A 115,343-nucleotide genomic window follows, 5' to 3' on the forward strand; every position below is an offset into this window, starting at 1 on the left:
CTGGCAGGGACGCCCGACCACGCGGCAACCGTTGACCGTCGAGGAACTGCGCCGGTTCCGCTTCTCCCGGCTAGGACCGGTCGGCGCGCCGACCGACGAGCCGACCAGGGCGGCGTTGGCCGCCGCGATCACCGCCCGAGTGCCGCAACCGGATTCGGCCGAGCCGCCGATCCCGGCCGGGTTCACCTATCTCGGCCAGTTCGTCGACCACGATCTCACCATGGACCGGACCTCGGCCCAGCTCGGCGAGGACGTCACCGTCGACGAGTTGATGCAAGGGCGTTCTCCCGCACTGGATTTGGACTCCGTGTACGGCAGGGGACCGGCGGACCCGAACGATCGCGTCTGTTACACCGAGGACGGCGTAACACTGAAGGTCGGCACGACCTCCCCGGCGGACTTTCCCGACGACCGGGTGAAAGTCGAGCTGACGGGCTTCGACCTGCCGCGGTTCGGCGGCGCGGGCGGGACGGGCGCGGACCGGCGGCGCCCACTGATTCCGGACAACCGCAACGACGAGAACCTCGCGGTCGCGCAGACGCACCTGGCGTTCATCCGTTTTCACAACCGAGTGGTCGAGGAACTGGCGCTCAAGGGCCTGGCCAGGCGACGGTTGTTCAGCGCGGCCCGTGAGCTGGTCGTCCGGCACTACCAGTGGATGCTGGTGCACGATTTCCTGCCGCGCATCGTGGACCCGGCGATCGTCGCCGACGTGTTCCGGCAGGGCAGGCGGTTCTTCGAGGCGCCGGGCGACGGGTACGCGGGCCGCGGCCTGCGCCCGACCATGCCGATCGAGTTCTCCGTCGCGGCATACCGCATCGGCCACAGCATGATTCGCGACACCTACCAGTGGAATCGGGTATTCAACAGCACCGGTCCCGGCGAGATCGCCACCCTGTTGCAGTTGTTCACCTTCAGCGGCACCAGCGGTAATTTCCAGGCCGGTTCGCAGATTCCCGACCTCGACAATCCCAATTCGGGCACCGTCGATACCTTGCCGACCAACTGGATCGCGGATTTCCGCAGGCTTTTCGACTTCACCGAGGCGAACCGCCCCGATCTCGCGGCGCCCGCCGAGAGCGGCGGCGGCAACGTGACGAAGCGGGTCGATACCCTGCTGGTGGACCCGCTGGTCAACCTGCCTGCGGGCACCTTCGGTGGCCGCGGCAGCACGGTCCCGAATATCCACCGCAACTTGGCATTTCGCAATCTCACCCGCGCGCACATGGTCCGCCTCGCCAGCGGGCAGCAGATGGCCGAGTTCATCGGCGTCGAACCGCTCAGCGCCGAGCAGATCCTGCACGGCAACCAGGGCGCCACACTCGACGCGCTCACCGACGAGCAGCGCGCCACTGTCCTCGCCGCCACGCCGCTGTGGTTCTACCTGTTGCGCGAGGCGGAGTTCGGCAACGGCCTGCTCGGGCCGGTCGGTGGCCGGATCGTGGCGGAGGTGTTCCACCGGGCCATCGAGGGCAGCCGCACCTCGATCGTGCGCGATCCGGCCTGGCGCCCCAAGTACGGGCCGGACGCGAATACCTTCCGGATGACCGACCTGCTGCTGTTCGCCTTCGAGGGAAAGGCCGACCTGCTCAACCCACTTGGCGACTAGCGGCGTCGGTGGGGTGATACGAGCGCGCGATCAGCGCCGAGCGCAGATACCACAGGCCGGAGGGCTGCGACGGATCGAAGCCGGTGAGCTGACCGATGCGCTTGAGCCGGTAGTCGACGGTGTTGGTGTGCACGTGCAAGGCGCGGGCGGTGCGCTGGCGATTGAGGTTGTTGGCGATGTGCAGCTGCAGCGTCTCCAGCAACTCCGTGTGCTCGTCCAAGGGGGTGAGCACCGCGCCGAGGTATTCGCGGCCGGGACCCGGTCGGGTGAGCTGGTATTCGAGCGCGAGCTCGTCGAATCGGTACAGCCCGGTGACGCAGTGCAGGCGATGCACCATGTCGAGCAGTTCGTGGGCTTGATCGACGGCGCCGGGAATCTGCTCCGGCACCGACTCGACCAGGGCGGCGGTGATGCCGACCTGCGCGGCCCTGGACAGGCCCGCGACGAGCTCGTCGAGTTCCTCGTCGCTGTGCTGGCCGGCGGGCAGCAGGATGGTGCCGCCATCGATGCTGAGCAGTGACAGCGCACTGCCGCCGCAGCGGGCGGCCAGCTCGGCCTGGGTGCGGCGCAGCTTGCGGCGGGCGACGACCTGGGTGTCCAGGGCCGGGTTGTGCTCGTCGCGGTGGCGTGGAATCGACACCGCCAGCACCACATAGGACTCGGCGATGGCGACGCCGCACTCGCGCGCCATGGTCGACGTCGGCCGCCCGCCGAGCAGTGCGGAGGTCAGCGTGTGCACCGCCGTGTGGTGCTCGCTGACGACGGCGCGCAGTTCCCGGAAGTAGGCGCGGGAGATGGCCGAGGTGAGCGTGTGCAGGATCTCGATGTTCGTTTTGGAGCTGTCGACGAAGGTGTCGAAGTCCTTGGCCGTCAGCTTCGAGACGACCAGGTCGACGCCCATCTTGAAGCCCGCGTGAATGGCGTCGTGGATCGCGTCGATCGGGACACCCTCGCGGGCCCAACCGGCGGCGGCCTCCTCGAGCTTCTCCACCTTTTCCGGGATGTTCTGCCCGTCCAGCATGCTGGCGGCCAGTTCCAGGCACACCCGGGTGATGGTGGTGATGTCGCCGTAGATCGCCTCGCCGGGCAGCGTCCCGCAGGGCACGACGTTCTCGACGAAGTGGCCGACCATCTGCCGGGACAGGGCTCTGACGTCGCGTAAGGGGGTGGACATGGGTTGCCCGGAGATCGTCAGATTCGGCCGTAGCGGACTGTCGATAGCCATGACAACTCCTTTGTCAGCAATAGCTATGTAGCTGGTTCACATTAACTACGCGCTGGTGGTCGGAGAAGGTTACCGGCGAACTTGTGAGAACACGCGGGCCCGGCGTCGCGGTAGCTGTGATCGGTCACAGCAAGGGCGGGGTGGCGGGAGCTCGGCAGTGTCGCTAGTATAAGTGGAAACTTATAAAAGGAGGATGCTATGCCCCTGCTCACCGATCCCGCCGGCATCGCCGGGCTGATGGTTCGCGAGGTCCGCAATGGATCCCGGGACGGCGCGCCGACCAAGATCGCCGTCGCGCGCCGCACCTACGCCACCGATCAGAACGATCTGTGGGACGCGCTGACCAACGCCGAACGGCTGCCGCGCTGGTTCCTGCCGATCAGTGGTGACCTGAAAGTCGGTGGCAAATACCAGCTGGAGGGCAATGCGGGGGGCGTGGTCGAGGAGTGCGAGGCGCCGCGACGGCTCGCCCTGACCTGGGAGATGGGCCCGCAGGTGTCGTGGGTGACGGTCGACCTCGCGCCCGGCGACGAGGGCACCGTGCTGGAACTGGCGCACGAGGCGCCGGTCGATCCCGAGTTCTGGGGCCAGTACGGTCCGGGTGCGGTCGGCGTCGGCTGGGATCTGGCGTTGATGGCGCTGGGTCTGCATCTGTCCAGCGGGGCGGCGGTGGACCCGGCCGAGGGGCTGGCCTTTCCGACGACCCCCGAGGGGATCACGTTCGTGCGGGCGGCAGGCTCCGACTGGGCGAACGCGGCCATCGAGGCAGGCGACGACCCGGCCGCCGCGCGCGAAGCCGCCGAGCGGACGATCACCTTCTACACCGTCGAGCCCGAGGACAGCGCGCAGTCCTGATGACCTCTGCTCCGGAAAAGATCTTCGAGGCGCTCGGTGACCCCGTGCGCCGCTACATCCTCGAGCTCGTAGCCGCCGGCGAACAGCCGGCGGGCACGGTTGTCGCTGCCGTGCAAGGGTTTACCCGGATCTCGCAGCCCGGCGTCTCGCAGCATCTCAAGGTGCTGCGCGATGCCGGGCTGGTGCGCGTGCGCGCGGAAGGCACGCGCCGGGTCTATGCCCTGGACGCCGCCGGTGTCGAGGTGGCCCAGTTGTGGCTGTCGGCGCTGACGGATCAGCTGGCACAGTTCGCCCAGCCGCTCGACGCCCTCGCCACCGAGGTCGCCCGCGGTCGGCGTGCTCGGCGGGCGGCCGAACCCGGCCGGGACGTCACCGAGCGGGACGCTCGCCAGGCCTGATCAGCTGCTCGATTCGAGCTGGTAGGCGGCGGCTTGCAGGCCGAACAACTGAGCGTAGGTCCCGTCCTTCGCCATGAGTTCGGTGTGCGTGCCTTCCTCCACGATCCGGCCGTGGTCCAACACGATGATGCGGTCGGCATGCCGAATGTTGGCCAGCCGGTGGGTGATCAGGATGGTGGTGCGGTTGGCCGCGCTGCGGCCGTTGCCGCGGCTGAGGTGTTGCAGGGACTGGAAGACCGCGTGTTCGGCGCGGGCGTCCATGGCGGCGGTCGGTTCGTCGGCCACCAGGATGGGTGCGTCCCGGTAGAGCCCGCGGGCCACGCTGATCCGCTGCCACTGGCCGCCGGAGAGGTCGCGGCCCTTGCTGAATTGCCGGGACAGCACCGTGTGCTCGCCGTAGGGCAGCTCGTCGATGACGACGTCCGCACCGGATTCCCTTGCCGCCGAGGCGAGTACGAGGCCGTCCGGGTCGGCGCGTTCGATCCGGCCGATGCGGATGTTGTCCCGCGCCGTCATCGGCCAGCGGGCCGGATCCTGCATGACCATCGCGACCTGCCGGTAGATCGACTGCTCATCGACGGTGGCCAGATCGATGCCGTCCCAGCAGATCTGACCTTGCGTCGGCAGGTAGAGGCCGGTGATCAGCTTGGCCATGGTGCTCTTGCCGGAGCCGTTCTCGCCGACCAATGCGATGATCTGACCGCGGCGGATGGTCAGGTCGACCTCGTGCAGCGCGGGCTCCTTCTGGCCGGGATAAGTGAAAGACGCCGAGCGCAAACTGATCTCGTGTGGGTCGGCAGGGGCGTGGAGCTCTGCTGGTGGGCGGGTGCGTCGCTCGGTCTGGTCGAGCAGGTTGCCGTAGAACTCGAGGTAGAGGGTGTTCTCGTAGAGGCTGTTGACCCCGATCATGGTCTGCGACAACGCGGCCGACGCCATCCGCATCGCCACCACCGCAGTGCCCGCCATGGCCAGGGGTAGCTCGCCGAGGTAGAGCAGCAGGCCGAGCGTGCCGAAGGCGATGCCGGTGCCGATCCCGGCGATCGTGCGCCCCACCAGACGCACGCGCGCCCTGGCCAACTCGACCCGGCTCGTCTCGTCGGTGATCTGCTGGCTGATCCGCCGGTACTCGGTGAGCAGGGCCGGGCCCGCGGTGCACGCGCGCAGCTCGGCCGCGGTGTCCCGGTCGGACAACAGGTCGCTGGCGATGGACGTCCGCAGATGGCTGGTCATGATGCGGATATAGGACTGGTAGGACAGCTTCGCGGCGCGGGCCGACGCCCACATGTCCGGGGCGACAGCCAACAGCACCAGCGGCGCGAGCAACGGATGCAGCACCGCCGCCGTGGCCACCGCGGCACAGACGTGGATGAGCGAACCGGCCACGCCGGTGATCGCGTCGACGCAGTGGGCGATGCTGCCCATGCCGCGTTGCAAGCCCTGGCGGATCAGGTCGGCGTACTCGCTGTCCTCGAAGGCGATCAGTTCTACCCGGGCGATCGCGGTGTGCGCCTTGTCCCGCGCTTGCTGCTCGACCCGGGGTTTCAACAGCGCTTCCGCTGTGGCGGAGCCGCTTTCGAGCAGGGCGCGTGCCGCGAGGGCGGCCACCACCGAGCCGACCGCGGGCAATGCCGCCACCACGCGCTGCGCGGTCGGTCCCTGGGCGAGCAGCGTGGTCAGCACGTCGGCGGTGGCCAGCAAGCCGACCGCGGTCGCGAATCCGCCGGCTATGGACAGGAGTGCGGTGAGCAAGGTCAGGCGGCGGGAGGCCTGCCAGGCCAGGCCGGTCACCACTCGTGCGCCTGCTGGTAGCGCCCGTAAGGTCCGCCAGATTCCGGCCTCGGCGACCTGCTTGTCCACCGTCATCCAGGTCGGTGTGGTCATCTCGTCGATGCCGACGAGGGGTGGTGCGGTGGTTGCTGCGGCCATCGGGTCCCCTCCTGTGCCTGCTGGCGTACGCCCTACAGACTCGCGCCGGCGTCGCGGAAATGCACGGGATTATTTGCGGTGGAACGCGGTTCGGGTCGGGCCACCGCTCGAGGCTGGTAGTGCGGCATGCCCGGCCGACAGAGACCGCGAGCCCGGGCAGCATGGCCTCGGGCTCCTATGGCGAACCGGTGAGCCTGCGCCGCGTATCGCTGTACGAGAACGCAGGTCAGCGTAGTACCACCGAATAATGTTGCGGCTCTGCGACTTACGGGGGTGCTCGCCGCCGATCCGAGGTAGCGTGATGACAGTCACAACTGCATAACAGAATCGGACACTGCTATGAACAAGTTGCTGTCGTGGCCCGCAATGCTCTGCTGGCTGACCGTGCTGCTGGAGGGATATGACCTCGTCGTACTCGGGGCCGTCATTCCCACCCTCATCGATCAGCATCACCTCGGATTCACCGCTGCCAGTGCGACTTTCGCCGCGACCATGTCGCTGGTGGGCGTCGCCATCGGGGCCACCGGGTCGGGGCCGGTGACCGATCGCTACGGGCGCCGATGGATGCTGCTCGGCTCGATCGCGTTGTTCTCGCTGTTCACCGCGGTGATACCGCTGGCCGGATCGGTCGGCGTGTTCGCGACGTTCCGGCTGATCGCCGGAATCGGGCTCGGCGCGTGTATGCCGACCGCGCTGACCTTGATGGCCGAGCATATGCCCGCGTCCCGCCGGGCCTTCGCGAGCACGATCACCATGACCGGCTACCACGTCGGAGCGGTGATCGCCGCGCTGCTCGCGCTCCAGCTCGTTCCGCGCTGGGAGCCGCTGTTCTATCTGGGCGGCGTGGCGGGGTTCGTGCTGGTGCCGGTGGTCTGGATCAAGCTGCCGGAGTCGGCGGCGTTCCTCGCGGCCAAGGACGCGCCCACCCGCGTGCGGCCCGCGGTGTTGCTGAAGCCGTTGTATCTGCGTGCGACGCTGGGTGTTTGGGTCGGATCATTCATGGGGCTGCTGCTTGTCTACGGGTTGAACACCTGGCTGCCGAAGCTGATGCGTGATGCCGGGTACAACATGTCGACCTCGCTGACGATGTTGTTGATGTTGAACATCGGCGCGGTGATCGGCCTGCTGACGGCAGGGACGCTCGCTGACCGGCGGGGCATCAAACCGACGGTGCTGGTGTGGTTCGGTGCGGCGGCGGTGTTCCTGGCGCTGCTCAGTATCAAGATTGCGAGCACGGTGCTGCTCAACGGATTGGTGCTGGTCACCGGCATCTTCGTCTTCTCCGCGCAGGTGCTCATCTACGCCTACGTGACGCAGGCCTATCCGGCCGAAATTCGGGCCACCGCGCTGGGACTCGCCTCGGGTGTCGGCCGTCTCGGCGCGATCTTCGGGCCGACGATCACCGGCTGGCTGATCGTCGTCGGTTCCGCAAACCCTTGGGGCTTCTACCTTTTCGCTGCGGTCGCCGCGATCGGTCTGCTGGCCATGGCCGCGGTCCCACGTACCTCCATCGATGGCCTGGGCCCCATCGAACCCGTCGAGCAGGCTCGCTTGGGCGAACGCACGGTGTGACAGCGACCCGAGTCCAGCGGCATCGGCTATTGGCCAGCGGCTATGAGCTCGTGTTTGGTTGTCGGGTGTGAAGTCGAAAAGGATTCGGGTCGGTGTGCACCTGCTCGCCTGGAGTGCCACGCTGGCCGGGGTCGCCGGGATCGGCTTGCACTTCAGCCGGTCGGGGTTCGAGTTGCTGGTCTTGGCGGCTTCGGGTGCGCCCTACCTGATGGCGTGTGCGTTGCTCGGTGCGGTGGCGTTCGCCGCCACGCGGTATTGGATCGGTGCGGCAGTCGCGGTCGTGGTGCTGGCCGGCGCGCTGTGGACGCAGGCTCCGCTCTATGTCGGTGGCTCGGGCGAGGCCGGCGAGCACAGTGTGTCGGCGATGCAGGCGAATCTGCTGTTCGACGGCGCAGATCCGCGGGCACTGGTCGATGAGGTACGGGCCCGCAACATCGCGGTGCTCACCGTCAACGAGCTCACACCGTCGGCGGTCGAGGATCTCGGCCGGGCCGGACTGGATCAGCTGCTGCCGCACTGGTACCTGTCGCCGGGACGGACCGCGACCGGGACCGGAATATGGAGCAGCTACCCGCTGACGGACACCGTCGAGTACGACGGATTCGTGCTGAACCAGATCTCGGCCACGGCAACCATTCCGGACGTCGGCCCGGTGTCGGTGTTCGCCTTCCATCCGGTACCACCCGTGTACGGCACGCAGGTGTGGGCCGATGAGCTGTCCCGGCTGCACGAGATTCTCGAGCGAACACCGGCGAACCGGCCGGCCATCGTCGGCGGGGACTTCAACGCGACCTTCGACCACGCGCAGTACCGCACGATGTTGTCCGGACGGTTCGGCGACGCCGCGGAGCAGGCGGGTGCCGGCCACTTGGTCACCTACCCGACCGACAAGCGTTTCCCGCCGCTGGTCGGCATCGACCACATCCTGATCGCCGGCGGTCGCGCGGTCGCGGTGCAGACCGTGGGGCTGCCCGGTGCCGACCATCGCGCCCTGGTCGCGCGGCTTCAACTGCGCGGAGCGTCGTCGAGCACCTGACCCTCGGGACTGAATTCGCCTACGGGTTCGGCATTCAGCTCACCACGCCGGACCACCACCACGCCGAACAGAATCAGTGCGCCGCCGAGCAATTGGATGAGCCGCGGCGCCTCGCCGAGCAACGCCCAGGCGAAGATCAGTGCGGCGAGTACCTCGAAGAGGGCAACGAACGAGGCTAGACGGGAGCCGAGCAGGCGGGTCGCGGCGATGCCGGAGACGTAGGCGAGCGCCGCGGTCACCGTGCCGAGTGCGAGCACCGGCGGCCACCAGGCGACGGTGAAGCTTTGGAAGACAACAGGATTCGTGGTCGCGTGCAGCGGGACGATGCCGACCGCGCCCGCGGCCAGCAGGCCGAGTCCACCGATGAGGAGTCCGCCGGCGGCGAGCACGGTGCCCGGTAGCGTGCCGTCGCCCTGTGCGGAGAGCACGAAGTAGCCCGCCGCGCCGACCATGGCGGCCAGCGCCCACGCGAGGCCGACCCAGCTGGTGGTCATGCCGGAACGCAGGTCGATGACCAGGAACAAGCCGGTGATCCCGAGCGCGGCACCGGCGACCGTCGCGGCACCCGGGCGTTGGCGGTGCCGCAGCCACAACCAGCCGACCACGGCGATCGGGGCGGTGTATTCGATGAGAAGCGCCACCCCGACTTCCATGTGCGCGACGGCGTTGAAGTACGCGAGCTGGGTACCGGCGACGGCCATCAAGCCGTACGCGGTGATCAGGAAGGCGTTGCGGCGCAACAGCTGCCATTCGCCGTGCAACTGCGCCACCGCGATCGGCAAGAGGACTGCGGCGGCCAGCAGCACTCGGATCGCCACCACGGAGGCGGCGCTCCAGCCCGCGTTCATCAAGCCGCGGGCCAGCGGGCCGGAGAGTCCGAACGACGAGGCGGACAGCACCGCGAGGATCAGTCCGGATTTCAGCCGCTGAGCGGCCGTGTCATGAGTCATCGTAGCCATGGGTAATGACGGTATGGGGGTGCATGTAATATGTCAACATGACTTTTGCTCATGACACCGAGGCGGCGCTGATGGCCGCGGTGGAGCTGGTGAACTCGGCGGAGGAGCCGGACACGCTGACCGAAATCGACCAGCTCGCAGAGTTTTTCGTCAAGCACATCTACACCGGCGTGCACGCCGGCGACGCGGCGGAGCTCGCGCAGGTGCGGGCACTGCGGGCGCCGCTGCGCCGGATGCTCACCAGCGACCGCGATACCGCGACCCGGCTGGTGAACGAAACGCTGGCGGAGCATCGGGCGGTGCCGCAGCTCGTCCGGCACGGCGATGTCGATTACCACATTCACGCGGTGCCCTCGGCGGCGCCGCTGCCGGTCCGGATCGCCGTCGAGACCGCGATGGCGATGATCGATCTGATCCGCTCGGACGAGCTCAGCCGGCTGTCGGTCTGTGCGGACAGTACGTGCGAGGGTCTCGTGCTGGACCTGTCGCGCAACCGCTCACGGCGTTATTGCAGCACCACCTGCGGAAACCGCAATGCCGTCGCGGCCTACCGCGCGCGGAAGAAATGATCGCGACCCGCGAAAACGGCTGTCAGGATAGGCCGGTCGTATCGAAATCGGTAGTGTGCCGATCTCACATTGCACGATTTGCTGGACCGTCTTAATGTCGATTAGCACGCCAAGCTGGATGACCAGGGGGATCCCGGGCTGACGCTCGGGTCCGTAGTCGACCAAGGGCGGTATTCATTGACCGGCGATCGATCGATGTTTCGAACATGGTGGCGGGACCCGGTCGATTACCGTGCCCTGGTCGAGACCTTCGAATCGCACGGTGCGCTCGGTCGATTCAAGTTCATGCTCGGTGCGGGTGGGCTGGTCATGCTGTTGATCGCGGTGCTCGCGTCGGTGGCGCAGGGTGACGTCGCCGGGTGGGTCGGGCAGGTGCAAGGCGGCGTCGAGGCGACCGTCGCGGGGGCATGGACTTTGCGGTGGTGGTTTCTGCCGTGGCCACGCGAGCGCGAATCGCTCGCCTGGATTGTGCTTTTCGATATCGACACCACCGCCAATGATTTGCTGGTGCACGACCGTGTCATCGGAGTTTTGGGTGTGGTGCTGCTGACGGCGATGGGTGCGTATGTGACCGTATTCCATGGCCCGCGAATTCTGGCTCTGCACATCGGTTGGACGTTGTTGACGAGCATCGTGCTGGCGGCACTGATGGTGAACGGGACATTGGCAGCCGCCGGGCATCCGGATGGGGACCATCGGAAAGAGGATCTCGCCCTCGGCCTCGCGGTCATCCTGGTCATGCTCGTCGTGGTCGGCGTGATGCTGCCCTTCGTGCAGTTCTGCCACTGGCTGCTGCGGGCCGACGCGTTGTCGGACCCGCTCACCGCGCTGCTGAACCGGCGCGGGCTCGACGCCCACCTCTCGGCGCACCTCGTGCACTGCCGCGGCGGGTCGGCCTACGTCGCGACGCTGGACATGGACCGGTTCAAAGCCGTCAACGACACCTTCGGCCATCCGTTCGGCGACGAGGTGCTGACGCGGACCGCGCAACGGTTACGCGAAGTGGTCGATGCCGATGCCTTGCTCGCGCGCACCGGTGGCGAGGAGTTCGTGGTCGTCGGGTGCTTGCGCGAGGACGCGGCCGCGCTCGGCGAGCGGCTGCGCCGGGCGATCGAGACCATGCCCGATCTGCCGGTGCGGATCACCGCGAGCGTCGGCGTCGCGGTCCTCGACGGTGATCCGTACACCGCGAGTACCTTCCGTCGGCTGCTGCGGAGTTCGGATTCGGCGATGTATCGGGCGAAGCGACGGGGTGGCAACGCGGTGGCGGTCGCCGGCAAGGACGAGTCGCTGAGCAGGCCGCGGCGCAAGGTCGCCGGGGTGCCGGAAATCCTGCCGACAATGATCTGCGATGACGTCGGCGAGTCCACTGAGTCGATGAGACCGCCTGTCTAGGAAGGTATTTCGGTCATTCGACGAGTGTCAGTAGTGCGATGAGGGACTCGTTCACGTAGTCGCGGTCGACCCCGGCGGGCTCAACGATCGCGTGTTGCGCGAACCCGCTCATCAGCGCATGCACCGCGGGCGCCAGTCGGGCCACCTGCGCGGCGGTCGTCCTCGGTCCGTCGGCCTGATCGATCGGGTGGTCGGTGAGCAGTTCCTTCAGCAGGTCGAGATTGCTGGGGACCTGCTCGTCCACGTCCGACCGCAGCTGTGGGTCGCGGAGGGTGGCGGCCATGGCTTCCAGTTCGAACGCGAAATACTCGCGGGCCCGGTTCTCCGCCGCGGCGTCGAGGACTGCGGCCGCGTAGCCGCGCAGCACCTCGTTGAGGGGCAGGTCGGGGTCGGTCAGTGGACGGAAGGTGTCGTGATGTTCCGCGACGATCCGGTGGATCGCGGCGAAGAGCAGCGCTTGTTTGCTGCCGAAGATCGAGTAGATCGCACCCGTGGTCAAGCCCGCGCGGTCGGCGATATCGCCGAGGCGGGCGGACTGGTAGCCGTGGGCGGCGATCTCGGTGATAGCCGCCGTGATCAGGGCTGCCCGGTTGTGCTCCCGGATCTCTGCACGTCGCATGAGCTGATGATAATCTCATTATTGAAATAATCAGATTATCGAAAGAGGCATGATGGTTGAACTCGAGCGGCGCGGACTGTTCGCCCTGGTGGCGGGGCTGGGCGCGGCGGTGACGGCAGGTTGTGGGCGTGGCGCGGTGCAGGTTGTGGACGAGGTGGCGAGGATCGTCGGGCCGGTCGACCGGATCGACGCGTTTCCGACGGTGGACGAGCTCAACAGGTTCGTAGACGAGTTGGTCGTCGCGCACCCCGCCATGGTCGCCGTCGAGGAGATCGGGCGGTCGCGCGGCGGGGATCCGATCCGCGAGGTTCGGGTGGGGTCGGGGGAGCGGCACCTGGTGGTGTTCGGCAACCCGCATCCGAACGAGCCGATCGGCATGGCGACGATCCGGCATCTGCTCGGCCGGTTGGCTCGTGGCGAAGCGGACACCCTCGGTGCCACTTGGCATTTCGTGCCATGCGTGGACCCGGATGGGACGCGGCTCAACGAGAAGTGGTTCGCCGGACCGCGCACCCGGACCGCTGTGGCGCGCGAGTTCTACCGTCCGGCCGGGCCCGAGCAGCCGGAGTGGTGTTTCCCCATCACCTGGCGGGACCGGGAAGTCGGGGTGCCGATGCCGGAGACGCGGGCGCTGATGACGCTGATCGATCGCACCCGGCCCGCGCTGATCGCGTCGCTGCACAATGGCGACTTCGGTGGTGGCTTCTTCTATTGCTCCGGCGGGGACGCCGACTACTGGTCGGCGCTGGTCCAGTTGCTGGACGACGCGGACGTGCCGCGGCATCAGGGGGAGCCGGATGCGCCCGGCGGAGCCCGTTGGGCGGAAGGGGTTTTCGAGCTGCCGACGTTCGCGAAGATGGCCGACGCCTGGCTCGCGGTCGGGGTGGATCCGGTGGCGGGGATCGGCGGCGGGGGCAGCCTGGATTATGCGGCGCCCTACGGGACGGCGGTGCTGGTGAGCGAGTTGCCGCTCTGGACAGATCCGCGGATCGACGACCAGACGCCGAGCGAACGGGCATGGAACGACGTAATGCGTTCCACCGCAACGGCTTACCGTGAGATCGCCGCGCTGGTGACCGGGGTGCTCGATGGGTTGGGGGACCGGTTGACCGGCCGTAGTCCGTTCGAACGGGCGTTGCGGAGTATGGCCTCGGGACTAGGCGAGCTGGCCGCGGAGCGGGACGGGGCCGCGGATCAGGACCGCCGCGCAACGCTGGGCGAGATCTTCATCGAGGAGTACATCTGGGTCGCGGCGCAGCGCTTGCGCGCCGGGGGGATGCTGCTGCGGTTGCTCTACGAGGAGGTGCAGCGCGACCCGTCGCTGGCGGTCGAAAGGGCCCGGGTCGGTGCGATATTCGACGGTTGGAGTGCCGATGTCGAGCGCAATGCTCCGGGTGAGGCGGTGCCGCTGGAACGGTTGGTGGCGATTCAGGCGGGTGCCATCGTCACTGCGGCGACCAGGTTGCGCGACGGACGTCCGGTCTGATGCCCGAGGTAGGTCCGGTTGGTGCGTGAGCAGCGTCCTGGTGCCGGGTGAGCCGGTGCCGCTGGAATGGTTGGTGGCGGTTCAGGCGGGCGCGATCGTCACTGCGGCGACCAGGTTGCGCGACGGACGTTCGGTCTGATGCCCGAGGTAGGTCCGGTTGGTGCGTGAGCAGCGTCTTGGTGCCGGGTGAGCCGGTGCCGTTCCAACGGTTGGTAGCGGTTCGGGCGGGTGCGATCGTCACGGCGGCGACCAGGTTGCGCGACGGACGTTCGGTGTAGCGCAGGGAGTGGGGCAAGGAGCGGGGTGTTGCGCTCGGGTGGGCGACAGCGCGGCGGAGGTAGGGCAGTGTGTCGGCTGTGGCGAGTGAGCAGCGTCATGGTGCCGGGCGCGGGGATGCGGCGTAAGTTCGTTAATTAGCGAAATGCCGAAGGGTGGTGAGTGTGCTCGACGAGTGCAAGGCGCTGGCGAACGAGACGCGGTTGCGCGTGCTGGAGTGGCTCAAGGAGCCGGACGTGCATTTCCCGGAACGCGCAGACGAGACGGCTGAGCTGGGCGTGTGCGTCGGCCTCATCCAGCAGAAGGCCGGGACGTCGGCCTCGACCATGTCGGCGCATCTGGCGATCCTGCAGCGCGCCGGGTTTCTCAGCGCGACCCGGCGCGGGCAGTGGATCTACTACCGCCGCGACGACGCCCGCATCCGCGCCTTCACCGAACAACTGCACCGCGTTCTCTGACCTACGAAAGGCAACCTCCTATGTCGACTGCTCTGTCCATCCTCGACCTGGCGTCGATCGCGCCCGGCCAGTCCGCGCGCGACAGTTTCGGCAACAGCGTCGCCTTGGCGCAGGCTGCCGAACGGAGTGGCTATCGACGTGTCTGGTACGCCGAACACCACAACATGGGCTCGATCGCCTCCAGCGCCACGAGCGTGCTGATCGGATACGTCGCGGCGCACACCGACACCATCCGGCTCGGCTCCGGCGGCATCATGCTGCCCAACCACTCGCCGCTGGTGATCGCGGAACAGTTCGGCACGCTGGAGACGCTGTTTCCCGGGCGCATCGACCTCGGGCTCGGCCGCGCGCCGGGCAGTGATCAGAAGACCATGCTCGCGCTGCGCCGCAACCCGTCGTCGGCGGACTCGTTTCCGCAGGATGTGCTCGAACTTCAGGGTTACCTGACGGGGCGGTCGCGGGTGCCCGGCGTGCAGGCGGTGCCGCGCGCGGAAGGGGTTGTGCCGCTGTACATCCTGGGTTCGTCGCTGTTCGGTGCGCAGCTCGCCGCGCAGCTGGGCCTGCCGTACGCCTTCGCGTCACACTTCGCGCCGGACGCGTTGCATCAGGCGGTCGCCGTCTACCGCGACAGCTTCCGGCCGTCCGAGCAGCTGGCCGAGCCGTACGTGATGGCCGGCGTCAATGTGTTCGCCGCGGACGACACCGACGACGCGGTGGCGCAGAAGACAATTGCCTACCGCGCGCGGGCGCGCATGATGATCAAGCGAGGTGCCGCGGATGTCCGCTACACCGACGAGGAGATCGACGCGTTCCTCGCCTCGCCGAACGGTCGCCAGCTCGCCTCGATGACCCAGTACACCGCCGTCGGCACACCCGACGAAGTCCGCTCGTACCTCGACGATTTCGCCGCCTCGATCCAGGCCGACGAGCTGATCCTGACCCACCAGGCCACGCAGATCGAGGACCGGCTGCGCTCGGTCGAGCTGACCGGCGCCGCGATGGCCGCGGCTGCACCCGAGCGGGTTATCGGCTGATTCTGCGCGTTCCACCGTTACCGTGCGTTGGAACACCCTGTCCACCAAAGGATATGGTCGAGCGATGCGGACGGCGGAGGCCTCTGCCTATGGTGCTGGTGTATCCGGGCGCGGCAAGGAGAGGGCGCGATGACTACACACGCAGGTTTCGCCGGACGGACATATGTGGTCACCGGCTCGGCTTCGGGTATCGGCGCCGCGACTGCCGCGCTGCTTCGAGAGCGCGACGCGAAGGTCATCGGGTGTGATCTCAACGATGCAGAGATTCAGGCCGACCTGTCCTCTCCTGCCGGTCGGCGGGCATTGGTCGACCAAGTGAAAGAGCACGGTCGGATCGATGCGGTCCTGGCTATCGCCGGAGGCGGCAAAACCGGTCTGCTGGAGACGAATTACTTCGGTGCGGTCGCGACACTGGAGGGACTTCGGCCGCTGCTGGCGCAGAGCCCCGCACCCCGCGCGGTAGCCGTCTCCTCGACGGCATCGCTGGCGCCGGCCGATGATCGCATTGTCCAGGCGTGTCTCGACGGCGACGAGTCCGCCGCTGTCGGCTATCTCGCCGCCGATCCCTCGGCCGGTGGTGCAACCGGCGGCTACGGGATCGCCAAACGCGCATTGAATCGATGGGTCCGCAGGGTCGCCCCGACCGCGGAGTGGGCGGGTTCGGGCATCGCCCTCAACGTCGTTGCCCCGGGCGTGGTGGACACGCCCGCTGCCGCCTACATCCTCACCGACGAAAACGTCCGCAAAGCTGTGGAAACCGCTGCGCCGCAACCGTTCGGCGGGTTCCCTGGCCGGCCCGAATGGGTCGCCGAGCTCATCTGCTGGCTGACGAGCGCGGACAATCGCTTCGTGACCGGTCAGATCATCTTCGCCGACGGAGGATCGGAAGCGGTGGCGCTCGGCGACCGTCATTGGCGGTGAGGTGACAGCCCGGCGCCAGTCCGGACCGGCGGACAGGCGACGTCAAGCAGGGGCGCCGAGCGGGGGGTGCTCGAGGACGCGGGGCTTGTACTCGACCAGCTGGATGCGGCCGTCGAAGGTGCGGTGCTCGGTCATCTCGAGGGCAACGTCCGGGTAGCCGTCGTAGATGCGTTCCGCGCCTGTGGCACCGGTGATGACCGGAAACATGACAACCCGGAAGCGGTCGACGAGTCCGGCACGTAGCAGGGAGCGGCACAGGCTCAGGCTGCCGATCGTACTGAGGAGCCCAGACCCACTGGACTTCATGGCGCGGACGGCGTCGATGGCGTCGTCGCGGACGAGTGTGGAGTTGGCCCACGTCAGTGGCTCCTCGAGTGCGGAGGAGAACACGAACTTGGACGCTTGCGTGAGCTCGTCGACGGACGCCTCTTCTTCTGGCCTGAACTCGTCTTGGCCATCCGGGACCTCGCCGGCGGCGAAGCCCGACATCAGGCGGTAGGTGTTCGCTCCCATCAGGTAAGTGGCCTCGGGCTGCTCGCCGAGCCAGGCGAGGTACTCCGGGCCCTCGAGGCCCCAGAATCCGGGCCATCCCTCTCCTGAGGCGTAGCCGTCGAGGGACGTGATGAAGTCGACGAGAAGCTCTGACATGGCGGTGTCCTTTCGTAGGGTGTCATGAGTATCGACCGGCCGGGAGCCACAAACTCATCGGTCGAGCTGACCGTACTGCCCGAGTAGGCCGCCGATCGTTGATCGGAGGCCTTCGTTCGATATGGCAGGCGGCGGACCTGAAGCCCGATGAAGCTTTATCAGTCGGAAAAGGTATTGGGGCGCAACATAATCAAGAACTGAACTAAATTATCGAGGGCGCATGACGCGTAAATGGTTGTGCCGCAGGGATATAGCTCACATAGACATTACTGATCACCGGACTGATTGATTACTCCGAAAGTGGATTGATCAGGCAGTTTGCGCGAAACTCACTGCTGTTCAATTGAATTCATCCGACAATTTTTCGGTTTTCGATCATGGTGATGATCTTCGAACATAGGATCTTCCCACCAGTGCGGGTAGGCCGACATCAGCAGTCGCTGACCGATCGGTATCTGGGGTTCGAACTACCCTTCAGAGATAGGATGAGAAATGCGCATACGTGCAGCAGTCATGGCCGTCGGGATCGCGTTCCTGGGGCTCACCGGAATGTCCGCTCCGGCTAACGCGGTCGCCTCGCCCAGCTATACCAAGCTCGCGCCGGAGTCGGAACTGGCCGGGTGGCGGCACCTCGGCTGGTACCGGACCCACGGGCAATGCGTCGACGCCGGCCAGCAGTTCCAGCGTGAACACGCCATCAGAGAATGGCGGTGCGGGTACGACGCCGGGCACTCCCCGTCGTACGCGCTCTCCGGCAGGTAGCACCGAGTAGCTGACCGAATTGGTTGGGTCCTGTTGTGGCCCAACCAATTCGACGTCACTGGCGCTGTCGCTTGCGGGCGGCTTCGGCGGAGCCCTGGATGGCGACGAGCACGAGCACGACGATGAACACCACGATCTCGAGAGTGTTCCAGCCGAAGAGGTCCGACGTCGGTGCAGCCTCCGCCGACACGGCAGGTGGTGTTGCCGCCGCGACGGGCAATCGTTGTGCTGCGGTTGCGGATTCGGGGGTCGCGACGGGTGCGGAGACGGGCAGCACGAAGGGGGGATTCGGGATCGGGATCGGGGACGGGATGAGTAGCGGCACCGAAGGTGTCGGTGGCGGCGTGACGGTGGACAGCGTGAGGAGGCAGGTCACCACCGCACTGCCTGCCATCGCACTGCCGACGACCCCACTGCCGAGTGCGGATCCGCTCGAGCCGGAGGCGGGCGGGAGCAGTGCGGACCCGGCCGAACCGACCGCCCACCAGGGTGGGGCCAGGATTCCCGGCCCGATCAGGCCGGAGCCTGCGGCGGATCCGAGGAACAACAATGCGGCGCCCGCCGCGCTACCGACACACGCGGTGAGCATGCTGCCGGTATCGACGCCGAGGGCGGCGTTTCCGGTTGCCGCGGGTGTCGTCGCGTCCGCGTCGTCCGCGGTGTCGGCACCGCTGATTCGAAGTGCTCCGGCTGCGGCAGGTGCCGGTGGAGGTTCGAGTGCGAGTGGGCCCCCATCTGCGGCGGTTCCGATCGAGACACCTTGCAGAACAGTGCTTCCGGTCGAGGAATCTGCCGGAGCTGAGCTTCCGGTGGAAGCATCTGCCGGGACTGAGTTTCCGGTCGGGATGTCTGGCTGGGCTGTGCCGCCCGCCGGGGCGTCTGCCGGTGGCGTGCTTGCGTTCGGGGCATCTGCTGGTGCGGGACCGTCGACGGGGACGCCGGGCTGAGCGGCTCCGCCACTGCCGAAGCGTTGCTGTGCTACGTCACCGACGGGGACGCCCGGTTGGGCTACGCCACCGGTCGAGAAGTCTGGTTGAGCTGCGGCCCCCGGGGCGCCTACTGGTGGCGCGCCACCGGGTGAGACGTCCGGCTCGGCTGCACCGCCGGTCGAGAAGTCTGGTTGGGCCGCAGCCCCTGGGGAGCCTGCTAGTTGCGCGCCACCCGCTGGTGCGTTCGTCTGTGCCATACCGCCGGTCGAGAAATTCGGTTGAGCTGCGGATCCTGCGGTGCCTGCTGGTTGCGCGCCACCCGCTGGTGCGTTCGTCTGCGCCGTACCGCCGGTCGAGAAGTCTGGCTGAGCTGCGGCCCCCCGGACGCCTACCGATGGTGCGCCACCAGCAGATGTGTCCGGCTGCGCTGCACCACCGGCCGAGAAGCCTTGCTGCGCTAGCCATCCTGCGGCCACGTCGGCTACGGGCGGCGGGTCGGGGGTGTCGTCGGCGGCGGATTGGCCGCAGAACAGCAGTGCTGCGGGTACGAACGTGCTGACGACGACGAAACCTCTTGCGCCTCTGGTTATCCGCGGCGCGATGCCCTCCGGCCTCGACTGTGGACGGCTCATTCGGCGGTGGTGATCGGGCTGTCGCTGCTGGGCTCGTACTGCGACTGGGCGTAGCGGAAGGCGTCCGTCGGGACGCCGAGCACGCCGGAGAACGGTCGCTCGAGGTCGTGGATGGCCAGCAGTGCGGAGCCGATGATGACGCCGAGCAGCGCGGTCATCGCCACGCTGCGCCGGGTGACCAGCATGCCGGTCAGCACCGGGTTCAGCAGCACCAGTACCGCGCCGAAACACAGTGCGATGTAGAGGAATTGGGGGAGGTTTCGGACCACGTCGATGGCGCGATCGTGACGGGCTTGGGTCACGCGGTCGATGCCGGTCAGTGCCCGGGTGCGTGCCTCGACGACGGTCGGATCCTCCGACTGGACCGCGATGACGGCGGCGCGCAGCGAGTTGAGCGTCTTCTCGGTGTTGGGGCTGAGCCGTCGCTCGCGCTCCATGAGCGGCCATTCCTCGGTGAGGACCTGATCGGTGTAAGCGATGACCTTGTCGTGGATCCGGTCCCGGTCCGGGGCGGGCAGCGCGTGGATGGCCAGGTGGGTATCGACGAGGCCCTTCGACTCGGTGATCGTGTGGTTGTACGCATTCTGGTTCTGGTTCCAGCAGGCCACGAAGACGAAGGCGAGCACCGCGGTGAAGATGGTCTTGGCCAGATCGAGCGCGAGGTGACTGGACGACTCGTCACTGTTTTGTCGCCATGATTTCGGACGTATCCGATCCCCGACAACCAATACCGCCACCGCGATCATCGCGGCACAGATCGCGACGAGCAATTCCTGAGCCATCCCACTCCACTTTCCCGGGCAAAGTTCGGTACAACAGATTTCCGAGTGCATGGTTGAGCGGCCGAGGCAACCCCGGCATGGGCTAAGTAGAACAGCAACCGTCGAAGATTAGCCCTGGTAGACCGCCACGAGTTGGCGAAGTTACCGAAGTGTGATCATCGAACTAATAGATGAGCGAATTAACAGCAAATGCATGTTCGGCGGCGCGACATTTCGAGGAGTCGCCCGTTTTCGAGGCGATCCATAGGCGGCGCAGATCCGAACCCCGACGCAGCCGCTGCCCTCATTGGTTCCGTTCATGATCGACAGGACATGAGGGCGCCCACCAACCCTTCTCCGCCGCCGTGTCCCGTTCGCGGCCCGGCTCGGCGTCGGGTGGGACATGGTGGCGCTCCGACTCGTACGTCTCCGCCGCCGTGTCCCGTTCGCCGCTCGGCTCGGCGTCGGGTGGGACATGAGTGCGCTCCCGCTCGTACTTCTCCGCCACCATGTGCCGCTCTCTGGTCGTCTCCTCGCCAGGTGGGACGTGGTGGCGCTATTCGTACGTCTCCGCCGCCGTGTCCCGCTCGTCGCCTGACTGCGCGCCGGGCGGGACATGGGGGCGAAGTTACTCGGGCGGTGCTGCGACCCCTGTCTCGTTGATCCCGAAACGCGCAGCCACTGCGTTACTTGTGCCAGTTGGCCACAGCGGCAGGCCTTCTCGACGGGACATGGTGGTGACACGCCACTTGCACGGTCCGCCATCGCGTCCCGTTCGCCGCCGGACTCCGCGCCGAGGAAGACGTGGTGGCGCCTCCACTCGCACGTCTTCGCCGTCGTGTCCCGCGCGCTGCCCGAGTCCGCGCTGAGCGGGACATGACGGCGCTCCCGCCCGCACTTCTCCGCCACTGTGTCCCTCCCGCCGCCCGACCCTGCGCCGGGCGGGACGCGGTGGCACCCACTTGCACGGTCCGCCACCGTGTTCCGCCCGCCGCCCGCCGCCCGCCGCCCGCCGCCCGCCGCCCGCCGCCCGCCGCCCGCCGCCCGCCGCCCGCCGCCCGCCGCCCGCCGCCCGCCGCCCGCCGCTCGCCTCCCTCGCCGAGCGGGAGATGGTGGCGCTACTGCTCGTACTTCTCCGCCGCCGTGTCCCGATCGCGGCCCGGCTCGGCGTCAGGTGGGACATGGTGGCGCTCTCACTCGTACGCCTCCGCCGCTGCGTCCTGCTGGCCGCTCGGCTCCGTGCCGGGTGGGACATTGGCGGCGCTCCGACTCGTACGTTTCCACCACCGTGTCCCGCTCGCGGCCCGGCTCGGCGTTGGGTGGGACTTGGTGGCGCTCTCACTCGTATGTCTCCGCCGCTGTGTCCCGCTGGCCGCTCGCCTCCTCGCCGGGTGGGACGTGACGTGCTCCCTCTCGTACGTTTCCGTCACCGTGTCCCGCTGGCCGCTCGGCTCCGTGCCGGGTGGGACTTGGGGCGCTCCGACTCGTACTTCGCCACCACTGCGTCCCGCCCGCCGCCCGGCTCCGTGCCGAGTGGGACGTGGTGCAGAGCTACTCGGGCGATGCCGGCGACCCCGTCGCGTTGATCCTGCAACGTGTAGCGACCTGCACCCCTGTGTCATTGGGCCGCACTGGCAGGGCTTCTCGACCTTGCCGCCGGTCTAGTCGATCATGAAACCCCGCCGGCCACGCACCGCTACGCCGGCCACGCATCGGAACCACAGCCGGCCGCCGCTTACTCGGCGTCGCCGATGGTTCGTTCGAGGAAAGGTCCGCAATCGGCGACCAGGGCAGTCGTATTGTCGGTGCCACCGCTGCGAAGGGCGCTGTCCACCAAGGTTTCCGCGACGTGGGCAGCCGATTCCCCGTCGGCGAGCATCGTTTTGATCACGGCCATGTCGAGGCGCTTGTGTACACCGTCGGTGCTCAGCAGCAGCCTGCCGGTACTGGAGCCGGTGCCCGCGTGACCGATGTCGGCGGGCCGGACGGTGCGGACCGAGGTGAGGACCACGTGATCCAGTCGAGGTGCCGGACCGTAACCGCGGGTGCGCCAGAATTCGCCGACGGTGTGATCGGTGGTGATCTGGTGCAGCACCCGTCCGTTCCAGCGATAGGCGCGGCAGTCACCGACCCAGGCGACTTCGCACGGCCCGTCCGGTTGTCCCGCGGACGGCAGCACGGCGATGACGAGCACGCTGTCGGCCTCGGATTGCGGGAACTGGCGCAGCAATTCGCGTTGGGCCGCAAGGATTCCGGCGAACGCGCCGCTGCGTGCGCCGACGTGCGCGGCGACCTCCGCCGCGGTGCGCGCCGCCCGAGCGGCGGGCAAATGATCACCGACACCGTCGGCGACGACGAACGCCGTCTTCCCGGTGACCGGATCGATCACGGCGGCCGCGGCGTCGGCGTTGAGGGTGCGGGAACCGCGCCTGCTCAACGACTCCCATGTGGTACCGCTGAGTCGCACGTCGTCGGGATCGGGGCCGTCCGTGACAGGTGCCGAGCACATGTCTGACCTCCTCGGACTGCACCCTTGCCGCGTGCCGCTCGGCACTCTTCCAGTAAAGCGCGCTAACCCGTGCAGTCGGCAACAGTTTGCCGTGCAGTTCCTGTGAAGCCCATTACAGTTTGGTCTCTGGGCGCGACGCCGACAACGGCACGGCGAGTTGGGCTTTGACCCTTTCGTAGGTCGGCAGCGTCTCGTAGCGGTGCACGGACTTGTCCCTGACGAACAGCTCATTCGAGATCCGGCGGTAGTCGGCGAGGTCCTCAGTGATCATGACCACGACGTAATCCCACTGGCCCACAACGGAATAGCACTGCTGCACGGCCGGTTCGGCGAGCATGCGCTCGCAGAACGCGAGGTAGTGGTCGGCGTCGTCTTCGGCCAGTTCGACGAGCACGACGGTGGTCAAACCCATGCCCACCGTGCGCGGATCGATCACGGCGACCTGCGCGGTGATCACCCCACCGGTGCGCAGCCGGGTGAGCCTGCGCTGGACGGCGCTGGGGGAGAGGCCGACTCGTTCACCGAGTTCGTGCAGCGGTCGCGTCGCGTCGACCTGCACCAGCTCGAGCAGTCGGTGATCGATATCGTCCAACGGCAGCACACTCACGCAATAAATTTGCGTGCGAGCGGGAAAATTGTCAATCGCGTCCGGCGGTCTTCCTTCTAGGGTTCAGCTCATGGAAGATCTGGTCGATATCGACGTGCTGCGGCAGCGGGCAGGCATCAAATGGGCGCGCGCCGGAGCGGATGTGCTGCCCGCGTGGATCGCGGACATGGACTTCGCGGTGCCAGATCCGGTGCGCGCGGCACTGCGGCAGGCGGTGGACGGCGACCTCGGCTACCCCGCGTGGGATGAGCGTCCCGATCGAAATCCGTTGCAGGAAGCCTTCGCCGATCGCATGCGCGAGTTGTACGACTTCGGGATCGACCCGGACGACGTGTACGTCTTCACCGAGCTCATCCAGGTGCTGCAGATCGTGCTGCAACTCATGACCCGGCCGGGCGACGCGATCGCCGTGCACACCCCCGCGTACCCTCCGTTCCTGCAAACCATCGAGCTCATGGGGAGACGCCTGGTGCCGATCCCGATGGTCGAGCAGGCCGACGGCTGCACCTTCGATGTCGACCGGATGGCCGAGGATATTCGTAGCAACAACTGCCGCGCTTTGATTCTGGTGAACCCGAACAACCCGACGGGCCACGTGTTCGATCGCGAGGAACTCACGGCCATCGCCGAGATCGCGGCCCGCAACGATCTTTTGGTGATCGCCGACGAAATCCACTCCGAGCTCGTGCACGAGCGGCACCAGCACACCCCGTTCGCCTCGCTCGGACCGGAAACCGCCGCGCGCACAGTCACTCTCAACTCCGCGAGCAAAGCCTTCAATCTGGCCGGACTGCGGTGCTGCGTCGCCCACGTCGGCGACAGCCGGGTCCGCGCCGCCTTGGATGCGCAACCACCGCAGCTGTATGGACAGGTGAGCGCGCTCAGCGTGCTGGCGACCTGCACCGCGTGGCGCGACGGTGCCGCATGGCTGGCCGCGACGCGAGAGCTGCTGACCGCCAACCGCGACCTCGTCGCCGAGACGCTGCGACCGGAGATCCGGTTCCACCGCCCCGACGCGGGCTACCTGGCCTGGCTCGACTGCCGCGCACTAGAACTCGATCGAGACCCCGCGGACTTCTTCCTCGAGCAGGCGAAGGTCAAACTGCTGTCCGGCCCGGACTTCGGTCCCGGCGGTGCGGGTTTCGCGCGCCTGAACTTCGCGACCTACCGCCCGGTCCTCGCGGATATGCTCGGCCGCATGAACGACGCGGTGCACAAGCACCTCAATCGCTGACGGAAGCCGAACGGGCACAAAGTAATCGGGCGAATCAACGGATAGGTTGGATCAGTGAGCGTCTGGACCGCACTGGTGTCGTTCGCCGTCGTCGCGGGGTTCCTCACCCTGGTTCCCGGCCTGGACACCGCCCTCGTCCTGCGCTCCGCGATTGTCCGCGGCACGCGCACCGCGTTCACGACCGCGCTGGGGGTGGGCAGCGGACTGCTGGTGTGGGGCATCGCGACGACGTGCGGGCTGTCGGTGTTGCTGACCACCTCGCAATGGGCGTACACGGTGCTGCGCATCGCCGGTGCGATCTATCTGATCTGGCTCGGCCTCACCAGCTTGGTCGCTTTGCTGCGCTCCGGCGACCTCGGTGCCGGGCAGTTCGACGACCGCGCCGTCGCGAACGGCAGTCTGCTGCGGGCCTGGGCGCGCGGTGCGACGTCGAACCTGCTCAACCCCAAAGTAGGCGTGTTCTACATCGCGATGCTGCCGCAGTTCATCCCGCCGCACGCGCCGCACCTGCTGATGGGCACGGCACTCACCCTGATCCACTTCGTCGAGGGAGTGCTGTGGTCCACGGTGCTGATCTGCGGCGTCCGGTTCACCAAGTCGTGGCTCGATCGGCCCTCGGTCAAGCGCTGGATGGAAGCCCTCACCGGCTCGGTGCTGGTCGCCCTCGGATTGAAGCTGGCGCTCGATAGCCCCTGATCCGTTACCCCGGTGCGACTTACGGCGTTGCGATCACCGTGATGCTGACCCCTGCGGCCGGGCCGATTGGCACCGTACGCTGTGTCGCCCGGCCCCGCACGGGTACGCCCCGGTGGGAGGGATGGGAAACGGGAGTCTGGACAGGTGGTAGGAAAGGGTACGTGTCCACAACTGTCGAAGGATCGGTCCCCAACAGCAGCTCGCGTGCGGTCGACGAGGTGGTAGACCTGGTCAGCGCGCTGATCCGGTTCGATACCTCGAACACCGGCGACCTGGCCACCACCAAGGGCGAGCGCGAATGCGCGGAATGGGTGGCCGAACAACTGCACCAGGCCGGGTATACGACCGAGTATGTGGAGTCGGGCGCGCCGGGGCGCGGGAATGTGTTCGCACGGCTGCCCGGCGCGGACTCCAGCCGCGGTGCGCTGATGATGCACGGCCACCTGGACGTGGTGCCCGCCGAGGCGGCCGACTGGAGCGTGCACCCGTTCTCCGGTGCGGTGCGCGACGGCTACGTGTGGGGCCGCGGCGCCATCGACATGAAGGACATGGTCGGGATGATGCTGGCGATCGCTCGCCAGTTCAAGCTCGAGGGCACGGTGCCGCCCCGCGACATCGTGTTCGCCTTCCTGGCCGACGAGGAGAACGGCGGCAAGTGGGGCTCGCAGTGGCTGGTGGACAACCGGCCCGACCTGTTCGAGGGGATCACCGAAGCCGTCGGGGAGGTCGGCGGGTTCTCGCTGACGGTGCCGCGCCCGGACGGCACCGAACGCAGGCTGTATCTGGTGGAGACCGCCGAGAAGGGTCTCGGCTGGATGCGGTTGCGCGCCAAGGCCCGTGCGGGACACGGCTCGTTCCTGCACGAGGACAACGCGGTCACCATTCTGGCCGCCGCGGTCGCGCGGTTGGGCAAACACACGTTCCCCGTGGTGATGTCGGATTCGGTGAGCGAGTTCCTGGCCGCCGTCGCCGAGGAGACCGGCCTGCAGTTCGATCCGGACAGCCCCGACATCGAGGGCCAGCTGGCGAAGCTGGGCACCATCTCCCGCATTATCGGTGCGACGCTGCGTGATACGGCGAATCCGACCATGTTGCAGGCCGGGTACAAGGCCAACGTGATCCCGCAGACCGCGGAGGCCGTCGTCGACTGCCGGGTGGTGCCCGGCCGGCAGGCGGCGTTCGAGCGGGAGGTGGACGAGTTGATCGGCCCGGACGTCGAGCGGGAGTGGATCACCAAACTCGACTCCTACGAAACAACTTTCGACGGTCACCTGGTGGACGCGATGAACGACGCGATCCTCGCCCACGACCCGCAGGGCCGTACCGTGCCCTACATGCTCTCGGGCGGCACCGACGCGAAGGCGTTCGCCCGCTTGGGCATTCGCTGCTTCGGCTTCGCGCCGCTGCAGCTGCCGCCGGAACTGGACTTCACCGCGCTGTTCCACGGCGTCGACGAACGAGTTCCGGTGGAGGCGCTCGAATTCGGCACCCGGGTGCTGGAACACTTTTTGCTGAACAGCTGACGAAAGGACAACCCGTGCCCGATTATTCCTACAATCCCTACGACGCGCTGCCGCAGCTGCCGTCGTTCACGCTGACCTCCGACGACGTCACCGACGGTCAGCCACTAGGCAACGATCAGGTCAGCGGCATCTTCGGCGCGGGCGGCAAGGACATCTCGCCGCAGCTGTCCTGGTCCGGATTCCCCGAGGAGACAAAGAGTTTCGCGGTCACCGTGTACGATCCGGACGCACCGACCGCGGCGGGCTTCTGGCACTGGGCGGTGGCCGACATCCCGGTCGGCGCGACCTCGCTGCCGACCGGCGCGGGCAGCGGTGAGGAGGGCGGCGCGCTGCCTACCGGGGCGATCACGCTGCGCAACGACGGCGGGTTCGCCGGATTCGTCGGCGCGGGACCGCCGCCCGGACACGGCTACCACCGCTACTTCATCGTGGTGCACGCGGTGGACGTGGAGAGCCTCGGCATCGACGAGTCCGCGACGCCCGCGTACCTCGGTTTCAACCTCTTCTCGCACGCTATCGCACGCGCCACGATCGTGGGCACCTACGAGCAAAAGTAACGCCGAACAACTGTGGCCCTGAGCGAAATGCTCAGGGCCACAGTCGTTATCAGATACCGGCGAGTTACTTGACGTTGACGACCTTGTCCGAGAGCTCCTTCGCGTAGAGCGCCTCGATCTCGGCCGCGTACTTGTTAGCGATCGGGGAGCGCTTGAGTGACATCTTCGGGGTCAGCTCGTCGCCGCCCGGCTCCCAGACCGCGCCGATAATGGTGAACCGCTTGATCTGCTCCACCCGGGAGAGCTTCACGTTGCCCGCCTGCACCGCGGCCAGCACCTCGTCGAGGATCTCCTTGCGGGTCGCCAGCGTCGCCACATCGGCGTCGGTGGCGTCGAATTCCTTGGCGCGCAAGGCCGCAACGTCCGGGTCGAGCACGATCAGCGCCGCGATGTACGGCTTGGCGTCACCGACTGCGACGACCTGGCCGACCAGCGAGGACACCGCCTTCACCGCGTTCTCGACATTGCTCGGCGCGATGTTCTTGCCCGCCTCGTTGATGATCAGTTCTTTCTTGCGATCCACGATGCGCAGGTAGCCGTCGGGGTCGAGGGTGCCGACGTCGCCGGTGTGCAGCCAGCCGTCGTCGTCGATCGCCTCCGCCGTCTGCTCCGGCATGTTGCGGTAGCCGCGGGTCACGATCGGCCCGCGCACCAAGACCTCACCGTCGGTGTCCAGTCGCAGCTCCAGGCCGTCGACCGGGCGGCCGACCGAGCCGGGGCGCGGCTTGTCCTTCTCGGTGAAGGTGCCGACGCCGGTGGTCTCCGACATGCCCCACACCTCGCTCATCGGGAAGCCGAGGCCGATGAAGTATTCGAGCGTCTCCGGGGGGATCGGCGCGGCGCCGGAGGCGGGCACGTTCAGCGCGTCCAAGCCCATGGCGTGCCGCAGCTTCGACAGCACCAGCGCCTCGGCCACTTTGTGCTGCACGGCCAGGGCGGGGCCGCGGCTGCGACCCGCGAGATCCGCACGGGCCGCGGCCTTTCCGGTCTCGATGGCCCAGTTGGCGAGCGCCTTCTTCACCCCGCTCGGCTCGGCGGCGAGCTTGCCCTCGATACCGACCTTGATCTTCTGCCACACCCGCGGCACCCCGAAGAAGGTGGTCGGGCGGGCGTCGGGCAGGGCCGCGGCGACCTCGCGCGGGTCCGGCACGGTGGTCACCTGGACGCCGGTGATCAGGTTGATGGCGTGGCAGGAGATGCGGTCGGCGACGTGCGCGGCGGGCAGATACGACACCGAACGGTCGTCCAGGCCGACCGGCAGCGGGCCGTTGACCAGGGCGATGATCTGCGCGATCACGTTGCGGTGCGAGACCTCGACGCCCTTGGACGGGCCGGTGGTGCCCGAGGTGTAGATCAGGGTGGCCAGGTCATCCGGCTTCACTGCCCGCCAGGCCGCGTCGAAATCGAAGTCGGCGGCGGGGTTCGCCTCGACCTCGGCGAGGGTGATCGTGCCGGCCGCCGGGCCGTCGACCAGGATGATGTGCGCGAGTTCGACGCCCGCACCGGTCACCTTGTCCAGGAAAACCTGTTCCGTCACGACCACTTTGTTCGCCGCATTGGTGAACAAATGGGTGATCTGCTCGGACGAGCTGGTGTTGTAGATCGAGAACGGGGTAGCGCCCAGGTGCAGCGCCGCGGTGTCGACCAAGTTGAATTCCGGCCGGTTGGTCAGCATGATCCCGACGGTGTCGCCAGGCCCGACACCCAGCCCGGCCAGGCCTGCCGCGATGGACTGCACCCGTTCGCCGTACTCGCGCCAGGTGATCTGCTGTGTTCCGCCGACCGTCCGCAACGCCACCTGCTCGGGTCGCAACGTCCGGGTCTCCTGGAACGCCTCCGGAACCGTGTAGACCGTTTTGCCCGATTTGTGCGCATAGCCGATGTCTGTCTTCATATCCCTGTTCCCGATATTCATGCCATGAATCGCGCCTCGCGGCGTCCACACGCGGGCGATTCGAGACCCGATCCTGACACAATGAAATGACGCCTCAGTCAGTTTCTCACGGGCCGGCGCACCAGGAGTGGCGCGGCTCACTTATCGTAGCCAGATCGCAGGCGTAGTGACGGTGCTTACGTGCGAAGTAGTCGTCGCAGATGAAACCACTCGAGGCGGCGGCGCGGGCTTTACGACCCGCACGATCCCGCGTACGGCAACCATTCTGGAATGCAGTGGAGGCATCTTCGAGACCCACTCTCCATAGCCTTGAAGCCGGTCGTCATCCCCTGCCGTTCGCGATAGGAGGGTTTAGGGAGGCGCCGGAGCGTCAACTATCGATGGACATTGGCAATTGACCATTGAGAACGGCAAGTGCCACACTGAAATTGGCGATTCGATCGCCCCGCCAGGTACGCGGGAGGGCCTGGTGACGAGCGTGATTCTTCGAACACAGCACCTTCGGCCGAGATTCGACGCACCCCGAAAGCGGGCGTTACGTCCCGGCGCGGTCTCCTCCACCTCCAGGAGCGAGGCCGTTCGGCACCACGCGGACTGTCGCGCGCCGACCAACGGGGGACCACCGTGCAGCACCCCAGTCTCCGACTGCACACCGGATGCACGACAGGAGGACGTCGTGACCATTGACGTGATGGCCTGGTCGATGACCAGTGACAGGACACCCGAATCCGCCCATCGGGCAGCGGATTCCAGCATGGAGGTGTGGCGGCTCAGCTGGCTGCCGGACCGCCAATTGAGCCGTGACCAGGCCCGAGCGGGCATGGAACTCGACGAACTGCTCGGCGACCCGAAGGCGGTGGACGATCCGGCGGCGATGGTCCGGATGACCAACTACGCCAGCGCACTGGGCGTCACGCTGATCGAGGCGGTGGTGCTGCTGGCGCAGCGGATGGCGGCGCGGTTGTCGCCACCGGCGGAAGCGGCACCGGGCGAGCGGTCCGTGCGACCGCATCAGCACGGGCATGCCATCGATCCGCCGTTCGTGCGCGGCTAGCAGGCACCGAGCTCAGGCGTTGGCGGCGTACTCCGCGCCGATCGCGTCGGCGATGTTCTGATACCCGTTGTCGCGCAAGCGTTGTGCGAGCCCGCGGTGAATTTTGCGCGTCCAGAACGGGCCACCGTAGATGAATCCGGTGTAGCCCTGCAGGAGCGTGGCGCCCGCGCGGATGCGTTCCCACGCCTGGTCGGCGGTTTCGATCCCGCCGACGGAGATCAGCACGAGCCGGTCGCCGACGCGGCGGTAGAGGCGGCGCAGCACGTCGAGCGAGCGGTCGGCGACCGGGGCGCCGGAGAGTCCGCCCGCGCCCATGGCGGCGACCTCGTCGGCGGGCGTGCGCAGGCCGTCGCGGCGGATGGTGGTGTTGGTGGCGACGATGCCGGCCAGGCCGAGTTCCACGGCCAGGTCGGCGACGGCGTCGATGTCCTCGTCGGACAGGTCGGGGGCGATCTTCACCAGGACCGGCACCTGGACGCTGTCGAGCACGGCCTGCAGCAGCGGGCGCAGCGACTCCACTGCTTGCAGGTCGCGCAGTCCAGGAGTGTTGGGGGAGCTGACATTGACGACGACGAAGTCGGCGAGCGGGCCGAGCAGCGCCGCGCTGATCGCGTAATCGTCTGCGGCATCGGCGGGTTCGACGATTTTGGTCTTGCCGATGTTCGCGCCGATGGGCACGTCACCGCGGCGGCGGCGCAGGTGCTCGGCGGCGGCCGCGGCACCGAAGTTGTTGAAGCCCATACGGTTGATCAGCGCGCGGTCGGCGGGCAGCCGGAACAACCGAGGCGCGGGATTGCCGGGCTGGGCCTGCGCGGTGACGGTGCCGATCTCGGCGAAGCCGAAACCCAGTGGCGCCCAAGCGTCTACCCCGTCGGCGTTCTTGTCGAAGCCGGCGGCCAGGCCGACCGGCGCCGGGAAGTCGATGCCGAAGGCGGTGTTGCGCAGGATCGGATCGTCGCCGGCGAAGACGGTGGTCATCAGCCAGCGCGTGGGCGCGAAGCGCGCGGCCAGGCGCATGACGCCGAAGACCAAGTGGTGGATGCGTTCCGGCGGAACCAGGAACATCAGGCGTAATAACAGGGCGTACATCAGCTCACATTCCCGGTTCCGGCTGGGGTAGTGCGGTTTTTCGGCGGCGCAGCAGCACCCGGCGGCTACCGTCGGTATAGGCCCGCACGCGGGACAGTTCCCAGCCGCCGAACTCGGCCTGGATGGCCAGCCGCATGGACGCGGTCACCCTGGTCACCTCGGGTGGCAGCCGCAGCGGCACGTATTCGTAGTCGTCGCTGGTGGTTTCCCAGCCTGCGGGCAGTGCGCTGCGCCGCGCTCGCTGCTCGCGTGGTGAAGCTGGTTCGTCGTCTGCGCGCGTTGCCCGAGTCATCATTGGCCTTTCTTCCGATCGTCCGCGCGGATCCGCTGCAGACCGCCGTCGGCCGCGGACCCTACGAACATGTCACCGGTGCGCTGATCGATGGTCACCGAGTTCGGTTGCCGCACCGTGGGGTAACGGCCGACCTCTGTCGGAATACCTGTCGACAGATCGAATCCGACGACTTCGTTGCTCTGCGTGCACGTCACCCACACGGTGTCGGACCGCTGATCGTAGGCAAGCGCGTAAGGCGAAGAGTTTACCGGGAACCGCTGGCGCAGGAGGAGAGGTCCGGCGCTGAAGACCAATAGTTCGCCGCCGTCGGTGTCGGTGACGATGATCCGGCCGAACCGGTCGGCGATCATGTTGGTGGCGCCGTCGCCCGCGCGCAGAGCCAAGCCGAGGTTCTTCTTGCCCAGGTCGATCTCGGTGACCGAGGTTTGGCGGCGGTCCAGCACCGCCACGTGGTCCTCGGTGACGGCGAGCGCGTCGGCGGAGGCCAGGCCGTCGACGGTCCGGACGAGCTTGCCTTCGGGGTCGAGGGTGCGGACCTTGCCGTCCGCGGTGCCGACGAGCAGGGTGCCGTCGTCGCGGCGCTGCACCGATCTGGCGTCGCCGTCCACCGGGAGCTCGGTGAGGGTGGCGGTGGCGATGTCGACGCGGATGATCCGGTCGGGCGTGGGGATCAGCAGTTCGCCTGGTTTGCCCTGGGCGAGGCTTGCGCCGGGCGCGGGCAGTGACACCGTGCGCGGCGTGCCGTTTGGGGTGAGCGTCGCGGGGTCGAACAGGGCGAGGGTGCTGCCGGACTCCAGCGCGGCGATCTGTCCGGTGCTGGCCTCGACGAGCAACGCACCGACGGGGTTGGCGAGCCCGACGATGTCCCCTGCGGGAAGCGTTGTCCCGGCGGGCGAGACTGCGGCAACCGCCGGATCCCGGGTGGGAAGGTTGTCACTGTTCGAGCCGGAGGAACAGCCGGCCAGCAGGGCGAGTGTCGTCACGCCGACGAGCGCGGTGGTGACGCGAGAGATTCCCGGGCGTGTCGCCGATCGAACGCCGCGGTTACGGTCGCCGCGGTTCCGATCGTGGAGCGCAATCACAGAGGTGTCCGCGAACGCCGCCAATCCAACCCAGCCGCGAGGGCGCATCCACCGAACTCCTTCTACCGACGATTCATCGCAACTCCACCATCTGACCATGATGGCGCACCATCGCGGCGTACCGGGGTGGCGGCTGGGGGAGAATGTCGGTGATGCGGGTTACGGTTGAGCTGAAACAGTGTCCAAATCAGGGAGATCCGGTTGATAGCCGACCATACGTCTGGATTTGCCATCGATGACGTAACCGTTGGTCCGTTCGCACACGGGTTCGGGACCACCGGCGACGGCAGGCCGTACGCGTTTCGCACGGTCCGGTCCACGTTGACGCTGGAGATCTACCGGGCCGACGTCGTCAGCGCGGTGCCCGGCCCGGAGGACGTGGTCGCGGTCGCCGAGGCCCGGGTCACCGACATCGACCTCGACGACGAACGCAGTGTCGTCGCGCTGGTCCGCGACATGATCCCCGACGCGGTGCCCGTGGACGCGGTCCCGGACCGCGAAGTGACCACCGTGCGCGCGTTGCTGGGACGCATCAGTTCCGTAATTGATGGTATGTAGATGGTGATGCCATACACATATCTCGCCCGCACCGCGCTGACCGCGACCGGCCTCCTCCTGGTGGCCGCCGCCGCGGCATGCAGCACCGGACCGGACGAGGCGGCCGTCGACGCGGCGCGTTCGTCGGCCAACGCGTCGCTGTCCGCGTCCATCACCACCTCCTCCATCGCCGCGCACCCGCCGCTGCCGACGGCCACTCAGCTGGACGCGCAGATCAAACGCGCGCTGGATCCGGGGCTGCCGGACAGCGAACGCACCGACCTCATCGAGGACGGTGACGCGTTCAAGACGGCGATCCCCGATATGTACAAGGCGCTGCAGGACAACCCGCGGGCCGTCTACGGCGTCACCGATCCGGTGTTCGACAACCACGACGGCACGCTCACCGCGACGATGCGCCTGGACAAGGACGGCAGCGGGACCGCGGTGCGCACCACCGTCGTGCATTTCGTGCTGCTCGACGGCAAGTGGAAGATCTCGCGGACCGACCTGTGCGGGATTCTGCGTTCCGCGGACTACCGCACGCCGGCCTGCGGCTGACTGTGTCGGATTTGCGGACTCCGCGTACTCGCGGCTCGCAGGACGATTCGATGCTGCACTCCGGGCTGCTGGGCTGGGGTCGGTTCGTTTATCGCCACCGGTTTCTCGTGCTCGGCGTGTTCGCGCTGGCGGTGCTGGCGTCCGGCTGGTTCGGTCGCGATCTCACGGACCGGTTGACGCAGGAGGGCTGGTTCGACGAGTCGAGCGAGTCGGTGGCGGCCTCCAAGATCGCCGACGCGACGTTCGGGCGCGACACCGACAGTGATCTCATCCTGCTGTACACCGCGCCGGCCGGGACCACCGTCGACGATCCGGCTGTGCGGTCCGCGGTGACCGGTGCGCTGAGCGGCTTGCTGACGCGGTTTCCCGACAACATCCTGAAGATCGACAGCTATTGGGACAGCCCGTTCGCCGCCAACGCCACCGATGCCACGCGCACGCACGCGTTCGCGAGCGTCGGGCTGCGGGGTGAGGGCACGGCCACCGTCGAGAACTACACCGCGATCAAGGACCACCTGGGTGCGGGGGAGGAAGGCGGCGGTCCCGGCGGCACCACCGTGCAGCTGGCCGGTTTGCAGCCGGTGCTGGCGGGCCTGAACACCGGTATGCAGAACGACATTCACCGGGCGGAGATCATTGCGCTGCCGTTGGTGGCGATTCTGCTGTACTTCGTGTTCGGCGGGGTGATCGGCGCGTTGCTGCCGGTGTTGATCGGCGGCATGACGATCATGGGCACGGCGGGCATCATGCGGACGCTCACCGGGGTCATCGATGTGAACGTATTCGCCAGCACCGTCATGACTTTGGTGAGTCTCGGGTTGGCGATCGATTACGGGTTGTTCACCGTCACGCGGTTCCGCGAGGAACTTGCCGCCGGACGCAGCGTGGAAGACGCCACCGCGCGCACCGTCGCGACGGCGGGGCGCACCGTGTTGTTCTCGGCGGCGATCATCGCGGTGAGTCTCGGTGCGCTGTTCATCTTTCCGAACGGCGTGCTGCGTTCGGTGCCCTACGGCGGTATCAGCTCGGTGCTGCTGGCCGCGCTGCTCTCGGTGACCGCGCTGCCCGCGGCGCTGAGCATCGCGGGTCAGCGGATCGATCTGCTCGGCTGGAAACGGTTCTCCCGCAGCAAGACCGAGGCGCAGATCGACGCGGGATTCTTCTCGCGGCTCGCGCAGTGGGCGATGCGGCGGCCGTGGGCGGTGGCGGTGCCGATCGTGCTCGCGCTGCTTGCGCTGAGTATTCCGTTCCGCAACATCGAGTTCGGTGGGATCAGTGAGAAATATCTCGGGGCGGATAATCCGGCCAGGGTGGCGCAGGAGCGGTTCGATGAGCTGTTCCCGAGTTTTCGTACTGAACCGCTGAAACTCGTTGTGCTGGGGGCTGATTCGCAGCAGCTGAGCGATATTCGGTTCGAGGCGAGTCGGATCCCCGGGCTCACCGGGCGGTTCGAGCCGTCGGTGGCCACCAAAGACGGCATCAATGTGCTGCAGGCCGGGTTGGCGGACAAGCAGGATTCCGATCGGGTGATCTCGGCGTTGCGGGCGATTCCGGAACCGCCCGGCGTGGACGTCATGGTGGCGGGGGTGCCCGCGTTGGAACGCGACAGTATCAACGGGCTGTTGGAGGGCTTGCCGCTGCTGGTGGCGATTCTGGCGGTGGCGGCGCTGACACTGATGTATGTGGCGTTTCGGTCGATTGTGTTGGCGGTCAAGGCCGTTGCGATGAGTGCGCTGAGTCTCGTGTCGACGTTGGGGGTGCTCACCTGGGTGTTCGTCGAGGGGCACGGGGCGGAGTTCTTCCACTTCACGCCGGGGCCGTTGATGTTCGCGGTGCTCGCGTTGATCGTGACCGTGGTGTTCGGGTTGTCCACCGACTACGAGGTTTTCCTGCTGTCCCGGGTGGCGGAGGCAAGAGCCGGTGGTGCCGAACCGGCCGAGGCGATTCGCTATGGCATTGCCCACACCGGCGGGGTGATCACCTCCGCCGCAGCCATTCTCATCGTCGTCACCGGTGCGTTCGGGTTCTCCGATCTGGTGCTGATGAAGTACATCGCCTACGGGATGATCGCCGCCCTGATCTTGGACGCCACGGTCATCCGGATGTTGCTGACTCCCGCGGTGTTGAAGCTGATTTGGCGCTGAGGATTATGTCCAGGCTCAAGGGTGCCAATCTGGTCGCGATGTTCCTGCTGGAGCTGGGAGTTGTTGCCGCAGCGGCAGTGTGGGGCTTCACCATGCCTGGCAGCGTGCTGGTTCGCGTAGTGACCGGACTCATGGCCCCCACCCTGTTCATCCTCATGTGGGCGCTGTTCGGCGCAGGTGCGAACCCCTGCTTCCCGCTCACCGGCCGGTGGCGCCTTGCCCTCGAACTGATCTGGTTCGGGGGTGGTGCGCTGGCCTGGGCGAGCGCGACAGCCCCGCTGGTCGGGGTGATCTTCTTCGCGCTCTGGGCAATCAACGCTGGGTTGCGAGTTCGCTTGCAGGGCAGCCTGATACCCGGCGGCTGAGGTATTCCTGACTGCCCAGCCCGGTGCCCGACCCAGCAACGAACCTGAGCGTCGAGTGGCACATGGGGGCGGATGCCGAGTAGACCTGTCACCATGTCCCGCTCGATGCTTGGGCTTGTTGCGTGTGGGGCATGGGGACGGTGAAAGTCGAGTAGGCCCGGCACGATGTCCCGCTCGACGTTCGGGGTGGGTCGTGTGGGACTTGGGGGCGGCAACGCCGAGTAGACCGGCTGGCCATGTCCCGCACGACGCTGGGGTGGGGTGCGTGTGGGATTTGGGGGTGGCGAACGTCGAGTGGGTCGGCCACTACGTCCCGCTCGACGCTCGGCTTGGGCCCGAGTGGGACATGGGGCCGACGAACGTCGAGTGGGCCCGCCGCTATGTCCCGTTCGGCGCTCGGGTCGAGTGCGTGTGGGACTTGGGGGCGGCGAATGTCGCGTGGGTCGGTCATGATGTCCCGCTCGACGTCGGCATTGGGTGGGAGTGGGACAGGGTGGTGAACGTCGAATAGGCCCGCCCTATGTCCCGCTCAGCGCTCGGGTTGGGGACGAGCGGGACATGGGGGCGGCGAACGTCGAGTGGGCCCGCCGTGGTGTTCCGTTCGACGCTCGGGTCGGTTTCGAGTGGGACATGGTTGAGGCGTTTCGTGCCGCGTGTGGGGACCGTGCGCTGGTGCATCTGCCGGAAGACCGGCAGGTAAATCGCTGCGACTGATCGCAGTTCGATCCGCTACCCTCCCGCCATGCAGAGTGGGGGACGCGTCAGGCCGAGCCTGCGGACATCGAGCCGATCGCGGAGTTGCGTGCCGTGGCCTACGGCCGGATCTCGAGCGCCTCGGCCGCTACGACGATCACCGGGTGCGGCAGCGGCTGCGCGACGGGTTCGCCCCGGAGCACACTCTGGTGGCGAATATCGGAGTGGACCCCGCCACCGTGCGCCACTCGACGTGGAGATGGTTTGTGATCAGCAGGCCCGCGGCGCCGGGCGTGCGACGGCCGGCTTGGGACGGCTGGGCGGTAACGGCTGCTTCGGCGCGGCCGGGCTGGCGTGGCTGGGCTGGGCGGGTGAGGCTGGCGTGGCCGACGGGTGAGTGGTCGACCGTACGGGTGGCGCAGAGGAGTCAGCGGCGGACAGGGAGGACCAGTTGGGCGCCGGTGACGGGGTGGTTGAGGACCTCGACGGGGTGTTGGTAGACGCGGGTCAATAGGTCGGTGGTGAGGACCTTGCGGGGTGGGCCGTCGGCGGCGATGCGGCCGGACTCGAGGACTGCGACGCGGTCGGCGTAGGCGGCGGCGATGCCGAGGTCGTGCAGGACGACTACGACGGCGGTGCCGGTTTGGGCGCGGCTGGTGGCCAGGTGGAGGACGGCTTCCTGGTGGCCGAGGTCGAGGGCGGCGGTGGGTTCGTCGAGGAGCAGGGTGCCGGTGTCCTGGGCGAGGACGCGGGCCAGGGCGACGCGGGCGCGTTCACCGCCGGAGAGGGTCGGAAAGGACCGGGCGGCAAGGTGTTCCACGTCGGCGGCGGCCATGGCGGCGGAGATGCGCTCGTCGTCGAGTTCGCGTCGTTCGGTGCGCAGCCACGGTGCGCGGCCCATCGCGACGACCTCCCGCGCGGTGAACGGGAAACCGACGGTATGGGTTTGGGGGAGTACCGCCCGCCGACGCGCCATGTCCAACGGTGACCAGTGCGTCAGCGCGTGCCCCTCGAGCTCGACCGTCCCCTCGCTCGGCGTCAACTCTCCGGCCAGCACGGCAAGCAGCGTCGACTTGCCCGCCCCGTTGGGCCCCACCAGCGCGACCACCTCACCCGCGACAACATCGAAGTCCACCGCTTCGAGCACCCGCCGCTGCGCACTCTTGTCCCCCCGCCGATCAACACTCACCCCCCGCGCCCGCAATGTCACCGCCCCCTGCTCCGGCACAGCAGGCAACTCATGCGTCCGCGCGAACACTTGCCGAACCCCACTCACGCGCCACCTCCAAACCGCCGGGACGCCACACTCATTCGTATCGAGGCGCACCGCGCGACCATCGCGCACACGACCACGCGCATCATGCCCACCCACCGGCGCGAGCCCGCGTGCGACGCAACAACCAGAAGAAGAACGGCCCACCGATGAGCGAGGTGAGCATCCCGAGCGGGAGGTCGGCGTTGCGGACCAGAGACCTGGCGGCAACGTCGGCGGCGAGTAGGACGACGGCTCCGAGAATGGCGCTCAACGGGATCAGCACGCGGTGGGCGGGGCCGACGAGCATGCGGACCAGGTGCGGGACGATGAGGCCGACGAACAGCACGATGCCGGTGAACGCCACGCCCGCGGTGGCGAGGATGGCGACGACCAGAATGACGTTGCGGCGCAAGCGTTCCACGTCGACGCCGAGGTGGCGGGCGGCGGGTTCGCCGAGCGCGAGCAGGTCCAGCCGTGGCGCGATGAGAACGGCGGCGGTGACGCCGACGGCGGTGAGGATCGAGACGACGGTGACCGAATCCCAGGTTGCCCCGTTGAGAGATCCCAACTGCCAGAACACGATCTGGTCGCGCGCGGCGGGCGTGGCGACGAACAGCAAGAACGCGATCAACCCACCCGCGAAGGCGTTGATCGCGACACCGGTGAGCACCAGGGTGACCACCTCGGTGCGCCCGTTGGACCGTGCGAGCAGATACACCAGCAGCGTGGTGGCCAGCCCCGCGACGAACGCGGCCGCGGCCACCGACCACGCCGCGACGAACGCGCCCCCGACCACGATCATGGTGCCCGCGCCGACCGCAGCACCGGCCGACACCCCGATAACACCGGGCTCGGCAAGCGGATTGGCGAACACACCCTGCAACAACCCGCCCGCGGTGGCCAGCGCCGCACCGACCAGCATGGCCATCAGCACCCGGGGGAACCGCACCTCCCACAGCGTCACCTCACCGGCAGGATGCGCGGGCATCGGCCCCCAGTCCAACCCGATCCGGTGAAACACGCTGCCCGCAACCTCGGCGGGCGTGGTCGGAACCTGCCCGATCGCGGCCGAAGCCAGCGCGAGCACGATCAGTCCGACGATCGCGACGGCGAATACCAACGTCGTACGCGAACGTCCGCGCGACTTCGGTGCAGAGGGTGTCACCTGCGGTTCGGTCTCGGTGGTGGCCGTTCCGGTCATGCCGGCCGAGCGCCGTAAACGGCCTCGCTGAGGGCGGCGATCACCCGGCCGGTGTTGGGGCCGAAGCTCAGCACGACCGAGTCGGACATGTCCACGACGCGCTTGTTGCGCCCGGCGGGGGTTTGCGCGATGCCGGGCACCTTCTGCAAACCATCAACGCCGCCAACGGATTTCAACCCGTCCGACATCACCAGCAGCAGGTCGGGCGCCGCGGCGATCATCGCCTCGCTGGTGATCGTGACGAACGGTTCGGCCAGTGCGCCGCCCGCATCCTTGGCACCGAGCGCGGCGATGAGCGAGTCCGCTCCGGAACCGGGCCCGGCGAGCATGGTGATGGCGGTGCTGCGCAGGTAGAGGAACGCGATGGACAGTGGCGGATCCTGCTTGGGCACCGCGGCGGTGGCGGCGGCGATCTCGTCGCGGGTGCGCTGGCCGAGCGCCTTGCCGCGGTCGGGCACGCCGAGCGCGGCGGCGACGGCATCGATCTGCGGGACCACACCGTCCATGGTGCGCTCGGGATCGAAGAATACGACGGTGACGCCAGCCGCACGCAACTGCTCGCGCAGCGGCGGCGTGACCGAGACGGTGTCGGTCAGGAAGATCGAAGGACGTTGCGCCAGTAGACCTTCCATGTTGAGCGAGCCGTTGCCGCCCGCCACGTTGGGTACGTCGTGGATGGCGGGGAAGGCGACGGTGCTGCGCCCGATCAGCTTGGATCCCATGCCGAGCGCGTAGACGATCTGCGAGAGAGTGCCGTAGCGATCGACGGCCACGATGCGACTGCTGTCGGTGACGGTGACATCGGCGCCGTCGAACGAGCGCACGGTGACCGGCAGCGTCGGCGTCGGTTCCGGCCCGATCGGGACCGGGTCGAGGCTGCTCAGCGTCGCGGTGGCCGGACCGCGCTGTCCGGTGCTCGTCGCGGCGCTGTCGTTGCCACACGCGGCCGAGGCCGCGATCAGGGTCAGCGCGAGCACGGCGAGCACGCAGCGCGACCAGCCGGTTCGGACACCGGCGGTCCACTGCGTTCGGACGGACGGATTTCCGGACGTCACACTCATGAAGGTAAGCCTAAGACGTGCCGCGCGGCGGTACGCATCGGGTCGGCGCCGATCACCCGCGGGATCAGCGCGATATCTGCAATGCAGGTGCCGAGTCCCTCACTCCGTGCGCGCACTGACATCGTCCAGTGCGGCCGCGATGGCCCGCGGCAGTTCGAGGGTCTCGGCGGCGAGCACACCGGTGAGCTGCCCGATATCGCGGGCACCGACGATCATGCTCGCGACGCCGGGCCGGTCCCGGATCCAGGCCAGCGCGGCGGCCAACGGTGAAGTACCTAAACCATCCGCGGCGGTGACCAAGGCATCGACCACCCGGGTCGCCCGCTCGTCCAGACTGCTGCGGATATCGGCCGCGGTCGCCTCGTCCGCGCCGCGCGAATCCGCCGGAACCCCGTCGCGATACTTGCCGGTGAGAATGCCACCGGCGAGCGGCGCCGAGGCCACCAGGCCGACTCCGTGGTGCAGTGCGGCGGGCACGAAATCGGGTTCCGCCTCGCGGGCCAGCAGCGAGTACGGGGTCTGCGCGACGCTGATCGGGGCGATGGCGGCCAAACTCGCGAGCTGCCAGGCATTGAACCCGCGCACGCCTGCATAGCGGACCTTGCCGGTCCGCACCGCCTGGTCGAGGGTGGCCGCGACCTCGTCCAGCGGGGTCCGTGGATCCCACACCGCCACGTTCCAGATATCGAGATGGTCGGTGCCGAATTCGAGCAGCGTCCGGTCGAGCTGGCGCAGCAGCGCGCGACGGGAGGTATCGATGGTGGTCCGGGTGGTCGCGTCCGGCACGGCCGGTCCCGCGGGGGCGGGCGTGACGCGCGGTGCGATACCCGCGCAGCCGCTGAGCACGAGATCGTCGCGAGAGACGAGATCGCCGAGCAACTCGGCCAGGATCCGTTGCGCGCCGCCACCGGCGTACGCGGGGGAGGTGTCGACCAGCGTGCCGCCCGCTTCGACAAATGCCACCAACTGCACCGATGCCTCGTCGGCATCCGTATGCGAACCCCAGGTATGGGTCGCAAGCCCTATCCGGGACACCCGTAGGCCGCTGCGGCCGACCGTCCGCTGTTCCATCACCGTGTCCGCGCAATCGTCACGGCGCCAAGCCTAGAGCGTGCGTGCGCGTCCGGGCGCCTACCCGCACAGTGGCTCGCGCGTCGCGGGACCGGCGAACCAGCCACCGCGGGGCAGGCGAACCAGCCACCGCGCGCCGGCGAACCACCCTGCGGGAACGCCGGATACCGACCTGGCTGCCGAATTCGTTTCCGGCCGGCAGCGTCGAGGTTGGCCGGCGAGCAGTGTCGACGATGGCTGGGTGGCAGGTCAGAGATGCCTGTGAACCCGCTGCGCGAGGGCGGTGCGGGCATGCCGCCGCGTCCGCGACACTGTACTGTCGCTGCGGGATTGCGCCGGTGCTCACTCGCGTGCGACCCATCTGATGACCAATTGCCCAGGCGGAACAGTTCTTTCGGGCAAGAACACATGGAGGCGGCATGAGACACCAGGAGAGTGTGTGACGGGCGAATCGATGACCTGGGTGCAGGCGCTCGTGCTCGGCCTGGTGCAGGGATTGACGGAGTTCTTGCCGATCTCGTCGTCGGCGCATCTGCGGATCGTGTCCGGGGTGTTCTTCGGCGACGACGCGGGCGCCTCGTTCACCGCTGTCACCCAGCTCGGCACCGAAGCCGCCGTGCTGGTGTATTTCGCCAAGGACATCTGGCGGATCCTGCAGGCGTGGTTCAGCACGGTGCTGCGCAAGCTCACGGTGCGGGAAACGGTGCCGATCACCGACCAGGTGACGACCCGACTTCCGGTCGTGACGGCGGGGCAGGCCGACCGCTACTTCGATGACGAGCGGCAGCGCGAGCTGGACTACCGGATCGGCTGGTATGTGATCATCGCCACCATCCCGATCGGTGTGCTCGGCTTCCTGTTCAAGGACGTGATCCGTACCGCGGCGCGCAACCTGTGGCTGATCTCGTTCATGCTCATCGCGTTCGCGCTGGTGATCGCGGCGGCCGAGTATTACGGGCGCAAGGCGCGTCCGCTGGAGAAGCTCACCACTCGCGACGGGCTGGTGATGGGTTTCGCGCAGTGCCTCGCGTTGATTCCCGGTGTGTCGCGGTCGGGTGCCACGTCGTCGGCCGGTCTGTTCCTCGGGCTGACTCGTGAAGCGTCCGTGCGGTTTTCGTTCCTTTTGGCGATTCCCGCGGTCACTGCCTCGGGGCTGTTCAGCATTCCGGATGCGTTCAAACCCGCTGGTGAGGGGCTCAATGCGAGTGGAGCGCAGCTGATCGTGGCGACGTTGCTCGCGTTCGTGGTCGGGTATGCGTCGGTGGCCTGGTTGCTGAAGTTCGTCGCCAAGCATTCGCTGGACTGGTTCGTGGGCTATCGAATCGTGCTGGGTCTGACCGTCATGGGTCTGCTGGCCACAGGTGTCGTGTCGGCCACGTGATCACCTCTGGTGGAGTCGGCGACACGGCTCGGTTGACCCCTATGGGACTGACGGCACCCGGTGGCTCGTCGGCGACATGACTAGGCTGACCGTATGACGGTGATTCTGCTCCGCCACGGAGTCTCCACGTCGAACACCGCCCGCACGCTGGCCGGTCGCAGCACCGGTGTCGAGCTCACCGAGCACGGCGAGGAGCAAGCCAGGGCCGTCGCCGACCGGCTCGCCGGGCTGCCGATCGAACGCATTGTGCACTCTCCGCTGTTGCGCTGTCAGCGAACGGTGGCGCCGCTCGCGGAGAAATTCGGGCTGGAACCGGTGTTCGACGATCGGCTGATCGAGGTCGATTACGGCGAATGGACCGGGCGTCCGATCGCCGAACTGCTCGCCGAACCGCTGTGGAAAGTGGTGCAGCGGCACGCGTCCGGGGCGGTGTTTCCGGGTGGTGAGGGACTGGCGCAGGTGCAGAGCCGCGCGGTCGCCGCGCTGCGCGAGCACGATCGGGCGCTGGCCGAGCAGCACGGGCAGGACACGCTCTGGGTGGCCTGCACCCACGGTGACGTCATCAAATCGGTACTTGCCGACGCATTGGGTATTCACTTGGACGGGTTCCAGCGCATCGTGGTGGAACCCGCGTCGATCAGTGTTGTCCGCTATACCGCCACCGCGCCCTACGTGTGGCGGCTCAACGACACCGGTACCGATTTGTCCGCGCTGTCGAATCAGCAACGCCCCGTTCCGGATTCCCGTTCCGACAAGCCCGACGCCGAGGTCGATACCTCCGGTCCCGTTCCCGGCGGCGAGCTAGGCGGTACCGGGAGTGCGGATAATGGGAATGCGGAGCGCTGAGATTCCTTGTACACGGATAGTTGGCGTTGTATCCCAGCGCCGTGGGTAGTCGATCAGGGTCACGTATCAGGAGGTGCATGTGTCACGCGCAATCCATGTATTTCGCACCCCCGATCGTTTCGTCGCCGGGACCGTCGGTGAGCCGGGCGATCGCGCGTTCTATCTGCAGGCCGTTCAGGAACCGCGGGTCGTCAGCGTGCTGCTGGAGAAGCAGCAGGTAAAGGTGCTCGCCGACCGAATGGGTCTGCTGTTGGACGAGGTGGCCCGTCGCTTCGGCGCCGAGGTGCCGCCGCAGGCCGAGGACATCGGCGATACCGCGCCGCTGGTGACGCCGGTGGACGCGGAGTTCCGGGTCGGCACCATGGGGCTCGGCTGGGATGCCGACGCGAACGCGGTGGTGGTGGAGTTGCTGGCGATCACCGAGACCGAGGTCGACGAGTCGGTGGTGCTCGACGACACCGAGGAGGGGCCGGACGCGGTGCGCGTGTTCCTCACTCCCATTCAGGCGCGGGAGTTCGCGCTGCGGTCCACCAGAGTGATCGCGGCGGGCCGCCCGCCGTGCCCGCTGTGCGGGGAGCCGCTGTCGTCGCGTGGGCACATGTGCGTGCGCACCAACGGGTACAAGCGTGGCGACATCTTCGGCGCCGCCGAGCTAGAGGAGTGATCGGTGACGCGGGCCGGGGATCGGTTCCACAGCGGCGAGCTGACGGTGATCGGGCGGATCAGCACCGCCAGTAACGTGACCGTGGTCTGCGACATCCTCGATGACGGTGAACCGCCGATTCGGGTGGTCTACAAGCCGGTGCGTGGTGAGCGACCGCTGTGGGACTTTCCCGACGGCACCCTCGCGGGCCGGGAGGTGGCGTCGTATCGGATCTCCGCCGCGCTCGGCTGGGGTGTGATTCCGGAGACGATTCTGCGCGACGGACCGTACGGGATCGGCATGGTGCAGCGGTGGGTCGACGGGGTGGACAACCACACCGAGCAGGGTGACCGGCTCGACCTGGTCGACCTGTGCTCGCCCGGTGCGGTGCCCGAAGGCTTTCGGGAGGTTTTGCGCGCGCAGGACCCCGCAGGCAACGAGGTGTCGCTGATCCACGCCGATGATCCGCGGTTGCAGCGGATGGCGGTGCTGGATGTGCTGCTGAACAACGCGGACCGCAAAGGTGGGCACGCGTTGGAGGGGATGGACGGGCAGGTGTACGGGGTCGACCACGGCATCTGCTTGCACAGTGAGCACAAACTGCGCACGGTGCTGTGGGGGTGGGCCGGACAACCGCTCAGTGACGCGCTCGTCGAGGACATCACCGCGTTCGCCAAGGAGCTGCCCGGTGCGGTCGCCGACGAGCTCGCCGGGCATATCACCGATGCGGAGATCGAGGCGCTGATCGATCGCACTCAGGAGCTCGTCGATGATCCGGTGATGCCGACACCCCGGACGTCACGGCCGATTCCGTGGCCGGCGTTCTGAAACTGGTTGGGGCCGAGTCGGTTCGGGAATGGCGGTGAGTGCGAAGGTGCACTGCGTGCTGAACGGGGTGAGTTTCGTCCCGAATCGGCGGGGATTGTCCTTGGGGTAAACGTGAATCGGTCGCGTGCTGGTGTCCCGCCGGAGTCCGAACCGGGCATCGCTCACCGGCCAGGAACCCGTAAGCCACTCGCGGTCAGCGGTCGGTCTCGAAGGCCGTTGGGGCACTGGCACATTTGATGCCGCATCGAGTGCGGACCTGCGCAGTACGCTGATCCGTTCGGGGACTCCGTGCGCCACAGTGGTCGGTAACGTGTTGCTGCCGAGCTGGATCGAGGTCGACGGGCACAAGGGGCAGTCGACGGCGGCGACGCGTCGGCCGCTCGATGGTGCACCGTGCCGAGGGCAGTCGATTCGGCACTGCGGGCAGGACTGCACGAAGTGCCGAACGGGGGCGGATCGGCGTGGAGTTCCTCGTTGCTCTCCGACAGCCGGGACGATATTGTCGGCGGTCGACTCGGTGGCGCTCGGTGCCTTATCGAGGCCGGGAGTGGATCTGCCCACAGCATCGCGAGCAGCCCGACCGACAGCAGATTCTGCGAGAGCGAAACTCTTGACATCCCATGATTTGCTGGAAAACGCAGGTCGGGAGCGGCTGGTCAGCGGCTTGCCAGGGCCGCTCGACCGGGGCGGGGAGCGATGCTCTCGACCACACCTTTACCCTCGAATCATGCAGTCCTGGTCCGATACAGCCCTACCCACCATCCCCGGAGCAGGGCCACCGTTGCGGTTGTACGACACCGCCGACCGTCAGGTGCGGCCGGTGACACCCGGTGCCACCGCCACCATGTACGTCTGCGGGATCACCCCTTATGACGCCACCCATCTCGGTCACGCCGCCACCTATCTGACCTTCGATCTGGTCAACCGGCTCTGGCGGGACGCGGGCCACGAGGTGCACTACGTGCAGAACGTGACCGACGTCGATGATCCGCTGTTCGAACGGGCCGAGCGCGACGGCATCGACTGGCGCGATCTGGGCACCCGCGAGATCGAACTGTTCCGCGAGGACATGTCGGCACTGCGCATCGTGCCGCCGCGCGAGTACGTCGGCGCCATCGAATCCGTCGACGAGGTCGTCGAATTCGTGCAGAAGCTGCTGGCCTCCGGAGCCGCCTACACCGTCGACGACGCCGAGTTCCCCGACATCTACTTCCGCGCCGACGCCACCGAGCAGTTCGGCTACGAATCCGGCTACGACCGCGCCACCATGGAGCGCCTGTTCGCCGAACGCGGTGGCGACCCGGACCGTCCCGGCAAGCGCGACACCATCGACGCGCTGCTCTGGCGCGCCGAGCGTCCCGGCGAGCCGTCCTGGCCCGCACCGTTCGGCGCGGGGCGCCCCGGCTGGCACATCGAGTGTTCGGCGATCGCGCTCAACCGGATCGGCGCCGAGTTCGATATCCAGGGTGGTGGCAGCGACCTCATCTACCCGCACCACGAATACTCCGCCGCGCACGCCGAGTCGCTCATCGCGGGCCGCCGCTTCGCCCGCCACTACGTGCACGCCGGTCTGATCGGACTGGACGGCGAGAAGATGTCGAAGTCCAAGGGCAACCTTGTGCTGGTCTCCACGCTGCGCCGCAGCGGGGTCGACCCGGCCGCGATCCGCCTCGGACTGCTGGCAGGGCACTACCGGCAGGATCGGATGTGGACCGACGCGGTGCTCGAGCAGGCCAAGACTCGTCTGGACCAGTGGCGTCGCGCGACCGCCCTCGCCTCGGGGCCCGCGGCTGATGACACCATCGCTCGTGTCCGTCAGCATCTGGCCGATGATCTGGATACGCCGAAAGCGCTGGACGCGCTGGACAATTGGGCTCGTCAAGCGCTGGATTACGGTGGGGCGGATGTCGATGCTCCGGCGTCGGTCAAAGCGGCTGTCGACGCGCTGCTCGGTATCAGCCTGTAGTTTTTTCGGATCAGTCACCTCGCGCATTTCCCCATAGAGTGCGGCGAGATGCGAGGTGGTCGGCGAAGTGCGGAATGGCAGTCAATTCCCCGACATGATGGCCATTCGCGGTGCCAACGTCGTGCGCCATCGGTCGTCAGCTTGGCGGCAGTGGGGTGTCGGGCGTCCAGCCGTCGGCCTCCGCCGCCACTCGCCGCGAGCTGACAGCCGGTGACAGTGTTGTCATGAAGACCGCCGCGAAGCCTGGAGTGTCGGGCTCGTCACTGATCGGGACTCGGTGGGCTTCCTGCGAGTTACGCTGATCGGCAATGAGTTTCGTGGTGCAGGCGGCTGTCGCCCTGGGCCCGGCAGTCCGCGCAGACGCTGTTGGCGTGGTCGAAGTTCTGCCACGCGGCGGATTCGGTCGAGGCCGCGCGGCTGGTCGGCGGCGTGTGCCACCAGATCGTCTTGTTCTGGTGTCAGCTCTACGGATCGGTGTGGCCGAGCTTGGTCTACGGCAGTAGCTAGTGACGCCATGTGAATCGGACTCGGCATAGGGGGCGGCAGGATGGGCAATCCGTTCGACAGTGCGGCGATCGCTGAGCGTTATGTGCGCGGGCGGCTTTACTACCATCCGCAGGCGTTGCGGATTGCCCTGCGGCAGTTGGCGATCGATCGCGTAGGTGTCGCGGTGGATGTCGCCTGCGGCACGGGGCTGTCGACCCGCGCTGTGCTCGACGCGGCGACACGGGTCGTCGCCTGCGATGCGTCGGCAGCGATGGTGCGCACCGCTGAACGGCACCCGCGGGCGCAATTCGTCACGGCGACAGCCGAACAGCTTCCGCTGAAAGACGGCGTCGCCGAGTTGGCTACTGTCGCAGCGGCATTCCACTGGTTCGACCCGCCGCAGGTGCTCGCCGAGCTGGCCCGCGTGCTGCGCCGCGGCGGTGGGCTCGCCGTCTACAGCGACTACTTCCACGGTCGCCTGGTGGATCGACCGGCGTTCGCGGAGTGGATGCGGGACGAGTACATGTCCCGGTATCCATCGGTACGCCGGCGGCCGCACTTCGATCCTGACGCCGCCACCGCCGCAGGTTTCGGCCCCACTGTCAGCTCCGACCAGGAATGGCGGGTTCCGATGACCTGCGAGGCGGCAGCGGCTTATCTCGTGAGCCAAAGCAATACGGCCGCTGCGACCAGCGAGGCGAACCTCCCCGAGCTACAGCACGCGCTCACCGAAGAGCTTCGGCCGTTCTTTCCTGAGCACGGTCCTGCCGAAGCCGTGTTCACTCTCCGGGTCTGCACCACGACGTTGCAGCGCTGAGTGCAGCTTGCGGGAGTTCGGCGCATGAGTCATGGTGCTGCCGCGGCTGAATCGTTGGGGCGGAGAGGTGATTCTGGCCACCTGAAGGCGCGGGCAAGCAAGTCGGCGGCGGTACGCCTTCTCGCTGGTGGCGAGCCACTGCTGCTGGCGAGCTACTGCTGCTGGCGAGCTGCCGCCGCTGGCGAGCCGCTGCTGCCGTCGGCGCTGGCGAGCCGCTGCTGCCGCTGCTGCCGCTGGCGAGCTGCCGCTGCTGCCGCTGGCGAGCTGCCGCTGCTGCCGCTGGCGAGCTGCCGCTGCTGCCGCTGGCGAGCTGCCGCTGCCGCTGCCGAAGAGCGTCCTGGACGTGGCTGCCGAAGAGTGCCCCGGACGCGGCTGCCGAAGAGTGCCCGGGCGCGGCTGCCGAAGAGTGCCCGGGCGCGGCTGCCGGAAATCGCCCCGGCTTCCGGTAGTGGCCGCGACTACCTGCAACGTCCGGTCACCATAGAATTCGATTCTCGGACACGGAGCTACTGCAATGAGGCATGGTGCGTCGGCGACCGGTTCGCTCGAAATGGTTGCCGGGGGAGGCGTTCCGTGATGTGGTACTGCGGTGTGCAACATTCCTGGACCGGGCTTGATCGGTCGGCGAACGATGCTGGGTGGGGTGCTCGGAGCGGGGGTTCTGCTGGCGGCAGGACGGTTGACCGCGGCTGCTGAACCTGCGGCGCCGCAGACCGTGGCCGCCAGGCAGCGGTTCTTCGGAACCGACACCGTCGACGCGGCAACCGGCGCGGTGCGCGCCGATCGGGTGGTGCTGGCGTGGGTGGGGTGCACGACGTATGCGATGGCGATCGGCGGGTCGGTCTTCCTGCTGGATGCGTGGGTTCCGAGGCTCACCAGCACCGGATACGTGCCCGCCACCCCGCAGGATTTGGCGGATCTCGCACCCGAGGCGATCTTCATCGGGCACGGGCATTTTGATCACGCCGGTGATGCGGGACGGATCGCGCAGGCGTCCGGCGCGGTCGTCTACGGAACCGCCGACCACGGGGTGAGTATCCGTGCGCAAGTGAGCGAGCCGGCGTTCCGGACCGTCGCACTCGGCGACGCGAATTCGGCACCGGGGGAGCGGCACGACTTCACTGTCGGCGCCGTCGAGGTGACCGCCATCCGGCACGTGCATTCCGCGCCCACGGCACCGGAACGACCCGGCGGCTCGTCCCCCTTCTTCCCGATGCCGGATCTCTGTGCCCTCGTGCAACATCCACCGACCCTGGGCGGGGTCTTGCAGAACGTGCCCCGGCTGAACGACCCGGAAGGCGGATCCCTCCTCTACCAATTCCGCGTCCCCGGTTTCTCGCTGGTCTGGCACGACTCCACCGGCCCACTCACCGAGAAAGCACCGAACGTCTTCGACGTCTTCGCCGCCCTACCCCCGACCGACGTCCAAATCGGCTCAGTCCAAGGCTTCAACCAGCTCACCAACGGCCTACGCGACCCCCGCCGCTACATCGAAGCGATCGCCCCCACCCTCTTCGTCCCCAGCCACCACGACAACTGGCTCCCCGGCATCACCGCAGGCGCCGCCACCTACGACCCACCCCTGCGCGACGAACTCACCCGAATCCCCACCCCCGACCGCCCCGAACTCCGCTCCCTCTACGACCCGACCGACTACATCCGCCCAGAACGTCTGACTTTCCCGCTATGACATAGCCTCCAACACCTCCGCTGGGCGCGTCTGCCTCCCTCACCCCGTCGGTTGACGGTGAGTGGCACACGGTGGCGGCGAAGTGCGAGTAGCCCCTCCGTCATGTCCCACTCGACAACCCGCGTGCGCCCAGTCGGACTTGGTGGTGCCAATACGCGGGTCGGGCCGCCGTGTCGTCCCGTTCGACAACCGCGTGTGCGCTGGGTGGGACGTGGTGGTGCCGACGTGCGGGTGGGGCCGCCGTGACGTCCCGTTCGGCGACTGTTTGTCCGCCGGGTGGGACGTGGTGGCGTGAGAACCGGGTGCGGCCGCCGTGGTGTCCCGCTCGACAGCCCGGCATGCGCCGAGCGGGACGTGGTGGTGCCGAACGAAACCCGCATGCGTCGAATCGGACATGGTGGCGCCGATACGCGGGTGGGGCGGCCGTGGTGTCCCGTTCGACAACCGCGTGTGCGCTGGGTGGGACGTGGTGGTGCCGATGTGCGGGTGGGGCCGCTGTGACGTCCCGTTCGGCGAATGCTCGTCTGCCGGGAGGGACGTGGTGGCGTGAACGTGCGAGTGGTTTCGCCACGACGTCCCGTTCGGCGACTGCCCTCGCGTGTCCCTGCTTGGGAAGTGGTCGGCTAGGTGGTGGATTCGGCTGGGGCGGTGGGTTCGTGGACTCCGGGGAGCAGGTCGGGGGTGTACAGGCGGTCGATGTCGGGGGCGTATTTGGCGGCGATCGGTTTGCGGCGGAGCTTCATCGTGAGGGTGATTTCGTCGCCGCCGGGTTCCCAGAAGGTGGGGAGGACGGTGAAGCGTTTGATCTGTTCCACCCGAGACAGTTTGGTGTTGCCTGCTGCGACACCGCGGGCGATCTCAGCGATGACTCTCGGGTCGGCGGCTAGTGCGCCGGCGGACGCGTCGGGTAAATCATGTTGAACCGCATAAGGTTCGGCGGTTTCGGCGTCGATGACGATGAGCGCGGTGTTGTACGGACGCTGGTCGCCGACGGTGGCGATGGAACCGATGAGTGGGGTCGCCGCTTTGATGGCATTCTCGATGTTGGCCGGAGACATGTTCTTTCCGGCGGAGTTGATGATGAGTTCCTTCTTGCGGTCGACGACGCGGAGGTAGCCGTCGGGGTCCTGGGTGAGGATATCGCCGGTGTGCAGCCAGCCGTCGGCGTCGAGGGCTTCGGCGGTTTTGACCGGTTCTTCGCGGTAGGCGCGCATGATCGACGGGCCACGGACCAGGAATTCGCCGTCCTCGGCGATAGTGGCCTCGAGGCCGGGTAGCAACTTGCCGACCGTGCCGAGCCGGGCTTCGTCGGGCGGGCTGACGCTGCCGATACAGGTCACCTCGGACATGCCCCACACTTCGGAGATGGGGATGCCGAGTCCGTAGAAGAAGCCCAACGTCTCCGGTGGGATTGGGGCGGCACCCGACATCGCCCACTTCACCTGGTCGAGACCGAGTTTCGCGCGCAGCTTGGACAGGACGGCGGCATCGGCCTTCGCCCACTCGGCGGCCAGCGCGTCGTCGATCGGTTCGCCGGAGAGTCCAGCGTGCGCCTTGCGTGCGGCGACGCCGAGCGCCCACTGCAGACCCGCTCGGGTTGTGTCGTCGGGTTCATTGGCGACCGCGAATTCCAGTGCGGCCTTGAACTTTTCCCACACACGGGGGACAGCGCCCCAGATTGTCGGCCTGGCATCGAGGAGTGCGGCGAGTAGTTGGGTGCGGTCGGGCACGACGGTGATCTGGATGCCGAACACCTCCTGCAAGTACAGCGCGGTGAAGCGGTCGGCCATGTGTGCGGTTGGGAGATAAGAGGTTTGGCGGTCGCCGAACTCGACGGGCAGGACCGAGGCGAAGGCGTGTGCGTCGAAAATCAGGTTGGCGTGGGTGAGTTCGACGCCCTTCGGATTGCCGGTGGTCCCGGAGGTGTAGCAGAGGGTCACGATGTCGTCCGGTTGGACCGCGCGCCAGCTGGCTTCGAAGTCGAAGTCGCTGCGCCCCAACGACTTCAGTTCGTCGACACTGATGGTTCCGGGCGGTGTGCCGTCCAGGCAGACGATGGTCTCGATCGGCACCCCGCACGCCCGGATCCGGTCCACGTACTGTGCCTCGCAGATCACCACTCGATTGCCCGCGTTGCCGAACACATAATTCAGCTGCTCGGGGACCAGTGTGTTGTACACGGAAAACGAGGTCGCTCCGGCATGCTGCGCGCCCACCTCCAGCGGATAGAACTCGACCCGATTGGCCATCATCAGGGCGACCGTGTCACCACGGCCGATCCCGAGCGCACTCAATCCCGCCGCGACTTCCCGCACCTGCGCGGCATAGTCCCGCCAGGTCAAACTCTGCGCACCGCCGATCGACCGGACCGCGACCGAGTCGGGATCGATGGCCGCGACCCGCTGAAAAGCGGCACAGGACGTGTTCGGTTCGGTCATGGTGCAACCCCGTTCGATCCAGCTGTCTATCTCTCTGAGACGGTAAATGGCGAGAACTGGCACGGGGACGTTTCGAGGGATTTCCGTGCCGGCGGATGAATGCGGCGAGTGGTGCTGCCGCTGAGATGCACGCCACGAGCGAGCTCGGCTGAAGTCGCCGCGACTTGATTGAAGCCGCGGAGACGGCGATTCACGTTAGACACCTACCCCGTAGGGGTATATGGTCGGATGGGTCAACCGCACGCCTCGGCTTGACCCCTCGAGCCGAGCTCTGCGAACGAGGAGTGAGCTACGTGAACCACGACACGCACCGCCGCACCGCAGTTCTCGACGTGCGCGGCGTCCGCTGGGCCAGTCAGGCCAACGTCGTCACCGCCGTTCTCCGCCGCAGACCAGGCGTGCTCGACGTCGCCGCCAACCCCACCGCCCAAACCGCCACCATCTCCTACGACCCCACCCGCACCTCGGTCGCCGAACTCGCCGGCTGGATCCGCGACTGCGGCTACCACTGCGCCGGCCGCTCGGTCCCCACCCACATCTGCGACCCGATGATCGAACCGGACGCGCGCGGCGACGTGGGCGGTTCCGGCACGGCTACGCCTCGCGACGCCGCGCAGGCGGGCGATGGACACGGCGACCGCGGCGGGCGCACTCGACATGTGGAACGGGATGGGAGCGTTGACCGCGCCGACCTCGGCGGGCAAGCGTGGGATGCCGATCGCCGACACGGCGAGCGCGGTGACATTGCCGGCGACGGCGATCGCGTTGGGCAAGCCGGTGTCGACAACGGCGATCACGGCGGACATGCGGGCCATGCCGGAATGTCCATGGCGGAGATGGCCGCCGATATGCGGAACCGGTTCGTTGTCGCGGCCGTGTTCTCCGTACTGGTGATGCTGTGGTCACCGATGGCTACCGACATGTTCGGGTTGCATCTGCCGGTGCCGTTCGGGGTGCGGCAGGATATTTGGGCGCTGGTGTTGAGTTTGCCGGTGATCTTCTATTCGTCGGCGATTTTCTTCACCGGCGCGGTGGCGGCGTTGCGTGCGCGCACGTTGGACATGATGGTGTTGGTCGCGGTGGGGATCGGGGCGGGCTGGCTGTATTCGCTGGCGATCACGCTGACCGGCGGCGGTGAGGTGTTCTATGAGGCCTCGACGATGCTGGCAACCTTTGTGCTGCTCGGTCATTGGTTCGAGATGCGGGCGCGCGGCGGGGCCAACGACGCCATCCGCGCACTGCTGGATCTCGCGCCACCCATGGCGGAGGTGATCCGCGACGGCGTGCCGGTCGAGGTACCTACCGCCGAGGTGGTGGTCGGTGACCTGCTGCTGGTGCGGCCCGGCGCGAAGATCGCCGTCGACGGTGTGGTCGAGGAGGGTGACAGCGAGGTCGACGAGTCGATGGTGACCGGCGAAAGTATGCCCGTCCACAAGGAATCGGGTTCGACCGTGATCGGTGCGTCGTTGAACACCAACGGCACGTTGCGAGTTCGCGCGACCAAGGTCGGAGCGGACACCGCGCTGGCGCAGATCGTGGAACTGGTTCAGCAGGCACAGAATTCGAAGGCGCCCGGACAGAAGCTCGCCGACCGCGCGGCGTTCTGGTTGGTGCTGGTCGCCTTGTTCGGCGGCGCATTGACGTTCGCGGTGTGGCTGCTCGTCGGTGCCTCCTTCGCGAAGGCGATGCTGTTCGCGATCACTGTCGTGGTGATCACCTGCCCCGACGCACTGGGCCTCGCGACACCCACCGCGATCATGGTCGGCACCGGCCTCGGCGCGAAACGTGGTGTGCTGTTCAAGAACGCGTTGGCGCTGGAGTCCGCGGCTCGCATCCAAACGGTGGTGATGGACAAGACCGGCACCCTGACCAAGGGCGAGCCCGAAGTCACCGATGTAGTTACCGCCGAAGGATATTCAGCCGAGCAGGTGCTGCGCTTGGTCGCCGCCGTCGAGCGTGAATCCGAACATCCACTCGCCGCAGCGATCGTCCGGCACGCCGAAAACCAGAGCGTCGCAACGGAGAACGCGAGCAAGTTCGAGAACGTTCCGGGTCACGGCGCTGTCGCCGAGGTAGACGGACATCGGGTAGTGGTCGGAAACCGCCGACTGTTCGACCGCGAAGGTATCGACATCGGATCGCTCGCCCCGCAACGTGATCGGCTGACGGACTCGGGACATACCGCGGTCCTCGCCGCGATCGACGGCACAGCGAGTGCTGTCATCGCCCTTGCCGACGCACCCCGCGACACCTCCGCGGCCGCAATCGCCGAGCTGCACGACCTGGGCGTCGAGGTGGTGATGCTGACCGGCGACAATCGCGCCACGGCCGAACGCATCGCCGCCGACCTCGGCATCGACACCGTTATCGCGGAGGTCCTGCCGAAGGACAAGGCCGCGAAAATCACTGAGCTGCAACGGGATGGACGCAAAGTTGCGATGGTTGGGGACGGAGTCAACGATGCTCCCGCGTTGGCGGGTGCCGATCTCGGTATCGCTATCGGTGCCGGAACCGATGTCGCCATCGAAACCGCCGACCTGGTCCTGATGCGCTCCGACCCGCTCGACGTACCGACCGCCCTGCGGATCGGTCGGGGCACGCTGCGCAAGATGCACCAAAACCTGGCCTGGGCAGTCGGTTACAACACCATCGCCCTGCCGATCGCCGCGGGCGTATTCGTTCCCGCGTTCGGCTTCACGCTGCGACCCGAGATCGCCGCCATGTCGATGTCGGGTTCCAGCATCATCGTCGCCCTGAATGCGGTGTCGCTCAAACGTCTTCGACTGCCGGGGCAAACATCGAGTGAGTCCGTAGGCGAGACGACCGAGCTGCACCCCGCGCACCGCTGACGACCGGTATTCGATCGCGGCACCGGGGCAGGCTGACCGGCCGCGCCGGAGCACCGTGGTCGCGGGCGATCGGTCCCATCCCTGCGCACTCGATAGGCTGGCCGCGTGAGTGGCTGGCCGCGTGAGTGGCTGGCCGCGTGAGTGGCTGTGTACGGCCATGGCCGGCGCTCGCGATCGCCCCACGCCGTCGCGTCTGTGCAGCCCGCCCTGTACATGTCTGAGACACTGACCTACATTCGATGGCCATGGACACGATTGAGCTCACCGCACCCGATGGACGGCTCGAGGCAATCCTGGCGCGACCGTCCGGAGAGGGGCCGTGGCCTGGGGTTGTGGTGATCCACGACGGGGTCGGCTTCGGTCCGGATCTGCGGCGGACCGTGTGCATGCTGGCCGACTACGGATATCTGGTCATCGCGCCCAACTTGTTCTCCCGCGGCCGGGTGCGCTGCATCCGGACGATCTATCGGGCCTTGGTGTTCGGCGGAAGCGGCCCGCCGGTGCGTGATGTCGTGGCCGCGCGCGACCGGTTGGTCGCCGAACCCGACTGCACCGGCCGCACCGCCGTAGTCGGATTCTGCATGGGTGGTGGTTTCGCATTGCTGGTCGCGCCGAAGGGTTTCGACGCCGCCGCGCCGTTCTACCCGAGCCTCTACGGCGACTACCGCGCCATGCTCGAGGGCTCGTGCCCGGTGGTCGCCAGCTACGCGCAGCGCGACCCGATCCTGATCGGCGCGCCACGCAAACTGGACGAAGCACTGACCGAGCTCGGCGTGGAGCACGACATCAAGGTCTATCCGAAGGTCACCCACGCCTTCGCCAACCTCACCCCCGCCGACCCGATCCTGCGCGTCACCGGCCTCGGCTACAACGAGGATGCGACGCGCGATGCGTGGCAGCGCATCTTCAGCTTTTTCGACACTCACCTCAATGGGGCGGAGAAGGCCTGACACCCGGTGATCTGTTGATCGCGCTGCGGGTAAGCCTCGCCGGTCGTCGCGTCGTGCTCGGGGGTGTCGGTCGCGAGCCGGGGGCGCTTACTCGCCGCGCCACTGTGGGGCGCGCTTCTCGGCGAATGCGCGGGGACCTTCGAGGGCATCCTTGCTGACGAACACCGGCCCGGCTTCCGCCATACTCATCTCCCAGATCGGCGCGTCCCAGTCGGAGCCGAACTCGTTGACGCGGTGCATGATCCGCTTGGAGGCGCGCACCGACAGCGGTGCGTTCGCAGCGATGGTCTCGGCGAGCCGCAGCGCGGTGGGCAGCACCTGATCGGCGGGCACCACGCGGTTGACCACCCCCCAGTGCGCCGCACTCGCGGCATCGATCGACGTGCCCGTCAACGCCATCTCCAGCGCGATCTTCGGCGGCACCGCCCGCGGCAGCCGCAGCAATCCGCCTGCGGCAGCGACCAATCCACGCGTCACCTCCGGCAGTCCGAGCGAGGCGTCCTCACTCATCACCGCGAGATCGCTGGCCAGCACGATCTCGGTGCCACCACCGAGCGCGAACCCGTTGACCGCCGCGATCAGCGGTTTGTCCACGAAATGCTGTACCAGCCCGGCGAATCCGTACTCCGGATGCTCCGGATCGTGAATCCCGTTGCCACGCGCCAACTCTTTGAGGTCGGCTCCGGCACAGAAAGCCCGCCCGGCCCCGGTGATCACGCCGACGCGCAGCTCCGGGTCGGCGGCGAGCTCGGCCAGCGCGGCACCCACCGCACTCGACAACGCGGCGTTCACCGCGTTCATCGCCTCGGGGCGATTAAGGGTGATCACGGCGATGTGCCCGTGGCGTTCCAGCGTGGCTGCGGCGGTCAAAGTGCCCTCCTTCAGAAGATCACTCGAACCTACCGGGACAGTGCTGCGGTGCGCGTCGAGATCTCAGTCAGCGGACGGCCGGTGGGACGCGCCAGGCTCAGCTCCGGCCGATCGAGGTGGTGCCCTCGCGACCCCAGCGTGCTCTGGACCACCGCGGCGCGCGGTACGTAATGATCTGCTCGCGCCGCACCCTCGTGCAAGACTTGGCCCCGTGAGTGGGCCGAGCGAAGACATTCAGCACAAGACCAGCAAGGGTCGCGACCAGACCGACAAGACCAGCGGTAGCCACGCGGTACCGGATCGCGGCGACGTGATCGGGTCCGGCATCATGTGGCTCGCGAAATGGGCGTTGTGCATTGTCGCGATCGCCGCGGGCGCGTGGGTACTGATGTACGTCTTCGCGAAACTGTGGGTGGTCCTGCTGCCGGTGGCGCTCGCGATCGTCGTCGCGACCGTGCTGTGGCCGCCCACCCGATGGCTCACGCGAAAAGGTTTGCGGCCGGCCTTGGCGGCGACCATCACGATGGTCGCGTTCGTCGGCGTGCTGGCCGGCGTAATCGCGTTGATCGTGCCGTCGGTGGTGGACCAGGCCCCGGACCTTGCGGACAAGTCCACCGAGGGCGTGAATACGGTGCGCGATTGGATGCAGGGTCCGCCGCTGCGGATTCGCGATGAGCAACTCGATTCAGCGGCCGACGCGATCGTGTCCCGGTTGCAGTCCAGTGCCGCGCAGATCGCGGGCGGTGTGTTCAGCGGGGTGTCCACTGCGACGTCGGCGATTGTCACCCTGTTCCTCGTGCTCGTGCTGAGCTTCTTCTTCGTCAAGGACGGGCCGCGGTTGCTGCCCTGGCTGCATGCCGTGCTCGGCAGCCGTAGCGGCCGTCACGTCGAAGAGGTGCTGAATCGGGCATGGGGCACGCTCGGCGGTTTCATCCGCACCCAGGCGCTGGTCAGTTTGATCGATGCGGTGTTCATCGGTGCGGGGCTGGTGATCCTGGGGGTGCCGCTGGCGCTGGTGCTCGCGGTGCTCACCTTTATCGGTGGTTTCGTCCCGATCGTGGGTGCGTTCGTGGCCGGTGCGCTCGCGGTGCTCGTCGCGCTGGTCGGCAATGGTTTCACGACCGCGTTGATCGTGCTGGGCATCATCATCGCGGTGCAACAGCTGGAAGGCAATGTGCTGCAACCGGTCTTGCAGAGCCGGAGCATGCAGTTGCACGCGGTGGTGGTGCTGCTCGCGGTCACCGCAGGTGGGTCGATCTACGGCATCGTCGGCGCGTTCCTCGCCGTCCCGGTGGTGGCGGTGATCGCGGTGGTGGTCCGCTACATCGGCGAGCAGATCGATGTGGTCACCGCCGCGCCACCGGAGTCCGACGACGAGGTTCAGCCGGCGAAGGAATAGTTCACTCGGACTGGCGGGCAGCCAGCAGCGCGGTGACCGCGCCGGCGAACATGGTGTTCTTGATGGCGCCGAGGGTGCCGGGATCCTTGCCGCCGAGCGGGGCGAGCAACGCCAGCGCGGTGTCGGTGATCGCGCCCTCGGGGGCGGTGGCGTCGACGATATCGACTGCGAGAGCGTCGGTTCCGCCGAAGCGGCGGCCCGTCGTCATCGAGGCGACAGCGGTCTTCGGGGTGAGCTTGGCTTGGATGAGCGCCGCCATGCCCTCGGTGAACGGGATGCGGATGTCGACCTCGGGGAAGCAGAAGTAACCGCGGTCGGCGCGCATCACACGGTAGTCGTGGGCGATGGCCAGCATGGAGCCCGCGCCGAAGGCATGGCCGGGGAGTGCTGCGACGGTGGGCACGGGCATGGTGAGCACGCGCGCGAAGAGTGCTTGGACTTCGCCGACGTACCACTGGGTGCGGTCGCCATTGGCGCCGAGCCAGTCCAGGTCGAGGCCGTTGGAGTAGAACTTTCCGCTGGCGGTGGTGATCAGGCCCTGTGCGCCGTCGGCGAGGACGGTGTCGAGTTGGGCGTTGACCGCATCGAGAAATGTAGGCGAGAAACGGTTTTCGTCGTCACCGAGGTCGAGGACGGCGATCTTGTCGTGGTAGCTGAGCGTCGGCATGGGTTTCCTTGTGTCGTGCGGTTCGGGATTCAGTGGGAGTGCTTTGTGGTCACGGTGGTGGGCCTACTTCCAAGACCGCACGCACCGCCGCGCGAAGTTGCTTGCGGGCCAGGGGATTGGCGATTCTGTTGCGGCGCAGCAGAATCGCGGTGGGTAGGTCGACCATGCACACGGTGAGTACATCGACCGCGCGGCCGTCGCCGCGACCCCACAGATGCCGGGACAGTCGAATCAGTAACTCCACCAACACTTTGTCGGTGTCCGCGAGTTCGGTGGCGATAGCGTCGGGGACGTCACCGAGCAGTTCGTCGCGCTCGACGGTGAGCAGGAGCCGCGACGAGGTCGGGAACTTTTCGGCGAACACCACGGGCGCTTCGGCGGCGGCGATCACCGCATCGATGCCGTCCTGCCGATCCGGTCCGTCCAGCGCGGCGTCGACCAGTTCGGACTGCAAGGCCAGGAAGCGGTGTGCGGCCCGTAACCAGGTGCGGCCGAGCAGCTCCGCGCGCGAACCGAAGGTGTGGTAAATCGCGCCGTTGGATACGCCGGTCGCCGCCGCGACCGCGCGAGTGGTGACCGCGGCCGGGCCTGATCGCACGGCCAGTGACTCCGCGGCATCGAGCACGATGTCGGGGTCGTGGGTGCGGGGGCGAGGCATGCCGATCACTATAACAGAGCAGTTGCTCTGCTATTCGGAGTGGCCGGATGAAGGTGCGGTTGGTTGGCTGGGCTCAGCCACGGAATGCTTGTGTCACAAGCGTCCTTCCCATTGTTCGCTCCTGATGTCAGAGCGTGGCGTGGCGCGGTACCGGGACCGCACGTCGGCTCAGCCCGGCCCTCTGCGATATCCGGGATGCGGATGTGACTCATGGTCGGGCGTGACCGGAGCGGTGTCGCTCGCAGCCCAGCTTGTGATTCGTTCTCGTCGCTAGAGCCGGCATGCCCTTAATCCGGAGTCGTGCAGAAGCGGTTGTGCATGCGCTCGGCTCGGCCGTGCACCCTCTCGCATGCGGAATGCTATAGCGCTGCATGCTTCTCATCGTCAGGGCTGGGCCGGCTGCGATGGCTGGGTGGCCCGGCGACGCTCACGGGTATTCTCTGCGGGCTTTCGATTCCATACGCGCACTAGGTATTTCACCGGGTAACAGGTACTTGGGGTCGCTTGAACGGCACGGTAGCGGCTTGGTTATCCTCGTACGAGCCGGCGAGACAATGGGGTACTGTTCGGTCCTCCCACCCCTGCCCGAACGAACAGAACGGCACCCGGCATGTCACGTGTGGTCACCAAGGAGCAGTACTTCGACACCGCTCTGGAGGTGCTCGCCGAATTCGGTTTCAAGGGTCTCAATATCGGTGTGCTGTGCCGACGGCTGGGCGTCACCAGCGGTTCGTTCTACCATCATTTCGGCAGCTGGCAGGGTTTCGTCGACGCGCTGCTCGAGCACTGGGAGAACCGGCAGGTGCTGATCCTGCGCACCCTGAAGTTCAACCAGGGCAACCCCGATGACGACATTCGCGCTATGTCCGACCTCGCCTCCGGCCTGCACCACGCCGCGGAAGCCGCGATCCGCGCCTGGGCCGCCAACGACGAATCGGTGAACCTGGCGCTCAAGCGCGTCGACGAATCGCGCAGGCGCACAGTGCATAAGGCCATCAAGGGCGTTGTCGGTGACGACGACACCTCGGCGGTGGTGACCGGGCTCGGGATGGCGATGCTGATCGGCTACCAACAGATCGCGGCCGGGGGCGAAGATCTGTCCTTGGACAAGTTGCTCAACGAATACGCGCGCCTGATCTACTCACACGCCCGTCGCTGAGAGCCCTTGCCGCTGATCAAGGATGCCGGTGGAGCACGTCCTGGTCCCACACGGCTGACGTGCTGCTTGTCCTGCTCAGTGCGTGCCTCCGACGTGCGTACGCGTCACTGATCGTGCCTCGCACTCAACCCAGCAACTCGTCGACATAACACCACCGCCACGCCTCCCCGGGTTCGACGCTGCGCATCACCGGGTGCCCACTACTGCCGTAGTGCTTGGTCGCGTGATTACCGACGGACGAGTCGCAGCAGGCAATGTGCCCGCAGGACAGGCACATTCGCAGATGAACCCAACTCATCCCCTCCGCAACGCATTCGGCGCAAACGTCCGGGCTCGCCGGATCCACCACCAGCGGAGCAGCCCGAAGATGCGCGCACGTATCGCCAGCCGCAGGCGCTGAGAGCGGTTCGAGACGCTCCTCTTCCGTCTCGTCGTACCGATCGATCATCGACTCCTCGAGGTCGAGCCGAGCCAGCACATACTGCAGGATTTCATAGTCGGCGGAACCTGAATCCCGCACGCGCAGAACAGTTTCGCGTTCCACCCGCAACATCGCCAACCGCAGGCGCCGGTACTCCGCCGTCGGAGTCGCCAACTCGGATTCGGACCGGCCGAGCCGTTCCCACGCCGCATTGGTCTTCCAGGTGACCCGGTCGCGCAACGAATCGACGACCGACGCCGGTGTGTCCGGGGTAATCCGCTTGTCGAGCTCGGCCAGCCCCGCCGTCGTCGCCTGCTGAAGCAGGTTCGCCTTCTGTAGCGCCATCTCGGCACGGCTCGGCCCGCGCAGGTGCAGCAACCGCACCAACCACGGCAGCGAAGTCCCTTGCAGCAGTAGCGTTCCCGCGACAACGACCAGTGCGAGCAGCTTCAACACGGGCAACTGTGGCGTGTCCTCCGGCAACAGCAGCACCGCGGCGAGGGTGACCACCCCGCGCATCCCCGCCCACGACACCACCGCCGAATGCGTCAACGGAACGCCCCCCGTGGGTCCGATTCGGCGAATCAGCAAGGACCAGGGGAAGATCCACAACGGTCGCGCCAGCATCGTCGCCAGCAGCACGCCGATGGCGGCAATCAGCACGGTCCGGTGGTCGAGCCCGCTGCTCCACGCACCCTCGAGAATCGCGCGCACCTGCAATCCGATGATGACGAATACCGAACTCTCCAAGATGAATTGGATGGTGCGCCAATTGGTGCGCTCCGCGATCCGTGACGCCGCGCTCTGCCATACCGGCGCGCCGTGCCCGAGGATCATGCCGCAGGTCACCACCGCGATCACGCCGGACGCGTGGATTCCTTCGGCGGGCAGGTACGCCGCGAACGGGGCGAGGAACGACAGCGTCGTGTCCAGCACCGGGTCGGTGATCCGGCGACGCAGCAGCGCAAGCAGATACGCCACCACGACGCCCACCGCGGCACCCCCGCCCGCGGCGAGCAGGAAGTCGCCGCCGGCCTGCCACACCGTCACCGTTCCGGCCGACGCGGCGATCGCCGTGCGCAAGGCCACCAGCGCGGTCGCGTCGTTGAACAGCGACTCGTCCTCGAGGATGGTGACGATCTGACGTGGCATCCCGATCCGCCGGGCCACCGCCGTCGCGGCCACCGCGTCGGGCGGCGCCACCACCGCGCCGAGCGCGACGGCAACCGCGAACGGCACCGGCAGCAACCACCACACCACCGCCGCGACCGCGAAGGTGGTGAACAGCACCAACCCCACCGACAGCGACGCGATGGTGCGCATATTGGCGCGGAAATCCACCAGGGAAGTCCGGATCGCCGCCGTATAAAGGAGCGGCGGCAGCAATCCGAGCAGGATGATCTCCGGATCGGGATGGATCTCCGGCACGAACGGCAGATACGACGCCGCGACTCCGGCCAGGGTCAGGACGAGGGGTTCGGACACACCGAACCGGCGGGCCAGCGCCGCCAGCGCCGCCGCCGAGGCAACGAGAACCACCAGGCCGATCGCGACATGCACCGTGGCATTCTCGCAGAGCGCATCTCCGGCAACTCTGCCCGCGGTACATGACACGTCCGCTGTCGACGGATTTCCTGTGCCGGAGGGGTTCAGGGGCCATGCTTGTCGGCGACAAGGAGGTAGGCATGGAGGAGTTTGCGTCCTGGCGGGCGAACGGCAGGCGGTTCACCCACCGCGGCCATCAGATCTTCTATCGCGACGACGACGGCGGTGGCGCCGCCGGCACACTGCTCTGCATCCACGGATTCCCGACCGCGTCCTGGGACTGGCACCTCGTCTGGCCGGGCCTGTGCGAGCGGTTTGCTCGGGTGCTCGCGCCGGACATGATCGGCTTCGGCTGGTCGGCGAAACCGCGCAATTATCAGTATTCGATCGCCGATCAGGCCGACATTCACGAGAATCTGCTGCGGGAGCAGGGCGTCGACCGGGTCCACATCCTGGCTCACGACTACGGGGATACCGTCGCTCAGGAGTTGCTCGCCCGCGATGCCGCGCGTCGCGCCGCGGGAGATGAGTCGCTGGTGATCGAGTCGGTGTGCCTGCTCAACGGTGGATTGTTCCCCGAGACGCACCGGGCTCGGCTGGTGCAGCGCCTGCTGGCGAGTCCGCTCGGACCGGTGTTCAGCTTCCTGGCCAGTGAGCGTGCCTACGCCGCGAGCCTGTCCGCCGTCTTCGGCCCCGATACCAAGCCGACCCGCGAAGAGCTGGAACAGTTCTGGACGCTGTGGTGTGGCAAGCGCGGTAAACGCAACGGCCACAAGCTGATTCGCTATATGGGTGAACGTCGCAAGAATCGCGAGCGCTGGGTCGGTGCCCTCCGCGGCACCGTCGTGCCGCTGCGCCTCATCGACGGTCTGCTCGACCCGGTGTCCGGGGCGCACATGGCTCGCCGTTACCGCGAACTGATCCCGAATCCCGACGTGATCGAACTGCCGAAAGTCGGCCACTATCCGCAGGTGGAAGCTCCCGCCGACACCCTGTCCGCCTTTCTCGACTTCCATGCCACCCGGGTTGGCCACCGGACGACGTGAGTTTCGACGGGACATGACGGCGGCATTTCGCGAGTAGGGCCGCCACGATGTCCCGTCGATCATGAATACCGCCTCGGATGGGGACATGGTCGAGCCGGTATCCGTCACAGGCTCAGCCATGACGGGTTGATCGGAGCTGTGTGGTCCGCTCTGCTCGAGATCAGTCGACCCATGCCGCGTCACCTTTATGGCACATCCCATAACATGGCGGTATGGCAGGGACACGCCGAGCGCGTAGTGACGGATCTGTACGCCCGCGGCCGGGTGATGCGCGGCGGCGCATGATCGAGGGCGCGGTGGAGTCGTTGCGGGTGCACGGTGCCAGCGCTACGAGTGTGGATCGGGTGCTCAGCAGTACCGGCGCGCCGCGCGGCTCGGTGTATCACCACTTTCCCGGCGGGCGCACGGAGCTGGTCAACGAAGCGGTCGTGACGGCGGGGACCGTCATGTCCGAGTTCATCGAGCGGCTGACCCGCGACAACGACTCGGTGACGGCACTCGACCAGTTCGGCGCGATGTGGCGGCGCACCCTGGTCGACAGCGAGTTCCGCGCCGGCTGTCCGATTTTCGCAGTCGCGGTCGAAACCAATGACGACGCACCGGAATTCGCCCGTGCCGCCGCCGAGACCTTCGCTCGCTGGCAGACCTCGCTGGCCGACCTGCTTGTCCGCGAAGGGGTTCCGGAAGTGCGCGCCCGCCGCCTCGCCACCCTCACCGTCGCCGCCTTCGAGGGCGCTATCGCGCTGTGCCGAGCCCAGCGCGACATCACACCGCTAGACGACGTCGTCGCCGAGCTGCGCGACCTGCTCCCCACCGCCACCGGCACGGCGGACCCTGGGGCGCAGCACTAACGCCATAGCGGGGCAACTTTGTGGGCGCCTGCCGCGTGCGCTCGTTCCGGCGGTGTGCCGTCGCCTATAGCGTGGCGATTCTGTATGGCCTGGTGGCGGTGCACCGAACGGGCTCGTTGCGCCCTTCGAGGGGCTGGCTGCTTGCGAGTGAGCCAAACCCTGTGGCGTGAATGTTGCACCAGATGGGCACGTTCCGGCGGCGTAGGTGTCGCCAATTGCGCGGCCGAGTCTGCGGGTGCGACGGTCGTCCAACACGGGCGACGCGGGTGGTCGCCGATCGCGGCTGCCGTGTCAGCCAGTTGCGCCGCCGTTTTCGGCATCCCGAACGCGAGATCACCTAGTCGCGTAAGCAAGGCCGCGCGAACATCGATCGCTACCCGACGGACTGGTTACTCGTCCCACCCTGGATGGTACCCCTTGACACACCTATTATGGTGGACACCATAATCAGAACGGGTTCGGGTGAACCGGGTTTGCGTTGCCGCATTCTCGTGGTCCGGCCGCTGCCATGTGCATCGAAGGAGCCGCCGATGTCCGCCGCCGATCTTCAGCTGGATACCATCGAACAGGTCCGAGACGGGCGGGTGCTGACGGCGCGGGTCGTCGCGCCGCCGCTCAACTTCGCCACTCCCGAATTCGTGCGTGATCTGGACCTGCTGACCGCGGCGGTGGATGCCGACGACACGGTAGGCGCGGTCGTGCTGACCGGCGGGCTGCCCGGCCGGTTCCTCACCCACGCCGACCCGCGTGCGCTGACCGGCATGATCGAACTGCCGCATCCGTTCATCCCCGCGCGAGTCGCCGCACCGTTCCTGCGGTTCGGTGATGTGGCGATGCGGCTGCCGGGAGCGGCCCGGCTGGCGGAGCGTTTCGGTGGCGGCCTCGGCGCCGGCCTGGTGTGGGGGCATCGCTGGAAGAAGACCACGCTGCGGATGAATCGTTCCGGCGTGGTGTATCTGGCCGCGATCAACGGCCCGGCACTCGGCGGCGGACACGAGATCGCGCTGGCGTGCGACCTGCGCTACGCGGCCGACGCCGACCACGTCAAACTCGGTCAGATCGAGACCTTGGCCAACCTGATCCCCGGTGGCGGCGGAACACAGCGGCTGTCCCGACTTCTGGGTGCTGCCAAGGCAATCGAGGTGACTCTCGAAGGCGCACCGCTGTCGGTGCGGGAAGGCTATCGACTCGGTCTGGTGCACCGGCTGGTCCCGGAAGATCAGCTGCTGGCCGAAACACAGGCGACCGCAGCGAGATTGGCAACTCGCAATCCCGTCGCCGTCGCGGAAGCCAAGCGCGCCATCTACTTCGGCACCGACAAGTCGCTGTCTCGCGGTCTCGACCGTGAGCAGGCCGGATTCATTTCCGCGGGCACGACCGCTGCGGCCGGCCGCACCACGTCGGCCTTCCTCGAAGACCTCGAACGCCTCGGCGACACACCGTTCCTCGCCGACCTCAAACCGTGGCTGGACGGCACCCGCGTGGATCAGGTCAGCAAATGACCGCGGCAGCAACGGGCCGGACCGGGGTCGATGGCGACCGGTCGCGCGACGCCAACGCGACGGCAGCTCGTGGTGACGCCGCAAACACGGAGTGGCACAAGACCGCATGCATCCTTTGCGAGAACAACTGCGGCCTGCTGATCCAGCTCGATGACCGCCGCTTCGCCAAGATTCGCGGCGACAAAGAACATGTCGCGTCCGCCGGCTACACCTGCAACAAGGCGCTGCGCCTGGACCACTATCAGAACGGCGGCGTCCGCCTCACCGCGCCGCTGCGCCGCGAACCCGACGGTAGTTTTGTCGAAATCGACTGGGACACGGCCATATCCGAGATTGCCACGCGTCTCATCGAGGTCAAGAACCGCTACGGCGGCGACAAGATCTTCTACTACGGCGGCGGGGGACAGGGTAACCATCTCGGTGGTGCGTACAGCGGTGCCCTGCGCCGCGCGATCGGCGCCCGCTACCGGTCCAGCGCCTTGGCCCAGGAGAAAACCGGGGAAGGCTGGGTCGACGGGCACCTCACCGGCGGCCACACCACCGGCGATTTCGAGCACGCCGAAGTGTCGGTGTTCCTCGGTAAGAATCCCTGGCAGTCGCACGGCGTCCCGCGGGCCCGAACGGTGTTGCAGCAGATCGCCAAAGACCCGGCCCGCAGCATGATCGTGCTGGACCCGGTGCGCACCGAAACCGCCGACCTCGCCGACATCCACCTGCAACTTCGCCCGGGTACCGACGCCTGGTGCCTGTCCGCGATCCTCGCCGTTCTGGTGCAGGACGACCTCGTCGACCATGCTTTCCTCGCCGGACACACCACCGATTCCGAGCCGGTCCTGCGGGAATTCGCCGGAATCGATGTCGCCGCCTATGCCGAAATCTGCGGCGTACCCGAACAACTCGTGCGCGCGGCGGCGCACCGTATCGGCACTGCCGCCAGTGTCGCCACGTATGAAGACCTGGGCGTGCAGCAGAGTCCCAACAGCACCCTCATCTCGTATCTGAACAAACTGCTCTGGCTGCTCACCGGAAACTTCGCTAAACCCGGTGCCATGCAGCCACACTCGTGGATGGCACCGCTGGCCGGTTACAGCCGCGACATCAAACGCACGCCGGTGACGGGTGCGCCGATCCTCGGCGGCATGGTGCCCTGCAACTCCATTGCCGAGGAGATCCTCACCGACCATCCGGCCCGTTTCCGCGCGATGATCATCGAGTCCGCCAATCCCGCCCACTCCCTGGCTGATTCGGCCAAGTTCCGGCAAGCGCTCGACGCGCTCGACCTGGTCGTAGTCCTCGACGTCGCCCTCACCGAGACCGCGCGGCACGCCGACTACGTGCTGCCCGCAGCCAGTCAGTTCGAGAAATGGGAAGCCACCTTCTTCAATCTCGAGTTCCCGCACAACACCTTTCATCTGCGCGCACCGGTCCTCGACCCGCTGCCGGGCACGCTGGCCGAGCCGGAGATCTACGCCCGGCTGCTGCGTAGGCTCGGCGCCGTCGGTGCCGGGAATCTGGCCGTGCTACGGACGGCTGCGAAACTCGGTCGCCGCCCGTACAAGTGGGCGTTCGCGGCAATGCTCGCGGTCGACAAGTCCCTCGCGGGTGTGGCGCCGTATGTGCTGTACGAGACCCTCGGCCCCACCCTGCCCGACGATGCGCGCGCCGCGGCGGTGCTGTGGGGATTGGCCCAGCGCGTCGCGAAGGTGTACCCCGCCGCCATGCGTCGCGCCGGCCATCGCGACGCCGACGCTCTCTTCGACGCCATCCTCGCAGGCCGCTCCGGGGTCACCTTCACCGTCGACGACTACGCCGACGCCTGGGACTACGTACCGCACCCCGACAAGCGAATCCCGTTGGCAATACCGGAATTACTGCACACACTGCGCGAGCTCGTCAGCACTGCGTCCTCCCACACCAGCGCCGAATTCCCCTTCGTCCTCGCCGCAGGGGAGCGGCGCTCGTTCACCGCCAACACGATCTTCCGCGACAGCACCTGGCGCCACCGCGACCCGAACGGCTCCCTGCGGCTCAACCCCGACGATGCTGCTCACCTCGGTCTCGCCACCGGCGACCGCGCCCGCATCACCACTCGTCGCGGCACCGCCATTTCGACCGTCGAAGTCAACGACCGCATGCAGCGCGGTCACGCTTCGCTACCGAATGGTCTTGGCCTCGATCTGCCCGATGGCGACGGCACTCAGCGCACCGGCGTCGCCGCCAACGAACTGACCGACGTCACCTGGCGCGACGCCATCGCGGGAACACCTTGGCACAAGCACGTTCCGGCTCGCATCGAGGCACTTCAGGAGGTCTGAGGAAGTCGCGGCGGGAATCGGCTGCGTGTCGAAACGCGGCACTGCCACTCTCGATCTCATGATTCGTCTGTGCGTCGGGAACGAGGCACCGGCTCTCCCGAACTCTGCATTCGGCCCGCCCTCGGGTACACGAACGCCCCGGCCGCGTACGTATCACCGTTGATACATACGCGGCCGGGGCGTGCGTCCTTCACGAGCCCCTCATCGACCCGCGAAGGTCGGCGGACTAAGGCGTGTTGCGCAGAATGTCGACGCCGCGGCTGGCCAACCAGGGCAGCGGGTCGATCGGCTGACCGCCGGGCAGATGCACTTCGTAGTGCAGGTGCGGGCCGGTGGAGAAGCCGCGGTTGCCGACGGTGGCGATGATGTCGCCCGCGCGGACCTGCTGGCCGACCGTGGCGAGGATGTCGTTGACGTGGCCGTAGATGCCGATGGTGCCGTCGTCCTGCTGCACCCGCACCCACATGCCGAAGCCGCTGGCCGGTCCGGCCTCGATCACGACGCCGTCGGTGACCGCGGCGATCGGCGTGCCGATCGCGTCGGCCAGGTCGAGGCCCGCGTGCAGCGAGCCCCAGCGCTCGCCGAAGGTCGAGGTCAGGATGCCCGCGATCGGGCGGACGGTCTTGGGGCGGGCCGCTTCGACGGCGAAACGATTCTGCTCCCACACGACGGTCTCCGGCACGATCTGCGGCATCTGCGCCTCACGCGGGGTGAAGGCAGTGAACGCGACCTGCTGTGCGGTGTCGGCGTCGGCGGAGGCGAGGGTTCCGGCGGTCAGGTGGCCGGAGGTGGTGGTCGAGTGCTGATCGGCGGCGGCTAGCACGCCGAGCGAGGCGCTGACGACCGCGGACACGGCCACCGCGCGGGTGGCGGCACGGTGGCGTCGAGTCCGGGTCGCGCCCCGACGAGAAGATAACGGAACGGTCACGGGCATGGAACGAACGTACGGGAGGTTAATGCGAGCTCCGCAATCCTGTGGTTACCGTCACAGGGTGGAAAAGCCCAGTTCGGGTATTACAAGTGTGTAACGCGCTCGCGCGCCTCCGATGTTCACCTGGGGAAATTCCGTAGGGCACCGAGTTGACCAAATGGTCGCTCGGTGATCACACTATTTCAGTGGCGACTAATGGAGTTCGTGCCCTCACGGCGCTGTCCGACCCGACCCGCCGCGCCATCTTCGAGGCGCTGCCGCAGGCTCGGCGCGCGGTCGGCGAACTGGCGGAAATCACCGGGGTGACCAGCTCGGCGGTCTCGCAGCACCTGCGTGTTCTTCGCGAGGCGCGCCTGGTGATGATGCGTCCGGAAGGCAACCGCCGGCTGTACTCGCTCGACCCGCGCGGTCTCGGCGACGCCCGCGACTATCTCGATCAGTTCTGGCCGAGTGCGCTCGCTGCCTACGCGGCCGCGTTGCAGACCGCGCGGACCGACGGCAGAGTCTGAGTGCCATCGATCCGCGCGATAGATCGCACACGCCTGGCTGGGCTCGTTGCTAGCGGATGGGACCGTCTGCAGCGGAATGGTCAGTGGCAAGACCGGGGTCGCCACCAGGCCACCGTATTCGAAGTCGCGGTCGAGGCAGATCGCAACGTGGGGGGCGCGGTGTGACGTCCTCGGCGCGGCAGGACGCACACGCCCGGGCGTGATGCTCCTCGACGCCGCGAGTGCTGAGATTGGTCGCTCGCACGCTGCACGCGTCGTCACTTCGCACACGCTGCACGCGTTGTCACTTCGCACGCGCCAGCGGATCCTCGCGCGAGCCGCAGGGATTCGCGGCGTGCGTCGCGAGTAACGAGTCTGCGAAGTCCACCGGTTGTTGGCGGTGATGCGGTTGTGGTGCGGGTCGGCCGCGGCGGGTGGGGCCGTCAGCCGACGCGACGATAAGGGGCGCGGCGATTCTGGGTAGCGGACGCGTTGTTGAGCTGCTTGTCGACCGCGTTGATGACCTCGGTGACACCGATCCGCAGCAGTCCGGGGTCGGGGGTGTCGGCGTACGGGTCGCCGAGCTGCCCTGCCCAGAGCACGGCGTGCCGGTTCAGCAGATGCGGGGGTGGTCCGCCCCAGCGCGGCGGCGTCGGACCGAACAGCAATACGGTGCGCGTACCGAACGCGGTGGCCAGGTGGGCGACCCCGGTGTCGCCGCTGATCACGAGTCCGGCCTCGGCGATCGTCGCGGCCAGTTCGATGAGGTTCTGGTCGCCGGCGAGGACCCGGCTGATCGGCAGGCCGGCGCGCGCGGCGATGTTCAGCGCGATTTCCCGCTCGTATTCATCGCCGGTTAGTACCACCTCGCGACCGAGCACGAGCAGATGCCGGACGACGGCGGCGAACCGATCGGCGGGCCAGCGGCGTGCAGGCGCACCCGCCCCGACGTGCACGACGACACAGTCGCGGTGGCTCGTGGTCGCCACCGGTGGCACCAGACCCAGATTGCGCCGGTCCGCGACGATCCCGTCGGATTCGAGCAGGTGGCACCAGCGGTCCACGTGATGCATGTCCGTCTGCCACTCGGGGCCGGACAGTTCAGGGAACGCCGGATTGCGGTAGCTGAGGATGCGTCCCGGGGCCGTCTTCTCCAGTTGCACAATGCTTTCGGTGCTGGGCCCGTGCAGGTTGACCGCGAGCTGCGGGCTGGGCGCGTCCCAGCGCAGACCACCGAGTTCGGCGGTGGGGACCATCGCGTCCACCGACGCGATCAGGTCGACGATCGGCTTCAGCCGGTGCGGGGCGGCGAGTGCGATGTGGTCGTGTGGTCTTGCCCGGCGCAGCGCGCGGAGCGCCGGGACCGCAGTGAGTAGATCACCAAGGCCCCGTGCCTGCAGCACGAGTACAACCGCCACCCTCTTCTCCTAGCCACCCGAGACTCACGATTCCCGACCCACCCGCTTCACCACATGGGCGTAGACGACCAGAGTCACTTAGGGATTACTACCCGACCCTGCCAGGCCATAAACCCCGGCGAGTCAGGCGTCACTCATCGCCGCTTGTCCGCTGGCGCACTAACCTCGTGTCATGACCTCCCGGCTCAACCCGTACCTGACTTTCGGCGACACGGCCCGCGCAGCTCTGGAGTTCTATCGCGACGTGTTCGGCGGCACCCTGACCATCAGCACCTTCAGCGAATTCAGCGACCAGGAGGCGCCCGGCGCGGACCTGGTCATGCACGGCGTCCTGGAGACCCCGAGCGGCTTCACATTGATGGCCGCGGACACCCCGCCCGGCATGGAATACACACCGGGAAGCAGCATTTCGATCAGCCTCAGTGGTGCAGACGCTGCCGAGTTGCATGGTTACTGGGACCGTCTGTCGGAGGCGGGCACGGTGTCGGTGCCGCTGGAGAAGCAGATGTGGGGGGACGAGTTCGGTTTGTGCCGAGATCGTTTCGGCATTGCCTGGATGGTGAACATCGTGGCGCCTGCCACGGCGGACTCGGGCGTGTCGAGCAATGACGGGGTCGGCGGTTAGCGGGTCGGATCGGCCGGTGAACCGGCTGTTCGACGCGCAAGCCCACTGAACCGCAGCATTCAGGGGGGACCCGCAGCGTTCGACGAGCAAATATCCAGGAAACCCACTGGCGGGGCATAGCATCGGACTATGACGACGACAAACAGCGTGCTCGAGGGTCCTTTGCAGTCTCTTGCCCGCAGTGCGTGGCAAACCGTTCTGGTCACCGGCTTACTCTCGGTGATCCTCGGTGTGATCATTCTCGCCTGGCCCGGTGTGACCCTGCTGGCGGCGGGCATCCTCTTCGGAATCTATCTGGTGGTCAGCGGCTTCCTGCAGCTGATGGCCGCGTTCGGCGCACCGAGCAGTACCGGGATCCGCGTGCTCGCCTTCATCAGCGGCGTGCTCTCCATCGCAATCGGCGTCTTCTGCTTCCGTGACGAGCTGACTTCGATTCTGCTGCTTGCCATCTGGATCGGCATCGGGTGGCTGTTCCGTGGTGTGTCCGCAGTGGTGATCGCGATTTCCGAGCCGGATGTGCCGGGTCGCTGGCTGGCCGTCTTCTTCGGCGTGATCACCGTGATCGCCGGCATCGTGTTGATCGCCTGGCCGTTGACCTCGGTCGCCACCTTGGCAGTCGTGGTCGGCGTGTGGTTGATCGTGCTCGGGATCATGGAGGTCATCTTGGCGTTCGGGGTTCGCAAGGATGCCAAGAGGTTCCAGGGAACCGGCATCTGACAGATTCGTTCTCGGCCTGCGGCCGTCGCGTCGATTCGGCGCGGCGGCCGTTGTGCGTCTGCGGGATTGGTTCGGCGGATAGCGCCCGGATGTGCCGTCGAGTGGCTTGTGCGTGATGGCATCGCACCCGTGTAACCGCCGTGTCACGTGACGCCACCGACTACCTCCGACCGGATAGCAAGGCCTTCTTGCTACGGCCCCGGAATCGTCTATGCAAGCACCTACCGCAAACTTGCCTTGCCTGCACTCGATCTGGTGCGCCGGCTATCACCCGATGCGGTACCTGATTGCGTCCGATGCGGTGCGCTGACCGCCGATGGTGTGTCTATCTCGGACGGTGGCGATCAGATCACCGCGACGCATCGGCCAATCGTCGGCGCGAGCAGGTTGGCCGATCGCGTGCGCTGACGGTGAGTGGCACATGGCTGTGGCAAACGTCGAGATGAGGTCTCCATGGTGTGCCACTCACGCCTCCCGCGGTGGGTGTCCGCCTCGCAACCGCACACCTCCCGGCATAAGCAAGTAGGTGTTGCACTACTTGAGGGCGCACCACCGACCCGACTGTCATGTCCCGCCCGGCAACAAATCCGGCTCAGCTAGGCGCCCGGGGGGACATGGTGGCGGCAAAGTGCGAGTGGCGCCAGCCTCATGTCCCGCTCGGTGCGGCAGCAGGGTCGGCTGGACGGCGGTTGGGACATGGTGGTGGTTCCTCGGTCCCGATCGCCGGTCCGTCCTGGCTGCGATTCTGCTCCGACCCCGGCTCCATCTGCAGTCAGCACAGGCCGAGGCTCCAATTGGTGGACCGGCCGCGCCTGTGATTTCCCTGCGCGTCCATCTGCCTTGACCATGGCTCCGGCGGTCGGGTCACGGCCACGGTCGCAGGCAGGGCTCCAACCGGCGCGACTAGCAGCGCCCGCTGATTCCGCCCGCGATCTCCGGATCGACTACGGCTCCGGCGGCTCGGTGGTTCTCAGGATTCGAATAGCGGCTGCCCGATGTATCCGCCCGGCGACGGCACTCCCGGCGGGATGACGAACACTGCCGATCCCACCGGAGTGGTCCACACATTCAAGGCGTCGAACTCGGCGAGTCGTTGTTGGACCGGCAGGAACTGGGTGTCTACGTCGCGTTGGTAGGCGGCGAAGAGGAGTCCGGAGTTCGAGATCGTGCCCGGTGCGGGAGCGTCGTCGTAGTTGTAGCCGCGGCGGAGGAAGCGCTCGCCGTCGTGGGTGTGGTGTGCGCGGGCGATGTGGGAGGACGGTGGGATGACCGGAATGCCGTTGGCGTCGACGGCGGCGAAATCCGGTTCGTCGAATTCGTCGGTGCCGGTCAGCGGGGAACCGTTGGCGACGGTGCGGCCGACGGTGAGTTCCCTTCCCTCCTGGTCGATTTCGTCCCAGGTGTCCAATGTCATCGCGATCCGGCGCAGCACGCAGGAGGTACCGCCCGCGAGCCAGGGTTGCGCGGTGCCGTCGTCCCACACGAGCCGATCGAAATCGGGGCCGGGCGCGATGTTCACCGTGCCGTCGACCTGACCCATCAGGTTGCGTGGGGTGCGACCTGGTGCGGCGTTGCGGAACCCGCGCTGTACCCAGCGCACGCTGACCAGCGAGGAGACGCTTCGGCACAGCACTCGCACCGCATGCGACACGGTGGTCGACTCGTCCGCGCAGACCTGCAGCAGCAGATCGCCGTCGCTCCACGCGGTTTCGAGACGGTCGATGTCGAACGGCGGTAGCGGCCGCAGCCAGGACGGGCGGCGGTGCTCCAGACCCGCGATGGTGAACACCGCGGGGCCGAGGCCGACGGTGATGGTCAGACAGGCAGGTCGTTGCGCCAGTTCGGGTTCCGTGTCGGCGAGAGCGGGGTGGCCCTGAGTCAAGCGGGCTGCGTCGGCGGTCCAGATCTTCAGGATGCCGATGATGTCGTCCCTGGTGCCGCCCCGCTTCAGGTCGAACGCGACAAATGCCGCCTGCGCTTGTGGGTCGGTCGCGATGCCGGACTGGTGTGGTCCGTAGAACGGTTCGGTCGATGAAGTCCGGGGTGCCTCGTCACGAGCGGTGAGCGCGACCGCGCCCCACCCGAGACCCGTCGCGCCCGCCACGGCGGCACCGCCACCGAGCAGGCGTCGACGGTTGAGGCGTCGGGGGCGCGAGTCAGCCACCGTGCGCCGGCATCTGCGCGCCGTTCGCGTGATCGGGCGCGTAGTTCTCCTGGTTGCCGGAGAAATCGCGGACCTGTGCGGTGAACGTAGTCTTCGACCCGTCCTCGAAGGTGAGGGTGACGGACGTTTCGGTACCGGTGCGCAGCGGACCGTTGAGACCCATGAACATGATGTGGTCGCCGCCCGGACGCAACTCGGTCTTACCGTTCGCCGGGATCACGAAACCGCCCGCCTTGGGGCGCATCGTCTTCACGCCGGTCGAGTCCGCGACCACCTCGTGCAGTTCGACCTGATTCGACGCAGGGCTCGTCGCCGACACGATCGTGCGCGGCTTGTCGCCCGCATTGCTCAGCTCGCCGAACGCCGCCGACATGCCGCCGTCCGCCGCCTTCACCCACTGGTCTTTGATCGTGACCGAGTCGGCGGCCTTGGCTTCCGGCTTGTCGTTGGACGAACAAGCAACCAGTAGCAGTGGGACTGCCAAAGCTGCTGCTGCGGTGCGCAGTACACGCGCTGTGGGGCGGAGTTTGGTCGTCGAGGTTGTTGTGGGGATACGCATGAAAGTCTCCTATTCGTTGGGGATTGTTTGTTGCGAGGTGCGCGGCAGGCAGTGGTGCGTCGACACGCTGGTGGTGTCGGCGACCGAGTTGTCAGAACCCGTCCTCCGTGTACTGCTGTGGCCTCGCCTGGCCCATGCGGCCGGTGACCGCGTGGGCTGCCGTACGGACTGCGCGAGCTGTCCTAAGGGCTAGGCGCGGGCCCCGCGCCGACCGCGCCGACCGCGCCGACCGCGCCGACCGCGCCGACCGCGCCGACCGCGCCGACCGCGCCGACCGCGCCGACCGCGCCGACCGCGCCGACCGCGCCGACCGCGCCGACCGCGCCGACCATGCGGACCATGCGGACCGCGCACCGACCGTGCGAGCTGTTTACCGACTGCGCGAGCTGCTGTACGGACTGCGCGAGTGGTAATACGAACTACGCGTGAGCGCTGCACCGTCCGCCGCCACCGACCAGCCCACCCCCGGCTCTTGATGAGCCGACCCGTGCGGGATGGCGATGGCGCCCGCGCCGATGGTCGTCGCTGACTTCGAGCGGCATCACGATCGCACCGATCGGTGCGATCAAGCTGCCGTATGAAGTGCTTAGGCGGCGGCACGGACTGCGCGGCTACCTATGGACTGCGCAGCGGCCGTACGGACTACACACGCGAGCCGTCGGACTGGTGACGAGCCCCTCGCACCACCCGCGAGCCGTTGCACTGACTGCGCGGGTCGCGCACAGAACGTGTGAGCTGCCGTATGAAGTGCGTTGGCAGCCGCACGGACTGCGCGGCAACCTATGGACTGCGCAGCGGCCGTACGGACTACACACGCGAGCTGTTGGTGTGACCGCGAGCTGTTGGTGTGACCGCGAGCTGTCGCACTACACGCGAGCGTTGGACTGACCGCGAGCCGTTGGACTGACCGCGCGCACCGCGCACGTCGCGCACAGAACGCGTGAGCTGCTGCAACCCGACCGCACGCTGTCATATTGACCGCCTGGGCTGACGCACGGACCGCACCTCCTCGCACCGACCGCGCCGTGTTGCAGCGCCGTGTTGCACCGACCGCGCGGCTGCCACACCAAATGCGCGACCTGCCGCACGAACCTGCCCGTGCTGCCGAGTCGCCTGCGCGAGCTTTTCGCACCCGCAGCGCACGGTTTCACGAACCTCGGCACTACCAGCGCGATGTGGCCACCAGCAGTGTGAGCTGTTGATGCGTCGGCCGGGCGAGCTGTGAGCAGCGCTGACCGGCATACACGTAGTGTGTAATCGCGCGAATCGCGTTGCCGAGCAAGCCTTGCGGGCGCGTCGGACCATGGCGAGAGAAGGTTGGGCTCAGCGGCTCAGAGGTGGCCCGCGCAGCCCGAACCCGGAGCTGAACAACAATCGTCTAGCCGGGACAAGCGGCCCGACCGAGACGGTGTACGCGACCGCGAATGGTGCAGCGGGGCGGGTGCCGAGTACGCGAGCAGTGCGGTTCGCGGCGGATATCCCGCGCGTAACGGCGATTTCGGCGCCCCGAATGAGCAGCGCTCCCACCGGAATGGCGAGCAGGTGCGCCACACCCATGATCGCCGTCGTCCCGGCCCCGTGGTGATGACTGGGCGACATCGTCAGGGCGACATGCCCGACCGCCTGCCCGATCGTCAGCAGCGCCATTACTTCGACGAGACCGTACCGAGTCCGCCGTGCCCCGACTGCCACACCGACTGCCGTGCACGCCGCGATCAACAAGGCGATCGAGGACTGCCCCGGAGCGACAACACCCCCACCGAGCGCGTGCGCCGCGATGCTCACCGCACCTGAGGCGGACCCGACGAACGCACCACGCAATCGCGCTGTTGCCTCCGCCGGTGTTCGCACCGCGCCATACTACTTCTGGTCGTAGGTCCGGATCGCACCGGTTTGTCCCAACCCGGTAGTTCGTCACACGTGCCGCCCTTTCAGAGCGGTCGGAATCCCGAGCCGACCCCGCCGGCCTGATCGATATCGTCGAGCACCATGCCGATCTGCGTCGCCACGGCCGGATCGTGGAACGGCACCGCCGGCGGATGGCACACCATGTCGAACACCGTGACACCCACCACTTGCACGCCCATATGTCCGACGTTCATGCCGACCAGCCGATCACCGATGGTGACGGGTCCGCCGGAATCGCCGGGCTGGGAACAGGATTGGTTCTGGAACCACCACCGGTGGGTGTCCCACACGATGCCGCAGTTGTATCCGGAGGTCCGCCCGTTCTTGCACACCACATCACCTTGCTGCGGTGGCGTGCCGATGCCACCGATCACGGTCGCGGCCACCTGCCGGACCGGCATCACCTTCGTGCGATCGAACTCGAGCACCGCGTAGTCGTCCTGGTGATCGACTGCCGCGACGGTGCCGACAACCCCCGCGTCCGGCATCCGCTCCGCCCGCACCGACATCCCGATTTCGGCGCAGTGTCCCGCGGTGAGCCCGACGAGGCGATCGGTGTTGTCGTAGCCGATGGTGGTCAGCGTGCATGCCGCGCGTCCGAGCAGAATCCCCGAACCGCCGCCGAGGGATGCCGTAGGTACGGCTGCGGCGACGCCGGGTACGCCGATGACAGTGCAGGTCATGGTGACCGCGAAGAGCGCCAGGTGGATCCCGAACCGTCCTAGAGCGACCATTTCGCACCCTTCATTCCGGGGATGTATCAGGTCACGTGCGGGTATTCGGTGGAGTCGGACTGATCCTTTCAGACTGGTCGGTCTCTACGCGGCTTGATAATCGTTCCGTGATCAGATCTTGGGTGAAGCGCAACCACGGCAGTGCTGCCCGTGCCGCTGCCAGATGTCGTCAGCGCTGCCAACGGCGGCTGGACAGTCGATTGCCCAGCGTTCGAAGAGGGGGCATCGACTACTGACGTTGCCTCGACCGTGTGCGGCGTCTCAGAGGAATTCGTCCAGATGCGCCAGCAACGCTTCCGGCCGCTCCTCGGCGATGAAATGCCCGCACTCGGGAATGGCCGCGCCCCGCACGTCTTCGGCATAGTCGCGCCAAATCTCCAGGGCCGGAATCTCTTCGAGGAAACTGGCCGCGCCCCAGAGGGCGAGTACCGGCATGGTGAGCAGGTGCCCCGCGTCGGTGTTGTCGTGTTCGTTGTCGAGGTCGGCGGCGCGGTAATCGTCGAAGCCCGCCCGCAAAGCCCCTGGTGTGCTGAAGGCGCGGATGTATTCGTCGATGGCCTCGCCGGGCAGACCGTGCCGGTTGACCGCCCACGTCTCGAAGAAGTAGCGCAGGTAGCCGGGAATGTCATGGCCGACAAGACGTTCCGGCAGATCCGGCTGCAAGTGGAACAACCAGTGGAAGTACCGGCGACCGAGTGCGGCGTCCATCCGCCGCCAGGTCTCCCTGGTGGGAATGATGTCGAGCACGACGAGCTTGCTGACCTGGTCCGGCCGGTCCAGCGCCCAGCGGTGGGCCACCCGCGCGCCGCGGTCGTGCCCGACGACGGCGGCCGAGGTGAATCCCAGCGATTCGATCAACGCGGCCACATCGGCGGCCATGCTGCGTTTGTCGTAGCCGGTGGTCGGTTTGTCGGTGTATCCGTAACCGCGCAGGTCGGGGGCGATGACCGTGTGCCGCTCGGCCAGCGCGGGCAGCACCTTGCGCCAGCAGTAGCCGGTCTGCGGCCAGCCGTGCAGCAACACCAGCGCGGGACCTGACCCGGCCCGGCGGTAGTGCATGTGAATGCCATTGACGGTGGCTACCCCGCGGCTGATCTCGACCATACGAGCATTCTCGGTCCGACGGACATCGGTGGCAGGGGAATCGCGCCAACTGCCGTCGTCGCCTGTTGTGGCAGCGAATGTTGGCATGGCGGACGGACTCCGGCGTTCGCCGTGATCACGACGTCGGTGGGGTGACGGTGGAGGTTGGCGGGGCTGTCGACGTGGTGGGCTCTGGGGCATTCGAGGTCGTCACAGGTGGTGCATTCGACGTGGTGACGGTCGGCGCCTCCGAGGTTGTGACGGGAGTCTGGGTGGGACGTTGCGGTTCAGGGCAGTTGCCGGTTTGTTCGCCGACGATGTTGATTTCGGCATTGGCGCGCGGGTCGCCTGTGTAGTCGACGCGGTCGGTGCACTCGACGTAATTGTCGGCGGGTGCCTGTGGTTCGGGGCAGACGCCGGTTTGTTCACCGATGGTGTTGATTTCGGCGTTCGCGCGCGGGTCGCCTGTGTAGTCGATCCGATCGGTGCACTTGACGTAGTCGTGGGTCGGTCCCTGAGGCGCGGCGGCGGCCTTCGGGGATGCTGTTTGTTCAGGTGACGGAGCAGTTCGAGTAGGCGTCGGCGGTCCGCTGGTCGGTGCCGGTGTCGTGGTGGCACTCGGCAGAGGTGTTCTCGTGGCAGCGGGTTGGTCACCCGACGAACATCCGGCGAGGGCGAGGATCGTCGCCGCAAGTGCCAATAACATTGCCGCTGAGCGTTTCTGGGCGGGTAAGTGTGCGAGCCCTCTGCGGGACATGGCTTCTCCTGGTATCCCGATCCGATCGGCGGAACGACCGCCGCAGTGACGGGCCGAGCGAGGCTGCGCCGCGTGAAGTCGCGTCATCATGGCCCCTCCCGCCGTCTCCAGATGCCGAATCGGCAACCCGCAGAACCCTAATCGCCGGGCGCGACGGACAGCAGACACCAGAATCACGGGGTTGGCGCACCGGCCCCGGTATGCCCACCTGTGACTACGAATACTGTGATGTCACAACGCGATTGCCGCGCGCACGAGATTGTGGTCGGACAAGCCGCCCGAGTCCTCGACCACCACTTCACGCAACGTCGCATCACGCACGACGACGTGATCGATGAACTGCGACTTCGCCCCTGAAGTGCGCGGTCGCGTCGGCAGTGCGTCCGACGGCGGATCGGCGATAGTAAACCCCTCGCCGAGGCTCGACGCGACGGTCTCCCGGTCGACGTTGAAATCTCCGAGCAGCACGGCCGCGTATTCCGGTGTGGCGGAAGCCACTTCGGCCAGCCGGGCGAGCTGCTTCACCCGGCGCCGATCGCCGCTGACGTGTGTCGCGATCACCACCGCGCCGCCCGCGCTGATCGCCAGCAGGCCTTTGCCGCCGTCGTCGGCGTAGGGTTCGGCGGCGATATCCCGGCTCGGTCCCTCGACGATGAGCACCAGATGCTCACTCGGATCGCGTAGCGCACTGGCGTGCCGGCGGGCGGTGGGCACCCGCGGATACTGCATGGCGTGGATCGTCCGGTCGGGCAATGCGGCCCGCAGGCTGATCAATTGGTCACCGCTGACCTCCTGCAAGGCGATGACCTGCTCGGTCCGCGCCGCCACATGCGCGGTGACCGCGTCGATGCGCGCCGCCTCGTCCGGCCACCGGGTGGAGACGTCCTCGTACCAATTTTCGGCGTGGATGCGGTGGAGAACGTTCCACGTAGCAACGGTGATCACAGGTCGCGATGCTAGGTCACGGCGTTCGAACGCTGTCTGGCGGAGCGGTATCCGTTCGTGTGATGCCCGGTGTACATCGGGGGAGTGCGAGGTCGGTGCGTTGCCGGTCGGGGGAGGCGTTGCGGTGTCGTGGCTTTCGGGGATGTGCTGCCACGTGCGTAAAAGCTGCCAATTATGGCGAGGCTGCCAATCCACGTCGCGGTCGTGACACATGCCGACGCGGTCGAGTCGGAGTAGTAAGGATCTGCTCGATCCGTACGGGCGCGGCTCGGCAGACAAATCGGCAAATCAGAACTATGCATACATAGCGATCTATGCATATGATGGACGTATGAGCGCAGAGGCACGAGCAAGCGAACACGGCCATGGTGCCGCGTTGTTGGGTGAGCGGTCGGAACTGATCTTCGCGATCGCCGCCGGCGTGACCTACGCCGGCGGCATGACGGCGAAGTATCTGGTGTCCGCGCCGGAGTGGGTGGCGATCGCGCTGTTCGCGGCGACCTACTTCTTCGGCGGCTACTTCACCATCCGCACCGCGGTATCCACCGTGCGCCGCGGCCGGTTCGAGGTCGACTTCCTGATGCTGGTCGCGGCGGTGGGTGCGGCCATGGTCGGCAAGTGGGCGGAAGGATCGGTCCTGCTGTTCCTGTTCAGCCTCGGGCACGCGCTCGAGGAGTATGCGATGGGGCGCGCGCAGCGTTCGATCGAGGCACTCGCCGAACTCGCCCCGGCGACCGCGCTCGTGCGGGCTCCCGACGGGGTGGTGCGTGAAGTCGATGTGAACGACCTGGCGATCGGCGATGTGGTTGTCGTGCTGCCTAATTCGCGGCTCGCCGCGGACAGTGTGGTGGTCGACGGGGTGAGCAGCGTCGACGAGTCGTCGGTGACCGGTGAGAGTATTCCCGTGGAGAAGGCGCCGATCGCCGACGCCGCGGCCGCGCTGGCGAGTGGCACTGCCGTGCCGGAATCGCATCGGGTGTTCGCGGGGACGATGAACGGCGCCGGCGCGATGGACGTCCTCGTGACCAGTCGCGCCGGGGACAGCATGCTCGCCCGGGTTATCACGATGGTGCGCGAGGCCGACACCCAGAAGTCGCCGACGCAGCGGTTCATCGACCGATTCCAACTGTTCTATGTGCCCGTTGTGCTCGCCGGAGTGCTCGGCGTGCTGGCTTTCGGTGTGTTCGCCGCCGCAGAGCCGTTGGCCGACAGTTTCTATCGCGCCATGGTGGTACTGGTGGCAGCCAGTCCTTGTGCGCTGGCGATCGCGACGCCGAGCGCGGTACTTGCCGGAATCGCCCGCGCCGCGCAAGCCGGTGTCCTCGCCAAGGGCGGTGGTCCCCTGGAAACCCTCGGCCGGGTGCGGTCCATGGCGTTCGACAAGACCGGCACCCTCACCTGGGGACAGCCCAAGGTCACCGATATCGTCCCGGCCCGTCCGGAACTGCGCGACGAACTGATCAGCACGCTCTTCGCGGTCGAGTCCTACAGCGACCATCCGCTCGCCGGCGCCATCACCCGGGACCTCGCACTGCTGGTGCCCGCAGGCACCGAACGAACCGTGACCTCCGTGAATTCGGTGACCGGGCGCGGCATCACCGCCCTCGTCGACGGCCACACCACCGAGGTCGGCAACCGCACCATGTTCTTCGAACTGGACCCCGAGGGAGTGCCCAGCGAGATCGTCCGGACCGTAGACGAACTACACGAGCGCGGACGCACCACGATGATCGTCCGGCACGCGGGCGTGTACCTGGGTGTCGTCGGCGTCATGGACATCCCGCGCGCCGAAGCCGCACCGGTGGTCGCTCGACTGCGCGAACTCGGCATCGACGACATCGTCCTCATCTCCGGTGACAACCAGCGCGTCGCCGACGCCGTCGCCGCGGACATGGGTCTGAACGCCGCACACGGCGGACTGCTGCCCGAAGACAAGGTCACCATGATCGGCAAGCTCGGCGGTCGCAACGGCACCGCCATGGTCGGTGACGGCGTCAACGACGCCCCCGCCATGGTCAACGCCTCGGTCGGCATCGCCATGGGCGCAAGCGGTTCCGCCGTCGCGCTGGAAACCGCCGATATCGCACTGATGGTCGACGACATCGGCCGCCTCCCCTTCGCGGTAGCCCTGAGCCGCCGCACCGCCCGCATCATCCGCCAAAACCTGACCTTCTCCCTCCTGATAGTCGTCGCCCTCGTCCCCGCCACCCTCCTCGGCCTCCCCATCGGCCCAGCCGTCTTCATCCACGAAGGCTCCACCCTCCTCGTAGTCGCCAACGCCCTACGCCTCCTGCGCTTCGCCCGCGGCGCCGAGCACGAAGGCATCACCCACGAGCCCCGCCCCACCGCATAGGCCTGTATGCCGAGTCCCGTTCGCCGACGTGGTCGTCGAACGGGACTCGGTTGCGTCTTAGGGGGAGTGAGCTCGCCATTGGGTCCCGTTGGAGCCTCGGCTCGGCGGTCTGGCCATCGCACGGGGACATGGTGGTGCCGAAAGCCGAGTTGGCGCGTCGTGGTGTCCCTTTGGGCGGCGCAGGTTGGGCGGCTCGATGTCGAACGGGATATGGCTGCCCGAAGGCGCGTTGGCACACCGTGGTGTCCCGTTGCCGGCGGGGCTGAATGGTCTGGTCGCGCGGGGCATCGTTGCGCGGAAGGCGAGTTAGCGCGCGGTCGTGGCCCGTGGCCCGTGGCCCGTGGCCCGTGGGGCGGCTCGGGCTTAGCGGGTTGGTGTCGAGCGGGACATAGTGCCTTGTTGAGCACCCTTCCGTCGATAGTCAGGTCACCGGATTTGATTTCGACGGCGAAGTCTCGTTTGCCAATGCAGAAGGTGCCGGCACACGGTGTCATTCAAACGCCCGATTGTCGGCGAGATAGCTGCCCGATACCGTCCGTTTGACGCTAATACGTCAATCGAAAGGCGACCGTGGGTAGGGCAAGATACACAGTTTCAGCAGCTGTAGCGATCGGAGTTGGGCTCGCGCTGGCGACACCGGGTGCAGCACACGCGGCGAACTCCGGCAGTGCGACGTGCGTGGACGGCGGTAACGTCGTCGGAGTGTGGGTGGAGGTCCAGGGTGGAAAAAGCGGCTGGGCGAAGCGGGCGGGGAAAGGGAGCCGCCAAAGTTGGAACTTCAATACCCAGGGCAAGAAATACAAATTGACCGTCGGATGTGGCGGCTCGCCGCAACGCTGGGCGGAATCGACCTCGACACCTAGCTTCCAAAAGAATTGGCAATCCGTGAATTGTTGGCCGGGGCCCGCCGACAAATACGGTGAGGGCGGAAAATACGCGCCGATCGGCATGTGCGTGCGGTAAGCCGGCCGGCGAAGCGCGCCAGGGAAACCGGCAGAGCGGTCTGTAGCTCATTCGACCGGCGCGCCGCGCAAAGGTGTGCAATGTTGTTACTGCGCAACGGCATTGAGGGGTGTCCGGCGGCGCGGGATTGCCCGCCTTAGCCGCACTCTCCGCCCAGCGCGACTCCCGTTGGCCGCTGCCCCAGCTCAAGCAACTCGAGTGTCGAGCCCGACATGGCGCGCTGGGCCACCAGTAAGCCGCCCTCCTGTCCCGTTCCGGCCCTGGGCCGAGCTCGAACGGGACATGACTGCGCGGAAAGACGAGTGACCCTGTCGCGATGTCCCGTTGGCGGCCCGCGCTGCCATCGACGGGCGCGAGCAAAGCGCATCCCCCCTACCGAGGGTTTCAAAGCCTGCCTTTCTCATAACGAAGCCGCCGGACCGCTTCGGGGATTTCAATGTCGACCGGCGGACCGTCGCGGCGAGCCTCGGCGAGGGGTTCACAATCGCTGATCCGCCGCAGTACGCACTGCCGACGAGGCCGCGTACCTCACGGGCGAAGTCGCAGTTCATCGATCATGTGGTCGTGCGTGATGCGACGTTGCGCGAGGTGGTGGTCGAGGACTCGGGCGGCTTGTCCGGAAGCCGGACATGGCGGTGCGGCAGGGGGATGGTCTCGTGGCGAGGTGGCGAGGTGGCGAGGTGGCGAGGTGGCGAGGTGGCGAGGTGGCGAGGTGGCGAGGTGGCGAGGTGGCGAGGTGGCGAGGTGGCGAGGTGGCGAGGTGGCGAGGTGGCGAGGTGGCGAGGTGGGGATTGGAGGCGTCGACACGGAATCTCCACATTTGGTGCCGGACCTCTCCACAGGGGGTGGCTAGGGTTCCGAGCATGGAACAGAGCGGAGCGGCCGGGGGACAGGTGGCGCGGCGGATTCTGGTGGTCGACGATGAAGTGACCATCGCGGAGTCGGTCGCGGCGCGGCTGCGGGCCGAAGGGTTCACGGTGGATTTGGCGCATGACGGGCCTGCCGCGGTGGCCGCGGCGTCGGCACTCGCACCCGATCTGGTGGTGCTGGATGTGATGCTGCCGGGTTTCGACGGGCTGGAGGTGTGTCGACGGATCCAAGCGGAACGGCCGGTGCCGGTGCTGATGTTGACCGCACGGACCGACGAGACCGACCAACTCGTCGGCCTCGGTGTCGGCGCGGACGACTATCTGACCAAACCGTTCTCGCTGCGTGTCCTCACCGCGCGCGTGCACGCACTGCTGCGCCGCATGGACCGCGCCGCCGACCGGGACGCCGACACCATCGTCGTCGGTGACCTCCGCATCGATGTCGACCAGCGCCGAGTCTGGCGCGCCGACGTCGAAGCCCAGCTCACCCCGCTCGAATTCGACCTACTCGCCCGCCTGGCCCGCCGCCCCCGCGTGGTCCTGGCCCGCGAACGCCTCCTCGAGGAAGTCTGGGACTGGGCCGACGCCGCAGGCACCCGAGCCGTCGACAGCCATGTGAAAGCCTTGCGCCGCAAACTCGGCGCCGACCTGATCCGCACCGTGCACGGCGTGGGGTATGCACTGGAAGCCCGATGAAGCGCCGCAACGCAACACCCGACGTGCCGTATACCGTCGCACCTCCATCGCGAACCTTTGTCGCGCGTTCGGCGCGCGTTCCCGTCGTACCTTCGGCGCGTCTCCGTCGCGGGTGCGGCGCGCGTTTCATGTGGGTCTCTGTCGCGCGCTCGGCTCGGGTTCCTGTCGCGTGTTCGGCACGGCCCGAAACGCTTACGCCCCCGCGCACGAGATACCAAGAGGTGTGCATGAGCCAGCGACCGACGCGAGGTGCAATGGGGAGAACTCGAGCTCTTGAACCGACGGAATGCCAGTGCTCTTGTACAGCGCTGGAGGCACGATGAGCGCCAACCCAGCGGTCCCCGACGAGGGTTTTGGACAGAGCTCTGCGCAGAACAACAGCACTCATAGCGCGCACGACCAGCCCGCCGTGCAGAACGACACCTCGTCTCCGGCGAAGGTTTCGGCGCAGAACGTGAGCGCGCAGAAAAGCACAGCATCGCACGACAGTTCGCCGAAACTCGACGGGACGGCCGACGTTCACACGGCAGGTGTTGGACGGCGGGGCCGCGCACGCGGCGTAGCGGATAACGACCACCCATCCGCGAGCGGCCTCAACCGCGGACGTGACATCGGCCCCGTCCAACCTCGTACGCTCGTGGACCAATTGCGTGCCCTCTCGGACAAGGTGGCCGAGGTACTCCCGCGACCGTTGGATCGGGTGCGCTCGATCAAGTTGAAGCTGGCGATTCTGATGCTGTGTGCCGGCGGGATCGCGTTCGGCTACTTCCGATTCAAGATCGGCTGGCTGCCGCCGAAGACGACACTCGCCTCGGTGGCGATCGCATTGGTCGCCTCGCAGTTCCTCGCCCACGGCATCACCAGACCACTGCGCGAGATGACGGCCGCGGCCAAAAGGATGGCACACGGCGATTACACCCGGCGGGTGCGGGCGACGTCACGTGACGAAGTCGGGCAACTGGCCGTAGCGTTCAATCAGATGGCCGCCGATCTGGCCGCCGCGGACCAGCAGCGCCGCGACCTCATCGCGAATGTCTCACACGAACTCCGTACGCCGATCACCGCGCTGAACGCGCTGCTGGAGAACGTCGTCGACGGTGTCTCCGAACCGGACCCGAAAACGTTGCGTACCGCCCTCGCCCAGACCGAGCGGCTGAGCCTGCTGGTCTCCGAACTGCTCGACCTGTCCAGCATCGAGGCGGGCGCCTTCCCGCTCGATCGCGAAAGCCTCGACGTCGCACCGTTGTTGGCCGAGGTCGTCGCCGAGGCGGACGTCGCCGCCGCGGCACTCGGCCGAGGCGTGCGATTCACGACCGACGTGCAACCCAGCACCGTACGCGTCTTCGCCGACAGTGCGCGTTTGCATCAAGTGCTACTCAACCTGCTCGACAACGCCGCCCGGCACGGCCCGGCGGGCGGCGAGGTTCGCGTCACCGCCCGCATGCAGTCCGGCAAGTTGGTGATCGAGGTAGCCGACGACGGCCCGGGTATCCCACCCGCCGAACGCGCCCGCGTCTTCGATCGTTTCACCCGCGGCGGCCGCACCGACGGCGGCGGCACCGGTCTCGGCCTCGCCATCTCCCGCTGGATCGTCGACCTGCACGGCGGCACCATCGCCGTCGCCGACCCCGGCTCCCGTATCCGCGTGGTCCTACCCGGCCACTGACCCAGCCACACTCCGCACCCCGGACCTACCAGGGCCCGCGGGGCGATCCCGTACACCCAGAGAAAGCGAATCATGCCCGAAAAACCCGCAGCGCCGATACCGCCGGAAGCGGACAAGTCCGCGGCTGCACAACCCGAAACCCCGGCACACGGCTCACCGCTGGGAGCGCTGCTGACCGCCGACCCGCCGGTGCCCGCAACCCCTTCCGACCCGCCGCTTCCCGCCTACCCCCAGTACCCGATACGACAGGTGGCGCAACCGCCGGCGAAATGGCGCCGGGTCGTCTGCCCACCCGGCGTCCTGCCTGCAGCCTGTCTCGCGGGCTTCGCCGGCGCGGTGTTGATTCCGTTGGACCGTCCAGGAATCGGCTGGCTGCTCGCCGGATCGGTGAGTGTCGGCGCGGTCCTCCTGGTGGATCGCAACGCGCGCAAGTCGGCGCAGGATGCCGCTGACGCGCCGGATTCGGTCGAAACCGGAACTGAAGTCGATGCGGCCAATCCATCACAGAGTGTGAAAGCGACATCGCCCGCCGCTGCTTCGAATCCCGGAGGGGAGGATTCGACGCCTGGCGCGCGAGCAGAGAGGTCCGCAGCGCGAGCCGACCAGATCGCTGAACCCGGCGCGCAGAAGGGTTCGGACGGAGCGAAGTCGCAACCCGATGAGCTCAGGAAGTCCACCGAGTCGGGAGCAAGGAGCCCGGCAGACGACAGCGATTCGACAGTCGAGGCAGCCGCGTCGAAGCCGGGCATTTCACCGACGCGCGCTGCTAGTTCTGCCGACCCTGCGGATGCTGGCGATGGCCGAGGTGCTGCGGCTGAGACCGATGCCGCGGATGCACGTGTCGCGCCGACTGATGCCAGTACCTCCGCCGGCGCGGGTGCTGTCTCTACGTCAGCCGTCGCGGGTGCGGATGCTGCTGCCGGTGCTGCCGATGCACCGCTGGACGCGACGACCGCCGCTGCGGGTGCAGCCGCTACCTCTGCCGTCGCAGCCGCGGATGCCGCGGATGCTGCCGCCGGTGCCGCCGGTGCCGCCGGTGACACCGATGGGCGCGTCGCACCGCTGGCTGCGACGGCTGCCGATGGCTCCGACGCCACCTTCGATTCTGGTGCCGGTGTGACCGAAACTGCTGATGCCGCCTCGGTTCCGTCGGCGGCAACCCCGCCCGTGGATGCCGCCGGTATCCACACCGACGCCACTGCCGAGGACGCGCGGGTCGCATCGTTGGCCACGACGGATTCCGCCACTGCTGAAGCCGCCACTACGCGGGAGGTGAAATCTGCGGAGACCGAGTCGCGCACGAGCCAACCCGACGGCCTGGTCGATTCGAGCTCGCGCCCGGCGGTGAGTTCCCGCATCGACGGTGCGAAGTCGGAGCCTGCCGATACAGCGAAACCAGAGGCCACCCAACTGGAGTCGGCCATCCGTCGCCGACTCGGTGAGAACGCCGCTCGAAACTTCTGGACCGGAATGCTGCTGGCCCTCCTGGCAGTAGGCACTTTCCGCGCGGCGGGCTGGTTGTTCACCCTGTGCGTAGTGGCAGCGTGTGTAGCCGGATCGCTGGCGGTGGTGGGCCGGCGTTCGGTGCACGGTGTCCTCTATGACGTGATCGCTTGGCCGCTCGCGTCGTTGAGCAGCGTGCCGTGGGTGTATGCCGGGGCCAAACGGATGCGTGGCGGTAAGTCGCGGCGGGAGCAGGGGGTCGTGCTGTCGGTGGTGGTGACCGTCGCACTGCTCGCGATCTTTATCCCGCTGCTCGGTGGCGCCGACGCGACCTTCGCGAAGCTGCTGGAGCCGCTGACACCGGAGATCGCGACGGATCGGGTCTTCGAGAAGATCGTGTTGTTCGTGGTGGTCGGGCTCGCTGCGGTCGGTGCACTGTATGTGCTGGCCGGTCCGCCGCAGCCCGCAACGGAATCGGGGAACGAGCCGGTTCGGGCGCTGCGCCGCCTGGAGTGGGCATTGCCGGTGAGTGCGCTCACCGTTCTGTTCGCGGTATTCGTCGGCGCGCAGTTCGTGGCGCTGTTCGGCGGCGACGACTATGTGCAGCGCACGGCAGGTCTCACCTACGCCGAGTACGCCCGAACTGGATTCTGGCAGCTGTCGCTGGTCACCATCCTGACCCTCGCGGTGATCCTGGTGGTGCTGCGTTGGGCCGGGCAGGAGTCCGCGGCGGACCGCCTGTGGTTGCGTGTGCTGCTGTCCGCGGTGAGCGTGCTCTCGCTGGTCATCGTCGCCTCCGCACTCGGGCGCATGTGGACTTACCAGCAGGCGTACGGCTTCACGTTGCTGCGGTTGCTGGTCGAGGTCTGCGAGCTGTGGCTCGGTCTGGTCTACCTGCTGGTGCTCGCCGCGGTGTTCAGCCTGCGCCGGATGTGGTTGCCGCGTGCGGTGATCGGCACCGCCATGGCCACTTTGCTCGCGCTGGCCGTGCTGAATCCGGAGCGACTGATCGCCGACCAGAACATCGACCGCTGGGAGCGCGGGAAGCCGCTCGACACCAGCTACCTGTCGGAACTGTCGACCGACATCCTGCCTGCGATCGATCGGCTGCCGGAACCGATGCGCACCCAAGTGCGCGAGCGGGTCCGCGCCCAGCTCGATGCGGACACCTGGCAGAGCTGGAACCTTTCGCGCGCGGACGCCGCTCGCTGACCAGGGGCGAGTGAGCGCTCGGCAGCGCGGTTTCCATGAATCAGCTCTGGTGGAGATCGTGACAAACAGCCGCCGGGAGCGTGACGCCGCGCGCATCATCACCGAACGGGATCAGGCTCGCAATGCGGTTCGGTTGCGACGAGCTTCGATCCGATGTCGTAGAGCGGGCGGCTCAGCTCTTCCGCTCGTCGCCGGAGAGCAGCATCCCGGAGACGTGTTCCTGAGCCAGCCTGCGCAGCGCGGAGAGCATGGTGTCGCCGAGAATCGTTCCGACGATGGCCGTTTCGGTCATCCGCTCCACGGTGGTTTCGTCGCGGACGAGCCCGATATCGACCGCCGCGACGGCTTCGGCCGCCGCGGCGTAGTCGTCTATGACGCCGAGCACGTCGGCGTGGCCGAGTTGCCGCAGCGCCGCGCACACGTCGGTCAGGGTGTGCCGGGCGGGACTCTCGTCGCCGATCTGCCATCCCCGGCGGGTCAGTAGCGCGTCGACGTCGGCCTCGGCGGCTTCCTGCTGCTCCGCGCCCACCGGTGAGCGGCGTCCACCGAGCGCGTACATCGCCTCGCCCAGCGCCTCCCGCGCGCTCAGGTTGCCGGTGTCGAGGACGGTCAGCAGTTCCGCGGCGGCGCTGATCGATAATCCGCCGATGTCGACGAGCGCGCGGATGAGCCGCAACCGGTTGACGTGCTCTTCGCCGTAATCCACCTGGTTGTGGTGGGTCCGGACGCCGGGTCGCAGTAGTCCTTCGCGCAGGTAGTACTTGATGGTCGCGGGCGGTACGCCACTGGTGCGGCTGAGTTCGGCGATCCGCATCGGCGTCTCCTGGTCTCGGGTCGAGTCTATTGACAGTGGGAAGTACAGCTATCCATAATCTCTACCGATAGTACAACTATCGATAGTCATAGTGTCTGCTACCCGAAAGCTGAATCATGACCGCCACCCACCGGCTCGCTGCCGGACCTCCCGTCGCGCAATGGCATCGGCCATTGCTGTGGCTCGCCGTCGCGATGGCGATTCTTGTTGTCGTGTCGATCGGCGGGATGATTGTCGACGGCCGCGTCCTCGCCGGACTGCCGATCTGGGCCAAGTCGGTGAAATTCGCACTCGCCACCCTGATCTACGCCGTGACCTGGGCGTGGCTGATCGCGCAGCTGACAACCTGGCGCCGAGTCGCATGGTGGGCGGGGACGGTCGCCGCCGTCGGGCTCGGGCTGGAGCTGGTCGTCATCGTCATCCAGATCGTGCGCGGGACCACCAGTCACTTCAACTTCACGACTGCGTTCGATGCCGCGCTGTGGAACACCATGGGGCTGTCGATCATGGGCGTCTGGTTCGCCACGGTGCTCGTGGCTGCCGCGCTGTTCCGTAACCCGGCGTCGGACCGTGCCCGCACGTCCGCGATCCGGGCCGGTGCCGTTCTGTCGGTGGTCGGCGCGGCGCTCGGAATGCTGATGGTGCAGCCGACCGAAGGGCAGCGGGCGACCGGAAGTTCGATCCGCGGTGCGCACACCGTCGGGCTCGCCGATGGTGGACCCGGGCTGCCGATTCTCGGCTGGAGTACGGTCGGCGGGGATCTGCGCATCCCGCATTTCCTCGGAATGCATGCGTTGCAAGCGATTCCGTTGGTGCTGATCGTGCTGGAGTTCGCGGCCCGCCGATTCCCGGTGCTGCGTTCGGCGGCGAAGCGGCAGGCGGTGGTCCTGGTTGCTGCCGCGAGTTATGGTGCGCTGCTCGCGGTGTTGACGTGGCAGGCGTTGCGTGGGCAGTCGGTGGTGCGTCCCGATTCGCTGACCATGCTTGCGGTGGGTGCGATTGCTATTGCCGCGAGCGTCGCGGTGGTGGTCATCGTCCGGCGGTCTGGGGTGCGTGAGCTTTCGAATCCGGTTGTGGTCGGGGGTGTCCGGTGATGCACCGATTGATGGACCTCACGCCCGGGTTGTGTTCGTGGCTTCCGGTGATACGCCCTGGTTCGATTCGCTTCTGGTTGCGATCGATGGATCCGATGATGCACCACCCGTCCGACTTCGGAGTCCTAGTGCGTCCGTGGCGTCCAACGATGGGTCGAAGTTCGGTCCGGTGGCTCCGGCAGCGATCGGTGCTGGCGGGTAATGCGCCGTCTGGACGACTTCGCGCCCTTGGTCGGGATCGGCGGCTTTCAATGAAGCGCCACCGGTTCGACCTTCCATTTCTGGTTGCGACAGGTCGTGACCTGTGACGGGCCATCTGTTCGACCTGACATTCCTGTTCGCCGCCCCATTTTGGGCACTGATGATCCTCGCACCACGCTGGCGTCGAACCCGATCGGTGATCGCCTCGCCGCTGATCTGTGTGCCGCCGCTGGCGGTGTACGCGATCCTCGTGCTGCCGAACTTCGCCACCTTCTGGTCCGCCGTGACCAGCCCCGAACTGCCTGCCGTCCAAACCCTGCTCGGGAGCAGCGTCGGCGCCGCAGCCGGCTGGGCGCACTTCATCGGCTTCGATCTGTTCCTCGGCCGCTGGATCTACCTGGACAGCCGATCCCGCGGCATCCACTCGCTGGTGATCAGCCCGTTGCTGCTGTTCACGATCCTGCTCGCACCGCTCGGTGTACTCGCGTACCTGCTCATCCGATCCCTACGCGCACCGCGACCGGTGCCGGAACTTCGCATGGAGACATGATGGAAACCCTTGTCCTGCTGCTGGCCGTCCTGCTCGGTCTTCGCTTGACCGGCGCGCTCGGCGTCGCCCGATTCGCCGCTTGGTCGACCTGCGGCGCTTACGCGCTGGCTCTGATGCTGATCGTCACGGGCGCAACGCATTTCGTGCCCGCCAGTTTCGCTGATACGCCCGTGCCCACGCACGCCGATCTGGTCGCGATGGTCCCGCCGTGGGTACCGTTCCCCGCGCTGATGGTGTACCTGACCGGCGTGCTGGAACTGGCCGGCGCGGTTGGGCTCGTGCTCGGTCGGACACGTCGATGGGCCGGTCTCGGACTCGCCGTGCTGTTTGTGCTGTTGATCCCGGCCAATATCTATGCGGCGCTATCCGAGATTCCGTTCCACGGTGCGCCGGCGACGCCGCTGTGGGTGCGGATACCCGAGCAGGTGCTGTATATCGCGGTCGCTCTGCTGGCGAGTAGGTCGGTAGCTGAGGGCAATGACGAAAAAGCCCGCACGGCAACGGAATCGGTAACTATCAGTAGTCCGCGGTAGGCGTCGAGCGGCACTAGACAGCCGTTCCCGCGATGCCGCACTGGGTTTCGCGCTCGATGGAGCCGTCGACGCGGATTGCGGGGGGTGTGCCAGGGGCGGGCGGCTGTTCGGAGCGGGCCTGGCCGCCCTTAGTCAACGGGACGGTGGGTGATGCCGCGGGTTGGCGCCGCCCGCAACGGACTGACGTGTTGGACTGTCTTGCTCATGATCGGCGACGACGATGATGTGCTGGAGACCGCCCGACGAATCGAGAATCCGACGCCTGCTGGAGAACGGCTCGCCGTACTCGTCGGATTCGGTCTGCTCGTTCGGAGTCGCCGTGCACGCGGCCGGTCGGGTGTTGGCGACTCGAAAATGTTAGCTCCCCGCCCCGAGTGCACGCGCGACGGCGTCGGCCGGATCAGTTGCCGAAATGGTTGCGTCCAAAGAGGTTCCGTCGGCGTCGAGGAGCTGCCAACCGCCGAGTGAGACCACCGGGATACCGCCGCGATGCCGAGCAAGAGCGAGTTCCGACAACGTGCTCCACGATCCGCCGATGATGATCACCGCGTCCGCCGACGCCACCAGGATCGCGTTGCGCGCCTCACCCATCCCGGTGAACAGCACCGCCGACAATCCGGCGCACACCGCTCCTCGCTCGGTATCCGGCCGCACCCCGATCACCAACCCGCCCGCACCGGCCGCCCCGTCTGCCACCGCGGCCATCACCCCACCGCCCCCTCCGCACAGCACGGTCACCCCGGCCTCGGCCAGCAACCGACCAACTACCCGGGCCCACTGCGCCTCGACGTCACTGCATTCCCTCGGCCCACACACCGCGACTTGCCGCACCGACCACCCTCCTCGAATCCGAGCGGGACAGCACCGAGGGAGTTACTCGACCTTTGCCACTGCCATGTCCAACCGGGAGCGTATCGACGTGCCGGCGGAGAGTGGGCGGGTCGGTGCGGCCATGCCTCGGTGTCGCGTGCGACGGAACCGGTCCGTGGCGCGGTAGCTGCTGCGTCGAATCGCGGGTTCGCGCCCCGCCCGACGCCGACCGGCGAAGCGCGCCAACGAAACCGGCAGAGCGGTCTGTAGCTCATTCGACCGGCGCGCCGCGCAAAGGTGTGCAATGTTGTTACTGCGCAACGGCATTGAGGAGTGTCCGGCGGCGCTGAGTAGGCACCGGTAAAGGGGGTGCGGCGCAATGATGTCGTCGTCCAACGTTTCCGGGGGGAGTGCCGCCGCGCGTCGCGGGCGGCACATGGCAGCAGAACCGTTGTGGCCGGGCATGATTCCGCCACCGCGGCCCCAACGCTGGCATGCGCAGCGCAGAGGACGACCCTTTCTGGTCGGCTCGGCCGCGGTGATCGGTTCGATGGCGGCGGTAGCGGTCGTGCTCGTCTACACGGCGGCCGCGAGCCCACCGCGACAGTCGGCCACCTACATGGATCCGGTGCTCGGCGGCGCACCGTCCTGCCAGCCGACCAGGAACGACCAACTGGTGCGCGGCAACGGAACCGGCTCCACCGCCTCGGGACCCGACGTCATCCTGGCCTTCCAATACGCCTACTACGTGTCCCGATCAGGTGCCGCCGCACGAGCAGTGACCACACCGGACGCGGCCGTCCCCTCGGTCGACGTGATCAGCGCCGGCATCAAATCCGTCCCCGCAGGTACCCAGCACTGCGTACTGGTCACCCCCATGGCCGACGGCCGGTTCGACGTGGTCATCACCGAAATCCGCCCCACCTCCGCAATCCGCACCTACCGCCAGTTCGTCACGGTCACCGTCGGTTCAGGACCGGTATCCATCGCGAAAATCGCCCCACCCACCTGACCGACCTGCGGGTTCCGCAGGCTGATCTGTCTCGGTCGCGAGGATCGAACCGCTTGCTAGGAAGTCGTGCCGACGAAGCTCAGTAGCGCCGCCCTGATGTCCCGCCCGGCGACAAACCAGGGCCAGCTCGACGCCGAGTGGGACATGGTGGCACCAAAGTGCGAGTGGCGCTTTGTCATGTCCCGCACAGCAACAAGGCGGGCTCAGGTGGGCGGCGAGGGGACCTGCTAGGGCCGAAAGGGCGAGTGGCGCCGCCTCACGGCCCGTCCGGCAACAAGTCCGGCCCGTGTGGGACATGGTGGTGGCAAAGTGCGAGTGGCGCCGCCGTCATGTCCCGGCCGACGAGGAAGCAAGGTTCGCTGGACGGCGAGTGGGACATGGTGGCGGATGGGTGGGCATGCCCACTCGTTGCGATGCCTTACGGGCCGGGCGCGCACCGGGGCTGGAACGGTGTCGGGACGCTCGTCGGTCCGCCGCTTGGTGCGCGCATGCGGTGGTCGCGCCGCATGGGTCCCGCCCACCGCAGCAGCTGGCTCGACCGACGTAAGCGGCTCGCCGCTTCTGCTGGGCGGGCCGAGCAGCCTGATCCGCTGACCATTCTCGCCAAGTCTTGGCGAGAGTGGCACATGGCTGCGGCAACAGCCGAGAAGGGCTCTCCATGGTGTGCCACTCACGCGCTGCGCTCCTCGCGCCGACCTACGTCGAAACAATCGCCAGCTGCCGCGACTGAGCAACCAAAACCCCTGTGCTGTCCCAGATCTCGAAATCCTCCTCATGGAACCCATCCATCAGATAGCTGGTGGACACCCGGCACGCCAACCAGCCGGGTGCTGGACGTTTGCGGATATGCACGGTCAGTTCGATCGTGGCCGACCCGGAGACCCCGAGGTCGAACACGATCGGCGCGGCGGCATCGACCAGACACGCGAGGGCGATCGGATCGGCCTCACGGCCATCGGCCAGCCGCATCCAGAACGCGGCGGACGTGGTGCCGCCGGGTTCGCCGTGCCAGAACCCCGGCACCTCCGGCATCCGGATCTCAACCCGTTCGAAGAGCGACGGCGGCTTGCTCGAATAGCTGTCGGCGGGGTCGAAGCACTGCTCCGGCGGCGGCAACACGGGCGGCTCGCCCCGGACCAGTGTCGGCCCGTCCGCGGCCGCCAGATCGGTGAAAGTGGCCAGTACGCGCAGGATTTCGCGATCGTCGCGCAGCAGCGTCGCCTGCCCGGTCGCCGTGCGCCGCCCGACCCGGGCAATCTCGGTGGTGATCCGCGCGGGCCCGGGACTGCCGGGTCGCAGGAAATGTGCTGACGCAGACAATAAATCAGGCTGCGGCAACTCGCGTCGTAGCGCCTGCAAACAGCTAGCAAGCAGATACCCTCCATTCGAAGTGCCGATGAAGGTGGTCCACCGGTCCGACAACGTCAGCCCGAACTCGTGCTCCCCAACCTGTTCGCTGGTCGTATCGCGGTCGAATACGAAACCCGCCGTAGTAGTCATCCCACGATCCTGCCTGTCGAACGGGGCTTGGGCGAGCGCGCACTCGATCTTCGCGGCCTCAACGCCCCACCCGAAAACTAGCCAGTCCTTTGCTGGCAGCAGAACGAAGTACTCGGTGAGGACTGATCGATGTGCGCTTCCGGCGAACGGCGAGCGCCCCGGCGAAAGGAGAAACAGATGCAGACGGTTGCTATGGATGCGGGTATCGCTGAGTGCCGGATCGATCCCGGGCCGATGTCGGCCGCGCGCGCTCACCGGGCGATGCAGATCCATCTGGACTGTTCGGTGGACATCTGCCGGGTCCGCCGGCGCGCCCGCAGCACCCTCGTCCAGGACGGTTCGATGGTCCTCGACCCACGCGCCGACCGTTAGCTGAAAAATCGGCGGGAGATCCGACCCATCCGGGCCACCGACCCAGGCGAATTCCGTTCCGTCCACTCCCAGCACGGCTACCAGCCGTCTCGACGGAAGCGAAAACACGATGACTGCAATGCGACGTTCGGTCGTGGCGGCGATGCTGCTGACCTCGGTGGTGGGTGCCTCGGCCTGTTCGAGCGACAAGTCCGCCGACACCGCGGCCCCCTCGGCCACCGCCGCACCGACCATGTCGACCGCCGCGTCCGGCGATCTGGTCGGCGCGGGCTGCAAGACCTACGCCCAGCAGGTGCCGACCGGCTCCGGTTCGGTCAGCGGCATGGCCCAGGACCCGGTCGCCACCGCGGCCTCCCACAATCCGCTGCTGACGACGTTGGTCGCCGCGGTATCCGGTCAGCTCAACCCGCAGGTGAATCTGGTCGACACCCTCAACGGCGGCCAGTTCACCGTGTTCGCCCCGGTCGACGCGGCGTTCGCCAAAATCGACCCGGCGACCCTGAATTCGCTGAAGACCGACTCGGCCACGCTGACCAAGATCCTCACCTATCACGTGGTGCCGGGCCAGGTCGCGCCGGACAAGATCGCGGGCACGCACAAGACGGTCGAAGGCGCGAACGTGACCGTCACCCGCACCGGCGACGACATCAAGGTCGCCGACGCCTCGGTGATCTGCGGCGGCGTGAAGACGGCAAATGCGACGGTATACATGATCGACGCCGTGCTGATGCCGCCCGCCGCGTAGCCTCGCTACGCACTGGTTCGGAATGGTCCCTCCCATCAGGAGTCGAGCTCGACGTGTTGCTGCCGCTGATCCATTCCCTGTTCGCCCCCGCCATCGATCGGTGCGGAGGTGACCATGCCGAATGAACCGAAGCTCTTCGCGATCCGCCTGCGCCGCAACACCGGCGCGGGCGGGCCACCGGCGACACCGTCGTGCCCGGCCCGGGAGGATCCGGAGGAGGCGGCGCGGACGCGGCGGCTGATCGAGCTGCTCGAGGCGATCGCGACCGGAGATCGCGACGCCTTCACCGAGTTCTACCGCGCGACCAGCCACCGCGTCTTCGGCTTGGCGCTGCGCATCCTGCGCAGTCACGCGGCGGCCGAGGAGATCACCCAGGAGGTGTATCTGCAGGCGTGGTCGCTGGCGACGGGGTACGACCGGAAGCTGTCCAGTCCGATGGGCTGGCTGATGATGCTGACCCATCGGCGGGCGGTGGACCGGGTACGCCGCGAGCAGTCCGCCGCCAGCCGCGACATCGTTTACGGCCAAGCCAATCTCGGCCGCGACCACGATGTCGTCGCCGAGGAGGTCGGGCAGCTGCTCGACGAACAGTCGGTACTCGACTGCCTGGACACGTTGACCGCGATCCAGCGCGAAGCCGTCGCGCTGGCCTACTACAGCGGCCGCACCTACAGCGAGGTCGCCGACCATCTCGAAGTCCCGCTGCCGACGATCAAGAGCCGGATCCGGGACGGCTTGAAACGGCTCGAGGACTGTTTGACAGGAGGTGAGACCGCATGAGCAGGCAGCGAATCCTGTTTCGTCGCGGTACTTCCGGCTGCGCGGTGCGGTCATGAGCGAGAACGGGCAGCGCGGGAGCGACCTGCTCGACCTGGCTTATCCCTATGCGATGGACGCGGTTGCCGAGCTCGAGCGGCGCAGTATCGAGCATCGATTGCGCGAAGCCGACCCGGTAACCGTGGATGCGTTTGCCGCCATCGTTTTCGGGGTGCGGGAAACGCTGGCGGCGCTGACGGTGCTGGATGCGACGGCGCCGCCGGCGGAGTTGGAAACGACGTTGCTGCGGGCGTTGGACGAATCGACCGGCGCGCTGGGCGATGGTTTCCAACCTTCTGCAGAGACAACTGGTGCATCAGATCCGGGTGCTGACCGAGTGCCGCGGTCCGGCGGGGCAGCCGGGATGCCGGAAGGGCCTCGTCGATTGCCCCAGGTCGACGACCAGATAGTTGGACCGGGCGCTAGAGGCAATGGATTGCACACGACCGATGCGGCGACTGATCCGCCGGGCAAGGTTCGCAATCCATTCCGCTGGGGCGATGACGTACCCGGTGATTCGGGCGGTGACCGCAACGGCTTCCACCTGGCGAACGAAGCGGCTGGGGACCGTAAACGGTTCCAGCGGCTGCGCTGGCTGGCGGCGGCAATCGCGGTGGTTGTGGCGATCGGCGCTGGTGTGGGTGTGCTGGTGAACCGAGCCGGCGATCCGGGCGCACCCGGGTTGACAGCGCAAATGGTGCTGGAGCAGCCCGACGTCACGGTGAAGTCGGTTCCTGTCGTTGGCGGCGGCATCCTCACGGTCCGTACCTCGGCTCGAATTGCCGCTGCCACAGTATCTTTCGAGTCCGTATCGGCACCGTCGCCAGGCCGGTCCTACCAGGTCTGGTTGGTGCCACTGGGTGGGCAGCCGCAATCGGCCACTGTGCTGACCGAATTACCTTCCATCGGTCCCGCTTTGGTGACCCGCTTCGACCCGGTCGACACCTTGGCCGTCACGGTCGAGCCATCCACCGGTTCCCCGACACCGACGGGAGACACGATCGCGAGCGTGAATCTCGCCTGACCGAGCTGCCACGCGAGTCGCAGCTTCCCACGAACAACAGGAACCTGCGATGAAACAGCTTGGGGACCAAGCACGTCCGAAACACGCGCTCAACAGACCGTCGGCAGCTCTCGCCGGAGTGCTCGCCGCGCTCACCGTCTTGGGTGTCGGCCATCTGGTCGCCGCACTCATCGATCCCGCTGCCTCACCGTTCTACGCGATGGGCGCCTCGGTGGTCGACCATACGCCACATGCGTTGAAGGACGCGGCGATCCGCCGTTTCGGTAGCAACGACAAAATCGCGCTGTTCCTGTCGATGGCCGGAGTGATGGTCGTCTTCGCGGCGATCCTCGGTTTGCTGGAGCGACGACGCCCGGTCGGTAGCGTGCTGCTGGTCCTGCTCGGCGGTGTCGTCCTCGGGGCCGCACTGCAACGCCCCACTGCGACAGTATGGTTCGCGCTTCCGACCGTCGTCGGCGTCGTGGCGGGCGTGATCGTCCTGCGCCTGCTGATCGGCCGGGGCTCGAATGGTCTCGATGACGAACCAGTGGCCAGGGCCGCTGTACCGACTAACGACGGGCCGGTAGCGGACGCCGATACGTTGGCGACTGTCGACGCGGCGGCGAACGGTGATGGGACGGCGAACGGTGATGGGACGGCGAACGGTGATGGGACGGCGAACGTCCTGCCAGTAGTGAATGGTGACGTGTCGCTCGCACCTCGCTCGGCTGTGTCGACGGGCCCGAGCAAGTCGCCGCCTGCACGGCCGAGTCACCTCTCGGCTCGCCCCGGTCCGGTAGCGGGCGACGACACGGCAGGGTTCCGCGGAATCGACCAGTCTCTGCCTGCACCGCCCATCGATCCACCGAGCCCGCTGATTCTTGCGCGGTCCACCGGAATGAACTCTGCGACGGTCGACCCGGCGAGTCGATCCGCGAACATGACGCCTGGCCAGCATTCGACGCGGCGTACGAACCGTGGCGGTCGGGCCCGCTCGGAAGATGCCCCACCTCCGGTAAAGGCTTCGCGGCGTCGTTTTCTCCTGTTGTCAGCGGGAGTAGGAGCCGTAGCCGTGGGCGCGGCCGTTGCCGGGCAATGGTTAGGCGCGCGGCTGCGGGATGTGGTGGCCGACCGGGCCGGGCTCGTTGTTCCGCGCGCGGTTCCGGCTGCGCCTCTGGGATCCGGTGCGCGGCTGGCGATTCCAGGTCTGACCGACTTCGTGACGCCGAATGATCGCTTCTACCGCGTCGACACCGCCTTGCAATTGCCTGCGCTGACGAGCGGTGACTGGCGGCTGCGTATCCACGGAATGGTTGATCGTCCAATGGAACTGGACTTCGAGGAGTTACGGAAACGGGTGGCGGTGGAGCGGACGATCACCATGACCTGCGTATCCAATGAAGTTGGCGGCGAGCTGGCAGGCACCGCTGTCTGGACGGGGTACCGGCTGGCGGATCTACTCGCCGAGGCAGGTGTGCATCCCGAGGCCGACATGCTGCTGTCCCGCAGTATCGACGGATTCACCGCGAGCACACCGGTTTCCGCGGTAACCGACGGTCGTGACGCACTACTGGCGGTCGGCATGAACGGCGAACCGCTGCCGATCGCGCACGGCTACCCCGCACGACTGATCGTCCCGGGCCTGTACGGATACGTCTCCGCCACCAAATGGGTCATCGACCTCGAGCTCACCCGATTCGACCGCGACAAGGCGTACTGGACCGAACGCGGTTGGGCCGCACAAGCACTCATCAAGACCGCGGCACGGATCGATGTCCCCGCAGCGTTCGCCACCGTGCCCGCCGGCGATGTCATCGTCGCGGGAGTCGCCTGGGCCCAGCACCGCGGCATCGACGCCGTCGAAGTCCAGGTCGACGACCAACCATGGCAACCGGCCACCCTCGCCGACGAATACTCCACCGACACCTGGCGCCAATGGACCTGGCGCTGGACCGCCACCCCCGGCGCCCACACCCTGCGCGTCCGGGCCACCGACCGCGACGGCATCATCCAAACCGACCGCCGCACCCCACCCTTCCCCGACGGCTCCACCGGCTGGCACAACCGCGTGATCACCGTCCGCTGATCCGCCGCACAGCATCACTTGATAGAACACCGCGTCCACCACTTACTGAACCGGTGTCGATTACCTGTCAGGTAATCGTCGCGACCCCCGGCGCTTCGTAGGATCGGGGGGTGAACACACAAACGGCCGGTGACCTCCTGCGACATTGGCGACTAGAGCGCAGGCTGAGCCAGCTGGAGCTGGCCGGGCGCTCCGACACCTCGGCACGGCACCTGAGTTTCATCGAGACCGGTCGCGCCAAACCGAGCCGCGCCATGCTGGTGCACCTGAGCGAGCACCTGGAAATCCCACTGCGCGAACGCAATCGGCTGCTGCTGGCCGCCGGTTACGCACCCGTCTATGCCGAACCCGCCCTCGATGCACCTGCGATGGACGCGGTCCGCAGCGCGATGAGCCAGATCCTGACCGGCCACCAGCCATATCCGGCGCTGGCTATCGACCAGAGCTGGACCATGATCGACGCCAACTCCGGTGTCACACTCCTGCTCGACGGCATAGACCCCGCGCTGCTGACCCCACCGATCAACGCGCTGCGGTTGAGCCTGCACCCCGACGGCATGGCAGGCCAGATCGTCAACCTCGCGGAATGGCGCGGCCACCTCTTCGCACGCCTGTCGCGCCAGATCGAGGTCACCGGCTCGCCCGAACTGGTCGAATTGCGCGACGAGTTACGCACGTACCCCGGCGGCGAAGTCGACCCGGCGCTGCCCGACCCCGACCAATCCGTGGTGCCGCTGCGCCTGCTCCGCGATGGTCACGAACTGTCCTTCATCAGCATCACCTCGGTCTTCGGCACGCCCATGAACGTCACCGTCGCCGAACTGGCCATCGAATCGTTCTTCCCCGCCGACGAAGACACCATGAAGCGCCTCACCGCGCAGGCCTCATGACGCTCACCGACCACCTCGGCGCACTCCTCGACACCCCCGTCCGCGCCGTCACCGATCTCGGGGCCAGTCACGAGTGGACAACCCACCGCGCCACCCTCGCCGACGGCCGTGAGGTCTTCGTGAAAGCCGCCGCCGAGCCGACCACTGTCTTCGCCGCCGAAGCGGCCGGGCTGCGCTGGCTCGCTACTGGATCGGCCGGCGGACTGCGCGGGTCGGCTCGAGCCGACCCGCGCGAGCCCATGATGCCTGCTGATTTGCGCGGGCCGACAGGTGGCACCGAATTCCGGGAACCCGCAACACAGTTGCCTGAGTCGCCTGGTTGGGATTCTGAGGAACCGCGCGGGCCAGTCGCTGGGTACGAGCGGGCAAGCCAACGGTCGCGGGAGATCGCGGCCCGGTTCGAGCTCGATGACAGCAATCGGCCCGGCCAGGTCGACCGGTCACCAACGCAGCCGAGCAAATCCGGACAAGATCGGCCACCCCACGTCCGGGCGGATGTCGCTTCCGAATTGTCCCCTGGCGAAGCGCAGGCCGGCAGCGGGATGGCTGGGGGCCGCTACGGAGACACCGCTGTCGGGCAGCCCACCGGTGCGCCGCCGGAAGTTGCGCTGCTGCCAGAAGTGCTGGCCGCTGACGACCGAATGATCGTCTTACCCTGGCTCGACAACCACGGCGCCACCCCCGACACCGCCGACCGCCTCGGCCGCGAACTGGCAGCGCTGCACGCGGATACCCCGGCGATGTTCGGCGCACCCTGGCCAGGCTGGATCGCCGAACTCCCACTGGACAACACCCTCTCCGCCGGCCCATGGCCCCAGTGGTACGCCGAGCGCCGCCTCGCCCCCTACCTCCCGCGCGCCGCCACCCACCTCGGCCCCGACGGAACCCACTTGCTGGAACAAGTCATCGACCGCATCGACACCCTGGCAGGCCCACCGGAACCACCCGCCCGCATCCACGGCGACCTCTGGTCCGGCAACATCGTCTGGACCCCCGACCGCGCCGTCCTCATCGACCCGGCAGCCCACGGCGGCCACCGCGAAACCGACCTGGCCATGCTCGCCCTCTTCGGCGCCCCCCACCTCGACCGAATCCTTAACGCCTACAACGAAACCCACCCCTTAGCCGACGGCTGGCGCACCCGCATCCCCCTCCACCAACTCCACCACATACTGGTCCACGTAGTCCTCTTCGGCGCCAGTTACCGATCCCAAACCCTCGCCGCCGCCACCGCCGCCCTACGCAGTTGACGCCCCACCTCACCCGATTGACCCGTCGGCCGCCCACGAGGGTAGGACGTCCGCCGGAAGCCGTGGCGGCCCCCGCACCCCGCACCCCTCTCAGCGACGAACCTCCAATCCAACGGGGACATGCCGCAGGCCTCACCTACTCCCTACTTTGCCGCCGCTGTGGGGTAGATCGCCCGGGGACATGAGGGCGGGCCTACTCGCACTTTGCCGCTGCCGTGTCCCATTGCGTGCGTGGAGTCGGCCACCAACTGGCGCACGCACTCGCACATGCCAGCCGAACTCGCTGCCGCATGGCACCTGGCTGCGCCTAGCAGAGGACCTGTCCATCGAATGGGACGCGAGCGCTCGCACTTTCGCGCCGCCATGTCCCATCGCATGAATCGAGTCGATCACGCCGGGACATGACGGCGGGCTGACGTGCAACTTCCCGCCGCCACGTCCCGTTGCGTGCATGGCGTTGATCGCCCCGGGATACGGGGGGCGGGCTCGCCTGAGTTTTACTGCCGCTATCCCGTTGCGTGCGCCAGTCGGCGACCAACTGGCGCACGCACTCGCGCATGCCAGCCCACCTCGCTGCCTCATGGCACGTGGCTGCGCCTAGTGGAGGACCTGTCCATCGAATGGGACGCGAGCGCTCGCACTTTCCCGCCGCCATGTCCCATTGCGTGCGAGAAGCTAGTCACGTCGGGACATGAAAGCGGCTTCACCCCGGACTTCGCGGCCGCCATGTCCCACCGTGTGCGGAAAGCTGGCCACCTCGGGACATGAGGGCAGTCTCACGCGCACTTTCCCGCCGCTATGTCCCACTGCGTGCGCGGAGTCGATCGCCTGGGGACATAAGGGCGGGCGTACTCGCACTTTGCCGCCACCATGCCCCGCTCGGTGACTCCTGCACGCTCTGACCGCCACGCGCCAACAACTTCGGGGCCATAGGTCAGTTGATGTCGAACTCGTTCCCTTCGGGGTCCTTCATCCCGACCGCGTAGTGGTCGATTCCTTCCTGGTACATGACGCAGCTGATGGTGGCGCCCAGCCCCACCAGGCGGTCGGCTTCGATGTCCACTCGCTTCTTGCGCGTCTGCATCGGGTCTGTCCGGTCGCCGCTGGCGTGGATGTCGATGTGCAGCCGGTTCTTCACCGCTTTCACGTCTTGGACCACCTGGAACCAGATAGCCGGTCCACCACCCTGCGGGTCGCTGATCCGATCCACACCGCTGGTCGATGCTGCTTCCGGCAGCCCCAGATCACGGTAGTAGTCGTCCCAAGTGGCGAAACCGGTTGGGGGCGGCGCGAATTCATAGCCCAGGGCGGCAGCCCAGAAGCGGGCCTGGCGGTCGGCATCAGCGCAATCGATCACCAACTGGTAGCAGACGGGCATCGAGATTCCTTTCGGTCGCGCAACTCTGTGCACCGGGTTCGGCACTGCCAACTCACCCTCCATCGTGGCCGCCGAACCGATCTCGTGTCCTGGCCGAGGTTGCGGCTGAAGAACGGGCTCGGTAGCCGGACCGAAAGCTTGCCGGCCGATGACCGCGCCGCCCAGCATGGGACCACTGCTTTCGCCGTTGATTCGGTGGCTATCGCGGCTGCGCGGCGGGCGGGGAGGGAGAGCTGTCATGTCGATGCCTTTGGAGGGTGTTTCCGGCGATGCCGCGCAGGCCGGTGTCACGGGCAAGAATTCCGCAGGGGGAGCGGGCGTCTGGGGTGAGGGCTCGGCGAGTGGCGGTGAGGGCGTGCACGGTGTCAGCTATGGCAATACCGCGGGCGTCGCCGGCTACAACGAGAGCCCGAATGGTGGCAGCGGCGTATGGGGGCAGGGGGCTGCATCCGGTGGCGAGGGTGTCACCGGCTACTCCCGCACTGGATACGCCGGCGTAGGCGGCTACAACCACAACCCCGATGGCGGTGTCGGCGTGTGGGGTGAGGGAGCGAAGAGCGGCGGCGAGGGCGTGCACGGTGTCAGCTATGGCAATACCGCGAGCGTCGCCGGCTACAACGAGAGCCCGAGCGGTGGCAGCGGCGTGTGGGGACGCGGCGCTGAATCCGGCGGCGAAGGTGTGACGGGGTATTCCCGTACCGCCCACGCAGGCGTCGGCGGCTACAACCTCAGCAACGGTCCAGGGGTCTGGGGCGTCGGGGGACCGCAGGGCGGTGAGGGGGTGCACGGTGAAACCCATTCGAATCACGCGGCGATCGCCGGCTACAACAAGGGCCGCGGCGACGCCGGCTATTTCGACGGGAACGTGACCGTCAAAGGCAATATCACCGTGACGGGCGATCTGTTCTTGGCCGGCGCCGACTACGCGGAGGCACTGACCTGCGCTGAGCCGGGGATCGCCGCGGGCACGGTGGTGGTCGTCGGGGAGAGCGGCGCGGTGCATCCATGCCGCCGGGAATACGACACCGCCGTCGCCGGAATCGTCTCGGGCGCAGGCGGAGTCGCGCCCGCGATCGTGCTCGACCGCCACGACGACGGCGTGAACATCGCACTGATGGGCAAAGTGTGGTGCGCCGCCGACGCGACGCAGAGCCCGATCCGCCCCGGCGACCTGCTGACCACCTCGGCCACTACCGGCCACGCGCGCCGGGTGTCCGACATGAGCCGCGCCCTGGGCTCCATCATCGGCAAGGCGCTGACCGCCCTGGACTCCGGCCAAGGCCTCGTCCGCGTTCTCGTCAGCCCGCGCTGATCGGCGGCGGTCCGATGGGTATCTACACCTTCACGCTGGAACAGTTCCATATCGACAACACCCGGTCCCGGCACGAGGACACGAACACGGTTCAGTTCCGGCTGGCCGTGGGCAACCGATCGCTCGGCTCGCACTCTTTTTCGGCCGGTGACGTGAACAACGGCGACCACGTCGTCGGGCTGCGATTCGATCGGGTGGTGCTGGCAGGCAGCGCGACACCGGCCGTGATCTCATATGTGATCTTCAATGGCGACACGGGCGACATTCGGGGCGGAATGGATGGATTGTCCGGGCAAGTCGCGGACAGAGCCATGGATAGTCTGCGTCAGCAGGTGCGGCAGCCGGGTGTGCATGCCGATGTACCCGAACTCGACTACACCGCCGAAGGCAACGCCTCGATCGCCGACGGCGACAACTGGGCGGGCTTCGTCATGCGACGAATAGGTCTGTCGCTGCACGACTTCGTTTTTCCGAACTGCGATGGTTTCGTGGTCATCGGTTCGGTCGCCAAGGACAAGTTCGCGTGGGACCGGGCCGTCGACGCCGCGGGCGGCACCACCTGTCGGGTGACCATCCGCTACCCGGGCTACGACTCGCCCCACGGCTGCGGCAGCAACTCCGACTACACCGTCACCTGGTCGGTCACCCGCCGCCGCGCCAACGGCCCCAGCCTGCGCGCGTTCTTCCGCGAGCACGGACTCGCGCCCGCTCCGGGACTTCGCTCCCTGACCCCGGGCGAACCGATGAGCGTGCGCCAGCTCATGACCTAGCGTCCGGCGGTGGAACAGCTCAACTCGCCGTTCGCGCGATCACCTTTTCGGCGAACCGGGACAGGTTGGCGATCTTCGTGTCGAGCGGTTCGGTGTCCTGTTCGAGGGTGTAGGGGAGGCGGAAGCCGACGATGACGTCGGTGACCCCCTTGTCCTCCAGTCGTTTGATGCCGTCGACGGTGAATCCGTCGAGGGAGATCACGTGCACCTCGAAGTCCTTAGGCGTCCCGTATTCGGCACGCAATGCGTCCAGTTCGACCAGCAGCCGGTCGAGTTCGGCTCCGTCGCCACCCGCGTGCATCCACCCGTCACCGCGTTGCGCGGCCCGCCGCAGCGCGGGCTTGCTGTGCCCACCGATGAGGATCGGTACCGGCTCGGTCGGCACCGGCGAGATCTTGATCGGCGGTATGTCGTAGAACTCGCCGTGAAACTCGAAGTACCCGCCCGCGGTCAACCCGCGCACGATGTCGATGCACTCGTCCATCCGTGCACCACGCTTCTCGAACGGCACACCCATGATCTCGAAATCGTCAGGCCACGGGCTGATCCCGACGCCGAGCCCGAACCGGTTGCCGCTCAACGCCGCCACCGACGCGGCCTGCTTGGCGACCAGCACCGGCGGCCGGATCGGCAGTTTCAGCACGAACGGGGTGAACCGCAGCGTCGTGGTCACCGCCGCCATCGCCGCACTGAGCACGAACGCCTCGACGAACGGCTTGTCCTCCAGGAACTCCCGGTTCCCGTCGGGCGTGTACGGGTACTTGGCGTCGGAGTCCCGCGGATAGGCGATGCTGTCCGCGACCGCCATCGACGAGTACCCGGCCTCCTCGGCGGCGCGGGCCAACGGCACGTAGTACGCCGGGTCCGTCATGGTCTCGGCATAGGTGAAGCGCATATCAGTCGCCTTCCTGGCGCCGCGAACGCAGCGCCGTGTGTGCGTCTACTGCCATGGATTCGAGAATCCATCCGGAATCAGCGTGTCGAACATCGCCTTCATCGCATCGGAGAGCCGCATCAACTCGAAGTACGACCCGATCGGCCCGCCTTCGAGATACGCGAACTCCATCCCGACGCCTTCGAACTTTCCCCGCGCCACCATCTCGATGCCCGCCGCCCGCGCCTCGTTCAGCGCACCGTCGTAGTCCTCGGGCACCCACCCGGTGTGATGCAGTCCAGGCCCGAACCGCTCGAGATGTTCGGCATACAAACTGATCCCGCCCCGCGGCTCGATCAGCTCCAACTGCTGCCCACCCGCATACCCCAGCGCGACCGTGATCGTGTAATCGGCAGGCTCACCACGCAATTCGCACGATTCCGGCCCGAAGTGCACATCCGGAATCGTGAACCAGTGCGCCACCCCGTACCGCTCGGTGAACTCCTGTTGCGCCGCCGCGATATCGCGCACGACCCAGCACAACTGGAAGATCGGTCCCGCCGTGATCATCGGATGGACGCGTTCGCCGGAGACTTTCGTCGATGTGCGGCAACAGGCGCACAGCCGCTCGCCGGTGTGCGGCCGTGCGCACGGCACTCGGAACCGCGACTCGGCCAGTAATGAATCCAAAGGATCTCGGGTGTCAGCGCTGCGGTATTGCCTTGTGCCACAAGGCTTCGACGGCGCACGGTACCGCCCTCGCGCACCCAACCGCCGGCCATCAGGTGCCCGCTATCCATATCTTCAACTAAACACGTGTGCTTAACCCAGTCAAGGCCCCGGTTTAGTACAGTGCACCTATGCTCATCGCCGATTCGCGCGCGTCACTGCTCGACGCGGGGGAGCGACTCATCGCCGAACGCGGAGTAGAGGTTCCGCTGCGCGAGATCGCCGCAGCCGCAGGCCACCGCAACAACTCCGCGGTGCACTACTACTTCGATTCCCGCCACGGACTGATCGAAGCCATCGTCGAGCGCCGGATGAACTGGCTCGAAGAACGCCGCATGCACCTGCTCGCCACCCACGAGGCCGACGGCACCGCCCACGAAATCAACACGCTGGTCGCCATGCTCGCCGACCCGATCCTCGAACTCATCACCCAGGACGAGGTCACCCACTTCGGCCGCTTCCTCGAAGTAGTGCGCGCCCACCCGGTGATCGCCGACCCGCGACGCCTCGCAGGCACCGACCGCGCCGCCGTGCGCATCATCGCCACCCGCCTCGCCGCCGCGTTACCCCAACTCACCCCACGCAGACGCCGCCAACGCCTCGAAACCATGGCCACCGTCATGTTCGCCCTGATGGCCGACTACGAACGCACCCTCGAAGCAGGCGTACGCACACCCGACCCCGACGACGCCGCCGAAATCACCGACATGATCGTCGCCATGCTGACGGTGCCGGCCCGCGACACGAAACCCGCCAAGCGCCGCCACTGAGGTAGCCATTGGACATCGGCGCGGGCACCTTTCGGCGCACCGCCGCTAGTGGCCTGACGACGAGGTGCGAACCCCCCGTCGCGCCAAAACGGAGAATCGTCCTGGTCTGCCGACGCGCGCGACAAATGCCTGCCCGAACGTGGGGCGCCCGAAACACGCAGCGTGAGTGGCACATGGTTGCGGCAAACGTCGAGAACGGCGCACCAGGGTGTGCCACTCGCGCGACAGCTCAGGTGTGAAAGTCCGATCGCGGCCCAGCATTACCCAGGGTGGGTTACCAGGACCCCCACACCCCCTGAGATACGGTCGCAGAGTGGAACTACTAGGAATTCATCACGTGGCGATCATCGCCTCCGACTATGTGCGCTCCAAACGGTTCTACACCGAGACCCTCGGCCTCGCGGTGATCGCCGAGCAGTACCGCGCCACCCGCCGCTCCTACAAGCTCGACCTGGCCATCCCGGGCGGCAGCCGGATCGAACTGTTCTCGTTCCCCGAACCACCGGACCGAGCAAGCTGGCCGGAAGCGGCGGGACTGCGCCACTTGGCGTTCGCAGTCCGCGACGTCGCCGCGACGCTCGACGAACTGGCCGCCAAGGGCGTCCGCACCGAGGAACTGCGCGTCGACGAGGTCACCGGAAAACGGATGGCGTTCTTCTTCGACCCCGACGACCTGCCCCTGGAACTCTACGAAGTCTGATTCATCCCGCGCGACCGCTTCGCCAACTCCACTGTCGCCGCCCGCAATTCATCGATCGAATCGATCGGCGCCACATAACCGACCCGAGTCCGGGCCACCCCACGCGGCGTCACCACCCGCAGGTCCAGCCCGTACCGGTCGGCCCGCTCACAGCTGGCCTCGGTCGCGTCCGGATACCCGCCCAACGCCTGCGCCATCGCCAGCAACGCCGACGCGTGATCATCGTTGAGATGGGTGATAGCACCCGCCGCAACCGGCACGATCGGATCCGGCGTCATCTCGGCATACTGCTCCGCGGTCGCGGAATCCATCCGCCCGTACCCGCCGACCCACCGCACCCGTCGCACGCGCAACACCCACACCGAGAAATCGCTGTAGTCGATGTAATACTTCGCCGCGGGCACCGCCGCCAAATGCACCGCCCGCGCCGCATCGGCCTCCGCGCCCGCCGGCCGCTCCACCACACCGGCCAGCGTGATCCTGGTCCCCGCCAGCGGATCCGCAGGCATATCAGGCGCCACGATCGCCAGACTCGCCCGCGGATCACCGGCCAAGTTGCGCCCGTGCTCGGCCATCTTCGACACACACAGCACCGGCTGACCCTCCAGCAGCCCATACGTCACGAACGACGCCCACGGCGTGCCGTCCTCACTCAGACTCGCCAGCGTCGCCATATTCGTCGAAGCGGCAACCGTTCTCGCCTCCTCGGCGGCGGACGGCCGCGCCGGATTCGCCACCGGCGCCGTCGGCTGCGGGATCGAGGGAGCGTCGCCGGGGTCACCGTGGTCGAGGGTCATGTCGTCCATCCTCTCCTGCCCGCCCGAACCGCAAGACAACGGGTGCGGGGCTTTTTCCAGCGTGCCATGCCGGATCGGCTTGCGTAGTGCGGTCAATGGATTGGATTGACCGCGCGAATCGCGCCCGGATAGACCAGACTTGCCGGGTGACCCGATACGCATTCGACGCCGACCACAACGTGATCGTCGCCATCTGGGCGACCGGCCGTGGTGACCTCGCCCAGGCTGTTGCCACCCTGCCGCAGACGGTAACCCATGATCAGGCAACAAATCTGGCGTCGAACCTGACCACGCTGTCGCGGTTCCACTGGCGCACCTACACCCATCCGGCCAGCGCCGCGGGCGACCCCGACATCCCCAACAGCGAAGCCTGGCGCCGTGCCGAGGAACGCCGGAACTTCAAAGAGGTCGAAGTGGGGATCCGCACCCCCAACCTGCCCTCCGCGGAGGGGCTCGTCGTCTCCTACAGCGGCGTTGTCGAATCCGCGCACCGCGTCGGACGCACCCTCTACGAGATCGACGACCTCACCCTGCGCGACACCATCGTCGCCGAGGTGAGCGCCGAACAAGCCGCCATCGAATCCGCCGAACGCGGTGACCTGTCCGGCCGGGCCCGCCAAGCCGTCGAGCTCTCCCGCCCCGACGTCTCGCCCGCTCAGGTGCAAGCCGCCGACGACCTGTTACGCGCCGACCCGCTCGGCTCCATCGAACTGTTCACCGAACTCGACCCCGCCTCCGCCTCGGTCGCCGCCGCGCACTGGCTGCTCGCCGCCGCCGAGGTCGCCGGGGAAATGGCCGGCGTGCCGTGCACCGACGTCGTGGTGGAAGCCGACGACATCGAAGCCCTCCAGGTCGAGACGCCCACCCTGGTGCTCGAACGGCTCGACGCGGGGGAGAGCCCCACCGAAGTCGTCGTCGACCTCATCGCCGAAGCGATGGCCGTGCACGAAGGGCGAGTGCCGGCGCCCTGGGCCGTCGTCGGCCGCGTCGCCGAAATCGAAGAGCAGGCCCGCAAATTCGAGGTCGACGCCGACACCCGCGAAGCCATGCTCGCCGGTTTCCGGATCAGCCGCCTCGACCCCTCCCGCCCCGCGCTCGACCTCCTAGAAGACCTCCTCGACGGTATCCGCGGCTGCCTGCTCCTCTACGCAGCCCACACCGATGACCCCGACGTGGAAACTCTCTTCACCGCCGATGTCCGCCTCGAGGCTGACGCCGATCCCGAACACCTTCTCTGAAAAGCAGCCCCACGCGAAAGGCGGCCGGCCGCTCCGTGGTTCGACACAGGGAACCTTCGGCGAAATCAGCCCGCCCGAAGAGGGCCGACAGGTCCCTAGTTCGACACCGGGGAGTCCATCGGGGGAAGCCAGCCCAACCCGAAGACGGCCGATCGGTCCGCACCTCGACACCGCGGGCCGCTCGGCCGCCCCGTAGACACTCATCGACCGGCGCCGCACTCGACCGCCTACCGCATCGTTCAGCGCTCGATCAGCGCACTCACGGCGCGACCCCCGTTCGGCGCGGCCCTGCGCACACCCATTCGCGGGCTCGCCAGGCGCACCACACCCCATTGACGCGGCCCGGCACGACACCTGTTCGCGCGGCCCGGCACACGCCCGTCCGCTCGCGGGCTCGCCAGGCGCACCGCACCCTGTTGTGGCCCGGCACCACCACCTATCCGCAAGCACATTCTGGTAGCGCGCTCGACCTTCGCACGCCGGTTGCGTAACAGGTTGGCCGTCAGCGCGATTGAGCCTATACAGGGCGACGAGGGGACTACGCGATGGACGAACGGCAACGGCGGGGCGGACGGCTGCGGTTGGTGCGTCCACTGCTCGGTACGGCGGCAGCATTGGCGTTGGTCGTCGGAGGCGCGACGGCATTCACCTCCCACGCCGACCCCGGGCCTACGCCGCAGTGGTCGGTGAACAACACCCCGTACACGGTGCCGCTGCAAACGAACCATCAGCCGGACAACGTAATCAACGGATGAGTTCGCCGGCCTGACACAGCCGTGTGGTTCGGGCCGCGACAGAACTGCTTCTCCTGCCTACAGCTCGCGCCCTCCAGCTGGCAGAGGTCGACGCCTTCGTTCTACTCGGCGGCTTCGTCGAGAGCGACAGCGGTTTCGGGATCGGTGCTCAACCACCGCCGCAGCCTCTCGTAGACGGCATGGTGGTTCAGCAACGAGAAGTGATTGGCAGCGGGAACGTGCAAGCCATTGGCATCATCGAACCCGATGCGCCGAGCCCGGTTCCGCCCCGCGGCACTAGGAGTGAGAACCAGCCCGTCACCGATGATCCGCCCCAGCGGATGGCGTGGACTGCGGGTGACGCAGGCGGTGACGAAGTAATGGTCGGCACCATCGAGCAGCGGAACCTCCCGAATCGCCCTGCGCGTCAAATCATCCGTATCCGCGTCACGCCAATCCTCGTCCACCAGCGACCCCTGCCGCAGATCACGAATACCCGCGCTACGCCGACGCAGCAGATGACCGAACGGCCGAGTCTCGGGCACCCGGACCAACGCGGCAGACGCGTAATGCACGAACTGCTCGAGCGGAGCCCCCAGATGCGGCGACCCCAGACACACGAGATGCCGGACCTTCCGCACCCACGCCTTCCCGGACTCGCTCGCGTCGAAGCACGCGCCACGGGCAATCAACCCACCCATCGAATGCCCGACCAACGACAACTGCTCGACCTCAACCGGCCAGTGCGCCACCAGCCGTTCCAGCAAGTCACTCAGCTGACGAGCATTCTCGGAAATGTGCAAGCCGCTGTTGTACCGGATCTGCAAGGTGCTGTATCCGAGATCCTGCTCGATCCCTTCGGCATAGCTCGTGCGCCCACCGAGCCGCCACGCATGCTCGGTCTCCACCAGACCGTGCAGAAACACCACCACCCGCGAACTCGGCCGCGCGACATGCTTCCCGATCTGCTCGGGCGAGACCGGATCACCGTCCACACGCAATGTCATCGGCCCGGCGAGAATGGGCCGCAGCTCTTCCAGATCGTCGCCGATCAAGCCCTGTAGCGCACCGAGGAAACCCGCGCCGAACACCGTGCGCGACGGCACCTCGGCCCCGGGCAGATCCACGGTCCGCTCGGCCAACCGGCCTGCGGCAACGGCCGTCCCGCTGACAATCCGGTACACCCCGTCGGTGATCGCGTCGTGCACCACCTCCACGGGCGCCGCGGCCGGACCGACCCCGAACCGCACCGCCGCGAAAACTCGCCCGGCGATCGCCCGGTGCACCGACGCGATGCCGTCTACCGCACCACCGAGCTCGTCGCCCGCCAATCGAGCGAGGGCCCTGACCTCGGCCTTCCGCTGATGGGTCTGCTCACTCATGAGTTCAGTGTACAAGCGTTCACTGAAACCGTCTTGTCGACGGAAGCTCTTGGTGCGTGCACAGGTTCGTAAGCGGCGCCCGCCAGTGATCGGCCGGGGCTGCTGCTGGCCTATTGCGGCCGTCCTGCGGGAGTCCAGCGTATGTACGCAGCGGGAGGTCGGCGCCCCCGCGAAACCTGGCGGGCAAGTCGGTGATCAGGCAGCGGGCACCCGTGTAACCCCTACCGCCGACTCCGTAAGGCTGCCCAGGTACAAAGCCCCGTCCCGCTCCACCACCCCGGTGACCATCGAGAAGTTCGTACCCGCGGTCTGCAAGTCGTGCACGACATTCCCGTCGAAGTCGACTGCCATCACCCAGATCGTCTTCGCAGGCTTCGGCTGCACCCACTCCGGCAGCATCCAAACGATTCGCCGCAGCACCCCGGGCAGCGGAAGCAGCCGGTCCAGCAACGGGTTCCGCGCGGAAGGCAGCGTGATCCAGAGGAGCCCGTCGCTACCGAGGCTCATATTGTCCGGGAACCCAGGAAGGTTCTCCACGAGAAAGTCCCTGGTGCCGGCCTTCGGCCCCGTGAGCCAGTATCGCGACACCCGATAGCCACCGGTCTCCGCGACGACCACACACGAGCG

Annotated in this window: 103 protein-coding genes (2 of these 103 cut by a window edge); 63 read left to right on the forward strand and 40 right to left on the reverse strand. The window is 67.3% G+C overall.

What is annotated here, in order from left to right:
- Positions 1 to 1,609, forward strand: the 3' portion of a protein-coding gene (locus tag IBX18_RS08880; RefSeq protein WP_194833244.1) for a heme peroxidase family protein. It extends 59 nt beyond the left edge of the window; the window shows 1,609 of its 1,668 coding nt (coding positions 60-1,668); its start codon lies off the left edge, out of view; its stop codon occupies positions 1,607 to 1,609.
- On the opposite strand, the gene IBX18_RS08885 is transcribed toward IBX18_RS08880, so the two are convergent.
- Complete coding sequence (locus IBX18_RS08885) at positions 1,590 to 2,834, reverse strand: CdaR family transcriptional regulator (RefSeq protein ID WP_194833245.1); 1,245 nt, start codon at positions 2,832 to 2,834, stop codon at positions 1,590 to 1,592. The genes IBX18_RS08880 and IBX18_RS08885 overlap by 20 nt on opposite strands.
- 198 nt (positions 2,835 to 3,032) lie before the next feature.
- Here IBX18_RS08885 and IBX18_RS08890 point away from each other — a divergent pair, with 198 nt between their 5' ends.
- Together IBX18_RS08890 and IBX18_RS08895 are read left to right on the forward strand one after the other, a co-directional pair.
- Positions 3,033 to 3,689: an SRPBCC family protein gene (locus tag IBX18_RS08890; protein WP_194833246.1), complete on the forward strand. Its 657-nt coding sequence runs from the start codon at positions 3,033 to 3,035 to the stop codon at positions 3,687 to 3,689.
- Positions 3,689 to 4,087 (forward strand): helix-turn-helix transcriptional regulator, encoded by a 399-nt coding sequence (locus tag IBX18_RS08895; RefSeq protein ID WP_194833247.1) that lies wholly within the window; start codon positions 3,689 to 3,691, stop codon positions 4,085 to 4,087. Before IBX18_RS08890 ends, IBX18_RS08895 begins: the two co-directional genes overlap by 1 nt.
- On the opposite strand, the gene IBX18_RS08900 is transcribed toward IBX18_RS08895, so the two are convergent.
- Positions 4,088 to 6,013, reverse strand: a complete 1,926-nt coding sequence (locus IBX18_RS08900) for an ABC transporter ATP-binding protein (protein WP_194833248.1) — start codon at positions 6,011 to 6,013, stop codon at positions 4,088 to 4,090.
- 339 nt (positions 6,014 to 6,352) lie between these two features.
- Between IBX18_RS08900 and IBX18_RS08905 the strand changes: the two genes are divergently transcribed.
- Together IBX18_RS08905 and IBX18_RS08910 are read left to right on the forward strand one after the other, a co-directional pair.
- Complete coding sequence (locus IBX18_RS08905) at positions 6,353 to 7,585, forward strand: aromatic acid/H+ symport family MFS transporter (protein ID WP_194833249.1); 1,233 nt, start codon at positions 6,353 to 6,355, stop codon at positions 7,583 to 7,585.
- A 67-nt stretch (positions 7,586 to 7,652) separates the two neighbouring features.
- Positions 7,653 to 8,621, forward strand: coding sequence for an endonuclease/exonuclease/phosphatase family protein (locus IBX18_RS08910; protein WP_306796200.1), 969 nt, complete (start codon positions 7,653 to 7,655; stop codon positions 8,619 to 8,621).
- On the opposite strand, the gene IBX18_RS08915 is transcribed toward IBX18_RS08910, so the two are convergent.
- On the reverse strand, positions 8,591 to 9,580 hold the full coding sequence (locus IBX18_RS08915) for a DMT family transporter (RefSeq protein WP_194833250.1): 990 nt from the start codon (positions 9,578 to 9,580) through the stop codon (positions 8,591 to 8,593). The two genes, IBX18_RS08910 and IBX18_RS08915, sit on opposite strands and share 31 nt — an antisense overlap.
- A gap of 38 nt (positions 9,581 to 9,618) precedes the next feature.
- Between IBX18_RS08915 and IBX18_RS08920 the strand changes: the two genes are divergently transcribed.
- A complete protein-coding gene (locus tag IBX18_RS08920) occupies positions 9,619 to 10,149 on the forward strand; it encodes a CGNR zinc finger domain-containing protein (protein ID WP_194833251.1) in 531 nt (176 codons plus the stop codon).
- A gap of 195 nt (positions 10,150 to 10,344) precedes the next feature.
- A complete protein-coding gene (locus tag IBX18_RS08925; protein ID WP_228540610.1) occupies positions 10,345 to 11,544 on the forward strand; it encodes a diguanylate cyclase in 1,200 nt (399 codons plus the stop codon).
- Between the two features lie 13 nt (positions 11,545 to 11,557).
- On the opposite strand, the gene IBX18_RS08930 is transcribed toward IBX18_RS08925, so the two are convergent.
- Positions 11,558 to 12,163 carry a TetR/AcrR family transcriptional regulator gene (locus IBX18_RS08930; protein WP_194833253.1) on the reverse strand — a complete coding sequence of 202 codons (606 nt, stop codon included), beginning with the start codon at positions 12,161 to 12,163 and terminating at the stop codon, positions 11,558 to 11,560.
- 49 nt (positions 12,164 to 12,212) lie between these two features.
- Between IBX18_RS08930 and IBX18_RS08935 the strand changes: the two genes are divergently transcribed.
- From IBX18_RS08935 to IBX18_RS08950, 4 genes are all read left to right on the forward strand, one after another.
- On the forward strand, positions 12,213 to 13,649 hold the full coding sequence (locus IBX18_RS08935; protein ID WP_194833254.1) for a M14 family zinc carboxypeptidase: 1,437 nt from the start codon (positions 12,213 to 12,215) through the stop codon (positions 13,647 to 13,649).
- Positions 13,650 to 14,089: 440 nt separating this feature from the next.
- On the forward strand, positions 14,090 to 14,383 hold the full coding sequence (locus IBX18_RS08940; RefSeq protein ID WP_246180642.1) for a helix-turn-helix transcriptional regulator: 294 nt from the start codon (positions 14,090 to 14,092) through the stop codon (positions 14,381 to 14,383).
- A 20-nt stretch (positions 14,384 to 14,403) separates the two neighbouring features.
- Complete coding sequence (locus IBX18_RS08945; protein WP_194833255.1) at positions 14,404 to 15,417, forward strand: LLM class flavin-dependent oxidoreductase; 1,014 nt, start codon at positions 14,404 to 14,406, stop codon at positions 15,415 to 15,417.
- 129 nt (positions 15,418 to 15,546) lie between these two features.
- Positions 15,547 to 16,338 (forward strand): SDR family oxidoreductase, encoded by a 792-nt coding sequence (locus IBX18_RS08950; protein WP_228540611.1) that lies wholly within the window; start codon positions 15,547 to 15,549, stop codon positions 16,336 to 16,338.
- A gap of 42 nt (positions 16,339 to 16,380) precedes the next feature.
- Here IBX18_RS08950 and IBX18_RS08955 read toward each other — a convergent pair whose 3' ends face one another.
- The gene (locus IBX18_RS08955) at positions 16,381 to 16,986 is read right to left on the reverse strand and encodes a dihydrofolate reductase family protein (protein ID WP_194833256.1); all 606 of its coding nucleotides are present in this window, start codon (positions 16,984 to 16,986) and stop codon (positions 16,381 to 16,383) included.
- 492 nt (positions 16,987 to 17,478) lie between these two features.
- Here IBX18_RS08955 and IBX18_RS08960 point away from each other — a divergent pair, with 492 nt between their 5' ends.
- Positions 17,479 to 17,748, forward strand: a complete 270-nt coding sequence (locus IBX18_RS08960; RefSeq protein ID WP_194833257.1) for a hypothetical protein — start codon at positions 17,479 to 17,481, stop codon at positions 17,746 to 17,748.
- Between the two features lie 55 nt (positions 17,749 to 17,803).
- Here the strand turns inward: IBX18_RS08960 and IBX18_RS08965 are convergent, their stop codons facing one another.
- The 4 genes from IBX18_RS08965 to IBX18_RS08980 all read right to left on the reverse strand — a co-directional run bounded on the left by IBX18_RS08965 (position 17,804) and on the right by IBX18_RS08980 (position 23,186).
- Positions 17,804 to 18,337 carry a hypothetical protein gene (locus IBX18_RS08965; protein ID WP_194833258.1) on the reverse strand — a complete coding sequence of 178 codons (534 nt, stop codon included), beginning with the start codon at positions 18,335 to 18,337 and terminating at the stop codon, positions 17,804 to 17,806.
- Positions 18,338 to 19,305: 968 nt separating this feature from the next.
- The gene (locus tag IBX18_RS08970) at positions 19,306 to 20,091 is read right to left on the reverse strand and encodes a DUF4239 domain-containing protein (RefSeq protein ID WP_194833259.1); all 786 of its coding nucleotides are present in this window, start codon (positions 20,089 to 20,091) and stop codon (positions 19,306 to 19,308) included.
- 1,714 nt (positions 20,092 to 21,805) lie between these two features.
- A complete protein-coding gene (locus IBX18_RS08975) occupies positions 21,806 to 22,579 on the reverse strand; it encodes a PP2C family serine/threonine-protein phosphatase (RefSeq protein WP_194833260.1) in 774 nt (257 codons plus the stop codon).
- Between the two features lie 112 nt (positions 22,580 to 22,691).
- Positions 22,692 to 23,186 (reverse strand): Lrp/AsnC family transcriptional regulator, encoded by a 495-nt coding sequence (locus IBX18_RS08980; protein WP_306796201.1) that lies wholly within the window; start codon positions 23,184 to 23,186, stop codon positions 22,692 to 22,694.
- A 70-nt stretch (positions 23,187 to 23,256) separates the two neighbouring features.
- Between IBX18_RS08980 and IBX18_RS08985 the strand changes: the two genes are divergently transcribed.
- The 4 genes from IBX18_RS08985 (at position 23,257) to IBX18_RS09000 (ending at position 27,196) form a co-directional block, all read left to right on the forward strand.
- A complete protein-coding gene (locus tag IBX18_RS08985; RefSeq protein ID WP_194833261.1) occupies positions 23,257 to 24,420 on the forward strand; it encodes a MalY/PatB family protein in 1,164 nt (387 codons plus the stop codon).
- A gap of 54 nt (positions 24,421 to 24,474) precedes the next feature.
- Entirely contained in the window at positions 24,475 to 25,116 is a 642-nt protein-coding gene (locus IBX18_RS08990; RefSeq protein WP_194833262.1) for a LysE family translocator, read from the forward strand.
- Positions 25,117 to 25,277: 161 nt separating this feature from the next.
- On the forward strand, positions 25,278 to 26,639 hold the full coding sequence (locus tag IBX18_RS08995) for a M20/M25/M40 family metallo-hydrolase (RefSeq protein ID WP_194833263.1): 1,362 nt from the start codon (positions 25,278 to 25,280) through the stop codon (positions 26,637 to 26,639).
- 14 nt (positions 26,640 to 26,653) lie between these two features.
- Positions 26,654 to 27,196, forward strand: coding sequence for a YbhB/YbcL family Raf kinase inhibitor-like protein (locus IBX18_RS09000; protein ID WP_194833264.1), 543 nt, complete (start codon positions 26,654 to 26,656; stop codon positions 27,194 to 27,196).
- A gap of 64 nt (positions 27,197 to 27,260) precedes the next feature.
- Here the strand turns inward: IBX18_RS09000 and IBX18_RS09005 are convergent, their stop codons facing one another.
- Positions 27,261 to 29,090, reverse strand: a complete 1,830-nt coding sequence (locus IBX18_RS09005) for a long-chain fatty acid--CoA ligase (RefSeq protein ID WP_194833265.1) — start codon at positions 29,088 to 29,090, stop codon at positions 27,261 to 27,263.
- A gap of 676 nt (positions 29,091 to 29,766) precedes the next feature.
- Here IBX18_RS09005 and IBX18_RS09010 point away from each other — a divergent pair.
- Positions 29,767 to 30,144 (forward strand): hypothetical protein, encoded by a 378-nt coding sequence (locus IBX18_RS09010; RefSeq protein WP_194833266.1) that lies wholly within the window; start codon positions 29,767 to 29,769, stop codon positions 30,142 to 30,144.
- 12 nt (positions 30,145 to 30,156) lie between these two features.
- Here the strand turns inward: IBX18_RS09010 and IBX18_RS09015 are convergent, their stop codons facing one another.
- From IBX18_RS09015 to IBX18_RS09025, 3 genes are read right to left on the reverse strand one after another with little or no spacing between them, the layout of a single operon-like run.
- Positions 30,157 to 31,233, reverse strand: coding sequence for a quinone-dependent dihydroorotate dehydrogenase (locus IBX18_RS09015; RefSeq protein WP_194833267.1), 1,077 nt, complete (start codon positions 31,231 to 31,233; stop codon positions 30,157 to 30,159).
- Between the two features lie 4 nt (positions 31,234 to 31,237).
- Entirely contained in the window at positions 31,238 to 31,525 is a 288-nt protein-coding gene (locus tag IBX18_RS09020; RefSeq protein WP_228540747.1) for a DUF5703 family protein, read from the reverse strand.
- A complete protein-coding gene (locus IBX18_RS09025; RefSeq protein ID WP_306796202.1) occupies positions 31,525 to 32,511 on the reverse strand; it encodes a hypothetical protein in 987 nt (328 codons plus the stop codon). The genes IBX18_RS09020 and IBX18_RS09025 overlap by 1 nt, the downstream gene beginning before the upstream one ends.
- A 300-nt stretch (positions 32,512 to 32,811) precedes the next feature.
- On the opposite strand from IBX18_RS09025, the gene IBX18_RS09030 reads away from it, so the two are divergent.
- The 5 genes from IBX18_RS09030 (at position 32,812) to IBX18_RS09050 (ending at position 36,728) form a co-directional block, all read left to right on the forward strand.
- On the forward strand, positions 32,812 to 33,168 hold the full coding sequence (locus tag IBX18_RS09030) for a hypothetical protein (RefSeq protein WP_194833268.1): 357 nt from the start codon (positions 32,812 to 32,814) through the stop codon (positions 33,166 to 33,168).
- A complete protein-coding gene (locus tag IBX18_RS09035; RefSeq protein ID WP_107656768.1) occupies positions 33,169 to 33,708 on the forward strand; it encodes a hypothetical protein in 540 nt (179 codons plus the stop codon). It abuts the gene before it with no gap.
- 50 nt (positions 33,709 to 33,758) lie between these two features.
- Entirely contained in the window at positions 33,759 to 35,852 is a 2,094-nt protein-coding gene (locus tag IBX18_RS09040) for an MMPL family transporter (RefSeq protein ID WP_194833269.1), read from the forward strand.
- Between the two features lie 5 nt (positions 35,853 to 35,857).
- Complete coding sequence (locus IBX18_RS09045; RefSeq protein ID WP_194833270.1) at positions 35,858 to 36,217, forward strand: YrdB family protein; 360 nt, start codon at positions 35,858 to 35,860, stop codon at positions 36,215 to 36,217.
- Positions 36,218 to 36,482: 265 nt separating this feature from the next.
- Positions 36,483 to 36,728: a hypothetical protein gene (locus tag IBX18_RS09050; protein ID WP_194833271.1), complete on the forward strand. Its 246-nt coding sequence runs from the start codon at positions 36,483 to 36,485 to the stop codon at positions 36,726 to 36,728.
- A 609-nt stretch (positions 36,729 to 37,337) separates the two neighbouring features.
- Here IBX18_RS09050 and IBX18_RS09055 read toward each other — a convergent pair.
- From IBX18_RS09055 to IBX18_RS09070, 4 genes are all read right to left on the reverse strand, one after another.
- On the reverse strand, positions 37,338 to 38,186 hold the full coding sequence (locus IBX18_RS09055) for a heme ABC transporter ATP-binding protein (RefSeq protein WP_194833272.1): 849 nt from the start codon (positions 38,184 to 38,186) through the stop codon (positions 37,338 to 37,340).
- An 82-nt stretch (positions 38,187 to 38,268) separates the two neighbouring features.
- Positions 38,269 to 39,366 carry an iron ABC transporter permease gene (locus IBX18_RS09060; protein WP_228540612.1) on the reverse strand — a complete coding sequence of 366 codons (1,098 nt, stop codon included), beginning with the start codon at positions 39,364 to 39,366 and terminating at the stop codon, positions 38,269 to 38,271.
- Positions 39,363 to 40,427: an ABC transporter substrate-binding protein gene (locus IBX18_RS09065; protein ID WP_194833273.1), complete on the reverse strand. Its 1,065-nt coding sequence runs from the start codon at positions 40,425 to 40,427 to the stop codon at positions 39,363 to 39,365. Before IBX18_RS09065 ends, IBX18_RS09060 begins: the two co-directional genes overlap by 4 nt.
- 99 nt (positions 40,428 to 40,526) lie before the next feature.
- Positions 40,527 to 41,498 (reverse strand): aldo/keto reductase, encoded by a 972-nt coding sequence (locus IBX18_RS09070; protein ID WP_194833274.1) that lies wholly within the window; start codon positions 41,496 to 41,498, stop codon positions 40,527 to 40,529.
- 454 nt (positions 41,499 to 41,952) lie between these two features.
- Here IBX18_RS09070 and IBX18_RS09075 point away from each other — a divergent pair, with 454 nt between their 5' ends.
- The 8 genes from IBX18_RS09075 (at position 41,953) to IBX18_RS09110 (ending at position 50,155) form a co-directional block, all read left to right on the forward strand.
- Positions 41,953 to 42,879 (forward strand): undecaprenyl-diphosphate phosphatase, encoded by a 927-nt coding sequence (locus tag IBX18_RS09075; RefSeq protein WP_107656763.1) that lies wholly within the window; start codon positions 41,953 to 41,955, stop codon positions 42,877 to 42,879.
- A 93-nt stretch (positions 42,880 to 42,972) separates the two neighbouring features.
- A complete protein-coding gene (locus tag IBX18_RS09080; RefSeq protein WP_147128071.1) occupies positions 42,973 to 43,725 on the forward strand; it encodes a histidine phosphatase family protein in 753 nt (250 codons plus the stop codon).
- A gap of 79 nt (positions 43,726 to 43,804) precedes the next feature.
- The gene (locus IBX18_RS09085) at positions 43,805 to 44,389 is read left to right on the forward strand and encodes a DUF3090 domain-containing protein (protein ID WP_107656761.1); all 585 of its coding nucleotides are present in this window, start codon (positions 43,805 to 43,807) and stop codon (positions 44,387 to 44,389) included.
- Between the two features lie 3 nt (positions 44,390 to 44,392).
- Positions 44,393 to 45,196, forward strand: a complete 804-nt coding sequence (locus IBX18_RS09090; protein ID WP_194833275.1) for an SCO1664 family protein — start codon at positions 44,393 to 44,395, stop codon at positions 45,194 to 45,196.
- A gap of 727 nt (positions 45,197 to 45,923) precedes the next feature.
- Positions 45,924 to 47,162, forward strand: coding sequence for a cysteine--1-D-myo-inosityl 2-amino-2-deoxy-alpha-D-glucopyranoside ligase (mshC, locus tag IBX18_RS09095; RefSeq protein WP_194833276.1), 1,239 nt, complete (start codon positions 45,924 to 45,926; stop codon positions 47,160 to 47,162).
- A gap of 366 nt (positions 47,163 to 47,528) precedes the next feature.
- Positions 47,529 to 47,669: a hypothetical protein gene (locus tag IBX18_RS09100; RefSeq protein WP_194833277.1), complete on the forward strand. Its 141-nt coding sequence runs from the start codon at positions 47,529 to 47,531 to the stop codon at positions 47,667 to 47,669.
- A gap of 40 nt (positions 47,670 to 47,709) precedes the next feature.
- The gene (locus tag IBX18_RS09105; RefSeq protein WP_194833278.1) at positions 47,710 to 48,465 is read left to right on the forward strand and encodes a class I SAM-dependent methyltransferase; all 756 of its coding nucleotides are present in this window, start codon (positions 47,710 to 47,712) and stop codon (positions 48,463 to 48,465) included.
- Positions 48,466 to 49,108: 643 nt separating this feature from the next.
- On the forward strand, positions 49,109 to 50,155 hold the full coding sequence (locus IBX18_RS09110; RefSeq protein WP_306796203.1) for an MBL fold metallo-hydrolase: 1,047 nt from the start codon (positions 49,109 to 49,111) through the stop codon (positions 50,153 to 50,155).
- 623 nt (positions 50,156 to 50,778) lie between these two features.
- Here IBX18_RS09110 and fadD11 read toward each other — a convergent pair.
- On the reverse strand, positions 50,779 to 52,593 hold the full coding sequence (gene fadD11, locus IBX18_RS09115) for a fatty acid--CoA ligase FadD11 (protein ID WP_194833279.1): 1,815 nt from the start codon (positions 52,591 to 52,593) through the stop codon (positions 50,779 to 50,781).
- A 293-nt stretch (positions 52,594 to 52,886) separates the two neighbouring features.
- Here fadD11 and IBX18_RS09120 point away from each other — a divergent pair, with 293 nt between their 5' ends.
- Together IBX18_RS09120 and IBX18_RS09125 are read left to right on the forward strand one after the other, a co-directional pair.
- Positions 52,887 to 55,442: a cation-translocating P-type ATPase gene (locus IBX18_RS09120; protein WP_194833719.1), complete on the forward strand. Its 2,556-nt coding sequence runs from the start codon at positions 52,887 to 52,889 to the stop codon at positions 55,440 to 55,442.
- A gap of 245 nt (positions 55,443 to 55,687) precedes the next feature.
- On the forward strand, positions 55,688 to 56,392 hold the full coding sequence (locus IBX18_RS09125) for a dienelactone hydrolase family protein (RefSeq protein WP_194833280.1): 705 nt from the start codon (positions 55,688 to 55,690) through the stop codon (positions 56,390 to 56,392).
- Positions 56,393 to 56,479: 87 nt separating this feature from the next.
- On the opposite strand, the gene IBX18_RS09130 is transcribed toward IBX18_RS09125, so the two are convergent.
- Positions 56,480 to 57,262: a crotonase/enoyl-CoA hydratase family protein gene (locus IBX18_RS09130; RefSeq protein WP_194833281.1), complete on the reverse strand. Its 783-nt coding sequence runs from the start codon at positions 57,260 to 57,262 to the stop codon at positions 56,480 to 56,482.
- Positions 57,263 to 57,473: 211 nt separating this feature from the next.
- On the opposite strand from IBX18_RS09130, the gene IBX18_RS09135 reads away from it, so the two are divergent.
- On the forward strand, positions 57,474 to 58,661 hold the full coding sequence (locus tag IBX18_RS09135; protein WP_373889174.1) for an AI-2E family transporter: 1,188 nt from the start codon (positions 57,474 to 57,476) through the stop codon (positions 58,659 to 58,661).
- Position 58,662: 1 nt separating this feature from the next.
- Here the strand turns inward: IBX18_RS09135 and IBX18_RS09140 are convergent, their stop codons facing one another.
- The gene (locus IBX18_RS09140; protein WP_194833282.1) at positions 58,663 to 59,328 is read right to left on the reverse strand and encodes an enoyl-CoA hydratase-related protein; all 666 of its coding nucleotides are present in this window, start codon (positions 59,326 to 59,328) and stop codon (positions 58,663 to 58,665) included.
- Positions 59,329 to 59,377: 49 nt separating this feature from the next.
- Positions 59,378 to 59,986, reverse strand: a complete 609-nt coding sequence (locus IBX18_RS09145) for a TetR/AcrR family transcriptional regulator (protein WP_194833283.1) — start codon at positions 59,984 to 59,986, stop codon at positions 59,378 to 59,380.
- Between the two features lie 610 nt (positions 59,987 to 60,596).
- Between IBX18_RS09145 and IBX18_RS09150 the strand changes: the two genes are divergently transcribed.
- Entirely contained in the window at positions 60,597 to 61,145 is a 549-nt protein-coding gene (locus tag IBX18_RS09150) for a TetR/AcrR family transcriptional regulator (protein WP_107656752.1), read from the forward strand.
- Between the two features lie 124 nt (positions 61,146 to 61,269).
- Here the strand turns inward: IBX18_RS09150 and IBX18_RS09155 are convergent, their stop codons facing one another.
- Entirely contained in the window at positions 61,270 to 63,126 is a 1,857-nt protein-coding gene (locus IBX18_RS09155) for a Na+/H+ antiporter (RefSeq protein ID WP_194833284.1), read from the reverse strand.
- Between the two features lie 125 nt (positions 63,127 to 63,251).
- Between IBX18_RS09155 and IBX18_RS09160 the strand changes: the two genes are divergently transcribed.
- The 4 genes from IBX18_RS09160 (at position 63,252) to IBX18_RS09175 (ending at position 68,825) form a co-directional block, all read left to right on the forward strand.
- Positions 63,252 to 64,157, forward strand: coding sequence for an alpha/beta fold hydrolase (locus IBX18_RS09160; RefSeq protein ID WP_194833285.1), 906 nt, complete (start codon positions 63,252 to 63,254; stop codon positions 64,155 to 64,157).
- A 212-nt stretch (positions 64,158 to 64,369) separates the two neighbouring features.
- Positions 64,370 to 65,008 carry a TetR/AcrR family transcriptional regulator gene (locus IBX18_RS09165; protein WP_228540613.1) on the forward strand — a complete coding sequence of 213 codons (639 nt, stop codon included), beginning with the start codon at positions 64,370 to 64,372 and terminating at the stop codon, positions 65,006 to 65,008.
- Positions 65,009 to 65,538: 530 nt separating this feature from the next.
- Positions 65,539 to 66,510 (forward strand): enoyl-CoA hydratase/isomerase family protein, encoded by a 972-nt coding sequence (locus IBX18_RS43060; RefSeq protein WP_194833286.1) that lies wholly within the window; start codon positions 65,539 to 65,541, stop codon positions 66,508 to 66,510.
- On the forward strand, positions 66,507 to 68,825 hold the full coding sequence (locus IBX18_RS09175; protein ID WP_194833287.1) for a molybdopterin-dependent oxidoreductase: 2,319 nt from the start codon (positions 66,507 to 66,509) through the stop codon (positions 68,823 to 68,825). The genes IBX18_RS43060 and IBX18_RS09175 overlap by 4 nt, the downstream gene beginning before the upstream one ends.
- Positions 68,826 to 69,051: 226 nt before the next feature.
- Here the strand turns inward: IBX18_RS09175 and IBX18_RS09180 are convergent, their stop codons facing one another.
- Positions 69,052 to 69,759 (reverse strand): M23 family metallopeptidase, encoded by a 708-nt coding sequence (locus IBX18_RS09180; protein WP_194833288.1) that lies wholly within the window; start codon positions 69,757 to 69,759, stop codon positions 69,052 to 69,054.
- Positions 69,760 to 69,941: 182 nt separating this feature from the next.
- Here IBX18_RS09180 and IBX18_RS09185 point away from each other — a divergent pair, with 182 nt between their 5' ends.
- Entirely contained in the window at positions 69,942 to 70,265 is a 324-nt protein-coding gene (locus IBX18_RS09185) for a helix-turn-helix transcriptional regulator (protein WP_194833289.1), read from the forward strand.
- A gap of 422 nt (positions 70,266 to 70,687) precedes the next feature.
- On the opposite strand, the gene IBX18_RS09190 is transcribed toward IBX18_RS09185, so the two are convergent.
- Positions 70,688 to 71,662, reverse strand: a complete 975-nt coding sequence (locus tag IBX18_RS09190; protein ID WP_194833290.1) for a glycosyltransferase family 9 protein — start codon at positions 71,660 to 71,662, stop codon at positions 70,688 to 70,690.
- A 172-nt stretch (positions 71,663 to 71,834) separates the two neighbouring features.
- Here IBX18_RS09190 and IBX18_RS09195 point away from each other — a divergent pair, with 172 nt between their 5' ends.
- The gene (locus IBX18_RS09195) at positions 71,835 to 72,287 is read left to right on the forward strand and encodes a VOC family protein (RefSeq protein WP_194833291.1); all 453 of its coding nucleotides are present in this window, start codon (positions 71,835 to 71,837) and stop codon (positions 72,285 to 72,287) included.
- 129 nt (positions 72,288 to 72,416) lie between these two features.
- A complete protein-coding gene (locus IBX18_RS09200; protein WP_147128055.1) occupies positions 72,417 to 73,004 on the forward strand; it encodes an HdeD family acid-resistance protein in 588 nt (195 codons plus the stop codon).
- 970 nt (positions 73,005 to 73,974) lie between these two features.
- On the opposite strand, the gene IBX18_RS09205 is transcribed toward IBX18_RS09200, so the two are convergent.
- The 7 genes from IBX18_RS09205 to IBX18_RS09235 form a co-directional block, all read right to left on the reverse strand.
- On the reverse strand, positions 73,975 to 75,168 hold the full coding sequence (locus IBX18_RS09205; RefSeq protein ID WP_194833292.1) for a Dyp-type peroxidase: 1,194 nt from the start codon (positions 75,166 to 75,168) through the stop codon (positions 73,975 to 73,977).
- A complete protein-coding gene (locus IBX18_RS09210; protein WP_194833293.1) occupies positions 75,161 to 75,727 on the reverse strand; it encodes a copper chaperone PCu(A)C in 567 nt (188 codons plus the stop codon). Before IBX18_RS09210 ends, IBX18_RS09205 begins: the two co-directional genes overlap by 8 nt.
- 182 nt (positions 75,728 to 75,909) lie before the next feature.
- Positions 75,910 to 76,068 carry a hypothetical protein gene (locus tag IBX18_RS09215; protein WP_228540614.1) on the reverse strand — a complete coding sequence of 53 codons (159 nt, stop codon included), beginning with the start codon at positions 76,066 to 76,068 and terminating at the stop codon, positions 75,910 to 75,912.
- A 982-nt stretch (positions 76,069 to 77,050) separates the two neighbouring features.
- On the reverse strand, positions 77,051 to 77,578 hold the full coding sequence (locus tag IBX18_RS09220) for a hypothetical protein (RefSeq protein ID WP_194833295.1): 528 nt from the start codon (positions 77,576 to 77,578) through the stop codon (positions 77,051 to 77,053).
- Between the two features lie 80 nt (positions 77,579 to 77,658).
- A complete protein-coding gene (locus tag IBX18_RS09225; protein WP_228540615.1) occupies positions 77,659 to 78,369 on the reverse strand; it encodes a S1 family peptidase in 711 nt (236 codons plus the stop codon).
- 261 nt (positions 78,370 to 78,630) lie between these two features.
- On the reverse strand, positions 78,631 to 79,473 hold the full coding sequence (locus IBX18_RS09230) for an alpha/beta fold hydrolase (protein WP_194833296.1): 843 nt from the start codon (positions 79,471 to 79,473) through the stop codon (positions 78,631 to 78,633).
- A 967-nt stretch (positions 79,474 to 80,440) separates the two neighbouring features.
- Entirely contained in the window at positions 80,441 to 81,154 is a 714-nt protein-coding gene (locus tag IBX18_RS09235; RefSeq protein WP_194833297.1) for an endonuclease/exonuclease/phosphatase family protein, read from the reverse strand.
- 331 nt (positions 81,155 to 81,485) lie between these two features.
- On the opposite strand from IBX18_RS09235, the gene IBX18_RS09240 reads away from it, so the two are divergent.
- The 5 genes from IBX18_RS09240 to IBX18_RS43065 all read left to right on the forward strand — a co-directional run bounded on the left by IBX18_RS09240 (position 81,486) and on the right by IBX18_RS43065 (position 90,356).
- Positions 81,486 to 83,507 carry a heavy metal translocating P-type ATPase gene (locus IBX18_RS09240; RefSeq protein ID WP_194833298.1) on the forward strand — a complete coding sequence of 674 codons (2,022 nt, stop codon included), beginning with the start codon at positions 81,486 to 81,488 and terminating at the stop codon, positions 83,505 to 83,507.
- A 1,826-nt stretch (positions 83,508 to 85,333) separates the two neighbouring features.
- On the forward strand, positions 85,334 to 86,035 hold the full coding sequence (locus IBX18_RS09245; protein ID WP_107656735.1) for a response regulator transcription factor: 702 nt from the start codon (positions 85,334 to 85,336) through the stop codon (positions 86,033 to 86,035).
- Positions 86,036 to 86,672: 637 nt separating this feature from the next.
- The gene (locus tag IBX18_RS09250) at positions 86,673 to 87,701 is read left to right on the forward strand and encodes an ATP-binding protein (protein WP_194833299.1); all 1,029 of its coding nucleotides are present in this window, start codon (positions 86,673 to 86,675) and stop codon (positions 87,699 to 87,701) included.
- Positions 87,702 to 88,554: 853 nt separating this feature from the next.
- Positions 88,555 to 88,821: a hypothetical protein gene (locus IBX18_RS09255; protein WP_194833300.1), complete on the forward strand. Its 267-nt coding sequence runs from the start codon at positions 88,555 to 88,557 to the stop codon at positions 88,819 to 88,821.
- Entirely contained in the window at positions 88,818 to 90,356 is a 1,539-nt protein-coding gene (locus tag IBX18_RS43065; RefSeq protein ID WP_306796204.1) for a DUF4173 domain-containing protein, read from the forward strand. The genes IBX18_RS09255 and IBX18_RS43065 overlap by 4 nt, the downstream gene beginning before the upstream one ends.
- Positions 90,357 to 90,528: 172 nt before the next feature.
- Here the strand turns inward: IBX18_RS43065 and IBX18_RS09265 are convergent, their stop codons facing one another.
- Positions 90,529 to 91,170: a MerR family transcriptional regulator gene (locus IBX18_RS09265; protein WP_194833301.1), complete on the reverse strand. Its 642-nt coding sequence runs from the start codon at positions 91,168 to 91,170 to the stop codon at positions 90,529 to 90,531.
- A 116-nt stretch (positions 91,171 to 91,286) separates the two neighbouring features.
- Between IBX18_RS09265 and IBX18_RS09270 the strand changes: the two genes are divergently transcribed.
- The 3 genes from IBX18_RS09270 (at position 91,287) to IBX18_RS09280 (ending at position 93,548) form a co-directional block, all read left to right on the forward strand.
- Positions 91,287 to 92,264 (forward strand): hypothetical protein, encoded by a 978-nt coding sequence (locus IBX18_RS09270; RefSeq protein ID WP_194833302.1) that lies wholly within the window; start codon positions 91,287 to 91,289, stop codon positions 92,262 to 92,264.
- A gap of 304 nt (positions 92,265 to 92,568) precedes the next feature.
- Positions 92,569 to 93,015 carry an ABA4-like family protein gene (locus IBX18_RS09275; RefSeq protein WP_194833303.1) on the forward strand — a complete coding sequence of 149 codons (447 nt, stop codon included), beginning with the start codon at positions 92,569 to 92,571 and terminating at the stop codon, positions 93,013 to 93,015.
- On the forward strand, positions 93,012 to 93,548 hold the full coding sequence (locus IBX18_RS09280; protein ID WP_228540617.1) for a DoxX family membrane protein: 537 nt from the start codon (positions 93,012 to 93,014) through the stop codon (positions 93,546 to 93,548). The genes IBX18_RS09275 and IBX18_RS09280 overlap by 4 nt, the downstream gene beginning before the upstream one ends.
- A gap of 357 nt (positions 93,549 to 93,905) precedes the next feature.
- On the opposite strand, the gene IBX18_RS09285 is transcribed toward IBX18_RS09280, so the two are convergent.
- Positions 93,906 to 94,379: a dethiobiotin synthetase gene (locus tag IBX18_RS09285; RefSeq protein ID WP_194833304.1), complete on the reverse strand. Its 474-nt coding sequence runs from the start codon at positions 94,377 to 94,379 to the stop codon at positions 93,906 to 93,908.
- A 415-nt stretch (positions 94,380 to 94,794) separates the two neighbouring features.
- On the opposite strand from IBX18_RS09285, the gene IBX18_RS09290 reads away from it, so the two are divergent.
- Positions 94,795 to 95,370: a hypothetical protein gene (locus IBX18_RS09290; RefSeq protein WP_194833305.1), complete on the forward strand. Its 576-nt coding sequence runs from the start codon at positions 94,795 to 94,797 to the stop codon at positions 95,368 to 95,370.
- 696 nt (positions 95,371 to 96,066) lie between these two features.
- On the opposite strand, the gene IBX18_RS09295 is transcribed toward IBX18_RS09290, so the two are convergent.
- Positions 96,067 to 96,870: a thioesterase family protein gene (locus tag IBX18_RS09295; protein WP_194833725.1), complete on the reverse strand. Its 804-nt coding sequence runs from the start codon at positions 96,868 to 96,870 to the stop codon at positions 96,067 to 96,069.
- Between the two features lie 177 nt (positions 96,871 to 97,047).
- Here IBX18_RS09295 and IBX18_RS41995 point away from each other — a divergent pair, with 177 nt between their 5' ends.
- From IBX18_RS41995 to IBX18_RS42000, 7 genes are all read left to right on the forward strand, one after another.
- Positions 97,048 to 97,242: a hypothetical protein gene (locus IBX18_RS41995; protein WP_228540618.1), complete on the forward strand. Its 195-nt coding sequence runs from the start codon at positions 97,048 to 97,050 to the stop codon at positions 97,240 to 97,242.
- Positions 97,243 to 97,360: 118 nt separating this feature from the next.
- Positions 97,361 to 97,987 carry a fasciclin domain-containing protein gene (locus tag IBX18_RS09300; protein ID WP_373889175.1) on the forward strand — a complete coding sequence of 209 codons (627 nt, stop codon included), beginning with the start codon at positions 97,361 to 97,363 and terminating at the stop codon, positions 97,985 to 97,987.
- Positions 97,988 to 98,101: 114 nt separating this feature from the next.
- Entirely contained in the window at positions 98,102 to 98,767 is a 666-nt protein-coding gene (gene sigK, locus IBX18_RS09305; protein ID WP_194833307.1) for an ECF RNA polymerase sigma factor SigK, read from the forward strand.
- Positions 98,768 to 98,819: 52 nt separating this feature from the next.
- Positions 98,820 to 99,827 (forward strand): anti-sigma factor, encoded by a 1,008-nt coding sequence (locus IBX18_RS09310; RefSeq protein ID WP_194833308.1) that lies wholly within the window; start codon positions 98,820 to 98,822, stop codon positions 99,825 to 99,827.
- A 49-nt stretch (positions 99,828 to 99,876) separates the two neighbouring features.
- Positions 99,877 to 101,892: a molybdopterin-dependent oxidoreductase gene (locus IBX18_RS09315; RefSeq protein WP_194833309.1), complete on the forward strand. Its 2,016-nt coding sequence runs from the start codon at positions 99,877 to 99,879 to the stop codon at positions 101,890 to 101,892.
- A 110-nt stretch (positions 101,893 to 102,002) separates the two neighbouring features.
- The gene (locus tag IBX18_RS09320) at positions 102,003 to 102,782 is read left to right on the forward strand and encodes a helix-turn-helix domain-containing protein (protein ID WP_194833310.1); all 780 of its coding nucleotides are present in this window, start codon (positions 102,003 to 102,005) and stop codon (positions 102,780 to 102,782) included.
- Positions 102,779 to 104,032: a fructosamine kinase family protein gene (locus IBX18_RS42000; RefSeq protein WP_228540619.1), complete on the forward strand. Its 1,254-nt coding sequence runs from the start codon at positions 102,779 to 102,781 to the stop codon at positions 104,030 to 104,032. The genes IBX18_RS09320 and IBX18_RS42000 overlap by 4 nt, the downstream gene beginning before the upstream one ends.
- A 934-nt stretch (positions 104,033 to 104,966) precedes the next feature.
- Here the strand turns inward: IBX18_RS42000 and IBX18_RS09330 are convergent.
- Positions 104,967 to 105,455, reverse strand: a complete 489-nt coding sequence (locus IBX18_RS09330) for a VOC family protein (protein WP_306796205.1) — start codon at positions 105,453 to 105,455, stop codon at positions 104,967 to 104,969.
- Positions 105,456 to 105,648: 193 nt separating this feature from the next.
- Here IBX18_RS09330 and IBX18_RS09335 point away from each other — a divergent pair, with 193 nt between their 5' ends.
- A complete protein-coding gene (locus IBX18_RS09335) occupies positions 105,649 to 106,722 on the forward strand; it encodes a hypothetical protein (RefSeq protein ID WP_194833311.1) in 1,074 nt (357 codons plus the stop codon).
- Positions 106,723 to 106,736: 14 nt separating this feature from the next.
- On the forward strand, positions 106,737 to 107,492 hold the full coding sequence (locus tag IBX18_RS09340) for a hypothetical protein (protein ID WP_194833312.1): 756 nt from the start codon (positions 106,737 to 106,739) through the stop codon (positions 107,490 to 107,492).
- Positions 107,493 to 107,511: 19 nt separating this feature from the next.
- Here the strand turns inward: IBX18_RS09340 and IBX18_RS09345 are convergent, their stop codons facing one another.
- On the reverse strand, positions 107,512 to 108,387 hold the full coding sequence (locus tag IBX18_RS09345; protein ID WP_194833313.1) for a TIGR03619 family F420-dependent LLM class oxidoreductase: 876 nt from the start codon (positions 108,385 to 108,387) through the stop codon (positions 107,512 to 107,514).
- A 45-nt stretch (positions 108,388 to 108,432) separates the two neighbouring features.
- Positions 108,433 to 108,936: a VOC family protein gene (locus IBX18_RS09350; protein WP_194833314.1), complete on the reverse strand. Its 504-nt coding sequence runs from the start codon at positions 108,934 to 108,936 to the stop codon at positions 108,433 to 108,435.
- A 290-nt stretch (positions 108,937 to 109,226) separates the two neighbouring features.
- Here IBX18_RS09350 and IBX18_RS09355 point away from each other — a divergent pair, with 290 nt between their 5' ends.
- Both IBX18_RS09355 and IBX18_RS09360 read left to right on the forward strand, forming a co-directional pair.
- Complete coding sequence (locus tag IBX18_RS09355) at positions 109,227 to 109,865, forward strand: TetR family transcriptional regulator (RefSeq protein WP_194833315.1); 639 nt, start codon at positions 109,227 to 109,229, stop codon at positions 109,863 to 109,865.
- Positions 109,866 to 110,178: 313 nt separating this feature from the next.
- Positions 110,179 to 110,565: a VOC family protein gene (locus IBX18_RS09360; protein ID WP_194833316.1), complete on the forward strand. Its 387-nt coding sequence runs from the start codon at positions 110,179 to 110,181 to the stop codon at positions 110,563 to 110,565.
- Here IBX18_RS09360 and IBX18_RS09365 read toward each other — a convergent pair.
- Positions 110,553 to 111,362, reverse strand: a complete 810-nt coding sequence (locus IBX18_RS09365) for a HugZ family protein (protein ID WP_194833728.1) — start codon at positions 111,360 to 111,362, stop codon at positions 110,553 to 110,555. The two genes, IBX18_RS09360 and IBX18_RS09365, sit on opposite strands and share 13 nt — an antisense overlap.
- A 146-nt stretch (positions 111,363 to 111,508) precedes the next feature.
- Between IBX18_RS09365 and IBX18_RS09370 the strand changes: the two genes are divergently transcribed.
- Positions 111,509 to 112,600, forward strand: a complete 1,092-nt coding sequence (locus tag IBX18_RS09370) for a hypothetical protein (protein ID WP_228540620.1) — start codon at positions 111,509 to 111,511, stop codon at positions 112,598 to 112,600.
- Positions 112,601 to 113,145: 545 nt separating this feature from the next.
- Positions 113,146 to 113,355: a hypothetical protein gene (locus IBX18_RS42005; protein WP_228540621.1), complete on the forward strand. Its 210-nt coding sequence runs from the start codon at positions 113,146 to 113,148 to the stop codon at positions 113,353 to 113,355.
- A 101-nt stretch (positions 113,356 to 113,456) separates the two neighbouring features.
- Here the strand turns inward: IBX18_RS42005 and IBX18_RS09380 are convergent, their stop codons facing one another.
- A complete protein-coding gene (locus IBX18_RS09380; RefSeq protein WP_194833317.1) occupies positions 113,457 to 114,716 on the reverse strand; it encodes an alpha/beta hydrolase in 1,260 nt (419 codons plus the stop codon).
- Positions 114,717 to 114,911: 195 nt separating this feature from the next.
- Positions 114,912 to 115,343, reverse strand: the final stretch of a protein-coding gene (locus IBX18_RS09385) for an SMP-30/gluconolactonase/LRE family protein (RefSeq protein WP_306796206.1). Its footprint extends 573 nt past the window's final position; the window shows 432 of its 1,005 coding nt (coding positions 574-1,005); its start codon lies beyond the right edge, outside the window; the stop codon is at positions 114,912 to 114,914.

This window comes from Nocardia sp. XZ_19_369 (genome assembly GCF_015355715.1).
In the GTDB taxonomy this organism is placed as follows: domain Bacteria; phylum Actinomycetota; class Actinomycetes; order Mycobacteriales; family Mycobacteriaceae; genus Nocardia.

Coding starts and splice junctions, on each gene's coding strand:
- IBX18_RS08885 (WP_194833245.1), bottom strand. CDS start 2,834: ATGGCTATCGACAGTCCGCTACGGCCGAATCTGACGATCTCCGGGCAA.
- IBX18_RS08890 (WP_194833246.1), top strand. CDS start 3,033: ATGCCCCTGCTCACCGATCCCGCCGGCATCGCCGGGCTGATGGTTCGC.
- IBX18_RS08895 (WP_194833247.1), top strand. CDS start 3,689: ATGACCTCTGCTCCGGAAAAGATCTTCGAGGCGCTCGGTGACCCCGTG.
- IBX18_RS08900 (WP_194833248.1), bottom strand. CDS start 6,013: ATGGCCGCAGCAACCACCGCACCACCCCTCGTCGGCATCGACGAGATG.
- IBX18_RS08905 (WP_194833249.1), top strand. CDS start 6,353: ATGAACAAGTTGCTGTCGTGGCCCGCAATGCTCTGCTGGCTGACCGTG.
- IBX18_RS08915 (WP_194833250.1), bottom strand. CDS start 9,580: ATGGCTACGATGACTCATGACACGGCCGCTCAGCGGCTGAAATCCGGA.
- IBX18_RS08920 (WP_194833251.1), top strand. CDS start 9,619: ATGACTTTTGCTCATGACACCGAGGCGGCGCTGATGGCCGCGGTGGAG.
- IBX18_RS08925 (WP_228540610.1), top strand. CDS start 10,345: ATGTTTCGAACATGGTGGCGGGACCCGGTCGATTACCGTGCCCTGGTC.
- IBX18_RS08930 (WP_194833253.1), bottom strand. CDS start 12,163: ATGCGACGTGCAGAGATCCGGGAGCACAACCGGGCAGCCCTGATCACG.
- IBX18_RS08935 (WP_194833254.1), top strand. CDS start 12,213: ATGATGGTTGAACTCGAGCGGCGCGGACTGTTCGCCCTGGTGGCGGGG.
- IBX18_RS08945 (WP_194833255.1), top strand. CDS start 14,404: ATGTCGACTGCTCTGTCCATCCTCGACCTGGCGTCGATCGCGCCCGGC.
- IBX18_RS08950 (WP_228540611.1), top strand. CDS start 15,547: ATGACTACACACGCAGGTTTCGCCGGACGGACATATGTGGTCACCGGC.
- IBX18_RS08955 (WP_194833256.1), bottom strand. CDS start 16,986: ATGTCAGAGCTTCTCGTCGACTTCATCACGTCCCTCGACGGCTACGCC.
- IBX18_RS08960 (WP_194833257.1), top strand. CDS start 17,479: ATGCGCATACGTGCAGCAGTCATGGCCGTCGGGATCGCGTTCCTGGGG.
- IBX18_RS08965 (WP_194833258.1), bottom strand. CDS start 18,337: ATGCTCACCGCGTGTGTCGGTAGCGCGGCGGGCGCCGCATTGTTGTTC.
- IBX18_RS08970 (WP_194833259.1), bottom strand. CDS start 20,091: ATGGCTCAGGAATTGCTCGTCGCGATCTGTGCCGCGATGATCGCGGTG.
- IBX18_RS08975 (WP_194833260.1), bottom strand. CDS start 22,579: ATGTGCTCGGCACCTGTCACGGACGGCCCCGATCCCGACGACGTGCGA.
- IBX18_RS08985 (WP_194833261.1), top strand. CDS start 23,257: ATGGAAGATCTGGTCGATATCGACGTGCTGCGGCAGCGGGCAGGCATC.
- IBX18_RS09005 (WP_194833265.1), bottom strand. CDS start 29,090: ATGAAGACAGACATCGGCTATGCGCACAAATCGGGCAAAACGGTCTAC.
- IBX18_RS09015 (WP_194833267.1), bottom strand. CDS start 31,233: ATGTACGCCCTGTTATTACGCCTGATGTTCCTGGTTCCGCCGGAACGC.
- IBX18_RS09020 (WP_228540747.1), bottom strand. CDS start 31,525: ATGACTCGGGCAACGCGCGCAGACGACGAACCAGCTTCACCACGCGAG.
- IBX18_RS09035 (WP_107656768.1), top strand. CDS start 33,169: ATGGTGATGCCATACACATATCTCGCCCGCACCGCGCTGACCGCGACC.
- IBX18_RS09040 (WP_194833269.1), top strand. CDS start 33,759: ATGCTGCACTCCGGGCTGCTGGGCTGGGGTCGGTTCGTTTATCGCCAC.
- IBX18_RS09045 (WP_194833270.1), top strand. CDS start 35,858: ATGTCCAGGCTCAAGGGTGCCAATCTGGTCGCGATGTTCCTGCTGGAG.
- IBX18_RS09060 (WP_228540612.1), bottom strand. CDS start 39,366: ATGACCGGAACGGCCACCACCGAGACCGAACCGCAGGTGACACCCTCT.
- IBX18_RS09065 (WP_194833273.1), bottom strand. CDS start 40,427: ATGAGTGTGACGTCCGGAAATCCGTCCGTCCGAACGCAGTGGACCGCC.
- IBX18_RS09070 (WP_194833274.1), bottom strand. CDS start 41,498: ATGGAACAGCGGACGGTCGGCCGCAGCGGCCTACGGGTGTCCCGGATA.
- IBX18_RS09075 (WP_107656763.1), top strand. CDS start 41,953: ATGACCTGGGTGCAGGCGCTCGTGCTCGGCCTGGTGCAGGGATTGACG.
- IBX18_RS09080 (WP_147128071.1), top strand. CDS start 42,973: ATGACGGTGATTCTGCTCCGCCACGGAGTCTCCACGTCGAACACCGCC.
- mshC (WP_194833276.1), top strand. CDS start 45,924: ATGCAGTCCTGGTCCGATACAGCCCTACCCACCATCCCCGGAGCAGGG.
- IBX18_RS09105 (WP_194833278.1), top strand. CDS start 47,710: ATGGGCAATCCGTTCGACAGTGCGGCGATCGCTGAGCGTTATGTGCGC.
- fadD11 (WP_194833279.1), bottom strand. CDS start 52,593: ATGACCGAACCGAACACGTCCTGTGCCGCTTTTCAGCGGGTCGCGGCC.
- IBX18_RS09125 (WP_194833280.1), top strand. CDS start 55,688: ATGGACACGATTGAGCTCACCGCACCCGATGGACGGCTCGAGGCAATC.
- IBX18_RS09140 (WP_194833282.1), bottom strand. CDS start 59,328: ATGCCGACGCTCAGCTACCACGACAAGATCGCCGTCCTCGACCTCGGT.
- IBX18_RS09145 (WP_194833283.1), bottom strand. CDS start 59,986: ATGCCTCGCCCCCGCACCCACGACCCCGACATCGTGCTCGATGCCGCG.
- IBX18_RS09150 (WP_107656752.1), top strand. CDS start 60,597: ATGTCACGTGTGGTCACCAAGGAGCAGTACTTCGACACCGCTCTGGAG.
- IBX18_RS09160 (WP_194833285.1), top strand. CDS start 63,252: ATGGAGGAGTTTGCGTCCTGGCGGGCGAACGGCAGGCGGTTCACCCAC.
- IBX18_RS09165 (WP_228540613.1), top strand. CDS start 64,370: ATGGCAGGGACACGCCGAGCGCGTAGTGACGGATCTGTACGCCCGCGG.
- IBX18_RS43060 (WP_194833286.1), top strand. CDS start 65,539: ATGTCCGCCGCCGATCTTCAGCTGGATACCATCGAACAGGTCCGAGAC.
- IBX18_RS09175 (WP_194833287.1), top strand. CDS start 66,507: ATGACCGCGGCAGCAACGGGCCGGACCGGGGTCGATGGCGACCGGTCG.
- IBX18_RS09180 (WP_194833288.1), bottom strand. CDS start 69,759: ATGCCCGTGACCGTTCCGTTATCTTCTCGTCGGGGCGCGACCCGGACT.
- IBX18_RS09195 (WP_194833291.1), top strand. CDS start 71,835: ATGACCTCCCGGCTCAACCCGTACCTGACTTTCGGCGACACGGCCCGC.
- IBX18_RS09200 (WP_147128055.1), top strand. CDS start 72,417: ATGACGACGACAAACAGCGTGCTCGAGGGTCCTTTGCAGTCTCTTGCC.
- IBX18_RS09210 (WP_194833293.1), bottom strand. CDS start 75,727: ATGCGTATCCCCACAACAACCTCGACGACCAAACTCCGCCCCACAGCG.
- IBX18_RS09215 (WP_228540614.1), bottom strand. CDS start 76,068: ATGGTCCGCATGGTCGGCGCGGTCGGCGCGGTCGGCGCGGTCGGCGCG.
- IBX18_RS09225 (WP_228540615.1), bottom strand. CDS start 78,369: ATGGTCGCTCTAGGACGGTTCGGGATCCACCTGGCGCTCTTCGCGGTC.
- IBX18_RS09230 (WP_194833296.1), bottom strand. CDS start 79,473: ATGGTCGAGATCAGCCGCGGGGTAGCCACCGTCAATGGCATTCACATG.
- IBX18_RS09240 (WP_194833298.1), top strand. CDS start 81,486: ATGAGCGCAGAGGCACGAGCAAGCGAACACGGCCATGGTGCCGCGTTG.
- IBX18_RS09245 (WP_107656735.1), top strand. CDS start 85,334: ATGGAACAGAGCGGAGCGGCCGGGGGACAGGTGGCGCGGCGGATTCTG.
- IBX18_RS09255 (WP_194833300.1), top strand. CDS start 88,555: ATGCCAGTACCTCCGCCGGCGCGGGTGCTGTCTCTACGTCAGCCGTCG.
- IBX18_RS09265 (WP_194833301.1), bottom strand. CDS start 91,170: ATGCGGATCGCCGAACTCAGCCGCACCAGTGGCGTACCGCCCGCGACC.
- IBX18_RS09270 (WP_194833302.1), top strand. CDS start 91,287: ATGACCGCCACCCACCGGCTCGCTGCCGGACCTCCCGTCGCGCAATGG.
- IBX18_RS09280 (WP_228540617.1), top strand. CDS start 93,012: ATGATGGAAACCCTTGTCCTGCTGCTGGCCGTCCTGCTCGGTCTTCGC.
- IBX18_RS09290 (WP_194833305.1), top strand. CDS start 94,795: ATGGCAGCAGAACCGTTGTGGCCGGGCATGATTCCGCCACCGCGGCCC.
- IBX18_RS09295 (WP_194833725.1), bottom strand. CDS start 96,870: ATGACTACTACGGCGGGTTTCGTATTCGACCGCGATACGACCAGCGAA.
- IBX18_RS41995 (WP_228540618.1), top strand. CDS start 97,048: ATGCAGACGGTTGCTATGGATGCGGGTATCGCTGAGTGCCGGATCGAT.
- IBX18_RS09300 (WP_373889175.1), top strand. CDS start 97,361: ATGCGACGTTCGGTCGTGGCGGCGATGCTGCTGACCTCGGTGGTGGGT.
- sigK (WP_194833307.1), top strand. CDS start 98,102: ATGCCGAATGAACCGAAGCTCTTCGCGATCCGCCTGCGCCGCAACACC.
- IBX18_RS09310 (WP_194833308.1), top strand. CDS start 98,820: ATGAGCGAGAACGGGCAGCGCGGGAGCGACCTGCTCGACCTGGCTTAT.
- IBX18_RS09315 (WP_194833309.1), top strand. CDS start 99,877: ATGAAACAGCTTGGGGACCAAGCACGTCCGAAACACGCGCTCAACAGA.
- IBX18_RS42000 (WP_228540619.1), top strand. CDS start 102,779: ATGACGCTCACCGACCACCTCGGCGCACTCCTCGACACCCCCGTCCGC.
- IBX18_RS09335 (WP_194833311.1), top strand. CDS start 105,649: ATGTCGATGCCTTTGGAGGGTGTTTCCGGCGATGCCGCGCAGGCCGGT.
- IBX18_RS09340 (WP_194833312.1), top strand. CDS start 106,737: ATGGGTATCTACACCTTCACGCTGGAACAGTTCCATATCGACAACACC.
- IBX18_RS09345 (WP_194833313.1), bottom strand. CDS start 108,387: ATGCGCTTCACCTATGCCGAGACCATGACGGACCCGGCGTACTACGTG.
- IBX18_RS09350 (WP_194833314.1), bottom strand. CDS start 108,936: ATGATCACGGCGGGACCGATCTTCCAGTTGTGCTGGGTCGTGCGCGAT.
- IBX18_RS09355 (WP_194833315.1), top strand. CDS start 109,227: ATGCTCATCGCCGATTCGCGCGCGTCACTGCTCGACGCGGGGGAGCGA.
- IBX18_RS09365 (WP_194833728.1), bottom strand. CDS start 111,362: ATGACCCTCGACCACGGTGACCCCGGCGACGCTCCCTCGATCCCGCAG.
- IBX18_RS42005 (WP_228540621.1), top strand. CDS start 113,146: ATGGACGAACGGCAACGGCGGGGCGGACGGCTGCGGTTGGTGCGTCCA.
- IBX18_RS09380 (WP_194833317.1), bottom strand. CDS start 114,716: ATGAGTGAGCAGACCCATCAGCGGAAGGCCGAGGTCAGGGCCCTCGCT.